General features: G+C 38.6%; 75 protein-coding genes (1 of these 75 cut by a window edge). 7 read left to right on the forward strand and 68 right to left on the reverse strand.

Annotated elements, in window-relative coordinates:
• The 21 genes from glgX to BM086_RS01350 form a co-directional block, all read right to left on the reverse strand.
• On the reverse strand, positions 1–1,993 hold the 5' portion of the coding sequence (gene glgX, locus BM086_RS01250; RefSeq protein WP_092322211.1) for a glycogen debranching protein GlgX. Its footprint begins 188 nt before the window's first position; the window shows 1,993 of its 2,181 coding nt (coding positions 1–1,993); its start codon is at positions 1,991–1,993; the stop codon falls past the left edge of the window.
• 99 nt (positions 1,994–2,092) lie between these two features.
• Entirely contained in the window at positions 2,093–3,505 is a 1,413-nt protein-coding gene (locus tag BM086_RS01255; RefSeq protein WP_092322213.1) for an oxaloacetate decarboxylase subunit alpha, read from the reverse strand.
• A 64-nt stretch (positions 3,506–3,569) separates the two neighbouring features.
• Positions 3,570–4,712: a sodium ion-translocating decarboxylase subunit beta gene (locus BM086_RS01260; protein ID WP_092322215.1), complete on the reverse strand. Its 1,143-nt coding sequence runs from the start codon at positions 4,710–4,712 to the stop codon at positions 3,570–3,572.
• Positions 4,713–4,766: 54 nt separating this feature from the next.
• On the reverse strand, positions 4,767–5,126 hold the full coding sequence (locus BM086_RS01265; RefSeq protein ID WP_092322218.1) for a biotin/lipoyl-containing protein: 360 nt from the start codon (positions 5,124–5,126) through the stop codon (positions 4,767–4,769).
• Between the two features lie 48 nt (positions 5,127–5,174).
• Complete coding sequence (locus BM086_RS01270) at positions 5,175–6,002, reverse strand: OadG family transporter subunit (protein WP_175560049.1); 828 nt, start codon at positions 6,000–6,002, stop codon at positions 5,175–5,177.
• Between the two features lie 17 nt (positions 6,003–6,019).
• The gene (locus BM086_RS01275) at positions 6,020–7,447 is read right to left on the reverse strand and encodes an acyl-CoA carboxylase subunit beta (protein ID WP_092322225.1); all 1,428 of its coding nucleotides are present in this window, start codon (positions 7,445–7,447) and stop codon (positions 6,020–6,022) included.
• A gap of 209 nt (positions 7,448–7,656) precedes the next feature.
• Positions 7,657–8,226 carry an SMC-Scp complex subunit ScpB gene (gene scpB, locus BM086_RS01280; RefSeq protein WP_092322228.1) on the reverse strand — a complete coding sequence of 190 codons (570 nt, stop codon included), beginning with the start codon at positions 8,224–8,226 and terminating at the stop codon, positions 7,657–7,659.
• Between the two features lies 1 nt (position 8,227).
• On the reverse strand, positions 8,228–8,977 hold the full coding sequence (locus BM086_RS01285) for a segregation and condensation protein A (RefSeq protein WP_092322231.1): 750 nt from the start codon (positions 8,975–8,977) through the stop codon (positions 8,228–8,230).
• Between the two features lie 34 nt (positions 8,978–9,011).
• Positions 9,012–9,866 (reverse strand): metallophosphoesterase, encoded by an 855-nt coding sequence (locus tag BM086_RS01290; protein WP_175560050.1) that lies wholly within the window; start codon positions 9,864–9,866, stop codon positions 9,012–9,014.
• A gap of 200 nt (positions 9,867–10,066) precedes the next feature.
• Complete coding sequence (gene rpsU / locus BM086_RS01295; RefSeq protein WP_013280615.1) at positions 10,067–10,243, reverse strand: 30S ribosomal protein S21; 177 nt, start codon at positions 10,241–10,243, stop codon at positions 10,067–10,069.
• 242 nt (positions 10,244–10,485) lie between these two features.
• Positions 10,486–13,140, reverse strand: coding sequence for an alanine--tRNA ligase (alaS, locus tag BM086_RS01300; RefSeq protein ID WP_092322237.1), 2,655 nt, complete (start codon positions 13,138–13,140; stop codon positions 10,486–10,488).
• 45 nt (positions 13,141–13,185) lie between these two features.
• Positions 13,186–14,595, reverse strand: a complete 1,410-nt coding sequence (locus BM086_RS01305) for a glycine--tRNA ligase (RefSeq protein WP_092322240.1) — start codon at positions 14,593–14,595, stop codon at positions 13,186–13,188.
• Positions 14,596–14,655: 60 nt separating this feature from the next.
• Positions 14,656–15,285: a hypothetical protein gene (locus BM086_RS01310; RefSeq protein ID WP_141107683.1), complete on the reverse strand. Its 630-nt coding sequence runs from the start codon at positions 15,283–15,285 to the stop codon at positions 14,656–14,658.
• A gap of 98 nt (positions 15,286–15,383) precedes the next feature.
• Positions 15,384–16,037: a DNA repair protein RecO gene (gene recO / locus BM086_RS01315; protein WP_092322246.1), complete on the reverse strand. Its 654-nt coding sequence runs from the start codon at positions 16,035–16,037 to the stop codon at positions 15,384–15,386.
• Positions 16,038–16,041: 4 nt separating this feature from the next.
• Positions 16,042–17,121: a GTPase Era gene (gene era, locus BM086_RS21315; protein WP_242952101.1), complete on the reverse strand. Its 1,080-nt coding sequence runs from the start codon at positions 17,119–17,121 to the stop codon at positions 16,042–16,044.
• 12 nt (positions 17,122–17,133) lie between these two features.
• Entirely contained in the window at positions 17,134–18,195 is a 1,062-nt protein-coding gene (locus tag BM086_RS01325; RefSeq protein WP_092322249.1) for a DUF4349 domain-containing protein, read from the reverse strand.
• Positions 18,196–18,292: 97 nt separating this feature from the next.
• A complete protein-coding gene (locus tag BM086_RS01330; RefSeq protein WP_092322252.1) occupies positions 18,293–21,223 on the reverse strand; it encodes an insulinase family protein in 2,931 nt (976 codons plus the stop codon).
• Between the two features lie 15 nt (positions 21,224–21,238).
• Positions 21,239–23,017 carry a hypothetical protein gene (locus tag BM086_RS01335; RefSeq protein ID WP_092322255.1) on the reverse strand — a complete coding sequence of 593 codons (1,779 nt, stop codon included), beginning with the start codon at positions 23,015–23,017 and terminating at the stop codon, positions 21,239–21,241.
• A gap of 116 nt (positions 23,018–23,133) precedes the next feature.
• The gene (locus tag BM086_RS01340; RefSeq protein ID WP_092322258.1) at positions 23,134–23,871 is read right to left on the reverse strand and encodes a YebC/PmpR family DNA-binding transcriptional regulator; all 738 of its coding nucleotides are present in this window, start codon (positions 23,869–23,871) and stop codon (positions 23,134–23,136) included.
• 30 nt (positions 23,872–23,901) lie between these two features.
• Positions 23,902–25,266, reverse strand: a complete 1,365-nt coding sequence (locus tag BM086_RS01345; RefSeq protein ID WP_092322262.1) for a hemolysin family protein — start codon at positions 25,264–25,266, stop codon at positions 23,902–23,904.
• A gap of 69 nt (positions 25,267–25,335) precedes the next feature.
• Positions 25,336–26,127 carry an MBL fold metallo-hydrolase gene (locus BM086_RS01350; RefSeq protein WP_092322265.1) on the reverse strand — a complete coding sequence of 264 codons (792 nt, stop codon included), beginning with the start codon at positions 26,125–26,127 and terminating at the stop codon, positions 25,336–25,338.
• A 232-nt stretch (positions 26,128–26,359) separates the two neighbouring features.
• Between BM086_RS01350 and BM086_RS01355 the strand changes: the two genes are divergently transcribed.
• Positions 26,360–27,382: a J domain-containing protein gene (locus tag BM086_RS01355; protein ID WP_092322268.1), complete on the forward strand. Its 1,023-nt coding sequence runs from the start codon at positions 26,360–26,362 to the stop codon at positions 27,380–27,382.
• Positions 27,383–27,400: 18 nt separating this feature from the next.
• On the opposite strand, the gene BM086_RS01360 is transcribed toward BM086_RS01355, so the two are convergent.
• From BM086_RS01360 to BM086_RS01405, 10 genes are all read right to left on the reverse strand, one after another.
• Positions 27,401–27,925 (reverse strand): hypothetical protein, encoded by a 525-nt coding sequence (locus tag BM086_RS01360; protein WP_092322272.1) that lies wholly within the window; start codon positions 27,923–27,925, stop codon positions 27,401–27,403.
• Entirely contained in the window at positions 27,900–28,448 is a 549-nt protein-coding gene (locus BM086_RS01365; RefSeq protein WP_092322275.1) for a hypothetical protein, read from the reverse strand. Before BM086_RS01365 ends, BM086_RS01360 begins: the two co-directional genes overlap by 26 nt.
• Before the next feature lie 193 nt (positions 28,449–28,641).
• Positions 28,642–29,346 (reverse strand): hypothetical protein, encoded by a 705-nt coding sequence (locus tag BM086_RS01370; RefSeq protein WP_092322278.1) that lies wholly within the window; start codon positions 29,344–29,346, stop codon positions 28,642–28,644.
• 97 nt (positions 29,347–29,443) lie between these two features.
• Complete coding sequence (locus tag BM086_RS01375; RefSeq protein ID WP_092322281.1) at positions 29,444–30,241, reverse strand: hypothetical protein; 798 nt, start codon at positions 30,239–30,241, stop codon at positions 29,444–29,446.
• A 348-nt stretch (positions 30,242–30,589) separates the two neighbouring features.
• Positions 30,590–31,906 carry a type II toxin-antitoxin system HipA family toxin gene (locus BM086_RS01380; protein ID WP_092322284.1) on the reverse strand — a complete coding sequence of 439 codons (1,317 nt, stop codon included), beginning with the start codon at positions 31,904–31,906 and terminating at the stop codon, positions 30,590–30,592.
• On the reverse strand, positions 31,903–32,235 hold the full coding sequence (locus BM086_RS01385) for a helix-turn-helix domain-containing protein (protein WP_175560051.1): 333 nt from the start codon (positions 32,233–32,235) through the stop codon (positions 31,903–31,905). The genes BM086_RS01380 and BM086_RS01385 overlap by 4 nt, the downstream gene beginning before the upstream one ends.
• Positions 32,236–32,573: 338 nt before the next feature.
• Positions 32,574–33,746 (reverse strand): alanine racemase, encoded by a 1,173-nt coding sequence (gene alr / locus BM086_RS01390; protein ID WP_242952102.1) that lies wholly within the window; start codon positions 33,744–33,746, stop codon positions 32,574–32,576.
• An 89-nt stretch (positions 33,747–33,835) separates the two neighbouring features.
• Complete coding sequence (locus tag BM086_RS01395; protein ID WP_092322296.1) at positions 33,836–35,404, reverse strand: NAD(P)H-hydrate dehydratase; 1,569 nt, start codon at positions 35,402–35,404, stop codon at positions 33,836–33,838.
• Positions 35,405–35,600: 196 nt separating this feature from the next.
• On the reverse strand, positions 35,601–36,272 hold the full coding sequence (locus BM086_RS01400) for a hypothetical protein (protein WP_092322299.1): 672 nt from the start codon (positions 36,270–36,272) through the stop codon (positions 35,601–35,603).
• Positions 36,273–36,300: 28 nt separating this feature from the next.
• The gene (locus tag BM086_RS01405) at positions 36,301–36,936 is read right to left on the reverse strand and encodes a redox-sensing transcriptional repressor Rex (RefSeq protein ID WP_092322302.1); all 636 of its coding nucleotides are present in this window, start codon (positions 36,934–36,936) and stop codon (positions 36,301–36,303) included.
• A 376-nt stretch (positions 36,937–37,312) separates the two neighbouring features.
• Between BM086_RS01405 and hslO the strand changes: the two genes are divergently transcribed.
• The gene (gene hslO, locus BM086_RS01410) at positions 37,313–38,218 is read left to right on the forward strand and encodes an Hsp33 family molecular chaperone HslO (RefSeq protein WP_092322305.1); all 906 of its coding nucleotides are present in this window, start codon (positions 37,313–37,315) and stop codon (positions 38,216–38,218) included.
• 41 nt (positions 38,219–38,259) lie between these two features.
• Here the strand turns inward: hslO and aguB are convergent, their stop codons facing one another.
• The 13 genes from aguB to BM086_RS01475 form a co-directional block, all read right to left on the reverse strand.
• Complete coding sequence (aguB, locus tag BM086_RS01415) at positions 38,260–39,159, reverse strand: N-carbamoylputrescine amidase (RefSeq protein ID WP_092322308.1); 900 nt, start codon at positions 39,157–39,159, stop codon at positions 38,260–38,262.
• A gap of 125 nt (positions 39,160–39,284) precedes the next feature.
• On the reverse strand, positions 39,285–40,616 hold the full coding sequence (gene aguA / locus BM086_RS01420; RefSeq protein WP_330391472.1) for an agmatine deiminase: 1,332 nt from the start codon (positions 40,614–40,616) through the stop codon (positions 39,285–39,287).
• 33 nt (positions 40,617–40,649) lie between these two features.
• Positions 40,650–41,816 carry a carboxynorspermidine decarboxylase gene (nspC, locus tag BM086_RS01425; protein WP_092322311.1) on the reverse strand — a complete coding sequence of 389 codons (1,167 nt, stop codon included), beginning with the start codon at positions 41,814–41,816 and terminating at the stop codon, positions 40,650–40,652.
• Between the two features lie 138 nt (positions 41,817–41,954).
• Positions 41,955–43,217 carry a saccharopine dehydrogenase family protein gene (locus BM086_RS01430; RefSeq protein ID WP_092322314.1) on the reverse strand — a complete coding sequence of 421 codons (1,263 nt, stop codon included), beginning with the start codon at positions 43,215–43,217 and terminating at the stop codon, positions 41,955–41,957.
• 27 nt (positions 43,218–43,244) lie between these two features.
• Positions 43,245–44,108 (reverse strand): polyamine aminopropyltransferase, encoded by an 864-nt coding sequence (gene speE, locus BM086_RS01435; protein ID WP_092323498.1) that lies wholly within the window; start codon positions 44,106–44,108, stop codon positions 43,245–43,247.
• Between the two features lie 54 nt (positions 44,109–44,162).
• Entirely contained in the window at positions 44,163–45,611 is a 1,449-nt protein-coding gene (locus BM086_RS01440) for an aminotransferase class I/II-fold pyridoxal phosphate-dependent enzyme (protein WP_092322317.1), read from the reverse strand.
• Positions 45,612–45,795: 184 nt separating this feature from the next.
• The gene (locus BM086_RS01445) at positions 45,796–49,692 is read right to left on the reverse strand and encodes a hypothetical protein (RefSeq protein WP_092322320.1); all 3,897 of its coding nucleotides are present in this window, start codon (positions 49,690–49,692) and stop codon (positions 45,796–45,798) included.
• Between the two features lies 1 nt (position 49,693).
• Positions 49,694–52,144, reverse strand: a complete 2,451-nt coding sequence (locus BM086_RS01450) for an MMPL family transporter (protein ID WP_092322323.1) — start codon at positions 52,142–52,144, stop codon at positions 49,694–49,696.
• A 173-nt stretch (positions 52,145–52,317) separates the two neighbouring features.
• Positions 52,318–52,893 carry a hypothetical protein gene (locus tag BM086_RS01455; protein ID WP_092322327.1) on the reverse strand — a complete coding sequence of 192 codons (576 nt, stop codon included), beginning with the start codon at positions 52,891–52,893 and terminating at the stop codon, positions 52,318–52,320.
• Positions 52,886–53,188, reverse strand: coding sequence for a hypothetical protein (locus BM086_RS01460; RefSeq protein ID WP_092322329.1), 303 nt, complete (start codon positions 53,186–53,188; stop codon positions 52,886–52,888). The genes BM086_RS01455 and BM086_RS01460 overlap by 8 nt, the downstream gene beginning before the upstream one ends.
• 471 nt (positions 53,189–53,659) lie before the next feature.
• Positions 53,660–55,282, reverse strand: a complete 1,623-nt coding sequence (gene groL, locus BM086_RS01465; protein ID WP_092322333.1) for a chaperonin GroEL — start codon at positions 55,280–55,282, stop codon at positions 53,660–53,662.
• Between the two features lie 63 nt (positions 55,283–55,345).
• Positions 55,346–55,630 (reverse strand): co-chaperone GroES, encoded by a 285-nt coding sequence (locus tag BM086_RS01470; RefSeq protein ID WP_092322336.1) that lies wholly within the window; start codon positions 55,628–55,630, stop codon positions 55,346–55,348.
• A 495-nt stretch (positions 55,631–56,125) separates the two neighbouring features.
• Complete coding sequence (locus tag BM086_RS01475; RefSeq protein WP_092322340.1) at positions 56,126–57,907, reverse strand: alpha-amylase family glycosyl hydrolase; 1,782 nt, start codon at positions 57,905–57,907, stop codon at positions 56,126–56,128.
• 429 nt (positions 57,908–58,336) lie between these two features.
• Between BM086_RS01475 and BM086_RS01480 the strand changes: the two genes are divergently transcribed.
• Complete coding sequence (locus BM086_RS01480) at positions 58,337–58,792, forward strand: hypothetical protein (protein WP_092322343.1); 456 nt, start codon at positions 58,337–58,339, stop codon at positions 58,790–58,792.
• Between the two features lie 88 nt (positions 58,793–58,880).
• Here the strand turns inward: BM086_RS01480 and BM086_RS01485 are convergent, their stop codons facing one another.
• From BM086_RS01485 to BM086_RS01510, 6 genes are read right to left on the reverse strand one after another with little or no spacing between them, the layout of a single operon-like run.
• Positions 58,881–59,351: a GNAT family N-acetyltransferase gene (locus BM086_RS01485; protein ID WP_092322346.1), complete on the reverse strand. Its 471-nt coding sequence runs from the start codon at positions 59,349–59,351 to the stop codon at positions 58,881–58,883.
• 3 nt (positions 59,352–59,354) lie between these two features.
• On the reverse strand, positions 59,355–60,248 hold the full coding sequence (locus BM086_RS01490; protein WP_092322349.1) for a metallophosphoesterase family protein: 894 nt from the start codon (positions 60,246–60,248) through the stop codon (positions 59,355–59,357).
• Positions 60,249–60,278: 30 nt separating this feature from the next.
• Positions 60,279–62,096: an ABC transporter ATP-binding protein gene (locus BM086_RS01495; RefSeq protein ID WP_092322352.1), complete on the reverse strand. Its 1,818-nt coding sequence runs from the start codon at positions 62,094–62,096 to the stop codon at positions 60,279–60,281.
• On the reverse strand, positions 62,093–63,907 hold the full coding sequence (locus BM086_RS01500; RefSeq protein WP_092322355.1) for an ABC transporter ATP-binding protein: 1,815 nt from the start codon (positions 63,905–63,907) through the stop codon (positions 62,093–62,095). The genes BM086_RS01495 and BM086_RS01500 overlap by 4 nt, the downstream gene beginning before the upstream one ends.
• Positions 63,907–64,818 carry an SPFH domain-containing protein gene (locus BM086_RS01505; RefSeq protein WP_092322358.1) on the reverse strand — a complete coding sequence of 304 codons (912 nt, stop codon included), beginning with the start codon at positions 64,816–64,818 and terminating at the stop codon, positions 63,907–63,909. Before BM086_RS01505 ends, BM086_RS01500 begins: the two co-directional genes overlap by 1 nt.
• Positions 64,818–65,270 (reverse strand): NfeD family protein, encoded by a 453-nt coding sequence (locus tag BM086_RS01510; RefSeq protein WP_092322361.1) that lies wholly within the window; start codon positions 65,268–65,270, stop codon positions 64,818–64,820. The genes BM086_RS01505 and BM086_RS01510 overlap by 1 nt, the downstream gene beginning before the upstream one ends.
• Positions 65,271–65,490: 220 nt before the next feature.
• Between BM086_RS01510 and BM086_RS01515 the strand changes: the two genes are divergently transcribed.
• On the forward strand, positions 65,491–66,927 hold the full coding sequence (locus BM086_RS01515; protein ID WP_092322363.1) for a GGDEF domain-containing protein: 1,437 nt from the start codon (positions 65,491–65,493) through the stop codon (positions 66,925–66,927).
• A gap of 98 nt (positions 66,928–67,025) precedes the next feature.
• On the opposite strand, the gene BM086_RS01520 is transcribed toward BM086_RS01515, so the two are convergent.
• On the reverse strand, positions 67,026–68,870 hold the full coding sequence (locus BM086_RS01520; RefSeq protein ID WP_092322366.1) for an amylosucrase: 1,845 nt from the start codon (positions 68,868–68,870) through the stop codon (positions 67,026–67,028).
• Between the two features lie 304 nt (positions 68,871–69,174).
• Between BM086_RS01520 and BM086_RS01525 the strand changes: the two genes are divergently transcribed.
• Both BM086_RS01525 and BM086_RS01530 read left to right on the forward strand, forming a co-directional pair.
• Positions 69,175–70,563: a GGDEF domain-containing protein gene (locus BM086_RS01525; protein ID WP_175560052.1), complete on the forward strand. Its 1,389-nt coding sequence runs from the start codon at positions 69,175–69,177 to the stop codon at positions 70,561–70,563.
• A gap of 1 nt (position 70,564) precedes the next feature.
• On the forward strand, positions 70,565–72,010 hold the full coding sequence (locus BM086_RS01530; RefSeq protein WP_092322371.1) for a sensor domain-containing diguanylate cyclase: 1,446 nt from the start codon (positions 70,565–70,567) through the stop codon (positions 72,008–72,010).
• A gap of 81 nt (positions 72,011–72,091) precedes the next feature.
• Here BM086_RS01530 and BM086_RS01535 read toward each other — a convergent pair whose 3' ends face one another.
• Entirely contained in the window at positions 72,092–73,111 is a 1,020-nt protein-coding gene (locus BM086_RS01535; protein ID WP_092322378.1) for a GGGtGRT protein, read from the reverse strand.
• A 22-nt stretch (positions 73,112–73,133) separates the two neighbouring features.
• On the reverse strand, positions 73,134–73,826 hold the full coding sequence (locus tag BM086_RS01540; RefSeq protein WP_092322381.1) for an iron-sulfur cluster assembly scaffold protein: 693 nt from the start codon (positions 73,824–73,826) through the stop codon (positions 73,134–73,136).
• Positions 73,827–74,138: 312 nt separating this feature from the next.
• Here BM086_RS01540 and BM086_RS01545 point away from each other — a divergent pair, with 312 nt between their 5' ends.
• Complete coding sequence (locus BM086_RS01545) at positions 74,139–76,964, forward strand: InlB B-repeat-containing protein (protein WP_092322385.1); 2,826 nt, start codon at positions 74,139–74,141, stop codon at positions 76,962–76,964.
• A 120-nt stretch (positions 76,965–77,084) separates the two neighbouring features.
• On the opposite strand, the gene ilvN is transcribed toward BM086_RS01545, so the two are convergent.
• From ilvN to BM086_RS01620, 15 genes are all read right to left on the reverse strand, one after another.
• Positions 77,085–77,567, reverse strand: a complete 483-nt coding sequence (ilvN, locus tag BM086_RS01550; protein WP_092322388.1) for an acetolactate synthase small subunit — start codon at positions 77,565–77,567, stop codon at positions 77,085–77,087.
• A 19-nt stretch (positions 77,568–77,586) separates the two neighbouring features.
• Positions 77,587–79,215, reverse strand: a complete 1,629-nt coding sequence (gene ilvB / locus BM086_RS01555) for a biosynthetic-type acetolactate synthase large subunit (protein WP_092322391.1) — start codon at positions 79,213–79,215, stop codon at positions 77,587–77,589.
• Between the two features lie 42 nt (positions 79,216–79,257).
• Entirely contained in the window at positions 79,258–81,714 is a 2,457-nt protein-coding gene (locus BM086_RS01560) for a homocysteine S-methyltransferase family protein (protein WP_092322394.1), read from the reverse strand.
• Positions 81,715–81,747: 33 nt separating this feature from the next.
• Positions 81,748–82,881, reverse strand: coding sequence for an acyltransferase family protein (locus tag BM086_RS01565; RefSeq protein ID WP_092322397.1), 1,134 nt, complete (start codon positions 82,879–82,881; stop codon positions 81,748–81,750).
• Complete coding sequence (locus BM086_RS01570) at positions 82,814–83,341, reverse strand: hypothetical protein (RefSeq protein WP_092322400.1); 528 nt, start codon at positions 83,339–83,341, stop codon at positions 82,814–82,816. The genes BM086_RS01565 and BM086_RS01570 overlap by 68 nt, the downstream gene beginning before the upstream one ends.
• Positions 83,342–83,371: 30 nt before the next feature.
• Positions 83,372–83,800: an ATP synthase F1 subunit epsilon gene (atpC, locus tag BM086_RS01575; protein WP_092322403.1), complete on the reverse strand. Its 429-nt coding sequence runs from the start codon at positions 83,798–83,800 to the stop codon at positions 83,372–83,374.
• Between the two features lie 2 nt (positions 83,801–83,802).
• Positions 83,803–85,194, reverse strand: coding sequence for a F0F1 ATP synthase subunit beta (gene atpD, locus BM086_RS01580; RefSeq protein ID WP_092322406.1), 1,392 nt, complete (start codon positions 85,192–85,194; stop codon positions 83,803–83,805).
• Positions 85,191–86,159 carry an ATP synthase F1 subunit gamma gene (gene atpG, locus BM086_RS01585; protein ID WP_092322409.1) on the reverse strand — a complete coding sequence of 323 codons (969 nt, stop codon included), beginning with the start codon at positions 86,157–86,159 and terminating at the stop codon, positions 85,191–85,193. Before atpG ends, atpD begins: the two co-directional genes overlap by 4 nt.
• A gap of 10 nt (positions 86,160–86,169) precedes the next feature.
• A complete protein-coding gene (atpA, locus tag BM086_RS01590) occupies positions 86,170–87,966 on the reverse strand; it encodes a F0F1 ATP synthase subunit alpha (RefSeq protein WP_242952103.1) in 1,797 nt (598 codons plus the stop codon).
• Positions 87,959–88,450: an ATP synthase F0 subunit B gene (locus tag BM086_RS01595; RefSeq protein ID WP_092322414.1), complete on the reverse strand. Its 492-nt coding sequence runs from the start codon at positions 88,448–88,450 to the stop codon at positions 87,959–87,961. The genes atpA and BM086_RS01595 overlap by 8 nt, the downstream gene beginning before the upstream one ends.
• A gap of 31 nt (positions 88,451–88,481) precedes the next feature.
• The gene (atpE, locus tag BM086_RS01600) at positions 88,482–88,697 is read right to left on the reverse strand and encodes an ATP synthase F0 subunit C (protein ID WP_092322417.1); all 216 of its coding nucleotides are present in this window, start codon (positions 88,695–88,697) and stop codon (positions 88,482–88,484) included.
• Positions 88,698–88,772: 75 nt separating this feature from the next.
• A complete protein-coding gene (locus tag BM086_RS01605) occupies positions 88,773–89,462 on the reverse strand; it encodes a F0F1 ATP synthase subunit A (RefSeq protein WP_092322420.1) in 690 nt (229 codons plus the stop codon).
• A 29-nt stretch (positions 89,463–89,491) separates the two neighbouring features.
• Positions 89,492–89,764 (reverse strand): hypothetical protein, encoded by a 273-nt coding sequence (locus BM086_RS01610; RefSeq protein ID WP_092322424.1) that lies wholly within the window; start codon positions 89,762–89,764, stop codon positions 89,492–89,494.
• 342 nt (positions 89,765–90,106) lie between these two features.
• A complete protein-coding gene (locus BM086_RS01615) occupies positions 90,107–91,126 on the reverse strand; it encodes a PD-(D/E)XK nuclease family transposase (RefSeq protein WP_092322428.1) in 1,020 nt (339 codons plus the stop codon).
• Between the two features lie 220 nt (positions 91,127–91,346).
• Positions 91,347–91,808 carry an RpiB/LacA/LacB family sugar-phosphate isomerase gene (locus BM086_RS01620; protein WP_092322431.1) on the reverse strand — a complete coding sequence of 154 codons (462 nt, stop codon included), beginning with the start codon at positions 91,806–91,808 and terminating at the stop codon, positions 91,347–91,349.
• Positions 91,809–91,989 lie beyond the last annotated feature (181 nt).

A 91,989-nucleotide genomic window follows, 5' to 3' on the forward strand; every position in this document is an offset into this window, starting at 1 on the left:
CCTCCCAAAATGCATTTATGGCCATATAAACAATGTCATCATGCCCTTTCTTTTTCTCGTAGCCGGCATAACGAACGCAAATAACCTTCGAATCATTTGTAATATTTCCATTATCTGGATTTTCAGTGTGAACTGAAATATACGGAAGGCCGCAAACTGCCGGGCTTAAATCCTTTCTAATAGCCGGATGTTTTCTTCTAAACTGGATCATATGTCTGTAAAACTCAAAAAATGCCTTATTCTTCGTTAGCAGATTCCAATTCAGCCAGGAAATCTCATTATCCTGGCAATAAGCATTATTATTACCGAACTGAGTATTTCCAAACTCATCACCGGCATATATCATAGGCGTGCCTCTGCTGCACATAAGGACAGTAATGGCATTTCTCATCATCCTGAATCGAAGATCTTTTATTTCAGGATTATCAGTCTCACCTTCTGCGCCACAGTTCCAGCTTCTGTTATCATTTGCTCCATCTGTGTTATTCCAGCCATTGTCTTCATTGTGCTTGCCATTATAGGAATAAAGATCATATAAGGTAAAACCATCATGGCATGTGATGAAATTGACAGATGAATCATATCCCATATAGGAGCCGCCATACATATCCATTGAACCTGTAATTCTCTTAATTGCTTCAGGCGCAGCCCAGATGTCGCCTTTAAGATAAGACCTTAAGTCATCACGATATTTGCCATTCCACTCAGCCCATCTCTTCCAGGCAGGGAAATTACCAACCTGATATACTCCGCCGGCGTCCCATGCCTCAGCAATAAGCTTAACGTTTCCAAGAATCGGATCATAAGCAAGCCTCTGTATAAGAGGGGGCTTTTCCATTGGCGCACCATCCTGATCTCTGCCAAGGATGCTTGCAAGATCAAATCTAAAACCATCAACTCGATATTCTTCAACCCAATATCTCAGACACTCAACGATAAGTTCCTGAACCATAGGGTGATTACAGTTCATTGTATTTCCGCACCCACTAAAGTTATAATACTGTCCATGCGGTGTTAAAAGATAATAAATATTGTTGTCAAATCCTTTAAAAGAGATAAAAGGACCATGTTCATTTCCTTCTGCAGTATGATTGAAAACTACATCAAGAATAACTTCTATACCGTTATCCTTAAGTGTTTTTATCATATGTTTGAGCTCAACGCCCTCTTTATTGTATTCTGTCTGTGAAGCATAACTTGTATTTGGCGCAAAAAAGCTTATTGTATTATATCCCCAATAATCAAGAAGCACTTTTCCGTTTACTTCACGCTTATCTCTTGTTTCATCAAACTCAAAAATAGGCATAAGTTCAACTGCACTAATTCCAAGTCTTTTCAGATAATCTGCTTTTTCCTTTATTCCTTCAAAAGTTCCCCTGCATGTTACATTAGAAGATTCATCCATTGTGAACCCTCTTACATGCATTTCATATATAACTGAATCGCTCATTGGCGTTCCAAGGCTGGTTGTATCATTCCACTCAAAATTATCCCTCACAACCCTTGCTCTGTACTGACCGTCCTTGTTAGGTCTTTGTCCCCAAATTCTCTGTCCGGTCACAGCCTTTGCATATGGATCAAGAAGGACATGATTTTTATCGAAAAGAAGCCCTTTTTCCGGTTCCCATGGTCCATCAACACTATAGCAGTACTCAAGGTCTTCGATATCCAGACCAAATACTATCATAGAGTAAACTTTACCAATCTTATATGTCTCAGGAAACGGAATCTGTCCGAATGGCTTGGATTCACCTCTATGATAAAGAAGAAGTGTTATGGATGTTGCTCCATTGGAATAAACAGTAAAGTTTACACCGTCGGTAAGCATAGTAGCCCCATTGATTCCATAGAATCCGGGCCTTACCCTGAATCCGTCAATTACATCCAGAGCCAAAAGCTGCCTGTTAAGGTCACTTTTTCTAAGTTCCCTTACCTGCCTCTCTCCTACCTCAACTGGTTTTCTGTTTTGTCTATGTCTTCTATATTCGTTCATACAATAATTTTACCATAATATTGATAAAAATTCTGTGAAAAAACAAAGAACAAGGCATTATCTGCCTTGTTCTTTTTGTAAAAATTATTGTTATTTCGTTTATACAGGATATGCACCATTCTTAGAATCAGCTGCTGACATATCAACTGATGTCTGCTGTGCCATACGATATTTGAAGAAATCCGTAGCAACCTGTGGGAATAATGCGTATGAAAGTGTATCTTCATCCTGCTGTTTCCACTGGGCAACTTCCTTCTCAAACTTAGGAAGTCCTGGCTCAAGTTTATCAGCAGGTCTGCAAGTAATAACTTCTCTGTCGCCGATAATCTTCTTCTGAACTTCCGGATTGAAAGGCTTAATTGTCTTACCATATTCACCGGCAAGAAGGTCCTTAGTCTGGTCAGTTGCAACTTTGTATCTTTCACCCATAAGAACGTTCATAACAGCCTGTGTACCAACAATCTGTGATGAAGGTGTAACAAGAGGTGGCTCACCAAAGTCTTTTCTAACCTGTGGAATCTCTTCAAGCACTGTGTTGTACTTGTCGCTTGCATTCTGCTCTTTAAGCTGGCTAACCATATTTGAAAGCATACCGCCTGGAACCTGATACATAAGAGTCTTGATATTAACACCAAGAACCTTAGCATCCATAAGTCCGCTCTTAAGGCATTCTTCTCTATATGGTCTGAAGTGATCTGCAATCTGAGCAAGAAGCTTCTGATCAAGTCCAGTCTCGAAAGGCTGTCCCTTAAATGCTTCAACCATAACTTCTGTAGCAGGCTGAGATGTTCCAAGTGCGAATGGAGAAATTGCGCAGTCGATGATATCAACTCCTGCCTCAGCTGCCTTAAGGTATGTCATGCTGGCAACACCTGAAGTATAGTGTGTATGAAGGTCAATAGGAAGGCTTGTAGCGCTCTTAAGAGCCTTAACGAGCTTCTCTGCCTCATAAGGAAGAAGAAGTCCTGCCATATCCTTGATACAGATTGAATCTGCACCCATTGACTCGATATCTTTAGCAATGTTCATCCAATACTCTTCTGTATATGCATCACCAAGAGTATAAGCAAGAGCTATCTGTGCATGACCACCCTCTTTTTTACAAGCCTTAACAGAAGCCTCAAGGTTTCTAAGGTCGTTCAAGCAGTCGAAAATTCTGATGATGTCAATACCATTAGCGATAGACTTCTGAACAAAGTACTCAACTACGTCATCAGGATAATGCTTATATCCAAGAATATTCTGTCCACGAAGAAGCATCTGGAGCTTAGTATTCTTAAATCCTGCTCTAAGTTTTCTAAGTCTCTCCCATGGATCTTCCTTAAGGAATCTCATGCATGCATCAAATGTTGCGCCACCCCAGCATTCTACTGCATTATAGCCAACCTTATCCATTGTATCGATAATAGGCAACATAACTTCAGTAGGCATTCTTGTAGCTATAAGTGACTGGTGCGCATCACGGAGTACAGTCTCATTGATACGAACCGGCTTTTTCTGTAAATCTGCCATATCTATATTTCCTTTCTATAGTTAGATAATACGATCAAATTTAAATTTTTAATGTATAAAAATCTTATACACCAAATACTGCCATAAATGTACCAGCAACAACGGCTGTACCAATAACTCCGGCAACATTAGGTCCCATAGCATGCATTAACAGGAAGTTTGATGGATCATATTCAGCACCAACCTTCTGTGATACACGTGCAGCCATAGGAACAGCAGATACACCAGCTGAGCCGATAAGAGGATTGATCTTACCACCTGTTATCAGGCACAACAGCTTACCAAGAAGACATCCTGCAGCAGTACCAAACGCAAATGCAATAAGTCCGAGAACAACAATGATAATAGTTGTCTTATTAAGGAAAGCTTCTGCACTTGTTGTAGCTCCTACTGATGTTCCAAGAAGGATAACTACGATATACATAAGAGCATTTGAAGCTGTCTCCTGCAGCTGACGAACAACGCCAGATTCTCTGAACAGGTTACCAAGCATAAGCATACCAATAAGTGGTGCTGTAGTAGGAAGAATCATACTTACTACGATAGTAACGATTACAGGGAAAAGAATCTTTTCAAGCTTAGAAACTTCTCTAAGCTGCTGCATTCTGATTTTTCTCTCTCTGTCTGTAGTAAGAGCCTTCATAATAGGAGGCTGAATCATAGGAACCAAAGCCATATATGAATATGCAGCAACAGCAATAGGTCCTAAGATAGATGTCTGATGCAGCTTGGATGCAAGGAAAATTGATGTAGGGCCATCTGCACCACCAATGATGGATACAGCAGCAGCCTGCTGATCATTAAATCCAAAAGCAATAGCCATAAAGTAAGCTGCAAAGATACCAAACTGAGCTCCGGCACCCATAAGGAAACTTATAGGATTCGCAATAAGCGGACCAAAGTCTGTCATAGCTCCAACACCAAGGAAAATAAGTGACGGAAGAATTGCCCATTCATCCAAAATATAGAAATAATGCAAAAGTCCTCCGGCAGCACTTCCTGTAGGTTCTGCCATAATATCCGGATAAATATTTACAAGAAGCATACCAAATGAAATTGGTACTAAAAGCAAAGGCTCAAATCCCTTGGCAATAGCCAGATACAAGAACACCAATGCAACACCGATCATAACATAGTTACCCGGTGACATCGTGGTAAATGCCGTCTGATGCCAGAGATTAGATAATGTATTAACAATGTAATCCATTTTTTATCCTCATTTCTGTTTTAAAGTAAAAACCAACTATTCTCTGACACAAAATTAGTTAAGAGTAGCAAGGCATGTTCCAGCCTCAACAGCATCACCTGCAGCAACATCGATACTTGCAACAGTTCCGTCTGAAGGAGCTACCATAGGGATCTCCATCTTCATAGATTCAATAGTTACAACTGTGTCGCCCTTCTTAACAGCCTGACCAACACTTGCATTGATCTTAAGAACCTTTCCGGCAGCACCAGCCTCAACCTTGATTGAGCCGGCACCAGCACTTGCCTTCTTTGCAGGTGCAGCAGGTGCCTTAGGTGCAGGAGCTGCAGCAACAGGAGCAACTCCTGATCCAGCGCCCTCTTCTACAGTTACATCATATACGTTTCCGTTAACGGTTATTGTATAGTTCTTCATCATATCTCCTTTCGATGAGCAAGGTTATCTCCGTGCTCGATCTCATATTTAGTGTTTTTTCCAATTATTATTTACTTTTCTTATAGATCTTACACGGAATCCGTCAGTACTGCCGCTTCCTTCATATGCTGCAATAGCAGCTGCAATTACAGCTACAAGTTCTGCATCGCTGGAAAGATCTTCTTGTGTGGCAATCTGATTGATTGTGTTCTCCATTGCCTTCTGAGTGATTTCCTTATCACTCTCTTTCTTTTTCTTATTACCACCAATAAGTATTGGGAATAAAGAAATAATAAGCGAAATGATTACAAGAATTGAAAATGCCATTCCCATTCCTAAAAGTGTATTAAGACCGGCATTCTCAAGTTTCTCACCTGTTGTCTTAGCTACTGTAACACCGATATCAGTAGGTTCTCCTCTATTGGAGAGATAGATCATCATATCAGCTGTATGCTTTGTTCCCTGCAAAACTGCATCAACTACAAGCACACCTTCTTTATTAACCTCATATGAAATATCCTTGACACTGATATCATCTGCCAAAGTCACTTCTGTGTTATAGCCAAGATCTTTTACAGCCTTATACCAGCTTGTATATCCGCTCTTAAGCACATCATATCTCTCGTCAGAAGTGCTCATGGCAATATCAAAATACAAGTTCTGTTCAAAGTTATCCGGAGTGATACCATCAAGATACCATGCTTCAAAATTATTATCTTCCAAAGCTTCCGCATAACCCCTCAGGCTATCGTATGTAAATATATCAGACGAATACCTGCTTCCTTCAACAGTGTTGACAGTTGTCTGTTCACCGCATGCAGTAAGTCCGAGAAGGCAGCTAAGCATAACGCCCAAAACCAACATTTTTCGTTTCATTTTGAGTGCTCCCTTCATCAAACTGTGCCGTGTTTCTTTGCAGGACGCTCATCCCTTTTTGTAAAAAGCATCTCGAATGCGCCAATTACATACTTTCTGGTATCTGCCGGCTCAATAATTTCATCGACATAACCTCTTCCAGCTGCACTCTTAACATTATTCTGAAGAGCTGCGTACTCATTTGCTGTCTGATTAACATCAGCATCCTTGCCATCGCAAAGAATTTTGGCTGCAAGCTTAGCATCCATAGTACCGATCTGAGCATCTGGCCAGCTTATAGTAACATCAGCGCCGATTGCCTTTGAATTCATAACAACATATGCACTTCCAAAAGCCTTGCCTGTAATAAGGTTAACCTTAGGAACAGTAGCATTTGCAAGAGCAAATACAAGTCTTCCGGCAGCCTTTGCAACATGTCTCTCATCACACTTGCTAGCGCCAAAGCCTGTGGCATTTGTAAGTGTAAGAACAGGAAGATCAAATGCATCGCAGAAGTTAATGAGAGAAGCTGCTTTCTCACATGCATGAGCTGTAAGCTTATCATCAAATTTCTCTGCAACCTTGCCATCTTCGTCGAATACCTGTGTACGGTTTCCAACAAATCCGACTGTTGCGCCATTTAATCTGATAAATCCTGTTACCATTTCTTTTGCATAATCTTTCTTGGTTTCGAAGAAAATGCCATTATCAGAAATCTGTCTTGCAATAACAGAAGGATCACCTGTTGCACCATCAAGGTTCTCACATGCTCTGTTAAGATCATCTGAGCATTCCTTGTATGAATCTCCATCCTCGTTATTAGAAGGAAGCAATGAAACAAGTTCTCTGATCTGAGAATAGATTGTTGCTTCATCTGCAACTACATCCACATTAACTGTTTCACTACTCTGCCATTTTGCACAGGATGTATCACACTTCTCCTTGTAATTTCCTTCGAGCGCATTTGGTGAATTTACAAACAGTTTAGCCTTCTCAGACTCCATAAATGTGAAATCTGTTATGGATGGAATAAGAGCTAATCCACCGCCACAAGCACCAAAAACTGCTGTGATCTGAGGAACAACTCCGGAAGCCTCCACCTGTTTGAGATAGATTTCGCCGAATGCGTTAAGTGCATCTGCACCTTCCTGAAGACGTAATCCTGTTGAATCGATAATACCGATTACAGGTGATCCCGTCTTAATTGCCAGTTCATACAGGCGAACGATCTTTCTGGCATGCATTTCTCCAATTGATCCGCCAAGTACTGACGCATCCTGGCTGTAAACATAAACCAGATTACCGTCGATAACACCATAGCCAGTAACAACACCGTCTGATGGTGTTTCTTCCTGTTTCAGATTGAAATCTGTGTTTCTGGCTGTCACAAGAGCACCAATTTCAACGAAACTGTTTTCATCGAGCAAAGCATTAATTCTTTGTCTCGCTTGTGAAGAACTACTCATTTCTTTACCTCCGAGTTTTATAATATGTAAAAAGAATTGCTCCATAGCCTCGCTATTTCCGCAACATAAGTCAGAATATAGTATACCATAAACCAAGGCAAAAAAAAGGGAAAATGCATAAAAAATTCAGCATTTCCCCTATACTTTATGAATTGTTTATATATTTTTGTATGAACGATAAATATTTACATTCAATAGCGCAAAAATACTCAAATATCCATCTTTACATTAATTTCATTTTCTGCTTCAGCCTTAAATTCTTCAACCTGCATTGTTCCTATTGTTGGAAGTTCATCAAGTGAACGCACCCCAAAGCTCCTGAGAAATTCCTCTGTTGTGCCAAATAATAGTGGGCGTCCCGGAGCATCAAGTCTTCCAAGTTCCTGGACAAGCCCAAATTCTACAAGCCTGTTGACTGCATGGTCTGAATTGACACCACGAATTTTCTCCACTTCAAGCCTTGTTATCGGCTGCTTATAAGCAATTATTGAAAGAGTTTCCATTAAAGAATCAGTCAAAACCGCTTTTTTAGGTGCTTTTGCAATCTTGATAAGATACTCATACATTTCCTTTTTGGTGCAAAGCTGAACCGATTTCTCCAATTCCAAAATACCTATTCCGCTGTCCTGCTTTTCATATTTTTCTTTTAAATAACTAATATATTTTTTTACTTCCTTAGCATCAGTATCAATCGCCTTGGCTAATGTACTTATTTCTATAGAATCACCCATTGTAAAAAGAATAGCCTCTACAATAGCTGCTCCCTCTTCCTTCGTCATATCAACTTGCCTTTCTGGATGTGATCATAATATCGCCAAAAGTACTCTCCTGGCTTATTTCAATTTCACCAAGCTTCATTTCCTCAAGAACCACCAAAAAAGTAACTATTATCTCTGTTTTATTGTGTTGTTTTTCAAGAAGCTGTCTGAAACTAAAATGTGAATGTTCTCGTATATACTCTCTTATATACAAAGTCTTGGCATCCATATCAACTTCTTCTTTTTCAATATTGCCAAACTTACTTCTGATAGGGTCAACCTTATCTTCCTGTCTTTTCAAAAGATCTTGAAAAATCTCATTAAGCTTGGATAACGTCGCACCTCCAATAAGCCCCGTCAGATCAACAGGTGCCTCATATTCTCTTACTTCCTTGGGAATATTCCTGCTTCTGAACCACTGAAGATTAGCATCCATCTGCCTGTCTTTAAGCTCATAGGCCATATATTTATACATTTTATATTCAAGGAGCTTTTCAACAAGTTCCGCTCTTGGATCTTCCTCTTCGCCTTCTTCATTAACTTCCTTTGGCAAAAGCATTTTGCATTTAATATCAATCAAAGTTGCAGCCATTACAAGAAATTCACTTGTAACTTCCATATCATCTCTCTGCATAGCATTGATATACGCCATATATTGTTCTGTAATAGTTGCAATCGGAATATCATATATATCAATCTGATTCTTATCTATCAGGTGTAAAAGAAGATCCAGAGGCCCCTCAAACACCTGAAGCTTTACTTCAAGACTCATTTTACTTCCTCATAAAAAACAAAAATAATTCTTCTTAATTCTCTTTTCCGTGAATTCTTATAATATCAAGTTCACAGGGATTAAACATCCTTACATGAATGCTGTGGGTTCCAAGCCCTCTGCTAAGGACCATATATTTGCCATCAATCTCAAATTTGCCGCCATCATATTTTGGAAAAAGAGCAATAGAAGGAGAAATAACTCCTCCAAGGAAAGGAATTCTGACAATTCCTCCATGAACATGACCTGAAACAGTAAGATTAGCTCCCCATTTTGCATAGTTATCGAAGTATTGAGGATTATGCGCTATAAGTATCTGAAACTCATCAGGGCTGCTATCACCAACAAGTTCTTTTACATGCTCATAATTCATTTCCTTTTTTATTACTTTTTGAAAATAGTCAAGTTCAAGATCCAGTCCTGTAATTCTGATATTCTTTGAATCTATGCTAAAGCTATCATTTTCAAGAAAAATAATTCCGGAATCAATCAGCTTCTGCTTGTACACATCATAAACATCGCCAAAACACCGTTTATAATCTTTAATCTTATGCTCATGATTTCCATTTGACATATAAACCGGGTATCTTGTCGCCAAAGCTGACAATAGCTTAAGTCCGGTCTGATATTGTATTTCTCCCCCAATCTTATGTCCGGTAAGCATGTCGCCTGCGCATAAAACCGCATCCGGAGAAATCTTATATATCTCATCAAGTAGTTTACTGTTATCTTTTCCAAAACTATATCCATGGAGATCTGATAAAAAAGCAAATGAATAATCTCCAACAATCTTATCAGTTTCTATGTCATAGCTTCGAACAACAAAACAGTGTACGTCATGATAAATGATTAGTGCGCAAGCCGCAACAAATATAATAAAAAATATCAAAAAATAAATCACCATATTATTTCTCTTTTACATAATTTTTATTACTCACGTACGATAAAAATTATGATCTTTTTGAACCTGTCATTTTAAAAATACAACAAGAACAATTTTAGCATAGTGTTATAAATTAATGTACCCACATTTTATGCAGATAATGAAAAAGTCCCTGGATATACCAAGGACTTTCATAAAAATTTGATTTAGTTATATTTGCGCTTTCTTGCTGCCTCAGACTTCTTCTTGCGTCTTACGCTAGGCTTCTCGTAGTGCTCTCTCTTACGAATCTCCTGCTGGATACCAGCCTTTGCGCAACTTCTCTTAAAACGACGCAGTGCGCTATCCAAAGTCTCGTTTTCTTTTACTACTACTGTTGACATCTCTACTCTTACCCTCCCTTCAGTCCCTTCAAGTACATGACTGATTGGGTTATTTATTATGCTTATACTAAGCCTATTAGCTCACATAACATCAATAATTATAACATAATCCTACACTTCGTCAAGTATATTTTTGGAATTTGTATAATCTTTTTGCAATAATTGTTACTACTCACTCGTATGCAGTTTACACCAATAACAAACTTGTGCAGTCAAAACAAATTGCTATAACTTATGTATTATTATGCTAACTGACTCTCTAAAACCTTCTCTGCTTCTGCGATAGCATCCTGAATTCCAGCAGGATTCTTACCACCAGCCTGAGCCATGTTTGGACGACCACCGCCGCCACCGCCAACCTTAGGCGCAATTGCTTTTACAAGATTTCCTGCATGAGCACCCTTAGCCATAGCTCCATCAGTAGCCATAGTTACAAGGTTAACTTTACCTTCGTTTTCGGAAATAAGTACTACAACACCTTCACCAAGTTTTGTCTTCAATTGATCTCCAAGATCACGAAGTCCATTCATATCAACATTCTTAACTGATGTTGCAAGAAGCTTAACTCCCTTAACTTCCTTAACCTGATCAGTAACATCTCCGAGAGCTGCCTGTGCTTCTTTGCTCTTTAAAGATTCATTCTCACTTCTGAGTGTCCTGAGTTCCTCTTGCAGTTTCTTGATCTGAGCTACAAGATCAGCAGGTGTTGTCTTAGCTGTCTTAGCAGCCTCACCAAGGTTAGCCATAGCATTCTCATAGTAAGCTCTTGCGTTGTCACCTGTGAGAGCCTCAATACGACGAACTCCTGCAGCTACGCCTGACTCAGAAAGAATCTTGAAAAGACCAATGTGGCTTGTATTTGAAACATGTGTACCACCGCAAAGTTCAATAGAGAAATCTCCCATATTGACAACTCTTACTGTCTCACCATACTTCTCACCAAAAAGAGCCATCGCTCCGGTCTTCTTTGCCTCTTCGATTGACATTTCCTTAGTTACAACAGGAAGTGCCTCCAAAATCTTGGCATTAACAATTTCTTCTACCTTCTGAATCTCATCAGCTGTCATAGCCTGATGGTAGCTAAAGTCAAATCTTGTCTTATCAGGATCCTGATAAGAACCAGCCTGCTCTACTCCATCACCAAGTACCTGCTGAAGAGCCTTCTGAAGAAGGTGAGTTGCTGAGTGGTTACGACATGTTTTAGCTCTGTTATCTGCATCTACATTAAGAGATACGCTGTCAGAAATCTTGAAGCTACCACTTACAACCTTACCAACGTGAGCAGTTCTGCCACCTGCTACCTTAACAGTCTCTACAACTTCAAACTTTGCACCGTTCTGGCCAAGGATAACACCTATATCGCCTACCTGGCCACCCATTGTACCATAGAAAGTTGTCTTATCTGTAATAATCGTTCCCTGCTGGCCTTCAGTAAGTTCATCTACAAGTGCCTCAGCGCCTGACATTGCAACTATCTTTCCATCACAGCCCAGTGCATCATATCCCAGGAACTCTACTGTTACAGCCTCCTCAAGGCTATCAAATACGCCTGCGCCTGTAGTGAGGTTAGCTGAGAAATTCTGGTTTTCTCTTGCCTTCTGCTTCTGCTCTTCCATAGAAGCCTTGAAGCCTTCCTCATCAACTGTAAGTCCCTCTTCCTCTGCAAGCTCTGCTGTAAGCTCTACAGGGAATCCAAAAGTATCATAAAGGAAGAATGCATCTTTCCCTTCAATTTCCTTCTTACCTGCAGCTGAAGTAGCATCAAGGATTTTCTTGAACTCCTTCATACCATTCTCAAGAGTAGACTCGAAACGAGTGATTTCTCTCTCAAGCTCAGTAAGAACGAATTTCTGGTTCTTGTTAAGGTGTTCATAGCTCTCTTTGTACTCATCGATGTATATCTGAGCCACTCCAAGAATCTGCTGTTTGTTAAGCCCAAGTGTTCTTGCGTGTCTTACAGCTCTTCTGATAAGTCTTCTGAGAATATAACCTGCTCCAGTATTAGAAGGAAGAAGCTTAGCTTCATCGCCAATAAGCATTACAGCTGTACGCGTATGATCAGCAAGAATTCTCATTGATCTTGTTGTCTTCTCGTCAGACTCATATTTGATGCCGCTTTCTTTCTCAATATACGCAATTACAGGTGCATGAAGATCAATCTTATATACATCATCAACGCCATTTAAGAAAGCAAGAATACGCTCTAATCCCCAACCTGTATCAACATTTTTCTGAGTAAGTGGAGTAAGATGTCCATCATGGTGCTTCTCATACTGCATAAATACATCATTACCAATTTCAGTATACTTGCCACAGTGACATCCAGGCTTACAGTCAGGTCCGCATGGAGGAACATCCTTCACATAGAACATCTCACTGTCAGGTCCACATGGACCATATTCAAGTCCCCACCAGTTATCTTCTGCAGGAAGATAATAGATGTTTTCAGGCTTAAATCCTGATTCGATACGGCATTTTGCACCTTCTTCATCTCTAGGCGCATTTTCATCTCCCTCGAAAACTGTTGCTGCAAGATGGTCAGCATCAAATCCAAAAAGCTGTGTCAAAAGTTCAAAACTCCACTGACAACGTTCTTTCTTGAAGTAATCTCCAAGAGACCAGCTTCCCATCATCTCAAAGAATGTGCCATGGCTCTTATCGCCAACAGAATCAATATCATTTGTACGAACACATCCCTGAACATTGCAAAGTCTTGTTCCCATAGGATGCTTTTTCCCTAAAAGATAAGGCATAAGTGGCTGCATACCTGCAACATTGAACATAACACCTGTTGATCCATCAGATACAAGTGAAACAGCTCCGCAATCCACATGACCACGATCTATATAGAACTGCTTCCAGGCTTTACGCAGCTCACTAGCTGTAAATTGTTTCATTTTATTTCTCCTTAAAATACAAATTCGCTATATCAAATCACCAAATCAAAAATCAAACTTATCAGCAAAGAATGCATCCAGCTGATCAATGGCAACTCTCTCCTGTTCCATGCTATCTCTGAAACGTACTGTTACCATGTTGTCGTTCTCAGACTCGAAATCATATGTAACGCAGAATGGTGTACCGATCTCATCCTGACGACGATATCTCTTACCAATGTTTCCGCGATCATCAAATTCACAGTTATATTTCTTGGACAACTGAGCATAAATCTTCTCAGCACCTTCGTTAAGCTTCTTTGAAAGAGGAAGCACACCAATCTTGATAGGTGCAAGAGCCGGATGGAAGTGAAGCACTGTACGCATATCAGGCTTCTCCTCTGTTCCGATATTTTCCTCATCATATGCTTCGCACAGGAATGCAAGAGTTACACGGTCTGCACCAAGTGAAGGCTCAACAACATATGGAATATACTTCTCATTTGTTTCATCATCAAAGTAATCCATAGGCTGTCCTGATGTTTCCTGATGTCTTGTGAGATCGTAATTTGTTCTTGAAGCAATTCCCCAAAGTTCGCCCCAATCTGTAAATGGGAATGCATATTCAATATCTGTTGTGTGATCACTGTAGAATGAAAGCTCTTCTGGATCATGGTCACGAAGTCTTAAGTTTTCTTTCTTGATTCCAAGAGAAAGAAGCCATTCATAGCATGTTTTTCTCCAGTACTCAAACCATTCTGTCTGTGTTCCCGGTTTGCAGAAGAACTCAAGCTCCATCTGCTCAAACTCTCTTGTTCTGAAAGTAAAGTTACCAGGAGTAATCTCATTTCTAAAGCTCTTACCTATCTGGCAGATACCAAAAGGAACCTTTTTACGTGATGTACGCTGTACATTCTTAAAGTTTACAAAAATACCCTGCGCTGTTTCAGGACGAAGATAAACAGTATCCTTAGCATCTTCTGTAACACCCTGGAATGTCTTAAACATCAGGTTGAACTCTCTGATGCTTGTAAAGTTATGCTTGCCGCATGATGGACATGGAATATTATGTTCCTTGATGAAATTCTCCATCTCCTCATGTGACCATCCATCTACTGATGTCTCAAGAGTAATTCCATTTTCTGCAGCAAAATCTTCTATAATCTTATCTGCTCTGAATCTTTCATGACATTCTTTACAATCCATAAGGGGATCTGAAAATCCGCCTAAATGTCCGGACGCAACCCATGTCTGTGGGTTCATAAGAATAGCACAGTCAACGCCAACATTATATGGATTCTCCTGTACAAATTTCTGCCACCATGCTTTTTTTACGTTATTTTTAAACTCAACACCTAAATTTCCGTAATCCCATGTATTGGCGAGTCCACCATAAATTTCTGAGCCAGGATATACAAATCCTCTGGCCTTTGCCAGCGCTACGATTTTGTCCATTGATTTTGCGTTTGCTTCCATAATCCTCCATTCTGCGACTGCAAATAATGACTGCAGACGTTTTTGTATTACTTTAATATATTATTTTGAAAGAAGCAGCTGAATACTATCTTTAGTTGCGTTTGACAGATCAGCTTCTTTTTTATCGGTAATTGTAACTCCCAATGTGGAGTAAGAAATTTTATAAGGAGCTATTATATATACCTTCTCATCCGTAATAATAATATGATGAGAAAGTTCCTCTTCAAGATCAAATGCCTCTGCCTTGTTGCCATCCGGGTCTACAAGATTGTCAGTAACACTGTATCCCTTATCAATAGCTTCCTGAACTGTTCCAAAGAATAAACTAACCTGATTAAAATGTGAATAATCATCTGCGCTATCGTAATTCATAACAAGCTTCGCCATCTTGCCATCATTTATAAGTTCTGGTTCTTCTAAAGTAATCTTGGGCGAAATATACTCAGAATTATAATATGAGATTTCATCACTGGCCATATCAGATAATTCTGAAATATCGTAATAATCTTTATCAAAGCTCTCATATATAGTGCTCTGGACAGAACCATCCTTGTTGATTGCAATTGTTGTTCTGGTATCATTGCTGCTACCACATCCAACTGCCAAAAGAGCGCTAGCTGCAACAGAAAGACCAATTATTGCAATTCTTCCTGTGCCAAAGATATTTAGATTACATACACGATTTTTCACTTCAATTCCTCTTTTATCAAAATATTCAGGAATAAGCAATTAAGTTTATTCTTAAAAAAATACAAACAAAGTTATTATATCCAAATCATATTCTATTTTCAATACTCAAAGGTTTCAAGCATCTCAAGACTTTTAAGCGGTCTGTCGACATATTTTTGGCGATATTGCTTAGTTATCACATCAAGTTGCGTCAAAATCTCATCGGATAGCGAAAAAGAAAAAAGTTTATTCAAAGGACTATATGCTATAAATTCCATTGCATATGCAGTTGTTTCCTTGATTCCTTCCTTTGCAGGAACTCCGGGATATTCTCCTTCTATAGCAAGGGCTCTGAGCTCAAAAATACATCTGACCAGCCTGTTTGGAATACTGTCCTTTAAAAGAGCTTTTAACGAGAAATACAAGAGATTCAAGAGCTCTTTATCCTCATTATTCTCTCTTGTGTAAAAACTTGATAATTCAAGAAAAAAGGTGCCATAACAGGCACCTTCCAAATCTTGTCTAAAGCCTTCAAAATAGTTTTCGATATCTGCTTCAACTATTGTGTAGGAGTTTTTCCCAACAAACAACTTAAAAGTACCAAAGCAGAAAGGTTCGACAGTGCCGGAGAGCTTCCCCGATGGTTTTCTGGCACTTCTTGCAAAAGCAGTAATCTTGCCTCTCTCTGCAGTAAAAATTGTGACTACCCAGTCATAATCCCCACAAGGAGCATGCTTTAGCACAATTCCTCTGACTACTATTAAATCATCCATATAATTACCTGTTTAAATCTTTTATATCATATCCAAAGCTCTTCATCTGAGTCTTATCATCGCGCCAGTCTTTTCTGACTTTAACCCAAAGCTGCAAGTTCACCTTGCAGCCAACAAGATTTTCAATATCTTTTCTTGCTGTTGAACCAATCTTTTTTAACATTGCTCCGTTTTTGCCGATTACAATACCTTTGTGAGAGTCTCTTTCACATATGATCGTTGCATCGATATCCATGATTCCATCCGGATCATAATACTCATCTTCCTGATTCATCGAATCCATATTAAATACCAATGGTCCATCTGTTTCTTCAATATCTTCTACCTCATTTTGAATTTCAGCCTGTTGCAGTTTACTCTTCTTTGGAGGATGCTGATGCCTTTTCTTTTTGGGCTTTTCAGGTTCAACCTTTTTTTCTCTCATACGCATAGTTTCTATAGTGACCGCTATGCCATGAGGAACTTCATCCTGTAAAAGTCTAAGTGCCTTTTCGCGGATAATCTCAGCTGCAATCTGCCTCTCAGGCTGATCAGTAAGAGTCTCTTCATCATAAAATGGCTGTCCAAAAGGAAGAAAATCCTTTATTGCTTTCATAACACCATCGATGTTCTGCCTTTTTAGTGCTGCCACATGAACAACTCTGTCAAAATCCATCTCCTGTCTGTAGGCATTTTCAAATGTTTCAAGTTTATCAGCCGAAACTGTATCTATCTTATTTATGACAAGGATAACAGGCTTCTTACATTTTTTTAGTTCCTCAATTATCATCTTTTCACCGGCGCCGATAAAAGTGCTGGGTTCCACCAGCCACAATACTACGTCAACCTCTTCAAGAGTACTCTTGGCAACCTTGGTCATATACTCGCCAAGCTTATTCTTTGTCTCATGAATGCCGGGAGTATCAAGAAATATCATCTGGCACTCCTCATCTGTATAAACTGTCATGATCCTATTTCGAGTAGTCTGAGGCTTATTAGATGTTATCGCAATCTTCTGGCCTATCATCTGATTCATGAGTGTAGACTTACCAACATTAGGTCTGCCTATCAATGTAATAAAACCTGTTTTGAAATTATTATCCATCTTATCCTTTCATCACTGTGTGTTGCCTGACTGGTTATTACCAGCAGTATTTCCATTGTATGTCTGTTCAGCAGTCATTTGTTGTGGATTCTGAACTCCTCCATAAGGCATCTGCTGATACATATTTACCTGCTGCATTCTCTGTATTCTCTTTTTCTTTGCAGAAGCGCTGATTCTCTTAACTACTAATACGATAATAACAGCAGCAATTATCAGTAAGATTATCTGTGGAATATGAATTACGAGCCATACAAAGAACTCGAGAATAGCATCTGCAACAGATCTTACACTTGAAATAAATCCTTCTCCCATCCTCTGAAAAGGTCCTTTTTCAGCAACAGGTGTGTATTCCTTAACTTCTGTAAGATCAAGATAAACAGTGCTGTAATTCACTTTATTATCATATGTACGAAGCTGTGATTCAATACTTTCAATCTCATATCTAACTTCTGAAAGTCTGTTCTCAACAGTAATTATATCTTCAACAGTTTCTGCCGAATCAACAATCTCCAAAAGGCGCTTTTCTTCTGCCTTGAGCGCATTCTTCCTACTCTCGATATCAACATACTTAAGCGTTACATCTTCAACACTTGTAGACTTGTTAGTAATATTAGTATCATCAGTAACCGTTTCAACAAATGAATCAAGATTTTGGGCTGGAATTCTTATTGTCAGACTCGCATCTCTCTTGATAACTTTGCCTGAATATCTGCTACCGTTATAAATATTACTTGATTCAATGTATCCGCCAAGTTCTTTTACCTTAGCCTGAACATTTGAAAGAACTTCATCTAGATCTTCGGTTTCTGCAGATATATTCAAGGTTGTGATAAGCTTTCTTGAGTTATCGGAAACCTGCGTTTCTTCCGGAGCTTCAACAGCCTTGGATTCCTCCAGCATAGGAGCACTGTTATCATAGAGACTGTCACTTCCATATGTTTCATAGCTTTCTTCCGCAGCAAACTCTGTAGCAGACTCATATTTGGAAGAAGAACCTGCACTTCCACATCCCGAAGCCACAAAAGAAACTGCCAAAATCGCTGTTGTTATCAGAATCCCCAGTCTTTTTTTCATACTCAAATGCCTCCCCAAGCAAAATCAAAAATATGAACTACCAGGACTAAACAGAGCAGCTCAGTTTAGTCCCGGCAAACAACCTTATACTTAACTATTATTTATTTACTAATTGTTCAATATTATCGAAAAGTTCCTTGTCCTCGTCTATCTTTTCATTTGTTCCAATAACGCAAAGGCACTCATCTTCCATAAATGCATCAACGTATTTAGCAAGATCTCTTATAGTTTCTTTAGTTGTGCTTAAAAGCTCATCTCTATTTCTCTGTATATTCTCCATCTTAGCGTTGCAAAGATATGCAGTAAGTCCATAAGTACCCTTACCTGACGGAGTCTTTGGTGTATCAAGGTCAGAAACAGCACCGATTATATACTGCAAAATAGTTCTGTCATCATCATCAAAGTTTCTGAGATACTCGGAAGCCTTCTCAAATACATCTATACTATTCTTGAGATTAGGATCACGATATGTAACAAATGCGCTGTCACCGTTTTTAGCATAACTGCTCATACATCCGTAAGCGCCACCAACAACTCTGATATTCTTCCAAAGATAATCGTATCCCATCATGACTTTGAGAACTCTCAATGCGCCATTATACTTAAGTCCTTTGGATGCAAAATTACCTGCGCGGCACACATACTGAACCTGACCTGCTGTCTTAAATGCCTCATTTTTCTTAACAGGCTTAAGTTCAAGCTTCCCAAGTTCAATATCTTCAGTATAAAGAGCCTCAGCAAATTTCTTTGTATTTTCAGGAATTCCCTGATATTCCTTCTCTGTTCCTGTTATATCCAAAAGCAAATTGTCTGCTCTAAAGATTGCTTTGCTAAGATCACGCAAAATACCAATAATCTTCTGCGCGCCTTCCGGTGTAGCAATTTCTTTATTTAACATTTCAAGATGTCGTTCATAGCCAATTCCGCTTACATAATCTGAGACCATAGCTGCAGGAGAAACATATGACATAGCACGAAGAGCAGCTGTCTGATGTCCTGCAGAAGCAAGTTCAGACTGAAGCCTTGCGTACTGCTCTCCAAATATTTCCTTAAGTCTCTTAACATCATCAAATTTAGTGGAGACAACAATTTCTTTTACCAGTTCAAATGCCTTATCAAGATTGCCATGTAAAACCTTCACACTAATCTCAAAAGCAGTCTCAAACTTTGAAACATCAAAAGAATCAGTATATGTACTGATAGAGCCTGACAATCCACCGGTATAAATATTTATCTCGTTATAAAGGTCACCATAGGAATAATGCTCAGTGTCAAGCATTCCAAGAACCTTTTTAAGCACTGCGGCATAAGGAAGATACTTTGCATCAATATTCTTAAGGTCAAAGACAAAATTTACATAATCTATGCCATTAGTAAATATGTCATGGAAAAGAATCTTCTGTCCTTCATATTCTCTAAGTTCATAAACAAACTGATCTGATTCCTTTTTTAGATCAGAAAGCTTAAGAAGCGGAATCTTCTTTAAATCCTCCGGATCATCAGGTGTTTCCTGATATTCCTTAAGTTCTGCTGTCTCACGCACAATTCTTTGTATCTCATCTTTTGACAGAGAATCCTTATATTCTTTAAGCTTTTCCTTAAGAAGCTCATCCTTTTTCTCAGAAAGCCCCTGCCAAGGCTCAAGCAAAAGAACTGTTCTGTGGGTATTATCCAGCAAATACTTTTGAATAAGGTCTTCAAAATATCTTCCCTCAGCCTCTTTTTTGAGCTCAGCAAAAGTATCATTAGCCTCTACATTTATCCATGGGCTGTTGTCATCATAGAGCCAGCTGTCGAGAACCTGAAGACCATATAACAACCCCTTTGGATATCTTCCAAAGTCAGCTTCTCTATATTTAAATTCATCAAAATTAAGCCCTGCCAAAAGAGCTTTTTTATCAATACCGTTTTTAACCTGATTTTCCATTACTTCTCTGATGGTATTAACAAAATCATCCTTCTGAGAAGCATCAGCATTCTTGGCTATAATAGAAAAAACAGGCTGCTGAAGACCATTATCATATTCACTGTAAACATCCTGACCAATGCCTTTTTCAATAAGAGCCTTCTTTATAGGCGCACCAGGTGCAGAGCAAAGAGCATAATCAAGGATATCGAATGCTATGTAAAGCTTTCTATCAAGAGTTGAGCCAACACTACAGTTATAGGACAGATAAGTATTCTGCTCAACAGGCTCGTTATTCATTATTGAATAAGGCTTATGAATTTCTTTTGGCTCACTAAAAGCAGGCTGTCTGCCAATTTCAGAATCAACCTTAAGGTAATCAAAAGCAGAAAGATAATTCTTATCGATATAATCAAGCTTCTCAGCCATATCCATATTTCCGTAAAGATAAATATAGCTGTTTGATGGATGATAATATTTTCTATGAAAATCAAGATATTCCTCATACGTAAGTTCCGGAATAACATCAGGATCACCGCCTGATTCAATTCCATAAGTAATATCAGGATAAAGAGAATTCTGTATTTCCCTTGAAAGCACGTCATCAGCAGATGAAAATGCACCCTTCATCTCATTGTAAACAACACCATTGATGGTCAGCTCAGAACTCTCATCCTCCATCTCATAGTGCCAGCCTTCCTGCTTGAAAATCTTGTCTGTTTTATAAATATTTGGATAAAAAACTGCATCAAGATAAACATGCATCAGATTCTGAAAATCAGCATCATTGCAACTTGCAATAGGATAAACCGTCTTATCAGGAAACGTCATGGCATTTAAAAATGTGTTAAGTGAGCCCTTTACAAGTTCTACAAATGGATCCTTTATAGGAAACTCTTTTGAACCACAAAGAACTGTGTGCTCGATAATATGTGCCACACCGGTAGAATTCTTGGGTGGTGTTCTAAAACCAATTGAAAAAACCTTGTTCTCATCATCATTAGAAAGAAGTGCAACCCTTGCGCCTGTCTTCTTATGCTTCATCAGATAACTATCAGAATTCAGGTCATCGATTCTTCTTTTCTCAATAATTTCATAGGATTTTAAGTCTTCTAATCGCATTTGATTAAACCTTTCTTATATGTCAAAATCATCCCCTTCTTTGAACGGAATGTCAAAATCATCTTTTTTAGGCTTTACCTTTTCTTTTCTGTCAAGCGCTATCATGCCTTCAAATTCAGGCATTTTCATTTTAGGTCGTTCTATATCCATTTCATCTTCAGATCCAACAGGAAGAACCATTCCCTCAGGAACAAATCGAGGCTTTTCATCTGGAATATCAGAACGTACTTCTTCCTTGCAAGCAGATTCTACCTGTTTCTTTGCTTCCGGCAGAATTTCTTCTTTTTCTGATGAAGCAATATACTGTGAAAACGTTGTATCATGTTCTGCATCTATAAACTTTGCATTTGAGTTTTCTTTTGTTTCTACACCTGAAGCTTCCATTCCTTCATCATGAGAATACTCAGGTTCGTCGTCATAATATTCAGGTTCATTCGCAAGATCAGATACCTCTTTTGCTGCGGGGGTAACCACTTCCTGGACTCCGCTTAACATCTGTTCTTCACTTTCGACTGAATCAGTAATATCCTCACTCTTTGCTTCTGCCAATGCCATGTTCTCATTTGTCGTAATAAGCGCAGCAACGCATGCTAAAACAAAAGCAAAATAAATTGTAAGTATAAGCTGGTCATTCATTCTTGTTGCTCCAAGGAAAGGTGTTGCAACAAAAATAAGAATTGTTGATAAAAGCCAGGGTGAAACATTTTCAAACTCTCGATTTCTAAAATATCCCAAAAGCACACCTGACATTACAACAAGAGTAACAAGATAGACCACTTTATAATTTGTATATGTCCAATACATACTAAATGTATTCAGATTTCTAAAGAAGTATCTTCCCCAATTCTGTAATGTAATATCTACGTTATAAATACCGGCTTCCTGTATAATCATTCCAAAAAAGGAAAGCATACCAAAAGCCAGCAATATGATCAAGCTAAGAATTCCGCCGGAATTTTCTTTTTCAAGTAAAAAAAGAACCGATAATAAAAGCGGCAGTATCGCCACAAAAGTTCCAACGTCAACATACGCCATAAAACCAACTACTATTCCAACAACCATATACCATATGATATGTAGTTTAGAACTATATTTACCATCAGAAGCCTTTTTTAGATATATCGCAACCAAAAGCAGTTCTATACCGAATAAAGTAAGAAAAAGCTCATCCGTTCCAATAACAGCCTTTACAAAATGCTCATCAAATATAGGCATAAATGATACAAAACCTGCAAATACAATAGATGCACATTTTCCAAGGAGTAATCTGCATGCTATAGCGCCAAGTAGCACAAATAGCATAAATAAACCAATCTCATAGAAAAAAGCCACTGATAGATTATTGCCGGTAAAGAAAAGAATTCCTTTTAGAACAGTAGAGTAAACAATTGAAAGAAGATCATTTTCAACGGTGGATGTTACAGCACCTACCATGGCATTTTCATAAAGTGAAAGCTTGCCGGAAGGCACGGCTGTAGTATGTGATAGCAGAAATACTCTGTATACAGTTCCACCTACTAATATCGCAATTAAAATAACAACATAGACAATTCTGAAACCTATTTTTTCAGAAAGATGCCTTGTATCCAAATGATCACATATTTTCCTCATCAAAAGCGTAAGCACACTCATGATAAGAACACTAATTACAGTAAAAATACCCGAATATGCCAGCAACATATCATCAGACGGAAAAAGCCCCGAGAAAAAACTAGAACTTGCCACCATAATCACATCAAAAATAAAAAACACAATCAAGATGCATATCCCCGGCCACATACGTTTTAATTTCATCTCAGGACTCCCCCACGTCTCTTTTTGTCACTTAATTAAAGCTGGTTTTCCTAATTCCAACTTTATTTTTATTCTATTTAGTCAAAAATATTTTATTAAAAAAGTAAATATTTGAATTATTCTTCTGGCTCATCCCAGTTATGGTAAACTGCCTGAACATCATCATCCTCATCAAGAAGATCAAGAATTCTTGTAAGATATTTAACTGTCTCAGGATCTGTTACAGAAACATAGTTCTGAGGAATCATTGTTACTTCAGCTGAAGCAGTCTGAATATTTGCATTATTAAGAGCCTCAACAACGCCCTGGAAATTATCAGGAGTTGTAAGGATTTCATAGCTGTCTTCTTCCTCGTTGAAGTCGTCAGCGCCTGCATCAAGAACAAGCATCATAAGATCATCAGAAGACATTCCGCATTCTTCCTTGTCAATGAGAATCTGGCCCTTATTGTCAAACATGTAAGAAACGCAGCCAGGTGTACCTACGTTACCATTTCCCTTTGTAAATGCGCTCTTAACGTTAGCTGCTGTTCTGTTCTGATTATCTGTAAGAGTCTCAACAATGATAGCTGTTCCGCCAGGGCCATATCCTTCGTATGTGATGTTCTTGTAATCAACGCTTCCTTCAGCGCCTGAAGCCTTCTTGATACCACGTTCAATTGTATCATTAGGCATGTTGTTGGCTTTTGCCTTTGCAATTACTGTTGCAAGCTTAAAGTTGTTCGCAGGGTTTGGACCACCTTCTTTTACAGCAACAGCAATTTCTTTACCGATAATTGTGAAAATTTTGCCCTTTGCAGCATCATTTTTTTCTTTCTTATGCTTGATGTTTGCAAATTTTGAATGTCCTGACATAAAAAACTTCCTTCCTTTTTAAAAATATAACTATTTTGCTATCTCTAATTCTTTTTCTTCCTGAGGAACTTCCGGTTCCGGCAGTTTATTAGCCAGAACAGTCTGTATCATATGCTTTTCAACAGAAAGAATCTTGAAACTATAGCCTTCAACTGTGACACTAAAGTCCTCATCCACTTCCGGTATCCTGTCAAGTTTAGAAATGATATAACCATTTAGTGTTTCAAACTCGCTCTCGTCAAAAGAGATTTTAAACCTCTTCTCGAGAACTTCAATAGGCGTCTTGCCTTCAATAATAAATTCGCCCTTATTTTTGGTGGGCTTTATGAAATTCTCATCCTCATCGTACTCATCCATGATGCTTCCGACTATTTCCTCTAAAATATCTTCCATGGAAATAAGTCCTGCTGTCTGACCATATTCGTCAATAATAATAACCATCTGAGTCTTCGAGGACTGCATACTATGAAACAGAGAATCAATATTTCTAGTCTCAGGTACAAATTTAGGTTGTCGCAATAGACCCTTTATCTTCCTTATCGGAAGTTCCTTGTTTGTCTCCTCTGACAATTTTTTCATAGCATCCCGGATGTGCATAATTCCGATGATATGATCGATATCATCAAGATAAACAGGGAATCTGCTGTTGTTGGTGTTCATCATGAAATCAACAGCTTCTTTTAGCGTAAGGTTCGCATCTATTGCAACCATAGCTTTTCTGTTTGTCATGATATCTCTGGCCTCCTTGTCGGAAAACTCAAAGATATTTGTTATCATATCAGCTTCAGCATCCTGGATAACACCATGTTCCTGACCTTCAGTAACCATGGATTTTATCTCTTCCTCAGTTACATCCGAGTCACTGATCTCACCGCGAACTCCAAACAGATAAAGAATTCCGGCGGCCAATGTATTGGAAACAAATACTATAGGAAAGAAAATACCTGAAAAAACCGTGACCGGATAATAACAAAAGTAGGCCCATGTCTCCGGTTTCCTGATAGCAAGCTTTCTGGGAATCAGAACACCAAAACACATGATAAGAATGCTGATCACAAGTCCAGCTATCAGATATATCAAAGCTCCGGGGATAAATCCTGTTCCGCCCTTTGAAAGAGAAGCGATTACTCTCTCTGACAAGCCTGTCGTAACAATGCCGCCCAAAAACATATTAAGAACAATATTGATATACAAAAGGTTTTTGGTAAGGCTTCCATCATTTTCCAGAAACTTAAGTATTTTCCCACTGATGCTCTCTTTGTTCTCCTGAGCTTTCTTCTCAATCTCATCCTCTTTTACATGAGAAAGAGCGACGCTAAAACCATTTATGAAAACATCAATTAACAAAATAACTAAAAACGCAAAAATACTGACAGAAGGCAAGCCTTCGTCCATAATAAATCCTCCTATACATAAAATGTCAAATTACACTATATCACATTTTTGCTTTTGACTCAAACATGATTACAAAGATACGCTCATACCTTTTTTGGCAAATCCTGCAGAAGGATTCTCTTTTTGAATCTGCTTTTCCCATTCTGTAAGAAATGAGTCATCGTGCGTTGGATCAAAATGTGTAAAAAGAATCTTCTTAACATCAGCTCTTTTTGCTATCTCAAGGCCAATTTCAGGAAATGAATGACCATAGCCCATATGCTTTGAATACTCTTCTTTCGTATATTGTCCGTCGTAGATTAGTAAATCTGCATCTTTGCAAAAAGAAGTCAGTTTATCAATTTCATTATCATCATGCTCAAAATCCGTGGCATAAACAAATGAATGCCCATTTTCTGATAGCCTGAAGGCTGTAGAACCACCGGGATGCTTTATCTTTATCATTTGGATATGAATTGAAGCTATATCAAATTTTCCCTCAAGACTCCTGATATTCACTTCCGCAGGATAATCCAAAAGACCTATAGGCCAGTATGGAGGGCTTATTAGCTGTTTCAATGCAGCTTCTGACTTTTCTTTATCAGGGAGGTAAATATTTATTTTTCGTTCTTTTTCCGAAAGCCCTTTAAAAAAGGGAAGGCCTATCACATGATCTAAATGCAGATGGCCAATAAGAACATGAATATCTCCGCGCTGGAATGGCGAAGCTTTAGTAATTCCACTTCCGGCATCTATATATATTTCAGTCATTGGTTCTTCGGAGGAACATACTCGTAAACACGAAGTTTCTCCGCCATATATGTCAAATTTCTTATCGCTTACCGGAATTGATCCTCTGGTTCCATAAAAAGTCAGCTTCATAATCTTTATCTTCCCAAGTATTGTTTTTATTATATTTTATTTTAAATCTATCTGAACAATCCCCTACGTTGTGACGATTTGCAGATGCTAATACAGATCCTTGTAATAATTATATTTTATATGATATTAAGGACAAAAGAAAAATTTTATCATACTTTCATTAACACCTTTTTCATTGTAAAATACGATAGAAGCTGTTAAGCAGTTTCTATTGTATTTTGGGGGAATTTTTATGATTTCATTATTATCAATGGCTGTAAATGCAATTGTCAGCTTTTTTCTATATATTGTAAAAGCTTTCTTTTCCATGCTTTCATGGTTCATCAAGAGTTTCCTAAATATTCTGAAACTCTTATTTTGCATCTTACCTGTAACATCAATTATTTTTGCACTCCTCATGCTCTTTAGTTTATATCAGACATTTGCCGGAACGCCTGATATGAACGAACTTAAGGACGTTTCTTTTTGGCTTGGCAACAACCAGAATACCCAGTCAGCTCTTTTTAAAGGCCTGCAAGACTGGTGGATTCAGAATATCTATTCTTATCATGGCTCAATTGCTTTCATTTTGTTACTATTTCTTACAATCATCATGTTTGTGCCTGTTGCAGCAGTTTTTCTTAGCATTGGAGTATTTATTTCTTTTTCATCAATACTCTTCTATTCAGTTATAATTGATGTCTGCCTGTATCTTTTGATTGCCCTTTTCAAAAAATCTTTAATCGCGCAGGTTTTTGACCGCTATTACAGAGTCTTCCCCAATCGTGGAAAAGAGCATTATGAAAAGAGCTACGAAAAATGGCTTAGAAATCACCATGAAGAGTTTGAACGTGATAATAAAGTGGCTCATCGAAGTGATGATGATCCATATTATGAAGAAGATGATGACGAATCTGACTATGAATACGAAGATTATGAAAATGAAGATACTTTTGAATATACCGAAGACGAGGATTCTGTGGATTACGAGGATTGGAACGATGACGAGGATGATGATGATTTAGAATGCTATGAGGAAGATGATGACGACGAGTTTTATTACGAGGATTCAGATGATGAATATGATGATACTTCCATCCCTGTCAAATCCTCTTCAAGCTTCGATTTCTTTGCCGGCTGCAATTCAAGAGAAAGCATAGACAAGAAGTACAAATCTCTCGTAAAGCTCTACCATCCCGACAACATGGATGGCGATACCGCTGCTCTACAGGAAATCAATGTTCAATATGATCAGGCAAAAAGACGTTTTGCCTGATCATAACAGAATATAATACTAATTTGCGTCTGCTTCATATTTATCATTTATCCATATCGTAAAGTCCTTATAGATTTCCGAAAAGTCTTTTCCATAAGCCGATTTCGACATAGTCATAAGATCTTTGCCAAGATTTGCCATAACAGTATCCATACCATACGCTGTGACTAGATAATCTGTTATACAGCCTGCTTCATAGTATGAGCAGTCATTTGCGTGCATGTACTGCTGCATCTCATCAGTCCTTGTAGTCTTGTCAGATTTGACATCTGTATACTCACGACCGACAAAAGCCCCATTTGCAAAACCTAAACCTGAATAATAATATATATTTTTTAGCTCAATAGTTTTTTCTTCAGCATTCCAGAATAGTGATGTTTTAAGATCTTCCAGATATTCCTCATAAACTAAGTTACATGCCTTTTTGCACATTCTGTTTTCGCAGACAAGCATTGAAATATACTCAGCAATTCCTTCCGAGCTAAAGTGCGAGTCAGGCTGTATTTCAATATATTTATCAGTAAGGTAATGCACAATATTCATGGAGAAGTGAATATTTAGCCTGATCCCAGTCGTAAAACAATTTAATAAAGTTACTTACCGAGTTGTAATATGCTCCGGCATTTGCTGAAATTCCCGCCTTATTGCAAAAATCCGTATAAATTTCAACAGATGCAACATCTTTGTTTATATAGTCTTTTAAGGCTTCCCTCGCGTCTGTAAAGTCAAGATCCACCATACTAAGAACTTCTTCTAAGCCTGCAAAAAAGGCTTCTTCTCCCATAAGCTCAATGTCATCTGCTGCAAGAAACCATATTGAAGACGGTGCCTTTACAACATAAGGGTACATTGCTCGTTTCTCAGAATCTTTTGAGTCATTCTTTTCTATGACAAAACCTGCCACAGACCTGCCACATATATTATCATCATTTTCAGCAACTGCATTCTCAGCATCTTCCTGCTCATAAGTTGCTGTCACGTCTGTATTTACAGTATTGGAACATCCAGCGATACTAATCGCTGCCGCCAAAAAAATTCCTAAACATCCCAGTTTTCTAATCTTCATTGTCATTCCTCCCCGGTCACAAAAGCTGGTATATATTTTTATGTTCTATCCCCGTAACAAGAACAAAAGCACATTTCTTGATAACACATTAAAATGTGAGTTGGCGAAATTCTTTTTGTTTTTTTAATTATTATAAAAAACAAAAAATTCAGAGCGTATTCCATTCATACACTCTGAATCTTTTTAATATATGTCATAATTTTTTTACATTATCTATCGAAGCAATCCATTTATTTAAATTGACATTTATATCATCATTTTGCCAAAAGACTAAAGAATACTTTCTTTCATACATAACAGAAGCGATTTTCGATATCTTATCCAAATGAATGCAATTACTATAATCTTGAAATATAATGCCATTTTTATCATTACATATAATGTTTATAGTCTTATTCTTTAGTGAAAAGTGTTTTGACATCAAAGTATAAATTATATCAAATAGGTCTTCTGTTTTTTTACCCATTCTATATTTATAAGATTTTCGGTCATAGACGCATCCAATGTCTTTATTTCCAAAATCAATTAAAACAATGTATGTATTGTTGCTATTGTATACTTTAGTTATCTCTATCCTCGAAGAAACATTTTCATACTTTAAATGCTTCTTATAAAAATTGCAAATCTCTTTTGATCTGCGATTACTATTTGTATTTTCTTTATTCTTATCTTTTGTTGAAATAGATGCAGTTAGTTTAGTTCTGATTTCTAAACGTTCATAGAAATCTTCATCATCAAGTGACAAAACATGACTTATACTATCGATATCCTTTGCAAGCATTCCACCACAAATTGCAGGCTGGTAACTTCCAGGTCTTTTACTACTTCTTCGACCATTATTTTCATTTAAGTCATTTCTAAATTTCATCTGTTTCGGATAATAATCTGGATATGACATACAAAAGCCTCTTCTATTAAGAATTGTTATCGCTAAATGAATACTAAATTATAAAAGCCAACAAACGATTACTGATTCTTATTACTCGCAGCCATTATTACTGCCAACTTAACACTCTAATTCTTCCTCCATGATTGCCTGAATAATAGCTTTCACCACATGGTGAAACTTTAATATAATATACTCCCTTATCTAGTATTGAAGTCCTAATAATGTCCTTTCCCGAAATATTAGAACAATATATTTCATTCATATTTGATTTAAATAACTGAAATCCCACCGTAGAATTACGAGAATTACCACCATCCAACATCTGATATTTAATGGTAATACTCTTTTGTTTATTAAGTTTAATCTTATACCACCTAGCATATTCATACCCAGGATTAAAAACTATAGTTTCACTTTTACTACTGCCAAGATTTTTAGACAATGCTGAACAATAATTCTTAGAATTATTTATTTTTGTAAATGTTATTTTTATTTTTGCATTCTCAGTATTACTGCAAAAATAATATGTTCCCTTAGTAACAGCAACATATTCCGAATCACTACCATAAATATAGCCACTTTTTACACCCAATGGCATATCTGTTTTGGGTAGACTATTATATATTTCTACATCTCCTGCTCCTTTGTTCTGAACTTTAATATAGCCATTAGATGGAACTACTAATTTATACATGTTATATTCATTTTGATAATAATACCCATAATAATTCAGCCTTCTACTCAATGTACTATGTTTAATACTCTGCCACTTATTAAAACCTAGATTAGCAACAATCCTATACTTATAAGTGCTTCCATTGACTGCCTCAACCTTTTGTGGATAAAGAACAAATAGCATAAATACCATTAAGAAAAACAAAAATATACCTCTTAATCTTTTCACTTTAATAGCCTCCTAAAGCACATTATAATTCAATATATGAATAGCTACTCAATTATCACACAGCTTTCAATGAGATTTCCATATTGTAATGCAGAAAAATACGTAAAATAATACTTTTATTTCTGTTTTTAATAATGTCAAAGATATTTTATTACAAATCATTATCGGCTCACTAATTTCACCACAATTTATGATTTCCATTCAAAAAGGCTTTTCATAAGTAATAACATCACACAATTACACACGAAAAGCTCACGCTCTCTGTCAAGCTATGAAATACACTCTTTACATAAAATAGTTAGCGAAATTCTTTGTATTTTTCAAATCTTCACAAAACTAAAAGGTATCTCAATCAAGCGAAAACAAAATACTATTATGCTCTTGAATAACGTTCTTGATATTTTTCATAGTATTTTCTCTTATTCCATTACGTTCAGCTATATTCGTCCAGTTTGAAACTGCTTCATGTACCTCTTGAATTATTTTTTTCCTTTTTGATGTACTTATTCCCATTGCCTTTCCGGCATCATGTAGGTCATTCATCGTAATTGCACTTACTTTTCCATTTACTCTCATCTGATGAGCTTTTAACCATACGTTACTCAGGTTATATGAAAATGTAATGTCATAAGCGGGTGAAAGTTTCCATTTTCCGTTCCTATCCATAAGAAATGAAATATTTTTTACATGATCGTCCTGATTGACCGCCATTACATTGAAAACCATTCTTCTAAAAAACTGTTCAATCTCATCAGATTTTAGTCTCATCTGCTGCATATACATGGCTGCCTGTTCATAACTACATAGTGCAGGAACAGAATAGTCAATATGTGCAAGTGCTCCCAATGTCTGCATGTGTACTTTATTACCATCTTTACGGTCAAAACGCTTTGTCATAAAGTGATTTCGTCCGTTTTCTTTAAATATCCTGCATTCATTCATGGTTATTCCTGCCATTCTGGCCATTTCATAATAGGCATATTCAATAAGCGTATATTCAGGCTCATCTGTCAGCCCATGATCACCATTTTTATTAACGCCGTCAAACTTCATAAGCCAATAATCAAAACCTTTACCCGCATCTATCTGTCCCGACCTTATTTCATTTGTGCTCTCATTCCATGCTATTATCGCCTTAGCTCTTGCTCCTCCAGCAGATGTTCCAAGCTGTAGAAGCTGAGAAAACTGAAGGTTCTCATCAGCTTTTATATGTATACTTTTTCTGTTTGCAAGAATATCCGATGCAAACTTTACCATTTCATCAATATCTATCTGACTATCCTTATTAAATTCCGGTCCCTGCGCAGGAACATATTCAAGTGCTCCCATGCCCCTTTTGCCAGTGTAGCAAAGTCGGTCTATTACATTAAAATCAGAATCGGACTTTCCCTGGCTCGCTAACCAACTGTTTATAACAGCATTTCCAAATTTATCAGGTAGAGAATCTGCTATCATCCCCGGTACACCCTTAAAAGAATCTCCGATATCACTAAAACGGTATATTCTGTTTGAGATTGGCATTCTTAAAGGAGACAGTTCTATTCCAGAGCCTGCTACATTATCTACAAAGTTTCTATCGTATTGAAAATCTGTAATGTTTGTTTCAGAACTTAAATGGAGAGCCCCTATTCTTGTTCCCCACAGATATACTTCTGCATAATTCACTGTTCATCACCCCATTTAAAATTTGTTTTTCTATCAGCAGACTTTTTATGTGCCCGCTGTTTTGTCTTGTTTTTCTGGCTTTCAATATATGCTGAAGGACTTTTTTCCAAATCCGGAATTGAATTATTTACCATATCAGCCAAGTCTAATACAATCAATATCTTAAACAAATTCTCCGCTGATATACTATTTCCATTTTCAAATTTCTTAATAAATGAAAGTGATAATCCAGTCATTTCAGCCATGTCAGTTTGAGTAATTGATAGCTCAATTCTGTATCTTCTTACCTTTCGTCTTATTTCATCAATATATGCTTTAGAAGTCATCATTCTCCTCGCTTTAAAATGCAAGTTAATTGTTTTCATATTCTATATTATTTCAAAAGCTTGTTTATATCAATATATTAAAGTATAATAAATTATACTTTAGCGCGATTATATTCCTTTAATGTATAATATATTACTCTTTAATATAAGCAATTAAAATTACGCACATAAAATTCAGCTATAAAAGTCAGATTTTGCATTTTATTATAGTTTTTTTAATAAAAAATACCCGTTCTCGTCCTAGACTATTCGCCTATAGACTTCAAACGGGCATATGATCAAACATATTTATAATACAAAATTATTTTCTGACTAAATGCGTATTTCTATCTGTACAATATTTAAACTTCAAATATTCTCGGAACTCTTTTATTGATATCACAGGTAAGCTCATAATTAAATCTGCCGCTGAGTTCACCAAGGAATTCGGCAGTAATCTCTTCGCCGGTCTTCTTATCTTTTCCTAAAAGAACCACTTCATCACCTTCATGAATATCTGGAATATCGGTTACATCCACCATGAACTGATCCATGCAGACTCTGCCAAGGATATTTGCACGGTGACCGTCAATCATAACATAGCCTTTACCGGATAAACTTCTTGGATAGCCATCACCGTAACCAACAGGAATTGTGGCAATCTTCGTTGTTTTATCAGTCACAAATGTTCCACCATAGCTGACAGGTGTTCCCGCAGGAACTTCTTTTACCATTACCACATGGCTTATAAGCTCCATTGTAGGCTTAAGATCAATGATATTCTTAGGGACTTCTTCAGAAGGCCACATTCCGTACATTGTAACGCCTGCTCTTACCATATCCATGGAAGACTCGGGAACCGCTATTATGCTGGCGCTATTTGCACAATGACGAAGGGGGATTCTGCGTCCTGTTCTCTCTTCTACAGCTTTGATAAAATCAACAAATACCTTTTCTCTATTTTTTACATTTGTAAGGTCTTTTTCATCTGCTCTGGCAAAATGCGTAAATATGCCCTCAACATGTATTCCCTTGAGATACATTACTTTCTGAACAAAATCAACGCCCTTTTCATCCGGAGTGATACCGATTCTACTCATGCCTGTATCAACAGCAATATGAATCTCAGGAAGTTCCGTCAGCTCGCCATTTTCCAAAAGTTTCTGACCGCATTCTGAAAGTTCTTTTGCCATATCCATTCTAAAAACAGTGGGACGAATACCCTCAAGAAGCATGCGTCTGTGGGAATAAGGAAAAGTATATCCCAAAACAAGAATAGGCTTTTTGACCGCATTATTTCTAAGTTCAAAAGCTTCCTCCGCCGTAGCTGTGGCATAGCCCCAAATATAATCAACTTCTTCAAGCATTTTGGCGATTCTCACTGCGCCATGCCCATAGGCATCAGTCTTGATAACAGCCATTATTCTTGTTCCATCCGGAATATTTTTTCTCATGGATTCAAGGTTATATTTAATTGCGTCCAAATCTATTTTTGCATAAACTCTTGAGTATTCTTCAAGCATTATAAAAACCATCCTTATCTTCCAAAAATATGCCCTTTTCATTTGTAAGATGAAATTAAGAATAACGCATTATTTCTATAATAAAGACATATTTTTATTATTTAATCAACATCAAATATTAAGATGTGTTCAAGTCCATCTATTATATCTGACGCTATCATAGAATGCCTTCCTTTCAATCTGGCAGCCTTATCACCCGCAAGTCCATGAAGATAAGCCCCAAGACACGCAATCTCAAAGCTTGACATATCATACCCCATCATGGCTCCCAATATTCCTGCAAGCACATCTCCACTTCCTGCGGTGGCCATTCCATCGTTCCCACTGACATTAATATAAATCTGTTTCTCGTTTTCATCAGCAACAATTGAACGGGCATCCTTACAAATTATAGTACAATGTAATTTTTTCGCAAGGTCTCTTGGATATTCCAAAACATGTTCTTTGCAATCCCTGATGTCGCAGCCGAACAATCTGGCAAATTCACCCAAATGAGGAGTTAAAATAAGTTTTTTGCCATATCTTGAAAAATCTGATAAAAGTTTCTTAAGATCACCATTTTGTGAAATAAGATTTATTGCATCTGCATCAACAACAAGATTTTTTTTATAGTGTAAAAGAGTTTCTTTTACCAGTTCATAGGCTCTCTGGTCCGTACCCAGTCCCGGTCCTATAACAGCCGCAGTCGACCAGTCAAAAAGCATATTTAGTTTCTCTCCGACAAGTTCAAAATCTTCATAGGTTGTAAGCATTGCTTCCGGAATAACATTCTTTACTGCTTCAGCATTTTCTATGGCTGTAAAGACTCTTACCATGCCAGCTCCCGCCCTCATACAGGCAGATGCAGCAAGAAGGCACGCTCCGCTGATATTCTTGGAACCTGCTATTATAAGAATTTTACCATTAGTTCCCTTATTTCCGTCAGGTTTTCTCTTTGGCAGAAGCTCGGATATATCTTCATCAAAAAAATAAGCTCCCGGATTTTTCCCAAGGAAACTTTCTTCCGTAATGCCAACATCCTCAACATACAATTTGCCTGTATACTCACATCCAGGATAAAGAATATGCCCAAGCTTTGTCTGATTAAAAGTCACCGTAATGTCGGCTTTTACTGCCTTTTCGCAAATTTTACCATTATCTGCATTTATACCGGATGGAATGTCAACAGAGACAACCAAAAGGTCAGATTTTCTCTCAGCTTTGCAGGCATTTATATAATCTATAGCCTTAGCATGGTCTCCTGCGATACTACGGGATAGACCAATGCCAAACAGCGCATCAACAATAACATCATGGTCTGCCATGGATCTGCTTGTTTCTATATTAAAAAGAGTGTCAGTTACAGTCCCATATTTTTCCAAAATATGAAGCTGATTAAGAAGCAGATCGCTGCATTTAGCATAATCTCCCACAACGCAGATAGTTACCACAAACCCTTTTTGTTTCAAAAGTCTTGCTATACATGCCCCATCACCACCATTGTTACCCGTACCTGCAAAGATCAAGGCACGCATTTTTCTATCACATTCTTTTTCTAAAGCCCACTCACAGATATGTTCAACAACTTTAAGAGAAGCCCTCTCCATTAGAACTTCAGAAGAAACACCAAAAAACTCAGAAGTGTTCCTGTCATAAAGTTTCATTTCCTGACTATTAACTGCATATCTCATAGTAATCCCCCAAATATAACAATTGTCTCTGAAATCAAGTACTTTGCTTGTAGCAAAAAATCGAAGGAAGGCCAAATGTATTCAAGTAATACAATAGCCCCTTCCCTCGATTCAATTTTCTAAACAAGAAACATCTATAGAATCGACGTATCTATAGCGTAGTGTTTATATTCCCATGAAATCAAAAAATATTTGATCACTCAACGTAATCCGCTTCATTTCCCGCAAGAGGACGCCTTATCGGATGTCTCTTATCAGGATCATATTTCATATCAAATATCTCAATAACCTCAGGTCCAAATATCTGATGCATATAAGAATAAAGATTATAATTTTCCATCTCAGATTCTTGCAGCCTAATAACATTCTTTTTAAGCTCGATACGTGCTCTTGAAAGCCACTCATCAAGCCCTTTAATATAAGTTGTATTCTCATGAAGGCGTTCATAGCAGGTCTTCATGGTAGAAATCATCAACTTATAATCTGTATCATATATTTCTCTGGAGAGATTTAAAAGTTCTTCCTGATATGAATCAAGCTTATCATTACACTCATTGATAAGTCTGCTTCTGTTCTGGATTTCTTTTTCAATACTCTCAATGGACGCAGCATAAGCAGGATTGTTGGCCTTGTCTCTAAGTGGAACAATTTCTCCAAGAAGTTTTTTCTTAAGTTTCTTAATATCCTTTGTTTCGCTTCTAAGCTTGCCATCCCTTTCGACAAGTGAATTGAGCTTATCAGCCAGTTCTTGTATTTCGGGTGTCATGTCCGTCTGCGTAAACAGTTGATGCCATTTATTATCTAAGGTCAATATAGGAATGCTTTTCCCCTGAAGCGCAGACATATAAACTTCATCATCTTTAGCCATCAGATTATCTCACTATTCAACAGAATGATTATTTGTTTTCGTATCTATTAATATTATACGATAATTTCATCAAACTGTCAGATAAATGTACATTTTCTACCTGAATATTGATAGGAACATCCAGATCAACATGCGCAAAGTTCCAAATAGCCTTGATTCCATACTGAACTAACTTATGTGCCATTGGCACTGCCTGATCCTTAGGAATCGTTAAAACTGCAATTTCTATCTGATTCTTTTTAATAAATTCTTCTATTTCTTCTACGGGGCGAACTTCAACATCCCTTATCTTAGTTCCATATAATTCAGGATTACAATCAAATGCTCCCTTAAAAACAAATCCTCTTCTGGTAAAGTTGGTATAGCCCGCAATGGCTTTGCCAAGATGCCCTGCGCCTATTATAACCAGACTGTGCTGCTTGTCTATACCTAGTATTTTACTGATTTCATCGTAAAGATAATTGACATTATAGCCATAGCCCTGTTGTCCAAATCCGCCAAAGTTGTTAAAATCCTGCCTTATTTGAGAAGCAGTAACCTTCATGATATCACTGAGCTCCTGAGATGATATTCTCTCAACGCCCTTTTCCTTCAAATCCCCCAAGTACCTGAAATATCGAGGTAGCCTACCAATTACAGCCTGAGAAATTTCTTTTTCTGCCATTGTCTGCTCCATTCTTCTATTTATTTTTTATGAAATTTCATTATAAATAACAGTGATATTTGGAATATTTTCACAAATAACTGTCATTCAAAATTAATAGTTTGTTAATTATTTCTCAAATAATATTATATCTGTCTGTTAAAACCATGTCAATTAATCTTATACTTATTTAATATTTTGAATTCTTAGCATTAAAAACATATATCTATCGTAAAAAACGGCATTAGATATTTCCTAATGTCATTTGCGGCGCCGGAGGATATATATTAAACGGCAAATTTATCTTACTGTTACTAAATATAAATGGGGAAAGATCTTTCCATTTGAATAGTTGCATCAAATTCTTTATAATGTTTGGAGGAAATGAGGTGATTTTATGTCATATAAAGATTATATGGTGCGCGCTACCGCTGGAAATGCGCAGATCAGAGCATTCGCTGCCACAACCAGGGACCTTGCAGACTACGGAAGAAAAGCCCATGGACTTTCTCCTATCGCAACTGCTGCTCTTGGAAGGCTTATGACCGGAACTGTTATGATGGGACAGATGATGGATAATGACAGTGATATGATCACAGTTAAGATGGACGGTGATGGACCACTTAAAGGTGTTCTTGCAACCGCTGATAACAAGGGTAATGTTAAGGGTTATGTTATTAACCCCTATGTAATAATGGAACCGAATGCAGAAGGACACTTAAATGTCGGTGGCGGCATCGGCGAAGGTACACTTACTGTTATAAGAGACATGGGATTAAAAGAGCCTTACGTTGGTCAGGTTCCTCTCTATACCGGAGAAGTTGCTGAAGATTTAACTTACTATTTTACTAAATCAGAGCAGACACCTTCTTCTGTAGGGCTTGGCGTTCTTGTTGAAAGAGAAAATCTATCTGTTGTAGCTGCCGGTGGCTTTATCATCCAGCTTATGCCCTTTGCTGATGAAGAAACAATAAACCTCCTTGAAGAAAATCTTAAAAAGTTTTCTTCAGTAACAGACATTTTAAAAGCCGGGAAAACTCCCGAAGATATGCTTAAGATAGTTCTCGACGGTTTTGATATAGAATTTACAGACACTGTAGATTTGAACTTCTACTGCAATTGTGATAAGGACCGTGTTGAGAGAGCTCTTATGCTCATCGGAGAAAAAGAAATTCAGGAAATGATAGATGATGGAAAAGAAATTGAAGTAAACTGTCATTTCTGCAACAAAGCTTATAAGTTCAGTGTTGATGAACTAAAAGAAATCAAAGTGAAAGCTAAAGTAAATACTAGAAATCAGTAATTCAAAAAGAGACTTTGCCCCGTTAAGCAAAGTCTCTTTTTTCACTCAGTAATCGCCTTATAGCACTCCGGTCTTCTGTCGCGGAAAAGCCCCCACGAAGAGCGCATTTTTCTTATTTCTTCAAAATCATATTCTGCATATATGATTTCCTCTTTATCTCTGCCGGCTCTTGATATAACATCTCCAGTTTCATCAGTAAGGAAGCTGTTTCCATAGAATGTAAGTGAAGACTTTTGTCCGCCATTTTCTTCTGAAGGCTCAACATCTTCTTTACCAAATCTGTTGGCAGCAGCAACAGGAATGATGTTTGCAGCAGAATGTCCCTGCATTGTTCTCATCCAGTGTCCCGAACTGTCTACATCAAGAATTGGTTCTGAGCCGATTGCTGTCGGATAAAGAATGATATCCGCTCCTAAAAGTGCCAGGCTCCTTGCTGTTTCAGGGAACCACTGATCCCAGCATATTCCAACACCAACTTTGCCATAGGCTGTATCAAACACTTTAAAGCCTGTATTTCCCGGAGTAAAGTAAAACTTTTCCTGATAATAATGATCATCCGGAATATGAGTTTTCCTATAGATTCCAACTTCACTTCCGTCAGCATCAATCATGACTACCGTATTATAAAAAGTATTGCCCGATTTTTCGAATACGCATATAGGCATAGTAACCTTAAGCTCAGCACAGAGCTTTTTAAAATGGTTAACTGCAGGATTCTCTTCCAATGGAAGGGCAAGTTCATAATAATCGTATCTTCTTTCCTGGCAAAAATATTTTCTCTCAAATAATTCAGACAAAAGAATAATCTTTGCGCCTTCACTTGCAGCCTCTCTTGATAGTCTATCCGCAGTTTCTATATTTCTTTTTACCTGATCAGCATCCGAAGAAGCAGTTTTGCCACACTCAAACTGAACGCAGGCTACTTTAATCTTGTTTCCCATTTATCCAATAATTCTCCTATTAAAATGAATGAATCCACAGTAAAAACTTGTTTCTTTCATTTTATATAAATACATAATATACTTCTTTCAAGCCTTAAAGTCTGACATGATATGAGCCACTTTCATCAGAGATTATTCTCAGGAATCTGCTGTGTTATACAGTGAATATTTCCGCCTCCAAGAAGTATATTTCTTGCAGGAATTCCAATTATCTCTCTGTCAGGACAAAGCTCACCTAGTATCTCAAGCGCTCTTTTGTCACTATCAGCATTATCTCCGCCAAACTGCGGAACAAGTGCGGCTCCGTTTATAAAATAGAAATTCACATAACTTGCAGCAAGTCTCTCTCCAACCTCTCTGAAATCCTCACCTTCCTCAAATTCATAATTATCAAGGTCTTCTTCAGTTATGAGAATCGGATTCTTAGGAATAGGAAGTTTATGAACAATTATTTTCCTTCCCCTTGCATCCGTCACACTCTCTAAATAATCCAAATCTTCCTTAGACATAGAATACTGCGGATCATTCTCATCATCAGTCCAGGCAAGGACCACTTCTCCCGGAGCCACAAATGCACAAACATTGTCTACATGCTCATTGGTCTCATCATTATAGATTCCCTTTGGAAGCCATAAAACTTTTTCAGCCCCGAGATATTTCTTAAGAGTCTCTTCAATCTCAGCCTTTGTCATAGAAGGATTCCTGCCTTCACTCAAAAGACAGCTCTCAGTAACCATCACAGTTCCTTCACCGTCACAATGAATGGAGCCTCCTTCAAGCACAAAGGGATGCGCATCATACATCTCAATTTCGCACAGATTGCAGAAAGCAGATGCAACTTTATCATCCTTATCCCAATTGGCGTACAAGCCATCAAACTCTCCGCCCCAGGCATTAAACTCCCAGTTGATTCCTCTTATATTTGTATCTAGATTATCTGCGTTATCCTTAGTTTCAGCACTTTTCAAATCAGTAGAATATCCGTGCTTATTATCTACGCTATCCCTCTTTTTAACAAATGTAGGACCAACATCTCTCGCCCAGGCATCATCAGATTCAATAGGAAAAATAAGACATCTATTCTCTAATATATCCTGAAGGGTTACGACTCCTTCAAAATTCCGAGTAAGTCTTTCACCTTCACTAAGAATCCTCCCTTCTTCAACAACTGTGCATGGAGGCACCAATCTATCAGTTCCATCAACAAAATCCGTAATGATGTCATCAAGCAAATCCTTCGCCTCATTCCAATGCGCTTTATCTGCTAAAAGGTACAGATTTTCTCGCTTAAGGATTTCGATGAACACTCTGGAAAAAGACCTGATTGCGCCACTTCTATCCTTCCCCCAACTCCCCGGGCGGACAGGATAGATCATAATAGTTCCATCATGTCTTGAAAACTCAGCAGGCATAAAAAAATCATCATCTATTGGAAATGTGCTAATCTTTTTAGTCAAATCTAATCTCCCATCAATAAGGCATAATAATCATTACAATCTTGATTTAAAATCTTCGTATCCAAAGGAACGTATTAAATCCACTTCACCATTTTCATGAAGAATATCAATGTCAGGAAGTGGCATACCATTAAAGGTATTATTTTTCACCATGCTGTAAATAGCCATATCTTCAAATACAAGTCTGTCTCCGATTCTTTTCTCTTCGGCAAAACTGTAATCGCCAATAATATCGCCGGCAAGGCAGGTTCTTGAAGACAATCTGTAGGTATAGTTCATCTCGCCCGGTTCCTCACCATCTCTAAGCGGTGGCCTGTAAGGCATCTCTAGAACATCCGGCATATGACAGGCAGCAGAGGTATCAAGAATAAGAACAGGCATTGCATCTGTTGCGATAATATCCATAACGGTAGTAACAAGATATCCTGCATCGAGCGCAATTGCTTCTCCCGGCTCAAGATATACTTCAATACCATACTTTGCTCTGATACTTTTAATTAAATTGATAAGCCCGTCAACATCATAATCCTCTCTTGAAATATGATGTCCGCCACCAAGATTAAGCCATTTAATCTTGTATAAATACTTCCCAAATTTCTTTTCGAAGACCTCAAAAGTGTCCTTTAACGGCTCAAAGCCCTGCTCACACAAAGTATGAAAATGAAGTCCCTCTACCAGTGACGGCAATTCCTCCGGCATATCCTTCAATCTGATTCCAAGTCTGGAACCTGCAGAACATGGATCATAAATATCATGATCTTCCTGTGTGCTATACTCAGGGTTTATCCTAAGTCCCACAGAAAGCTTCCCTTCATTTACAGCTCTTTCCCAAGCACTTCTGTGATGTTCAAGCTGAGACAATGAATTAAACACCATGTGATCACAGATCTCACATAGTTCCTTCATCTCTTCATCGCCAAAAGCAGGCTCATAAACGTGATTCTCAATTTTTCGCCCTGAATCATTTTGTACATTTACAAGCTCCTCATAAGCAAGTTTGGCCTCATATAATCCGGATGCTGTTGCACCTGACAGATATTTTCCAATCAGGGGATAGGTTTGATAGATTGAATATGCTTTTTGCGCCAAAAGAATTTTTGCGCCGGATTCTTTCTGAACTCTGTCCAGAATCTCTAGATTTTCACGAAGTTTCTTTTCATCAATAACATAAGCCGGTGTCTTAATCTCGTTAAAGTTCATCTTGCCCCCTCGAATAAGCGCTGACATGAAACGGGATTATTCCTCCGATAAACAAAAGAATATATCCTCGTTTCCTCAGCTATTTTCATTAGGAACTATACGGAAAAACATTACAATTATTCCGACTGTTCCTCAATCTCAGTCAACCAAAACAGGATTTTCATCAACAACCCAAGGAAGACCGTATTTATTAAGCATATCCATATATGGATCAGGATCAAACTCATCAGTTGTAAATACGCCGGGCTTCTTCCACTTGCCGCTAAGCACAAGCGCTGTTCCGATCATTGCAGGAACACCGGTTGTATAACTGATAGCCTGGCTTCCAAGTTCTTTGTAGCATTCCTGGTGGTCACATACATTATAGATGTAGACAACTCTTTCTTTTCCGTCCTTGATTCCACGGAATATGCATCCGATATTTGTCTTACCAACAGTTCTAGGGCCAAGGCTTGCAGGATCCGGTAAAAGAGCTTTAAGGAACTGGATAGGAACGATTTCTTTTCCCTCAAAATTAACAGGAGAAGTTGAAAGCATACCAACATCCTCAAGGCATCTCATATGATCAAGATAGCTCTGTCCAAATGTCATAAAGAATCTGATTCTCTTTATCTCAGGGAAATTGCGGCCAAGAGCTTCAATCTCCTCATGATGAAGAAGGTACATATCCTTCTGTCCAACTTCAGGGAAATCATAAACTCTCTTTATTTCCATAGGCTTAGTCTCAACCCAATGACCATCTTCCCAGTAGCTTCCGTTAGCACTTACTTCACGAAGATTGATTTCAGGGTTAAAGTTGGTTGCAAAAGCATAACCATGGTCACCGCCGTTGCAGTCCATGATATCAACATAGTGGATTTCATCGAAATAATGCTTTTTAGCATAAGCAGTAAATACAGATGTAACACCAGGATCAAAACCTGTTCCAAGAAGTCCTGTGATACCAGCCTCCTTAAACTTATCCATGTATGCCCACTGATAGCTGTAATCAAAATATGCTGTAAAGCCCTTTTCTTTACAGCGCTTTTCATATGCAGCGCGCCATACAGGCTCATCTGTATCTTCAGGCTCATAGTTTGCTGTATCAATATAATCAACTTTGCACTCAAGGCAGGCATCCATGATAACAAGATCCTGATATGGAAGTGCTACATTTAAAACAGCATCAGGCTGATACTCTTTTATTAATTTGATAACATCATTAACATCATCTGCATTAACTGTTGCAGTTGTGATCTTAACAGGAGTTCCCTGTTTTTCAAGCTTCTCCTTCATAGCATCGCACTTGCTTACTGTTCTGCTTGCAATGCACATCTCTGTAAATACTTCTGTGTTCTGGCAGCATTTCTGAATTGCAACCTGCGCAACTCCTCCGCAACCAATTACTAATAGTCTGCTCATTTAGCAACCCTCCTAAAAAATATATAATTATCTGGACATATCTTCTTCTTCCTGAAGAAGATCTTCTACATACTTAGGAAGCATAAAAGCCCCTTTATGAAGGTGTGTGGTATAATACCAGGTCTTTATGCCTCGCTCATCCCATCTGTCAGGATTAAAGTCCTTGAGTGGATGATACTTTTTGCTTGCAAAACCAAAGAGCCAATATCCGGCAGGACATGTGGGAATATGTGCCTGATAAACTCTGTTAATAGGGAATACTCTGTAAGCCTTTCTGTGCATTGCTCTGCAGCTCTCTTCATCCTCATCGTAGAATGGGCTTCCATGCTGATAAACCATGATTCCATCATCATGAAGAGCCTTGTAGCAGCTGCCATAAAACTCTTTTGTAAAAAGACCTGCTTCATGTCCCAAAGGTTCTGTTGCATCATTTATGATAAGGTCGTACATATCTTCACATTTTCTAAGATACTTAAGGCCATCCTGGTAATATATATGCACTCTGTCATCCTCGAGACCAACTGCATTGTCAGGGAAGTATTGCTTGCATACTTCCACAAACATATTGTCAGGCTCAACCACATCGATTACCTTGATCTCATCGTAGTGACAAAGTTCTCTGGCAACACCGCCATCTCCGCCACCAAGGACAAGCACTCTTTGAACCTTGGGATGAACAGCCATAGGCACATGTACTATCATCTCGTCATATGTAAATTCATCTTTTTCAGAGAAAATTATATTTCCATCTGATGTAAGAAATTTGCCAAATTCAGGTGAATCAAAAACATCTATTCTCTGAAACTCACTGCTACCAGAAAAAAGCTGTTTGCTGATTCTGATACTGATCTTAACATTTCCAGTGTGCATGTCACTGAACCAATAATCCATTTCAGCCATCTCGACCGATTACCTCCATAAATGTGATATGTACAAATACTCTGTTTATTTCAGTACAAACAACTCAGAAATATCCTCGCTCTCAGGTCCTTGCATCGAGCAGCCTTTTTCTCTAGCTGTTCTGATGTAATCAAGGATTTCTTCTGTGATAACTTCACCCGGAGAAAGAATCGGTATTCCCGGAGGATAACACATAACTGATTCTGCGCTTATTCTTCCTACCGTCTTTTCTACAGGAAGTGATTCTTTTTCTGCATAGAAGGCTTCCTGAGGTGTCGCTTTAACGATAGGTGTCACATATTCTGCTGAGAAAAAGCTCTGCTCAGGCTTACTATACAATCTTCTGATATCAGCCAAAGCTCCCGCAAGTCTTTCAATGTCCTGAAGTCTGTCTCCGATTGAGATATAAGCCATAACATTAGACAGATCCCCAAACTCCATCTGAATATCATACTCATCTCTCAAAAGATCATATACCTCAATTCCGGTGAGACCTATTTTACGGGTATTGACAACAAGTTTGGTCTCATCGAAATCGAAAATGCTACCGCCATTTTTAAGCTCATTCCCATACGCATAGTAGCCGCCAATATCATTTATCTCTTCTCTTGCATACTGCGCCATCTTGGTAACTTTCTCAAAGCTTGCAGCTCCGTTTAAAGCAAGATTTCTCCTGGAGATATCAAGACTTCCAAGAAGCAGATAGCTTGCGCTTGTGGTCTGTGTAAGGTTCACGATTCTGCTGATATATCCAATATTGGCATCAGGACCACACAAAAGGATTGAACTCTGTGTAAGGCTTCCACCTGATTTGTGCATGCTTATGGCTGCCATATCAGCGCCGGCTGCCATTGCGTTAAGCGGAAGATTAGGTCCAAAATAAAGGTGAGTTCCGTGGGCTTCATCAACCAAAGCTTTCATACCATGCTCATGCGCCAGATCAACAATTGATTTAAGATCTGAGCATATTCCATAATATGAAGGGTTATTTATAAGAATAGCCTTAGCTTCAGGATTTTCCTCAACGGCTTTCCTTACATCAGCAAGTTCCATTCCAAGCGGTATTCCAAGATTTGTATCTACCTTGGGATCAATATAAACAGGAATGGCACCGCAAAGGATAAGAGCATTAATAGCGCTCTTATGCACATTTCTGGGCATGATTATCTTCTCGCCCTTTTTAACATGGGAAAGAACCATAGCCTGAACGGCGCTCGTAGTACCATTTACCATCATAAAAGCATGCGCTGCGCCAAAGGCATCTGCCATTAATTCCTCAGCCTCTTTGATAACAGAAACCGGATGGCAAAGATTATCGAGCGGTTTCATGGAATTGACATCAATTCCGACACATCTATCTCCTAAAAAGCTGACCAGTTCAGGGTTTCCTCTTCCTCTCTTATGTCCGGGAACATCAAAAGGAACAACCCTCTGCTTTCTGAACCTTTCCAAAGCCTCATAAACCGGCGCTTTTCTCTGTCTATCTAAGTTCAACTACAAAATCCTCCCACAATCCATATACGAAACTAAAGGAGTGGCATTTCATACATTTATAATAAACGTGTCTACCCAGCGTCTACTATAAAATATATGTCACGCTACCCCTCTCATATCTAATTACATATCAAGTTAATAATACTATAAAACGCCTTATTATTAAAGCAAAATATCACAATTGTTATTCGTTGTTTTCTGATCTGTTTTTAGTATCATCTTCTGTAGTATCTTCAGGGCTCTCTTTACTTGTTTTTTCTTCGTTTTCCGCCTTTTCTTTCTCTGTTTTCTCTTCCTTACTGTCGTCGTAAAATAGCTGTTCCTTGCTATCAATCATTTCTGTAACCTTTTCATTTATAGAATTGAACATCTCAGGGAATTTCTTTCTGTTCCGTCTTATAATGATCAGATTTACTACCAGAATAACTATTCCGACTATAACAATCAAAACCAGCAAAATAATGTACTTATATATCTCACGCTTAGCCTTAACAAATTGAATATTTAGCGTAAAGTTGTTACCCTCCACGTCATAAAGGCTGTAATCTCCCATCATTCCTTTCTTTTCCAAATGCTGTTTAGAGCCGTCATCATTATCAATTACATAAACCTCATAGTTTTTGAAAACTTCAACCAGTTTTCTTTCCGGTCTGAAGCGTATCTGATGGGATGCACTTCCATCATCTGGCACAGTGACAGTCAAAGTTTCATAATCATTAAGATTAGTTATTGTCTTAAGGTCGATATTATTTGCGTTTTTCAGAAGTCCTTCGATGGTGTAATTGGCATACTTTTCAATCTGAAGTCTTTCATTTTCCTTGAATTTGCCATCCACCATCAATTCACCCTGATAAAATCCGTCATTATCAGATGTAAGCTCATCGCAGATAGTTGTTCTGTACTTGATATATCTGGCAGTGATCACCTCATCAGTCGTAATATCATCAATTTTATCTATATCCCAGTCCACATAATATCCTTCTTTTTCATTTACTTTGGGATATTCACTTTCATTTATTGACTGGCCGTATTTTTTCTTTTGCTTTCTTATAAGTTCTTTTCCATCAATTAAATCCTCGTCCTCAAGGATAAAAGAAATAGTCATGTCAGAAAATGCTGCAGAAGCTCTTTCATCCGCATGCCCAATAGGCTCAGCTTTTTTGCTGTAGCTTATCCTATCAATTCCACCAAGCTCATCACTAATAAAAAAGTTGTCTCTGACAATTCCCGCATCATCCACATGCCCGGCAACTGCTCCATACCATCTTGTTGCATTCTGTATCTTAATAAGAGACATACAGTCGGAAATATGCATTCCATCACCTGCGATGCCGCCAACATATGCACCGCCGTCAAGGATTCCCCCGGACTTGGATTTCACAATATAAGACAACGACCTTCCACAAATTCCGCCCACAAACTCTCCGGAATTAGAAGAAATATTTCCCATATTTACGCAGCCATATATTGTTCCCATTTCCTGAAGACCGCATATACCGCTGGCATAATTCTTCTCGGAAGTAACGTTGTTGTAGTTGGTATTACCACGAAGAACACATTTAGTTATAAAAGAAGTATTCAGTTTTGTATCCTTTATTCCTGTAATGTCGCTTTCCTTGTCATATTCGTATTCTATAGCCATTGCACCGGCAATGCCCGCTGTATCTATGTCTCCTTCCACATTTCCATAGTTAATACACTCATCAACAGTTGCATCCGTGCATTCTTGAGCTTCCTCAAGGGAAACATCTGAATAAATGCCAGTATAGTCTTTTTCCAGAACTCCATCCACCGCATCAGTAAAAAGAAGCATGATAGTATTGAACTGATCAGACATTTGCTGAAGATCATCCACAAGAACACCTGTCGCATTGTTAAGCTCAGAGCTTAAGATTCCAAAGTTATCGTTCATTCCCTTCATGTTATCGACAAATGCTGTGGTATGCATTTTATATTCATCACTAAATTGCGGAAAAGCAATGCTATCTCTCCCGGCAACATCCCCAAGTATTGATCTGGTCTGATTTCCTGCTTCCTTAAGCTCCCCTGCAGCGCTTTCAAGAGAATTCATAGCCTTAACCGCATCCTGCCTCACATCGTTTGCTGCAAGAGGAATATAATTCTCAGCTATTGTCAAAAGAGTGGATGTGGCACTTTCCATATCCTCATCAAAAAAGTAGATGTTATTTAGTGCATCGTATCCCGTTCTGCTGCTATCTGTTGGATTAACCCATCTTTCTTTTGCATAGGTATTTGCTGCCTGTTCTGCCTTAAGCTTTGCATTCGAAGAAAGCGCCGCATCAGTGGCATTCCTTGCAAGTTTATCTCCGGTATCAAGCACTGGAAATTCTGCATCATCAGAAGCATGCTTCCAAACACCACTTTCCGCAAACTTCTCACCATTTTCTATAAACCCAAATATTGCGGCATGGCTTGCATCGTCATGGGTATTGTCATAGGCAGTATTCCAGCCCGTATAATCGGCAACTGTTCCGTCAGAGAGGTAAAAATCTATTGCATCAACCGCATCTACAGCCGCTTTTTCTATTCCTCCATTGTAAATATAGTAATTGTAAAAAGGTGTTTTTGCCCTTTTTAACAGTTCGTAGTACTGAGATGTGCCATTATCCAGAACACTTTTTGCATTATTGTACTGTTCCAGCGTATCTCCATCTAAATAGCTCTCAATTTCAAGATGTGAAACTGCATCTTTTATGTTTTGTGCAGAATCCCCTGCATTACCGATGGCATTTACCGTATGGTCCATTGCGCCGCCATCTTTTGACGCCTCCTCCATAACATAATCAACTCTCGAAAAAGCTTCAGAAGCAGCACCCGAAATACCGTTTGCATAATCTATGGTTCCGTCTGCAATAAACTTTACCTCGGTCAGTGCTCCATCTGTAAACTGTTGAATATTTGAAAGTCTGTTTGTAATAGTTGCAGACTGATTCTTGGTATCTCTAAGTGTTGCTGTGACATAATCATGAAGCTTACCGATAGCTTCTGAAAGCTGATACGCGATGTCTGTACTAAGATCAACAGTTATATAAGGCTCAGCCTGGCCTACTATGCCTCCGACATCTTTTCGTCCAAGGATACTGCCAGTGTTAGTGCATTTGTACATATATCCGGACTGTCTTCCAGCTATGCCTCCGACGTTATATCCCACATGCTCGTAGCCAATATCACCTATATTTATACAATTTGTAATGATGCCTATAGAATTACCTGCAATTCCTCCCGTATCCGATGCTGTCACATCAGCTTTAGCCTCTTCTGAAACGCTCTTAGAATTCTTAACAAGGGAAATAGCTTTATTAAGCGTCCCCATAGCATCAATGGTGATTGTTGTATCTTCATTAGAAGTATTGATCATAGCCTCATTGGTACAATCACTGATATTACCCATATTCAAACCGCAAATACCGCCGGTAAAATGTACTCCGTGAACATACCCTTCAGCGGAGCAATTCTCAATTACTCCCGAAAGCTGGTTTGTTCCTGTGATAGCGCCTACATAATCGTTGCCGGTTATAACGCCCTTGAAATTGCATTTAATAATCCGTCCATAATTATTCGCTGCAATCCCTCCGAGCATTATCTGCTGGCCTGAAGGAATAATATCTCCTTCCACTTTGAGATCACTGATAAGACCACTTTTTTGCACAACAACAAAAAGACCGCTGTAGGACATATCATTGTCAATGCTAAGATCACTTATAGTATGGCCGCCGCCATAAAACTCACCGCCAAAAGAAGGGATGGAATTAAAGTCCACACCCCTAAGTGAGATATCAGAAGTAAGAAACACTCTCTTATTTAATGACCAGGTATCCAATCGGCAGTCCTGTGCAAATTTCAAAAAATCATCCACACTACTTATGGTTATTTCTTCTTTTTCTTCAGGAATTTCAGACTCTATCTGCTCCTTGATATCTGCATCCACATCTGTCTCATTCTCTATTGCAATTTCCTGCGCTCCGGTTGTGATTTCTTCCCCTGTTTCAGCCATAACAGATAATGCCGGAGTTGTAAAAAATATCGTTCCAAGAAAAAATGCGCATATTCTCTTTTTCATATCAGATATTCTCCCCTTCACTATCTTCAATCATCTGAATGTCCCCATTTTCAACATAAGCGCTGATATTTCCCTTTACCACAGCATGAACCACCCCGGTTATATTGCCATCAATATGTCCGCGCACCATGCCGTCAATTCGCATTGAGCCTGATTTTTGTTTAGTCTGGATAGGCATGTTCATGACAAAGGCGGAAAGTTCAATTACCTTATCTCCCACCAAAAGAATCTGTGGCAAAACAAACATAGTTATCAAAATTGAGATGATTGTTCCTCTTCCAAGGCACTTACCTATACCATAAATAGCACAGTCAGAAGTCATTTTTCCGATTAGGGTTCCTGCGACAGCAAGCATAGTTCCTGAAGTAATAATAGTCGGGAATGAAAGATTCATCGTATTTATGATTGCATCTCTTTTTCCCATAGTAGAACGAAGTTCAGTGTATCTTCCCGCTATAACAATCGCATAGTCGATATTTGCGCCCATCTGTATTGAACTGACAATCAGGTATCCCAGGAAAAAGAGATTGTCGTGCTCAATAGCAGGTACCGAAAAGTTAATCCAGATGCAGCCCTGAATGACCGCAATAAGAAGAACCGGCATACCTGCTGATTTGAACGAGAATAAAAGAACTACCAGTACCGCAAGAATCGATATTACGCTTGTAACCGTATTATCTCTTCCAAAGCATTTCTTAAGATCATATTGGCTGACAGATTCCCCAACCACATAAATCTTATCAGCATCATAGTATTTTTCAGCTACAGTATGCATATGCTCTATGTAACTAAAGGTCTCATCCGACTCCTGAGGAAGATTGAGATACACGATCATTCTGGAAAAATCTTCACCCTGAAGCTGTTTCTTTGCAAAATTCATCATTCTGTTTGCATCATCAAGCTTTTTCATCAGCTCATCATCAAGAGTAACATAGCCCTCTTTTACCTCTTTATATACGAACATGAACATGTCAATAAGCGGCACTTTATAGCTTGCAAGACCATTTACAACTTTGGCATAGTCAGCATCATTTACTGCAAATGCAGTATAAATAAGTTCTGCCACTTCATAATCAATATTTAAAAGTTCTGAAAACTGTCTTGGAGTTAGCTTTTCAGTAAGAGTATAGCCATTTAGCGCTTCCGTGTTTGCAAGGCCTGTGATTGAGGATATCTTTCCTTCAGCCATCAGATCTTCGATAAGATGTTTTTCTTTTTCATAATCACCCGAAGGAAAAACAAGAGCCACCATATTGTCTGATCGAAAATTTTCATCCTGGAGGTTTTGAGCTTTCTGTACTTCATTTATAAGTGGCGGAGTTATTTGCGAATAGCCGTAAACATAAGGAGTTTTTGATGATATTCTGTTTGCCAGAATAATTACTATTACAAATGCAGGCGCGATTATAAATCTTGTGGCATAAGCGAATTTCCCTACAAACGGAATCTGAGGAATGAAGTTTTTATGCTTTGTCTTCTCCATAAGATTTGCAAAAAGCATTATTATTCCCGGCATCAAAAGAAATACTGACAAAAGACTAAGGATTATGGCCTTTATCAGTACTATTCCCATATCTCTGCCTATCCCAAACTGCATAAAGAGCATGGCAACAAGACCACCGATAGTTGTAAGTGAGCTGCCTGAAATTTCAGGAATTGATTTGGAAAGCGCAATAATGCAAGCTTCTCTGAAATCAAGAATCTCATGCTCTTCTTTATAGCGGTTTAGGAAAATAACCGCATAGTCTACTGAGAGTGCCAATTGCAGCACTATAGTCACAGAATCAGAGACAAAAGAAATTGTACCTAATAAGAAATTGGTTCCAATCTGTAACAGAGCTGCACTTCCAAATGTGAGCAAGAGAACCGGCACTTCAGCGTATGCCTGCGATGTAAAGATAAGTACAGCAACAACGACTATTACAACGATGATGGAAATAACACTCATCTCCTTATTGATAAGCTCAGATTGAATATCTCCAAGAGTCGTTGAAAGATAATAATCATAGTTTTTAAAATACTCTTTAACCTGGTCCAAAAGGACAAGGCACTGTTCATCTTTTTCATCATAATCAAAAGTGATATTAAAAAGCGCAGAGCCATTATTATAGTGTTTGTCAGTATCATCAACTTCTGCTGAAAATACGCCGTCCATCGCCTCAAGCTCATCTTTTATAATAAGCGCGCGGTCGTAAGGCAGATTTGCCACCATGACTTTTACTGAGCCATAGGTAGTAAACTGTTCATCCATGATATCCAGACCAAGTCTTGTTTCTGAAGTGGCTGGCAGATATTTTGCAAGTTGATTTTCAACGCTCACCCAGTTTCGTGATATTACTGAGAAAATACACAGAATTGTGTAAATAAGAAAAAAGAGATTGCGCTTATCCACGATAAAAGCGCAGATTTTGAGCATGACGTTGTTGACGCCTTTTTCTTCTTTAGTATCCATTTCTCTCCCCCAAAAAGATTATGAATTCTTATAGAATTAATTTTATGACCTTTAATGATATTACGCAAGGTTGTGGGGGGTATTGCAATTCTTTCAAAAAGGCATTTCAAATAGAAATGATTTGTATCATGTGAAAAAAGCTGCCCTACCATGAATGGTAGAACAGCTGATATTCATATTTTCTTAATTCCAAAGTGCCTGTCTAATGCATTCAAATAACCTTTACTAATTGCATTTTCAGGACAAGCAAGCAAAACGGTTTGTCCAGTAATTTTGCTTGTACCTATATGGTTATCCATCTTTTTTATGACATCCATCCCAAGCAGAATATTGCCTGTTGTATGTGGAGTTACTCTAACAGGAATATCATTAAATTCAAGATCATCAACAACTATTTTGTCAGCCAGTATACTGATTGCTACTCCCCTATAGCATTTTATAAAACTCTCAGATTCATTGCGAAGATGACTGCTTGTAATGATATTCGTACTTTCTACACCATTTATAACAGATAGATTTTTTCTGTTATGTTTAACAACATCATCTAACAGTTGTTGAATCTGTGCATCAGTCCAACACAAGGTTCTTAAGGGAATTAAAATGCCATGAGCTCCTGTATCTATCTTAATACCTGATTGTCTTATGCTTGGATAAAAAATTGATTCTCCATGAATTCCATAAATATCAGACTTGAAATCGCATCTAAATTCTAAGCTCTTTGTAAGTGTTATTTCTAAAAAATCAGTCATATATCGCAGCGTCCTCATCTTCATAGAATTTTGGCTGGAAAATGACTGTTGTTTTGCCATACTGTTTTTGTATTTTTTCTATTTCCTTATCATCTTTTGTGTTTTCATCACAAAAATACAGTATATCAAACCCATCACTGGTTGCAGTCTCTGGATTAATAAATACCCAAACTCCGTAAAGATCTGACAGTTGCTCAGGCACTACATGCATTCCAACTTTTAAATCATCTATTGTAAGTTTAGATTTAAACATTGCAGTACCTCTCTTTCTAGAAAATGTTACTATGTTTCTCATTATTTCCCTTATCTAGGCCCCACCTAAACATATTTCATGCATATTATAGCATCTTTCCAATCATTATAATATATCCCATAAAATACATTTACCAGCGCACCTAAAAGAAGAGATACTCCCTTTCAAGCAAGCTGCATATGGCGAAATTGCTACCGCAATTTCCCCATCGTACGTTGTCGCAGAATTCACCCAAACAATATTATTCAAAAATCGCTAGCGCGATTCTTTCAAAATAAAAGGAGCGTCCCCTTTCAAGCAAGCTGCATATGGCGAAATTGCTACCGCAATTTCCCCATCGTACGTTGTCGCAGAATTCACCCAATCAATATAATTCAAAAATCGCTAACGCGATTCTTTCAAAATAAAAGGAGCGTCCCCTTTCAAGCAAGCTTGAGGGGATGCTCCTTTTATTTTGAAACCACTTCGTGGTTTTTGAATTATATTGTTTGGGTGAGCTTTGCTCGTTATCGCTCACATCATTCCCATGCCGGGATTTCCTGCTGGCATGGGAGGAACGGGCTCTTTTACTGTAGCAACTGCTGCTTCTGTTGTGAGGAAACTGGATGCTACAGATGTTGCGTTCTGAAGAGCTGATCTTGTAACCTTGGCAGGATCGATGATTCCGTCCTTAACCATGTCTACATACTCTTCTGTGTATGCATTGAAGCCTACGCCCTGCTTAGACTCTTTAACCTTGTTAACAATAACAGATCCGTCAAGACCGGCATTGTTTGCGATGTGGAAAAGAGGAGCCTCAAGAGCCTTAAGAACAACTCTTGCACCTGTCTTCTCATCACCTTCAAGTGAATCAGCAAGCTTTTCAACTTCCTTTGAAGCGTGGATATATGCACTACCACCACCAAAGATAATGCCTTCTTCTACAGCTGCTCTTGTAGCGTTAAGAGCATCTTCCATTCTGTACTTAGCTTCTTTCATCTCTGTCTCTGTAGCAGCACCAACTCTGATAACTGCAACACCGCCAGCGAGCTTAGCAAGTCTCTCCTGAAGCTTTTCTTTATCGAAATCAGATGTTGTATCTTCAATCTGCTTCTTGATCTGAGAAACTCTAGCCTTGATTTCGTCCTTGTTTCCAAGGCCATCAACGATAGTTGTCTTCTCTTTCTCTACCTTGATGCTCTTTGCACGTCCAAGATCATCCATTGTTGTATCCTTAAGTTCAAGACCAAGGTCAGAAGAAATAACCTTACCACCTGTAAGGATTGCGATATCTTCAAGCATAGCCTTTCTACGATCACCATAACCAGGTGCCTTAACAGCTACAACATTGAATGTTCCACGAAGCTTGTTAACAATAAGTGTTGTAAGAGCTTCACCGTCAACATCCTCTGCGATGATAAGGAGCTTAGAGCCTGTCTTAACAATCTGCTCAAGAAGAGGAAGGATATCCTGAATGTTTGAAATCTTCTTATCTGTGATGAGGATGAATGGATCTTCAAGAGTTGCTTCCATCTTGTCCATATCTGTAGCCATGTAAGCTGAGATATATCCTCTGTCAAACTGCATACCTTCTACAAGGTCAAGCTCTGTCTGCATTGTCTTGGACTCTTCGATTGTGATAACACCATCGTTAGAAACCTTTTCCATAGCGTCAGCGATCATCTGACCAACTTCATCATCACCTGATGAAACTGCTGCTACTCTCATGATCTGCTCTTTGCCCTTAACCTTTGTAGCCATCTTGCTGATAGACTCAACAGCTGTTTCTGTAGCCTTCTTCATACCTTTTCTAAGTACGATTGGGTTAGCTCCTGCTGCAAGGTTCTTAACACCTTCGTTGATCATTGCCTGTGCAAGAACTGTAGCTGTTGTTGTTCCATCACCTGCAACATCGTTTGTCTTTGTAGCTACTTCCTTAACAAGCTGAGCTCCCATGTTCTCATATGCATCTTCAAGCTCGATTTCCTTAGCGATTGTAACACCGTCGTTTGTAATAGTAGGTGCGCCATAGGACTTATCAAGAACTACGTTTCTTCCTTTAGGTCCGATTGTAACTCTAACTGTATCAGCAAGCTTATTAACGCCTTCTACCATAGCTGTGCGGGCGTCAGCGCCGTACTTAATTGTCTTTGCCATTTTAAAGTTCCTCCAATTTTGATATATAATTTACTCCATGATATACGGATTTCTCCGTATTACTCACTTGATAACTGCCAAAATGTCATTCTGCTTAACAATGATAAATGTCTCATCATCAAGCTTTACTTCTGTTCCTGAATACTTAGAATAGATAACGTTGTCGCCAACCTTAACCTGCATCTTAACTTCCTTGCCATCTACCATTCCACCAGGACCAACTGCGATAACTTCTGCCTGTTGTGGTTTCTCCTTCTCAGCGCCAGGAAGAACGATTCCTGATTTAGTAGTCTCCTCAGCCTCAAGAGCCTTCAGTACAACTCTGTCTGAAAGTGGTTCTAACTTCATAATAAAGCCTCCTTTATATGTAATTTCATTCTTTTTTTATTTATCTGTTAGCACTCAGCTTTATCGAGTGCTAACTACTAGAAAATATATTAATTAGTTACTGCCCTATGTGCAACCGTATATATTCCGATATATAATGCATATGCTAATTATTACTCTTTTTTTCTCTTATATACTCATTATTTCTACAAATATGTACGCAACCATTAAAAGTACTGATATATTCTTACTCTGCATCATTTTCTATCCTTTAAAGAAGAACAAAGAGTTGCTTTGCAACTCTTTGCGCGCTGATGCGCGCAAGCGTTAGCTTGCATATACATTTGCGCATCAGTCGCATCCATAGCGGAGCGTTTTATATTTCATATGAATGCGAAGCAATTTACAATGAAATATAAAAGAGAGTGACCATACCAATGTATGATTCGCTCTCTTTAATGGTTAATCATAGCGTTGTCTTCCAATAATCAGTCGCATTATCAATTCTTCTAAATCTCATCGAAAACTCTTTATCCAAGTGATTAAAGAATCATGATAAACATTGTTGTATACATCCTGCCTCATCTGGTCAGTAACATATCCATTCTTTTCCATCAGGGCTATGACAGCCTGCTGGAGCCCGGCAATTACACCATCTTCGTAGGTACCTTTACTATCCTCTTGTACTTCTTCTTTTGCCTTATTATTTGTACTTTCAGGTATTTTAATAGGATCTTTTTTAGCTATTTCTGTAGTGGTTTTATCTGTTTCTCCTGCCACTTTCTCATCCACAATATCATTTTGGGAAGCAGAAATCCCCTCAGTTATTTCTTCTATAAATTCAGGATTTTTCTCTTCCACTTTCTTTTCTGATTTCTTTTTTGCTTCATTCTCTTTAGATGTCTTTTTCAGAACTTTCTCTTTTTCTTCCGTGAACTGACGCGCATTTGCATCAAATGGCGCATAAATCTCGCCAGAGTTGCCATGTAGTGTAAAAGAGATATTTCCATTATTTACTGCTATCTTTTCACCGGATAAAAGTCCAATATATTCAGCAGCATTTCCAGCAGGCAGTGTGAAGCCGCAATCTCCATCATCGTTATTTACTGCAACCACAACAGTTTTGCCCTCATAGCTTCTGGAAAATGCAAACTGTCTGTTAGTCAGATGCAGTTCCTTATAATCTCCATATGAAAGCTCAGGAGTATTCTTTCTAATCTTTCCAAGGGCTGCAATGAGCTTTGTCGCAGGATTTGTTTCAAGCGCATCCTTGAAATCATTAATATCAAGAGCTGGTCTAAGTGACGCATCTGAGAATTTTTCTTTCCTTCCTTCAATAGCGAACTCAGAACCATAGTAAACAGAAGGAATTCCGGGAAGTGTATACAGCAAAATATGTACCGGAGCGTAATGAGCTTTATTATTCAGCTTGGTACTAATTCTCTCAACGTCATGATTATCAACAAAATTGTATAATTTGAAACCGCCCTGTCCGCTTCCGCCCATTCCTTCAAGTCTACGCTGAGTGTGAGCTATTTCAAAATAGTTATGGTCATTATGCCCCGAATAAAAAGCCTTATGCATTACATAATTAGTTACGCTATGGAGTGTTCCCTCATTAACCCATCTTGTGTAATCTCCATGGATAACCTCTCCCATCAGCCAGAAATCCGGTTTAATCTCATTTGCAAGACCTCTTAAAGCCTTCATAAAATCAAAATCAAGAACATCTGCAGCATCAAGCCTAAGTCCGTCTATATCAAATTCACTTACCCAGAATCTGATTGTTTCAAAAAGATAATCGCGAACCTCAGGGTTTCTCTGATTAAGTTTTACTAATAGATTATAGCCGCCCCAGTTATCATAGGAAAAGCCGTCGTTATACTCGTTATTTCCCCAGAAATTTACATTACAATACCAGTCTTTGTACCTGGAATTTTCTCTGTTTTCCTTAATATCTTTAAATGCAAAAAAATCTCTTCCTGTGTGATTAAAGACTCCATCAAGGATAACTCTGATATTTTTATCATGGCACTTTTTAACAAATCTCTTTAAATCCTTGTTATCTCCAAGTCTTGAATCCAGTTTTCTGTAATCAGTGGTCTCGTAGCCATGACCTACAGATTCAAATAATGGTCCTATATAAATGGCATTACAGCCAAGTTTTTCAATATGCTCTATCCATGGATCAAGGTTTTTAAGTCTATGGGTCACACCATTATACTCATTCTGCGCAGGTGCCCCTAAAAGTCCCAATGGATAAATGTGATAAAAAATCGCCTCATCATACCAAGCCATGTTATAACCTCCATATATCAGCGCAATTTCGTTAATTATATTATAATACTGAACCTTTGTATGATGTTAATAAATAATTTTTAAAGTTTTATACTGCCCGATATACTTAGACACCTATGGTAGTGTTTTTTCAAACGCGTAAGATGTGACTTGAACTCCCCTCCCAAGAATAGCAGACACAACTTCAGTTTTCTGTACTATGTCCATGAAGCAGGTATAAATGCTCATGGCCCCCCACATAAAACTGAATTATGTCACAAAAATTTAATATTTTTTTATTTTTTGTAAATTGCTATACAAGTATGATTAATCAATAATATGGTTAAGAAACTATATATTTTTTTGTCAGAAAAAGGAAGTTCTGACGTTTGTTTTGAACAAACTTATGCCCTATACTCTGGGCATTTCATATCAAGGAGGTGATTTTTTATGAGTACTGACTTCTTTAGCAGCTTAAACGGCAAGTTTGACTATACAACCAGCCTGACCAATATTTTATCCGATTATAATCAGATCAAGAGCGGCGCTTACGGATCACTTATGAAAGCCTATGTTAATAAAGTTGGTAACAAGGAAGCTTTGAACGCTTATAGGGAAACAGGTTCAACTGCAACAGGATATGAGTCAGAAGATGTAACAACTAAAAAATCCAGCGTCACACACAAATCAAATTTCCTGGATAGTGTTGGAAGACCAACCACAGAGACTAAAAAGGATACTGCATCAACTGATACATCTACAACTACCGATACAGCAAAGGTTTCAACAGATAAATATGCAAAGCTTAAATCATCGTGGCTTGATGATCAGCTAAAACAGTATGATAAAGATGCTACTGCTACAACCGCAGCAGATACATCTATTTCCTACGATACAACAGTTTAAAGCCAGCAAATGCAAAAAAGGATTGTCGCGCACGAAAATCGTGAGTGACAATCCTTTTTATTGAATAGAATACTCCTCTATAAATGTATTACAAAATATATTCCATCTGCGTTTCTTTATTCTTAAATCCCATAGCCCTGTAAAACTTTTCAGCACTGTCATTTCCTTCCCATACATTTAAGGTAAGTTCATAGCAGCCAAGTCTTCTTGCCTCACCACTTACAAATTCAAATAAACTCTTTCCAATCTTCTGTCCCCTTGCATTTTCATCAACGCAAAGGTCATCAATAAACATAGATGTAAAAGGAATCATAGTCGTTGTGAAGGGCTGCTTTTTTATCTGGCAAAAAGCGTAGCCAATAGGACTATCATTTTCATCCACTGCTACATAAACAGGTCTTTGATCATCGGCAAAGATTTCCTGTAAATCTTCCATTGTATATTTGGTTGTTCCCGACACAAAAATATCAGGTCTTATTGCCGCATGTATTTCCAAAACCTGGGATAATAGTTCCAAAACCCTTGGTATATCTTTATTCTCCGCTCTACGTATTATCATTTTTCAGCCTTTCTTTTCATGTGGTATGTCTTTTCCGTAAAGATCGATATAGTTTTCCTTTAATGCAATCGCCCAGTATTTCTCAGGGATGTTGGGCCACTTAACCTTCCCTCTCTCCTGCTCACATAATCTCATAGCCCGTAAAAGAACTGTCTGATTAAGGTCAACTCCGGTCCTTATGGTATGCATTGTAACCGCAGCCCATGCAGGAGCATAGCTACATACAGGAGATGACTTAAACTCTCTTAATATTTCTTTTTTATTATAATCAAGCTGTATAAACTCTTCTTCCCAGGTCTTGCCATCACCATGCAGGATACAAAACTGGGTTTTTCCGCCATAGTACCAGGGTAAGCCCACAGAACCGGGATTTACAGCTTTTTTATCCCTGTAAATATATGTTCCCTGAATATGAGTATGCCCGTGAAGAAGCATCTTACTGTTTAAGTGCGCAATGACTTTCTTAGTATTTCTTTTTTCCTTATATAAGAGTTCTGCCGTATGAGTAGGTGAACCATGACAGTATTCAAATACAGGAAATCCCTTTTCCTCAAAAACCTTATAATTAGGCAGAGAATCAAAAAAGTTAAAATCCTTATCAGTTAAGTTTTCATAGGTATAAAGAAGCGCCCCTGATGCAGAACCCTTGCGCCACTTTCCGGCGCCGCTCTTTTTGTAGTTAAGAAGGTATTCCTCCCTGTTGCCACGAACTATATATGTATTAAAATACTGTTTCAACACATATATAAGTTCCATGGTCTTCTGCGGATTTGGGCAATCAGTAACATAGTCGCCAAGGAGCATAAAATGTGTTATGCCCTTTCCAACCGCATAGTCAATGCATGCCTGCAGCGCACTATGATTTCCATGTATATCACTAAAAACAGCTATATCCATCTAAAATATCTTCCCTGAAATCCTTATATTTTATGTACTAAATGCTGTATCAATACTGCTTTCGTCGAACTGTCGTGTAAACAATTCGTGGTAGTAACCCTTAAGCGCCATAAGCTCTTTGTGAGTGCCCCGCTCTATAATCTTGCCATCCTGCACCACAAGAATAATGTCTGCATTTACTACAGTTGACAGTCTGTGTGCTATGACAAAAGATGTTCTTTCCTTAGTTACTGTTTCGATTGCATCCTGAATAGCTTTCTCTGTCACAGTGTCTATAGACGCAGTTGCTTCATCAAGAACAAGTATCTTAGGATCAGCCAAAATAGCTCTTGCAAAGGAAAGAAGCTGTTTTTCTCCTGTGGAAAGCATGTCTCCGTCCTCACCAACATCACTATCCAGCTGCTTATCCATTCTTTTTACTATATCCTTGGCTGAAACAAGTGAAAGCGCATTCCATATTTCTTCATCTGTTGCGTCAGGTTTACCATATTTGAGATTTTCTCTTACAGTTCCTGAAAAAAGATGCGGAGTCTGAAGCACATAACCTATATTTGAATGAAGCCAAAGCTGTGACCTCTCCGCTGCATCTCTTCCGTCTATAAGTACCTTACCCTTTGTCGGTTTAAAGAATCTGCATACAAGATTTACAAGTGTAGATTTTCCCGCGCCTGTCTCACCTACAATTGCAACATTTGTCCCCTGAGGCACCACAAGGTTAAAATCCGTAAGGACATACTCATCGCCATCCGGATATTTAAAGGTAACATCCTTAAACTCCACATCACCATGAAGCGGTTCCCAATTCTCTTTCCTGGGATTAAAGGTATCGCCATATTTTTCGATAACTTCCGGTGTGTCCGCAACATCAGATTCTGTTTCAAGAAGTCTTGTAAGTCTCTCAATATTGACCTGAACAGCGATAAGTTCTGAGAAAGTGATGATAACATTCTGTATCGGCTCCATAAGGCCAAGCGCATAGGATAAAAATACAGAAAGCGTACCAATCTGAATTACTCCATCTATAGTTATAATTCCGCCTCTCCAAAGAACAAGCGCCAGAGCCACCGAAGACATCATGGTGATCGCTGAGGTAAAAAATGCTGAATAGTGAGTTGCGTGAACAGAGGTTGACCTCATTTTTTCCGTATCATCTTCAAAATCCTTCTGAATCTTGTCCTCGACCACCAAAGTCTTGATTGCCTTGGCTCCCGTAATTCCTTCATTAAAGTTACTTGTTATCGTCGAATTGATTTCTCTGATATTTCGATTAAGCACTATAAGTTTTTTCTGAAAGTACATGACCAGAACAACCGCAAGAGGCACAAGGACTATTACATACATGGCAAGCTTGAAATTCAGCGCCAGCATCATGACAAGTACACATATGATATAAGCTCCCTGCCAGATAATATCCATCATTCGCCAGGAAACCATAACTCCGATCTTACCTGTGTCACTCATTACTCTTGCATGGATATATCCCACATTATTCTGATTAAAGTAGGCAAAAGAAAGGGTCTGTAAATGATTAAAAGCTGCATTTCTAAGGTCCCTGTCTACAAACAACTCTATCTGTCCACATATATAGGTACAGATAAAATTGTCGATAACCTGAAGTACCAGAACGATGACGTACAGAACTACAAAAACAGTAAGTCCTTCAAGTGTCTTTTTACCTACAAAATTGTCAATTGCATATCGGTTAAAAATCGGAAATATTGAATCCGCCAAAGAACTAAGTACGCCCAGCGCTATCATAAAGATGATCTTGGGCATATAAATCTTTATGTATGGATACAATTTGGGTATTCCGAAAAAAGGTAGTTTAATATTATTATTCTCGCTCATGTTCCTTGCATCTGTATATCGTAAATTTTCTTGTAAATACCGTTCTTTTCAAGGAGCTGTTTGTGTGTTCCCTGCTCCGCAATCCTGCCATGGTCAAGAACGATAATGTTGTCTGCATGCATCAGTGTCATGATCCTGTGTGAAATCAAAATAACTGTCGAATCTCCGATATTCTCAGACAGAGCATGACGTATTTTAGCATCAGTCTGGGTATCAACAGCTGATAATGAATCATCAAATACCATGACAGGTGGTTTGCCCACTAGCATCTGCGCAATGGCTGTTCGCTGTTTCTGACCACCTGAAAGCGTAACGCCGCGCTCTCCAACATAGGTTTCATATCCCTTGGAAAAGTCTTCTATGGTTTCATCAAGAGCTGCTATCTTAGCCGCCTCTTTTATTTCCTTGATATCAGCCTTTTTCTGAGTGATTCCAATGTTTTCAGACAACGTTCTGCTAAAAAGAAATGGTTCCTGAAGAACAAAACCGATATTTTTCCTAAGCCAGGAAGCCTTAATAACTTTGATATCAGTATCACCAACACGGATATGGCCTGAATTTTCGTCAAGGTCGTAGAGCCTGTCCATCAGATACATAAGCGTTGACTTTCCGGAACCCGTGCCTCCAAGTATTCCAAAGGTACTGCCGCCCTTTATGATAAAGCTCACATCATTTAAGACTTCTCCTCCGCCATTTTCATAGGCATAAGATACATGCTCGAAAGTAATATCCTCGCCCATAGAAGGCTCTTTTGCATCAGGCCTATCATGCTCAATTTCAGAATTCATTATGTGACTGATACGGTCTATTGATACACCGGCCTTACTCATCTCGGAAATAATTCTGCCTAGTGCCCTGACAGGCCATACAAGCATTGAATTATACGAAACAAAGGCTATGTATTCACCTACTGTGATATCGCCTCTCACGCAATAAACTGCACCAAGAACTGTTATTATCATAACCTGTAGTCCAGAGATAAGGTCATTGGACGCCCAGAAGGCTGCAAGAGTTTTCATAAGATTTATCCACATCTGCGTGTATTCAGCATTCTGTTTGACAAATCTCTCCTTCTCATACTGTTCACGGCCAAATGCACGAACTACTCGCACACCCGTAAGATTTTCCTGGGCAGTTGCAGAAAGCCTTCCCTCTTCCGTATCTGCTCTCTCAAATTCGCTTCTTATTCTCTGATGAAAAAAACTCGAATAAATGACTATGATTGGAATAAAAATAGCCGAGAAAAAGGACATCTTTATATTTATCCCAATCATAAAGTACATTGCAACGCATATTCTGATAAAGATTCTAAATAGAGAAAGCATCTGCTCAGAAATAAACATTCTCACAGTATCAACGTCTGATGTGCATCTCTGTATAATATCTCCTGTATGATTCTGACCGTGCCAGCTAAACGGAAGATGCATTATCTGCTCAAAGAGCTTATTTCTCATTCTCTGAATAAGTTTCTCAGAGCCAAGCGCATTACAAAGTCTGAAACTGTATCTGCATAGTGCCGAAGCAAGCGCAACTGCGCCAACAATAATCGCAATATAATACAAATGTCCCCGGAGGAACTGCCTTCCTCCGAGCACATCCATAATAGTAAGGACAAATCCAGGCGCAACGCTAACTTCTGAATTTCCTATGCAGAAGTCTACAGTGTACTGGATTATCTTTGGTCCTATAAGATCAAAAATAGTGACAAGTATAGAAAAAACTACACTTAAAAAGAAGAATCTTTTACTACCCTCAAGGAAATAAAATACTAAATCCTTCTTGGACTTAAACCTAAGATTTTTATTTGACATTACTTCACAATTTCCTTTATAGACTGCGCAAGTCCTGCAATTCCCTGTATGTTTGACGGAACAATGATCTTTGTTGCCTGGCCGTCAGAAGCCTTCTCAAATGCTTCAAGGCTCTTAAGAGTAAGAACTGACTCATCTGCGCCAGCCTCTTTTAACATCTTGATACCCTCTGCATTAGCGCGCTGAATGCTCTTGATAGCCTCAGCCTGACCTTCAGCTTCACGGATTTTCTTTTCTCTTTCAGCTTCTGCGCGAAGGATAGTTGCCTGCTTATCAGCTTCTGCCTGAAGTATCTTACTCTGCTTCTCACCTTCTGCTACAGTAATCTGAGACTGCTTCTCGCCTTCTGCAAAAAGAATCTTTTCTCTCTTTTCACGCTCAGCCTTCATCTGCTTCTCCATCGCATCTCTTATCTGCTCCGGAGGGTTGATATTCTTAAGCTCAACTCTTGTTATCTTTATTCCCCATGGGTCAGTTGCGATATCAAGAGCATCCTGCATCTGAGCATTTATCTTATCTCTTGAAGTAAGTGTTTCATCAAGAGTAAGTGAACCGATTACGTTACGAAGAGTAGTTGCTGTAAGATTTTCAATAGCTCCGATAGGATTTCTTACGCCGTATGCAAATGCCATAGGATCAGAAATTCTAAAGAATACGATCGAATCAATCTGCATTGTAACGTTATCCTGTGTGATAACAGGCTGAGGTGGGAAATCACAGTACTGTTCCTTAAGGTCAACCTGCCTTGCAACTCTGTCAATAAAAGGGACTTTAATATGAAGTCCTACATCCCAGGTCTCCTTGTAAGCTCCAAGTCTCTCCACAACAAATGAATGTGCCTGCGGAACTATCCTTACGTTTGCCGCAACCAAAACCAAAATCAAAATAATTAATACAACTGCATAGATCATTACTTTTCATCCTCCTTCTCAACAATGAGCTTTGCCCCAACAACTTTTACAACTCTGATAATATCACCAGCATGAATCACTTCGTCCTCTCTGGACGATAAAGCAAACCAGGTGGAGCCATCCATATCAACCTTTCCCAGTCCTACAGCATTGTCAATATCTGTTTTGGCAACCAGTTTTCTGCCAATAACCGCATCAATATTGGTTCTCTTAGTTCTGCTGTTTACATATTTAGTCGCCAAAGGCCGTAAAGTAATCAGTATTACTGTGGAAACTACTATAAAAACAATCAGCTGAATGCCAATATTTGCGCCAATAATAGCTGCAATCATCGCCATGGCAGCTCCTATGGCAAACCATATAGTGACAAGACCAAACGTGGAAAGTTCAATGACTGCAAGAGCTACAGTCACAATCAGCCATGTAACCGGCGCAGAAATAACCATACTCATCCCTCCCCCTTCACATAAACGCTGTGACGCATGATGCTACACAGCCTTCAACTGTATTATACTTCTTTTTCCACGTTCACGAAAGTAGCTAATTAAGCTAAATTGAACACGTTTTGTGATACTGTTTTTTGATTTTCATACAATTAATATGTTATGATATTTTAGTGAGATAATATACGTATTCGCGACTACAAACCATTATTCTCCGGAGGTATATCTGATGTCTTTTCTGACATATGAAGGCTTCAAACAGATTGTTTCTTCACAGCAGCTTGCCTGTGCTATTATTTCCGTGCAAAAAAATCCTGATGGCACCTGTGGCGAAATCCGATATGTTGCTGCGAACGAACCTTTCTTAGACAGTAACTATGCTCTTTTTGCTCCAGAATCCGGCAAAAAACCAACTCGCGATCAATTTACTATGGATGGAAAGATTTATACAGATTTTTTGCCAAAAGAACCTAAATTTGAAGATATATGTTATCGCACAGCCTGGTTGGGCGAGCATTTTCACTCATATATAGACACCACCAGAATGTATGGAATGTGGACAGAAAACATCCTTCTTCCTCTCGGAAATGATGAAGAAAATAAAATCGGATATCTGGAATTATTCTATACTCTCTCCAAGATGATAGACACAGGAAAGTTCTCAGTAATTCCGCCTGACACTGCAAGTTTTGTCATCAGTGCATGCCTTAAGATGAAGGGACAGGAAGATTTTGACTCTTCAATGGATGTTGTGACACGGGATATCCTTGAAAACACCGGTGCCCAGTCTGCTTGCATATTAACTGTAAGTCCTGACCTTTATAAATTTGATATTATTAGCGAATGTGTTAAAAACAATGCCTATAAAATAAAAGATTTATTCATAAGAATCCCCTATGAAATCGTTGAACAGCTGGAATGGCTTTGTGGCGAAACGGATTGCATTATTGTAAAAGATGAAAATGACATGGAACATTACAGTAAAAAAGCGCCACAATGCGTTGATGTTCTTGAAAGAAATAATATCCACTCTCTATGCCTCGTTCCTTTCGTACACCAAAATGCCATTATCGGTTACTTATATATAACAAATTTTGATGTAGATAAGATAAACACCTTTAAAGACATGGTAGTACTTATGAGTTTCTTCCTTTCAGCGGAAGTTGCAAACCATATGATCATGTCACGTCTTGATTATTTAAGCACCATCGACCTTCTGACAGGAGTTTACAACAGAAACTGCATGAATGTAAATGTTGATGAGCTTGCTACAAAGCTCGTCCTGAGTCCAAAGCCTGTCAATGTAGCCTTCTGTAATTTGACCAGCTTAAAAACTGTAAATGATATCGACGGCCACGACAGCGGCGATAAGCTTCTTAAAGAAGCTGCCGAATTTCTTAATCTAGTCTTTACCAATGATAAAATATACAGATCTGGCGGAGATGAATTCACTGTTATCTCAACCTCCGCAAACACACAGGAATTTGAGGAAAAGATTGCAGCTCTTCGTGAAGAAGCATCAGATCCTGACTGGCTTCATTTTGCCATAGGCTACTATTGTGATCAGGAATGTAAAGACCTTCGCCTTGCACTCCGTTATGCAAATGAACACATGTTAAAAGATAAGTCGATTTACTTTAGAAATCATCCGGATAAAAGAATGTGACATAAACACAGCTCAGAAGAATCATATTGACTTCTGAGCTGTGTTTCTTTTAATATGTCACGGATTTATTTTCACAATCCTTCATATCATTTAAGTATTTAATATTCCATACACAGCCACAAAAAGTCATGGGCCGGTACTGTCACATTTTTAGTATCAAAACGTTTTCTCGTTAGAAGGTTCTTGTAATTCCCTTCTTCGTTTATAAACGCTTTTTCATCATAATCACCAAAATTAAACAGAGCTATCATCTTCTCATTCTGATAAAATCTTCCAATTCCAAGAACATGATCATTATATGTCTCAACAATCCAGGTGTCTGCCGCACTGTCAAAAACTCTATGCTGTTTTCTTATCTTTACAAGTTTTGTGATCGCGCTAAAAAGTCTCTCCTGTCTGCTTCCTTTTTTCTTGCGCAGTTTAGCGCTCTCCCAGTCAAAATCTCCACGATGGAGATATCTGCTGTCAGCATTTTTAACAGGATCAGTATGATAATCATAATCGTTTAGCTGTCCTATCTCATCGCCGCTGTACAGCACAGGAATTCCACTCTGAGTAAGCAAAAAAGCATGAAGCATAATATCAAGCTTAACCGACCAGTCAAGTTTACTCATATCCTGCTCATATTCTGCAGCTTCAATTCCACAAAGTGATGCCGTCGTACCGCAAAGCCTTGCATCTCCAAGTTTAGGATCATCGTTGTACAGCTCTCCTCTGGAAGAAGATTCATACATTGCGCCTCTTAAATAGTCGTTTAAGTATTTTTTGTGAGATACCTGTTCAACGCCAAATTGTCTTAAAAACTCATAATCAAGTCCCCAACCGATATCATCGTGACAACGCAGATAATTAAGGAAGATGTACTGTTTTGGCAGGTTAAATACGATGCCAAGCTGATGTTTTAAGAGTTTCACATCCTTTGTGGCAACAGTGTGCCAGGTGCTTGCCATGGTAGTTACATTGTATAGCATCTGACATTCTGGTTTTTCTATAGTTCCGAAATAAGGAACAACTTTGGAAGGCTCCATTACAACCTCTCCAAGAAGAATTGTTCCCGGGCACACAATCCTTGCTGCAATGTGCATCATTCTGACAAGACTATGAACCTGCGGAAGATTTCTGCAGCTTGTACCAACAGTTTTCCAAATATACGGAACAGCATCCAGGCGGATTATATCAACACCCTGATTGCACAAAAACAGCATATTCGCGGTCATATCATTAAATACTGTAGGATTTCTGTAATTCAAATCCCACTGATAAGGATAAAAAGTTGTCATGACAACTTTACCGGCTTCATTGCACCAGATAAAATTCCCCGGTGCCGTCTGTGGAAAGACTTGCGGAACTGTCTCTTCATAATCATCCGGTTCGTTCCAGTCATCAAAAAAGAAATATCTATCCTGAAATTCTTTTTCTCCTCTTCTGGCCCTTTGCGCCCACTCATGATCCTCACTTGTATGATTCATTACAAAATCAAGACAGACGCTAATGCCTCTCTCATGGCAGTCAGCAGATAAATTTGCAAGATCCTCCATTGTTCCAAGCTCAGGCTGAACCTTTCTAAAGTCAGAAACCGCATATCCCCCGTCGCTTCTTTCCTTAGGGCTCTCCAAAAGAGGCATAAGATGTATGTAATTGACACCGCAGGATTCTATATAATCAAGATGTGAACGGACTCCTTGAAGATTCTTTCCAAAACAATTCGTATACATCAGCATTCCAAGCATATCACAGCCGGTATACCACCCAGGATTTTCTTCTTTCTTCGCATCCCATTCTTTTAGCTCTTTACTGCGCTCTGAAAAAAACTTTGCAAGCATGGAAATAAAATAGCTATAAGCCTGTTCATCATTATTATAAAGCTCATTATAAAGCCATTTCAGTTCATCCTCATATTTAGCAAGCCTGTCGTTAAATATCTTTTCATCCTTTTTATTCATAATCATCCCTCAAAAAAATAGTAATTATTCATATTTTAGCAAACTCAAATGACATTTACCATAATAAAGAATGTCGCTCGCAACATTCTCGCGCGAGTGCGCATCCATAGCTGTTATCATTATATAGCTTATTTATACGTTTTTGAGCACCTATTTAATCGTTTTTTTATATTCCTAATATATAGTTCATTATTCATAATTATTTATTAAGCTTTTCATAATTTTGATAGATATATAAATGTTTTTTAGTTTATGTTATGGTATGATGTATTTGTACTATTTTACCCATCCATGGAGGTATCAAATGTCAGGAATCGAATACTCAACCCTAAAAACACTTGTAAATACATGCACTATGCCCAGTGCAATCCTGTCTGTGGAAAAAAATCCGGATGGCAGTTGCGGAAAAATAATAATGGCCGCAACAAATGATAAATTCAGTATGACAGGCGAAGATGTGGAAGGTCTGCCTTACGATGCAAAATTACCAAAAGATCCCAAATTTGAAGATGTCCTCTTCAAAGCTGCCTGGAACAATGAGCATTATCATGCATATGTTGACACCACAAGATTATATGGCTATTGGACTGAGGATATCATTATTCCGCTTAACAATAACGGAGATGACAGCATTGGCTACTGCCAGTTTATTTATAACCTGAGTAAAAAAATGGATTCAGGTAAATATGCCATTATCCCACCAGATATTGCTTCTTTTGTTATCAGAACCTGCATCAATCTTCGTAAAGAAGAAGATTTCTATGAAACAATGAATACCGTCACAAGAGATATCAGAGAATTTACAGATTCTTTTGCTGCATCTATCATAACTGTTTCACATGACCTGTATCAGTTTGAAGTTGTTAGCGAATGTGTAAGGAATAACCTGATAAACCTTCATGACATCTTTTCAAATATACCCTATGAAATTATCGAGACCTGGGAATATCTTATTTCAGGAACTGACTGCATAATAATCAGAAACGAAGAAGATATGGTTGATTTTGAGAAAAAGGCTCCTGACTGGGTAAAGACCTTAAGGGATAATGACGTAAAAAGCCTTTGCCTTGCGCCATTCTTCCATCAGAACATGATAATCGGATATCTTTACATCACTAATTTCGATGTTAACCAGTTGTCCAGATTCAAAGACACAATTGAAATGGTGTCCTTCTTCCTCTCTTCGGAAGTTGCACATCATATCTTCATTGATAAGCTTAAAACCATTAGTTCCCTTGATATGCGGACGGGCGTTCAAAACAGAAATGCAATGAACTCCAAAGTTGATGAACTTGCCATGGAACTTAGAGTTAGTAAAACTCCTTTTAGCGTCGCTTTCTGTAACCTCAATACTTTACGAACCGTCAATATAAAACAGGGACATGATGCCGGCAATAATCTCCTTAGTGAGGCCGGAAGGATTCTTAGGGATGTCTTTGCAAATGACTTTATCTACAGATCCTCAGGAGATGAATTTGCAGTTATCTCCACCAACACTACAGAAAAAGCCTTTGAAGAAAAGATCAATGAGCTCAAGGAAAAAGCAAGTGATCCGGAATGGGTATATTTTACAGTCGGTTATTACACTGATATGACAGAAGGAAATCTGCACACTGCCCTAAGATTTGCCAATGAATATGAACAGGAATTTAAAGATAGTTTCTACGAAGAATATCCTGATATGGTGAAATAATATGACAAATGAAAACTATCAGAAGTTAAAAAGCTTTGTAAATATGATTCCCACTCCTAGCGTCATTATGTCTGTAGAAAAGCTTGCTGACGGAAGCTGCGGTGAAGTTCGCTTTGAAGTCATAAATGATGTTTTCAAAAATGATTACTACGAAATATTTATAAAGCCAAACGAGAATTCTGACATTGCTTATGATGAAATTGAAAGTAAAGTTGAAGGCCAGCTCTACACGCTTCACCTTCCGAAGGAGATGAACTTCGAGGATATATGCTTTAGAGCAGCATGGCACAAAGACTATATCACCACATACGTTGATACCACCAGAATGTATGGTTTTTGGACACAGGATATACTAAATCCGATAGCCATTGAAAGTGATGATCCGTCCATAAGCTACTGTCAGTTTTCATATACATTGAATAAAGAAATGGATTCCGGCAAATTTGCTACTGTCTCACCTGATATAGCAAGTTTCGTTATAAAGTCATGTCTTGAACTTAGAAATGAAAAGAAATTCCATGAAAGTATGGAAATAGTAACAAGAGAGCTTCGCGAATACACAAATTCCTTCGCAGCAAGTACCCTCTCCATTGATAAAGATTTTCGAACCTTCGAAATTATCAGTGCAGATGTAGCAGATAATAGCCTTGATATAAGAAAGGCATTTTCCGCTGTTCCCTACGATATCATTGAGAGCTGGGAAGAACTCGTAAAACAGACTAACAGCATTATCATAAAAGATGAGCATGACATGGCTGTTGTAGAAGAAAAAGCCCCCGAATGGGTAAAGACTCTTAGGGATAACGGCGTTTACAGATTGTGCCTTGTTCCCTTCATGCACCAGGATGATATTATCGGCTACCTTTACATAACAAATTTTGACCTTGATCACCTATTAAGAGTAAAGGAAACCACTGAACTTGTTTCCTTCTTCTTATCTTCCGAAGTTGCTAATCACCTATTCCTGCAAAGACTTGAATATCTTAGTAACGTGGATATGCTCACCGGTGTTTATAACAGAAACTGTATGAACGTTAATGTAGATGAGTTATCACTTAAGCTTGAGTTTAATCCACGACCATTCAACGTAGCATTTTGCGACCTGAACGGGCTTAAGACCATAAACGACAATGATGGTCATTCCCAGGGTGATAAGCTTCTCGTATATGCTGCTCAAGTCTTAAAAGAAGTATTTTCTGATGATAAGATTTTCCGTGCCGGTGGTGATGAGTTTACTATCATATCCTTTAGCACTCAGGCAGAATTTGAGAAAAAGATTGAACTATTAAGAGAAAAAGCAAGCGATCCTGACTGGCTATATTTTGCTATAGGCTATTATTATGATGCAAGCAGCGGAAATTTGCGCCTGGCTATGCGCTATGCCGATGAACAGATGTATATAGACAAAGATAAATTCTATGAAGCATATCCTGAGAAACGAAGATAAAAACAATTCTTATAAATTAAAGAAAAGCGAGTGCCAAAAAGCACTCGCTTTAATATTATAAACTCTATTAAGTTCTCAAAATTAGAACTTACCAGCCTTAGCAGCTTCCTCGATAGATACTGCTGTAGAAACTGTCATACCAACCATAGGGTTGTTACCAGCGCCGATGAGACCCATCATTTCTACGTGAGCAGGAACTGATGAAGAACCAGCGAACTGAGCATCTGAGTGCATACGTCCCATAGTATCTGTCATACCGTAGGAAGCAGGACCAGCTGCCATGTTATCTGGGTGAAGTGTACGTCCTGTACCGCCGCCTGAAGCAACTGAGAAGTACTTCTTGCCAGCTTCTGTACGCTCTTTCTTGTATGTACCTGCAACTGGATGCTGGAATCTTGTAGGGTTAGTTGAGTTACCTGTGATAGATACGTCAACGTTCTCCTTCCACATGATAGCAACACCTTCCTGTACATCGTTAGCGCCGTAGCAGTTAACCTTTGCACGAGGTGAATTTGCATCCTTAGAATAGCACTTTCTGAATACTTCCTTAACTTCACCTGTGTAGTAGTCATACTGTGTCTCTACATATGTGAATCCGTTGATACGGGAAATAATCTGAGCTGCGTCTTTTCCAAGACCATTAAGGATAACTCTAAGAGGTTTCTGACGAACCTTGTTAGCCTTCTCAGCGATACCGATAGCGCCCTCTGCTGCTGCGAATGACTCGTGACCAGCAAGGAATGCGAAGCACTCTGTGTCCTCTTCAAGAAGCATCTTACCAAGGTTACCATGTCCAAGACCAACCTTACGACGATCAGCAACAGATCCAGGAATACAGAAAGCCTGAAGTCCGATACCGATTGCTGCAGCAGCCTCAGAAGCCTTGCGGCAGTTCTTCTTGATTGCGATAGCTGCACCTACTGTGTAAGCCCACTTAGCATTCTCAAAGCAGATAGGCTGAATGCCCTCGATAAGGCTGTAAACATCAATGCCAGCAGCCATTGTAATTTCTTTACATTCTTCGATAGAAGAAATCCCATATTCCTTAAGGCAAGCCAGGATCTGGGGCTCTCTTCTTTCATATGATTCAAATAAAGCCATTATTTTTTCCTCCTTACCTTAATTACTCATGTCTTGGATCGATGCATCTTACTGCATCAGCAACACGACCATACTGGCCCTTTGCCTTTTCCATAGCTGTATTAGCGTCATCACCAGCCTTGATGAAGTCCATCATCTTGCCGAAGTTAACATATTTATATCCGATGATCTCATCGTTCTCGTCAAGAGCGATCTCTGTGATATAACCATCTGTAAGTTCAAGGTAACGAGGTCCCTTTTCAAGAGTACCATATGTTGTACCAACCATTGAACGTGTTCCCTTACCAAGATCTTCAAGACCAGCACCGATCTGAAGTCCATCCTCAGAGAAAGCAGACTGTGTTCTACCATAAACAATCTGAAGGAACAGCTCTCTCATAGCTGTATTGATAGCATCACAAACAAGGTCTGTGTTAAGTGCTTCAAGAACTGTAAGTCCTGGAAGAATTTCAGAAGCCATAGCTGCTGAATGAGTCATTCCGGAGCAACCAATTGTCTCAACGAGCGCTTCCTGAATGATACCTTCCTTAACGTTAAGTGAAAGCTTGCAGCATCCCTGCTGAGGAGCGCACCAACCAATACCATGAGTATAGCCGGAAATATCTTTTACTTCTTTGGACTGTACCCACTTAGCTTCTTCAGGAATGGGAGCAGCGCCATGATGTACCCCTTGTGTTACGGGACACATATTTTTTACCTCTGTTGAGTAAATCATGTGAAAAATCTCCTTTCGTATTGTAAAGTAACTTTCATTACTTACTACCAGAATAGAATGGTCAGATATTTGACCTAAGAGGTGCATACAGTTTGCCATTTCTGAGCACCATTCTTATTTTTACATAAAAGTCTCTATATTTCAATGCTTTCTGATATTTTTTTAACAAAAATTTTATAAAAACCATTTTTTAATAATATTTTAATTATTCTGACAACTTTAAATCCGTATAATTAATATCATAATAGTGTTTATTGTCAGATAAAATGCAATTATTGTGACAATATGAAAACTAAAAAAAAGGAGTTGCTAATGAAAAACAACCTACTGCTAAAGCTTCTATCCCTACTACTTACAATTTCGCTCATTCTCACATCCATCACCGGCTTCTCAATTATAAGAGCCTTTGCAACAGATAGTGAAGGCGGAACTGAAATTGAAGAAGAAAATACTTCTGATAACGAAGAAAATTCAGATACAAATTCCGTTACAGAATCTGATTCTGAATCTTATACTGAAGAAATAGCAATTGAATCAGACGCTATTAAGGTAGACAGTGAAGCTTTTGAAACTTTTGAAGAAAACTCCTCTTCTGAAGACAGGCCCGAGAGCATGGAAATGGTTGATCCGGATCCGCCTGAATATGTTCCCGATCCATTCGATTATGATTTATCCTGCTATACTCCTAACATCAATTTCGGTCATATCTTCACTGATGATGTCACCATTCCATCACAGTTTACAATAGTAAATACCGGATACAATGCATTTCCTGTTACTTATGAATTATTTGATCAAAGTAATGGTTTTAATGTTTATGCCTCCGATAGTAATACCGACCTTGAACCGGGAGAATCACTTGAATACAGTGTTGACGTACGTCCTAACCTGTCACCCGGAACCTACAAGGCAAAGGCTGTTTTTTTCTCAGCAAATGATTATAGAAGGCATCACTCCGTAACTGTAAACTTTGTAGTTGTGGTAAAAGCTCAGCAGCCTTATGTTGACCGTGTAGTAATAACTCCTGGTTCCACAACAGCTCCAACCGGAAAGAAAATCCAGTTTTCAGCGACTGTAAGCGGCGGCTATGATTACAATGATGCAGTCACCTGGTCTCTTTCAGGTCATCAAAGCTCCGGCACAAGTATAAATAATGGTGTTTTGACAATCGCATCAAATGAATCAGCATCTTCTCTTGCTGTAATAGCAACTTCAAGGCAGGACCCATCTGTCTATGACACTGCCATAGTTACAATCACTTCCGAAAACTATCTTATTCAGGTATCGGCCTCTCCTGAAAACGGAGGCGCTATCGCAGGCGGCGGTTCAGTTAAAAAAGGAGTCAGCACAACAGTATCTGCTTCACCAAATAATAATTTCAGATTCGTGGGCTGGTACGAGGGAAACAATCTCCTGTCCTCTTCCCACCAGCTAACACTTTCTGATATTTCCAGTGACAGATATCTTGTTGCAAAATTTGAAAGAACAACCTGCTACGTCAGAACTTCGGTCAACACAAATGATGGCGGAACTGTATCAGAAAGCAAATCTGTAGCCTATGGCGGAAATGTAACTATAACAGCAAAAGCTAAACCCGGTTATGTATTTGAAGGCTTTGTTGAAAATAACAGAACTATATCTGATGCTTCTACCATACAGATAAACAATGTTACTAATGATATGAATATCACCGCTGTATTTAAAAGAAGTCGTTTTAACGTATCTGTATCTGTTTATCCGCAGGATACAGGTAAATATGAAGGAGCAGGCACTTACGACGCAGGTTCAAATGTACGCATAAAACAGACAGCCTACAGTGGATATGAATTTGCCGGCTGGAGCATCAACGGACAGATTGTTTCAACAAGCAGCGAATATGTAATAGAAAATATAAAAAACGACGTAAATATAGTTGCAAACTTCATCAAAGAACAGGCAAAAACCTTCAAGATTGTTTCGGGAATTGCCAATTCAGGAGGAAGCATTGTTCCAAGTGGTGATTACTTCGTACAGGAAGGCGGAAGCATCACCTACAATATGGTGCCACAGGCAGGTTACAGAGTGCTCGCAGTGGCAGTTGACGGAAAAAATATAGGCGCAGTAGCAAGCTATACCTTTAATAATGTAAGGGAAAAGCATTCCATTGCAGTTGCGTTTGAGCTCATCCCTACCCCAAAGCAGACACAGACTCCGGTAGCAGGAAAGAATAATGTATCAAGCGCAGCAGGACAAAGCACTAAAATCGAAGCAAAAGCAGCTGACTCCGCCCCCTATAACGAAGATACCGTAACATCTGGAGCACTTCCGGAACAGGTTATTATTGAAGAGGAAATTCCAAAAGAAATAGAAACCCTTGATGCAGAAGAATATGCCGATGACACATATATAACATCCGATGAAGAAGTTATAAGCAGCATGTCTAATGATGTGGCAACAGGAAGCGTCCTTCAAAGATTTGGCATTGATGAGGACGTGGTTGTAAATCTGATAAAAGACCGCGCTGCTCTTCCAATGCTAAGGCAGGCCTTTGAAGACGGTACGCTTCAGATAACCGTCAATAACAGCTATGCAACCGATGCACAGGAAACTTCTGTTGCCCTTTACCATGACAAGCCAACTCTTATGAACTTTGAAAATGTGATCATCGAGACCTTATCAGATGAAGAACAGCTTGCCGTTCTTAAAGGCACTCCTGTTTCCTTTAATGTAAGTATTACAGAAAATGGTTCAACACTTGACTCCGATACAAAAAAAGATTTTCAGAGCGTAGTTGGTTATAAACCACTTTCCTACTTTGATTTTCTCATAATGAAAACAAGTAACGGAACCAGCACCGTAATTGATAAGACCGGCGCAGAACTTGAAGTTGTGATTCAGGTACCTGCTGAATATCAAAAATCCGGAAGAAAGTTCTGCATTATAAGAAGTCATCACGGAAAAGTTGATGTATTAAAAAATCTTGATAGTTCTTCGAACACGATAACATTCAGAACTGACAAGTTTTCAGAATATGCAATCGCCTACGAAGTAGTAAATACAAATACGCTTATACTTCAGTTCTTTGCAATAGCGATGATAACGTTAATACTGGCAATAATAAGTATTGTCCTTATAGTCAAAGCAAGAAGAGGATATTAATATCACGCAAGTTCACGCCCATAACGTAGCAATTTTTATGAAATAAGAATTTGATAATTAGCAAAACAAATCCCTGAGTATCATTACAGTACATGCAAATGATATTCAGGGATTTTCTTTTTATTGTTCTCTGCACTTAGTTAACGCAACAGTTCCCGTACGGGCAATCTCCACAATGCTGACGCTCTTTAACATCTCAATGAACAGTTCGATTCTTTCAGATGTATCGCAGATCTGTATCATCATCATATTCTTTGACATATCTACAATCTGTGCCTGCATGATTTCACAATTCTCCATGATATCACGCCTGTTTTCTTTATTGTATTTAACCTTGATAAGCATAAGTTCACGATTGATACTCATGCTCTCCTTAAATGTCTTAACCTTGATAACATCTATCTTTTTGTTTAGCTGCTTTTCAATCTGTTCTATTGTCCGCTCATCTCCGCTTGAAACAATAGTCATGGCTGAAACACTCTTGTCAGCAGTTTCGCCAACAACAAGGGAATCGATATTAAAATTTCTTCTTGCAAAAAGACCTGCAACCTTTGAGAGCACACCGGCTCTGTTCTCTACAAGGACTGAATATATTCTTCTCATAAACAAAAGCCTCCTATGCTCAATACTTTACAAGTTCCATGGGATCAACAGTTACTTCCATTAGTCCCGACTTATCATCTGCAAAAAACTCTGAAAGCTTAGCAGAAATATCACATTTACCGTCAACTTTCATATATTCCATACCATAGGCCGCAGCTATAAGTGAAAGATCAGGATCACCCTTAAGTTCAACCATTGAATAATGGTCCTCATAAGCATAGTGCTGATGCTCTCTTACCATACCAAGGAAGCCATTTTTCATGACAATAATCTTGATATTAATTCCATACTGTCGCATGGTTGCAAGTTCCATCATGGACATCTGAAATGCACCGTCACCAATGACAGCAACAACCTGTTTGGATTTATCTGCAAGCTTGGCTCCCATAGCAGCCGGAATTGAATACCCCATCGTGCCCATTCCGCCTGAGGTTAAAAATCTTCCGTTCTTAACCTTATGATATGCGCAGGACCACATCTGATTCTGTCCCACATCTGCAACATAAATGGCATCATCCCTTAAAACATCTGAAAGCTTTGTTATGAAATCTTTGGGTTCAACAAATTCTCCCACATATGGCTTTCTCAAAGATGCCATCTCTTTTCTATAGCCATTTAAAGTATCAAGCCAGTCTGAATGATCATCCGCATAATCATCCTGTTCAAGAAAATCCTGGAATATATTTTTTATATCCCCAACAAGCGGAATTGTAGGTCCAACATTTTTACCAATCTCTGCCGGGTCCACATCAATATGCACCATGACTTTGTTCTCAGTAATAAGGTCAGGTCTGTTGACTGCTCTATCTGCAACTCTTGCCCCTACCATCAAAAGAAGGTCTGATTCATTCATTGCCCTGTTTGCAAATGGCTGTCCGTTATTACCAACCATTCCAAAATAAAGAGGATGCTCAGAAGGCATGACACCAATTCCCATCATGGTCGAAACCACAGGAACACTGTTTAATTCAGCAAATTTCCTGATCTCTTTGGTGGCGCCGCTAAGATGAACTCCGCCTCCAACACAGATTATTGGTCTCTTTGCGTGTTCTACCTCTTTAATAACCTTTTTTATCTGAACAATATTTCCCTTAACAGTCGGCTTATAGCTTCGCATTGAAATTGATTCAGGATATGAAAACTTTCCTGAAAACTCTGCGTTCTGAATATCAAAAGGAATATCAATAAGTACAGGTCCGCGTCTTCCCGTGCTTGCAATATAGAAAGCTTCCTTGATTATTCGTGGAAGATCAGCTACATCCCTTACAAGGTAGCTATACTTAACAAATGATTCAACAGCTCCTGTGATATCAGCCTCCTGAAAAACATCACTGCCTATCATATCACTGTTGACCTGTCCTGTAATAGCAACAAGAGGAATACTGTCAGCATAAGCTGTAGCAATTCCGGTAATAAGATTTGTGGCGCCTGGGCCTGATGTAACTGCGCATACGCCTACACCACCACTTATTCTTGCATAGCCGCTTGCAAGGTGAGCTGCATTTTGCTCTGTCCTTACAAGAACTCTCTTAATATCAGTATCCAGGATTTTGTTCCAAAATGGATCTATTGCAACGCCTGAATAACCGAAAATAACCTTAACATTCTCTTTTTCAAGGCATTTTACTATTACTTCTGCTCCTATCATGTAGCCAACCTCCACACTTTTTTTCTATTGGTCAAAAAAACTTTATGCAATATCCAAAAGCTTTTTCACAACTCTGACTGCTTCCGCAGCATCACCGGAATATCCATCCGCGCCTATCTCATCTGCATATTCCTGAGTAACTACCGCGCCGCCGATAATAACCTTAACATCCGGGCATTCCTTATGAGCAAGTTCAACCACGTTTTTCATTTCCTTCATGGTCGTTGTCATAAGCGCTGAAAGAGCTATTATCCTGGCATCATTTTCTTTTGCCGATTTTATTATTTCTTCTCTTGGAACATCTTTTCCAAGGTCAATTACGTTAAACCCATAATTTCTAAGCATCAGAGTAACCAGATTTTTGCCGATGTCATGAATATCACCATGAACCGTGGCAACCACAATTGTCGGAAGTTTCTTGTCATTATCCGCATCTTTTTGAAGAAGTGGCTCCAAAAGACTTATTGACATCTTCATGGTTTCTGCGCTTGCAATAAGCTGTGGAAGGAAATACTTGCCCTTTTCAAACAGTGCTCCCACTTCATTGATTGCAGGCATCAGGATTTCGTCCAAGATCTGTCTTGGAGAAACTCCGTCATCAACTGCCTTCTGAGTATCTTTCATGATGGTGCGCTTTGAGCCGTTTAGAACGTCTTTTTTTATCACCTCAAGGATACTCTCTTCTTCCTGAGGCTTTTTATCAGAAACCACAGTACTTTCAGCCTTTTGTGGATCGGCGTATCTCTCCATTCGTTTAATATATCTTACATCAGCACCTTCTTTTTTCCTAAGTAAATCTGAAGCAAATGCGGCATTTACAAGCATCTCCTGTGACGGGTTTGCAATAGCCATAGTAAGGCCTTTTTCAATTGCCATGGTAAGGAATGCTGTGTTTACATTACTTCTCTGAGGAAGTCCAAAAGAAATATTTGAAAGCCCACAGATAGTAGCATAATTATTTGCATGGCAGTACTCAATTGTTTCAAGTGTATTTAAAGCAGCATTCGGGTCAGCTCCAACTGTTGCCACAAGTCCGTCAACAACAATGTCATCTAGAGACATTCCCAGTTCCTGAGCCATTTTGGTGATCGCATGGATATTTTCTATCTTCTCCTGTGAATCCTTAGGAAGAGCTTCTGCAAGTGGCAAAAGAATAAACATTGCTCCATATTTTTTAGCCAGAGGAAGGAATTTTTCTGCCTTACCCTTTTCAAGAGAGATTGAATTCATCAGTGCCCTTCCGGGATAAATTCTAAGAGCAGCCTCCATTACTTCAGCGCTGCTGGTATCGATGCAAAGAGGAAGGCTTGTTATAGTCATAACTTCCTCAAGGACTTTTAACATCATTTCATTTTCATCGATTCCACTCATGCCTACATTAATATCAAGAATAGAAGCACCTTCTTTTTCCTGATTCTCAGCAAATTCGCATACCATATCAAGGTTGCCTTCACGAAGCTGTGCCTGAAGTTTCTTTTTGCCTGTAGGATTTATCCTTTCTCCTACGATCATGAAATTATCATCCATGCCAAAAGAAAGACTCATTCTTTCAGATGAAAGATATCTCCTGCCACAGATTTTTCTTGGGATAGGATTTCCTTCAGAATCGGTGATGTTCTTTGGATCAAGATTTCCATATTTTTCCTTAAGACCACGTATATATTCAGGATTTGTTCCACAGCAGCCACCGATTATAGATGCTCCTGCCTTAAGAAGTCGCTCCATTTCATTTACAAAAGTGGCGCTGTCCATATCATATTCAGTATTGCCATCAGCATCAACAGAAGGAAGACCTGCATTTGGCTTTGCAATGATAGGTATGGTTGTCACAGAAGTCATGCTTCTTATTATATCTTCCATCTTATCAGGGCCTGTTGAGCAGTTAGCACCTATCGCGCTTGCTCCAAGAGCTTCTAAGGTAATTGCAGAAGCTGCAGGGTCAGAACCATACAATGTGCGACCATCTGCTTCAAAAGTAAGCGTAACTATAACAGCAAGGTCAGATACTTCTTTTGCTGCTATGAGTGCTGCTCTGCATTCCTGAAGGCTCATCATTGTCTCAACTACAAGAAGATCACATCCTGCTTTTTCAAGTATCTGAATCTGCTCCTTGTAAACATCCACAAGTTCTTCAAAATCAAGATCTCCGATTGGCTTAAGCTGCCTTCCTGTCATTGTGATATCACCTGCAATAAGCGCATTCGGAGCTGCACTTTTGGCAAACTTCACAAGTTCTGTATTTATTTCTTCTATCTTGTCACCAAGACCATAATCGGCAAGTTTTATCCTGTTTCCGGTAAAAGTTGGCGCATAAATAATGTCAGAGCCGGCATCTGCATAACTCTTCTGAAGGTCTCTCATCACATCCTTATGCTCTAGGATCCAGCTCTCAGGGCATACTCCGGCAGGCATCCCTGCCTTCATAAGATTAGTTCCCGTTGCGCCATCAAGCAGCACTATTTTGTTACTGGCAAATTCTAAAAACTCTTGTCTATTCATGTTCAATGTTCCTTATATTTTTCTGATTTGTCCTCATCCTGCTTTTTTTTGCACAAATGGATTAAGATAAAACAATACGATGCAAATAGCTGCAATAAGAAATGGCTTGAGCCACATTGCCGGCACAGGAATAATTCCATTATTCGACATTATATCAATACAAGCTATGATAAGTACATGATAAAAATAAATATTTGAAGAAGATTTTTTTCCAAGTTTCCATAAAAACCTTCCTCCTGGGAGCCCACACTCAGATAAAAACAAAAGGCTCACTACTATTATCACTGAGCCGATATACACTTCTTTCTTGGCTAAAATGCTCTGTTCAACTATAGTTATGGCAACCCCTGCCATAAGAAAAATCAAAGAATTTCTCTTTATTTTCTTATTCCAGAGAAGTCTTTCTTCTAATGACATGGAGACATTATTTTTTTCCATATGGTCAGAAAACAGTATCCCAATGAGCACAAACGGGATTCCCACAAAAAGCCAGTTCCTAAGAACATACCATGTACAGATATTTATTCCAAAAGGCCTTATAGGATAATAGGTCTGTAAAAGCTCTCCAAAATACAAAAACGAGAGCAGGATAAATATCAGTGCCTTATACCATTTTCTAAGCACAGGAGCAAATACATAAATAAGAATATAAACGTAGATAAGAGCAAATAAATACCACAAATGGTCAAAAGTATAAGAACCATCGTATATGAATTTGCCCGAATTATACATCAGAAAAATGACCGCTTCACCTGGATTAAATTTGGAAGCAAGCCACTCTTTTACCGATATTTTGTTCAATACATGATAAATAAAAGAAAATAATAGATAAATACTATAGATAAAAAAAGTAATCCTGACTGTTTTAAGCAGCGTCTTTTTCATTCTGCTTCGTATATAACGCGAATCCTGACAATCCATGCTTACACCGGTTCCAAGCAAATATCTGCCCGAAACTGCAAAAAAGAATGGAACTGCAAATCTCGAGAGTGCATCTATGTACTGTCCTGCCACCCCCGGAAATCTTGTGTGAATAAATATAACTGCAAGGCATGCTATAAACCTTGCAGCATATAAAAATCTGTTTTCTTTCATACCCTCAATTATCTTCAGCTTCCCCAATAGTATCAAACTGTCCGGCTTCCTGAGTAGTGACTGTAACTCCATCACCACTTGGAACCTCCCCGTGAAGAACCTGAAGCATTACCTGCGCCCTACTGTTAGCTCGCTGATAGTATTGAAAAGCCAGCTGTTCGTTCTCCTCGTCAAATGCTCCGTCATATGCAAAATGATAACATTCATTTGCCATCTGCATATAATCAGCCGCCTCAGCTGCAATATCAGAAATCCCGCTAAATTCATCCGGAATCTCACATGCTGCCATTGACTTATATGTCTCATTCATCTCATCGAGATAACCAAGCAGCTGAACCTTTGCATTCTCAGAATCTGCTTCTATTGCATTAATGGAAGTATCGTAATAGGAAAGCTTATCGTAAAACTGTGTCATCTCCTCCTTATATGTGGCCAAACCATCGGAACTTCCTTTTCCGCAGCCAGTTAATGTCAAAGCAGATAAAACACTTGCACAAATCAAAAGTCTAAATCTAAAAAATGCCTTAATCACAAAAATCTATCTCCAATATGTTACAATTTCTTATTTTAATCCCGAATACTTCGAGGCAGCTTTTAGTCTTGTAAGCGCTCTTGCAAGACCTGCCTGGGATTTCTTGAATTCTTTTATGGACTGCTTCTGCTGCAGATGTTCCATAGCAAATTCGTACGCTTCCTGAGCTCGCAGTTTATCAATATCCTCAGGTTTCTCTATTGTATTAACAATTACTATACACCTGTTATTGGCAACCTGAACAGACCCAAGACTTACGACACCGTAAATCCACTCTCCGCCGGGTTTCTTTATCTTCAGAACACCATCAGAAAGGGCAAGGATCATTTCCTCATGTCCCGATAGGATTGCAAGCTCACCATCGGAACATGGTAAAATAATCTCCTCTGCCCTGTCATCATAGAACATACCATTTACTGATATAACCTGAAGTCCAAAGGTAGGTAGCTTATCACTCATTTTTATGCCTCAATCTGCTTAGCTTTCTCAATGACTTCATCAATCGTGCCTACATTAAAGAAAGCTGCTTCCGGATAACTATCCATATCTCCGTTTATTATTGCCATGAATCCCTTAACAGTCTCAGCCAAAGGAACAAATTTGCCCGGAATTCCGGTAAACTGTTCAGCTACATGGAAAGGCTGTGAAAGGAATCTCTGAATCTTTCTTGCTCTGAATACAGTCTGCTTATCCTCATCGCTAAGTTCTTCCATTCCAAGAATTGCAATAATATCCTGAAGCTCTTTATACTTCTGAAGAATTTCCTGAACACGCATAGCAGTCTCGTAGTGATCATGGCCAACTACAGATTCCTCAAGGATTCTGCTGGAAGATTCAAGCGGATCAACAGCTGGATAAATACCCTGTTCAACAATCTTTCTTGAAAGAACGGTCGTAGCATCAAGGTGAGCAAATGTCGTAGCAGGAGCCGGGTCTGTAAGGTCATCCGCAGGCACATATACAGCCTGAACAGAAGTTACGGAACCTAGTCTCGTGGAAGTGATTCTCTCCTGAAGCATACCTAGATCAGTTGAAAGAGTCGGCTGATAACCAACCGCTGAAGGCATTCTTCCAAGAAGTGATGAAACCTCAGAACCAGCCTGTACAAATCTAAAGATATTATCAATGAACAAAAGCACATCCTGATGCTTTACATCTCTAAAATACTCTGCCATTGTAAGTCCGGTCTCGGCAACACGCATACGCGCTCCCGGAGGCTCATTCATCTGACCAAATACCAAGGCAGTCTTACTGATAACTCCGGATTCTGTCATTTCAGACCAAAGGTCATTTCCCTCTCTTGAACGCTCACCAACACCGGTAAAAATTGAATAGCCGCCATGCTCAGTGGCGATATTCTGAATGAGTTCCTGAATAAGCACAGTCTTTCCTACACCTGCGCCGCCAAACAGACCAATCTTACCACCCTTGGCATAAGGGGCAAGAAGGTCAATAACCTTAATTCCTGTCTCAAGAACTTCAACAACAGGGCTCTGATCAACAAGCTTTGGTGCATCTCTGTGAATCCGCCAGTTGTCAGAAGGAGTAATATCACCCTTGTGGTCAATAGGTTCTCCAAGGACATTAAAAAGTCTTCCAAGAACCTCTTCACCAACAGGCACAGTTATCGGTCCGCCGGTAGGATAAACTGTCATATCTTTGCACAGTCCCTCACTTGGCGCAAGCATGATGCAACGCACTACATCTTCACCGATATGCTGTGATACTTCCATCACCCTCTTTTTATCTTCAACATAAACTATAAGCGCATCACTGATAAAAGGAAGGTCACCATCTTCAAATCTTACATCCACTACAGGTCCCATGACCTGCGCTATCTTTCCAGTATTCAATAGAGTTTCCTCGTTTCATCTATCATCTTGGCATCAGGACTTATCCTGGCCTTTTCAGCAGCCTTAGCCATTTTGGCTCTCTTAAGCGCCTTGGCTCCACTTACAACCTCAGTTATCTCCTGGGTTATCATAGCCTGCCTTTGCCTGTTATATGTTCGCTGAAGATCATCAAGCATCTTCTGTGCATTCTTGTTGGCTGAATCCATTGCCATCATTCGTGAACTCTGTACACTACAGAAAGCCTCAACCAAAGCCCCGTAAATATATCCCGTAACATAGTTTGGAACAATGTTATCAAGAATCGCCGATGGACTTGGTTCCATCAAGAATTCTTCAAGGATTGCTCCTGGAAGTGGCTGTTCCCTCCGAATATCAGTAATGATATCAAGAGGCAAAAGCTTTTCAAACTTGGTCTCACAGACATTTCCATGTACAGTTGTGTACACGATATAAAACTCATCTATTTCTCTGTTATAGTAGTATTCAAGAATTTCCGCTGCAATTTTCCTTGCCCTGTGAAGCGTTGGATTATGCGATGTGAACATGAATGATTCCTCAATATTCATGTCCTTGGATAAAAAATAAAATCTTCCAACCTCACCGATAACGAAAAGTTTCCACTTATCGCTGTCATTTAAGATATGTTCCTCTGCAACCTTAAGTACATTGTGGTTGTACGCACCTGCAAGGCCCTTATCATCTGTAAAAATGATGTAACCTTTTCTTCTCTGCTTTTCCGGAATATCCGATCTTGTCTCCAAAAAGATATTCTCTACACCGGGAGGCAGATGCCTTACAACTCTTGATATCATAGCCTGGGTAGCAAAGAAAAATGGTTCGGTATCAGTCAGCATCTTTTTGGCTCGTCGCAGTTTTGTAGATGAGATTAGATACATTGCATTTGTAATTTTTCTTGTATCGTTGACGCTGTTAATACGGTCACGGATTTCTTTTATCGTAGCCAATTATATGACCTCATACTTTTTGCTTTTGCATTTCTTCAACTTCATTTTTGAGCTTTTTGTTCTCAATGTCATTGAAAGTATCTACAGCTTCGATAATCCTCTTTCTTAGCTGATCTGACAGATCTCCGCTCTTTTCAAGTTCTTCACAGATTTCTGTCTGTTCAGTATTAAAGTAATTAAGAAGCTTCTGCTTGTAATCCTTAACCTGTTTGATTGGAAGCATATCAAGACGCTTTGCGCCTGATGCAACCAGAATAATTACCTGCTCATGCATAGCAAGAGGATGCTCGAGAGGCTGTTTTAACAATTCCATTAGCACATTTCCATGTGCAAGCTGATTCTTGGTAGTCTCATCAAGATCAGAACTAAACTGTGTAAACACAGCCATTTCTCTGTACTGAGCAAGATCAACTCTTATACTGCCGGCAGCTTTTTTCATAGCCTTAGTCTGCGCTGCGCTACCAACTCTGGAAACAGAAAGTCCTACATTTACCGCAGGTCTCATACCCTCAAAGAACAGATCACTCTCAAGGAATATCTGTCCATCTGTGATAGAAATAACGTTGGTAGGTATATATGCAGATACATCGCCTGCAAGAGTTTCAATTATAGGTAGTGCTGTGATTGAACCACCACCAAGTTCTGAAGAAAGCTTACTTGCTCTTTCAAGAAGTCTTGAGTGCAGATAGAATACATCTCCCGGATAAGCTTCTCTTCCCGGTGATCTTTCAAGAAGTAATGAAAGAGCTCTGTATGCAACGGCATGCTTGGAAAGATCATCATAAACAATAAGAACATCTTTTCCTTGATACATGAAGTATTCTGCCATTGCAGCTCCCGAATAAGGAGCGATATACTGAAGTGGCGCCATATCTGCAGCTGTAGAACTAACTACTATTGAATAGTCCATAGCGCCATTATTTTTCAAAGTCTGTACAATTTTGGCAACTGTAGAAGCCTTCTGACCTATGGCAACATAGATACAGATTACATTCTTGCCCTTTTGGTTAATTATGGTATCAAGGGCAATCGATGTTTTACCGGTCTGTCTGTCACCGATAATAAGCTCCCTCTGTCCTCTTCCAATCGGGAACATAGTATCAATGGACAAAATTCCGGTCTCCATAGGTTCATTGACCGACTGCCTCTCAATGATACCTGGTGCAGGCTGCTCAACAGGTCTGTATCCTGATTCCTTGATACTTCCAAGCCCGTCGATTGGCGCGCCTAATGCATCAATTACTCTTCCGATAAAGGCTTCACCAACAGGAATTCCGGCTTCCTTATAAGTTCTTACAGCCTTTGTTCCCTGTCTGATACCTGTATCATTACCAAAAAGGATACATCCTATATGATCTTTTCGAATATCCTGAGCCATGCCCTTGGTTCCATCTTCGAACTCAATGATCTCACCATAAAAAGCATGTTCAATACCATCTACATTGGCGATTCCATCACCAACCCAGACTACGGTTCCAACCTCTCTGTCTTCAAGAGAAAGGCTGAAATTCTCGACTTTTTCACTAAACATGGAGATGATCTTATTTGTATCATTAGCTCCACTGACATGCTTAAGATTTTCCAGTTCTGCCCGAAGCTGCCTTACTCTACCGGCGTCACTCCAGTCATATTCAAAATTACCACAAGATACAATAAAGCCACCACCAATTGATTCATCAAGCTTTACTTCAAGCTCAATATCAGTGGTATCAAATTTCTGACATAAAACATTTTTTATTTTAGAAATCTGCTCTTGGCTCGGCGCAGTACTTGCATATCTTAATAATGCATTTACTTTTTCACTCATTATCTGCTCCAGCTTCAATTATAAACTTGTCATATAGTTCTTTGTCATCACTAGCATTATGTTTTGTAGCGGCAATCTTTGAGGCAGCATGTATAACCATATCTGTAAGTTCGGTTGCATATGCCTCTTTTGCCCTCTCATTTTCAACTTCTGCATTATGTTTAGCCTCGAGAAGTATCTGCTCGCCCTTTTTCTTGGCATCGTCTACAATTTTCTCGTACTCTTCGTATCCTTTTTTCTTGATGTCTGCAAGTATCTGCTCTTTTTCTTCCTCTGCATGAGAAATCTTCTCTTCATATTCTCTCTTGGTATCAAGCGCAGACTTGGTCGCAATATCAGCAGCTTTGGTTGCCTCGTCAATCTCATCACGTCTTTGCGCCAAAATAGCATCTACTTTTTTGAATAAGAAGATTTTAAAAATAAGATACAAGATCAGTAAATTGGCTATAATGCATATTATATTTATAGGACTAAAATCTAACACTATTTTTTCCTTCCTTCATGGAGTATATGCTTTAAGTAAACAAAATCATTATAGCTACTACAAAGCCATAGATAGCGGTTGCTTCTGCAAGGGCGCATCCAAGAAGCAAAAGCTTCATGATCTTGCCGTCCGCCTCAGGCTGTCTTGCTACTGCATCTGTTGCCTTAGATGTTGCCAGACCGATTCCTAAACCTGCACCTAATCCTGTAAAAACTGCAATAGCTGCTCCAATTGCTGATAAATCCATATAATTTTTCCTCCTTGTTTTTGTTAAGGTTGATAAAAAATTGTTAAAATCTGATTTATATGATCTGCCTTCTCATTACTCAACAGCTTCTTTTATGTAAAGAGAAGTAAGAAATACAAAGACGTATGCCTGGATAAGTCCGTCAAATATATCAAAGTACAGACAAAACGGCACAGGTAAAATAAGTGGAAATACATGCTTGATAAGTTCCATAATAACCGTCGCACCGATAATATTACCGAACAATCGCATGCACAAAGAAAGAGGTCTGATTGCAAGTTCTAAGATATTCATGGGAGTCACAACAGCCATTGGCTGTGCAAAGCTCTTTAGCCATCCCCTGAATTTCTTTTTCCTGATGCCTGCAGCTTCTACAAGAAAAATACTCATTAAAGATAACGCAGCAGTAACATTGATATCCATGGTCGGAGGCACAAAGCCAAACAGGCCAATCATGTTTGATACTGCAAGATATACCAGGACTGTAAAAATATAGTCAGTATATCGCTCACCCTCTTCGCCAAGCATTCCACCCACAAGGCCTCTTAGCCAAAGCACAAAGCCCTCTACCGCAGCTTGCCTCTTAGAAATATTATGAACCTTAAAGCCACGTGTCAGGATCAGAAGCGCAACAAGAATAATAGCCATAATGATCCATGTGACTACCACTGATTCATAAATATCAAATTTCCCATCACCGAACGGTAGATGAATGAAAGCCTTATCCTTTAAAAGGATTTCGTTTAGTAGTTCCTTAATATCCATATCCACACCCCATCATTTTTCAACTACTATTATAAAAAATGAAATAATATTTTACAACAATATATATTTCTTTCTACATAATTACAGTCAAGCAAAATAATGTTTTTTATTACAAGCTTTGCCATATCTCCGGTTGGTGCAACACCCTTACTGTGGTCAGCATAGTATGTTCCGTAGTCTCCATACCACTCAGCTGCCTGCGCGATAGGTACAAAGCCTTTTAACGGTGCGCACTGTGAAGGGCTAAGGAAACCTTCTGAGGTGCGAAGTGATATTTCCTGGCGGTCAACACAGATTGACATTGCCTGACGAAATTCACTTTTTGCAAAAATGATGGCGATTACTGAGGAAAAATGACAGGTATCAGAAAGAATGCGGTCAATTTTATCCTAAGACTATACAACTTTCCCATTGAGTAAGTCTCCTTTCCCATTTAAAAAGCCATTATAACTCTGTCATTTTATCATAACATTATTGTGTTAAAAAACGATAAAGCCTTAATTATATATAGATAAACAATCAATTATAATCATATGCTTAGCTATTTTTTAAAGTGCGATTTTACTTTGTTATTTTTGTAATCTAAAAGGCTGACCATTCTACGGGTCAGCCTCATATAATAAAATGTTTTTATTTATAAATTGTTATGCATTCTTGTATTTTTCCAGCTCTTCTTGAAGCTTCTTAATAGTAACGTCCTTATCTGCAAGAGCCGCAATATTATCGGCAATGACTTTATCTTTATCAGCTAGCGTAGCTGTTGCAACATCAAGTTTCTCTTGAAGTTCATCAATCATGTATCTTACAGTGTTCTGGTCTAGTATCTGAAGTTCTTTTGAAAACATGCTCATCACCCCTTCCACATTTAGACACATCTCATAAATATCATCATAGAACTTTTTAAAATACGGATATTTCTGAATTAGCTCCACAATGTATTCTGGTTCATCACAGCCTAAGAATGTCAGCCATGCATCAAGTTCATTATTTATACCATTATTATGGAGTTTCTTCAGGAAAATATCAATCGGGATAAACATAAAATTTTGAAGCATATTTAGCTTAAGACCTGTGTTTGACACATAATTGATATTGTGGATATACGTATTCATGAACGCATGAAATTCATCTGAACTCTTTTCCATAAAGACTATGGTATAAACAGGTGCAACGTCCTTATATGTAAACTTCTTCTTTTTCTCATCGCGAATACGCTTATACTGCCTAAGCAGCAAATCTGCCGAATAGCAGGAAGCTCTTTCTCCGGTAAAAGCATATCCCAGCTTTTGTACTTCAACATTTGCTATTGTCCCGTCCTCAAGTTCAACCACAATATCAGTTATAACAAGAGACAATTCATCTCCAAGGCGAGTGGTATCATTGGGAAGTATGAATTTAAACTTAACCTTTCTGCCCATTAGTGTACTTAGCAGATTGGATAGTCTCTCCGGATCATACTCAGGATTAAATACCTCTTTAAAGAAGCTGTCATAAAGCATTTTTATTCCTTTTGCACCCGAGCAAATGTTTAAGAATTCTTCCTGCTGATACCTCTCCCAAGAATTAAAAAGCTTGATAAGCTCCTCATTTGAGTAAATTTCTTCCAATATTTCCTGCTTAGTTCTAAGCATAGGAAAATACTGCCTTAAATTATTATTTTTCATTTGGTTCCTCTTAAGTCTTCATATTTGCTACAATTCTGAATTTTTCAGCCGGCCGGCTTTGGAAAATAAGATGTAACAGAAAAATCTGTGCCCTGGAACAGGCACAGATTCTAGTGTAGCACTAAATTCTTAAGATTTACCGTCGAAAATTATTAATTCTTCTAAAGAATTATCTATCAAAACAGTAAAAAACAACTCTTTCTTTGCATACAAGTACATCCTACCGCACCGGTACACAATGCTTATCATTTATGTCACATACTTTTTGCACACGTCTGCGGTACTTCTCTTCCATCAAAGGTTCAGTGTTAAGCCAGGTCTTAACGATTTCCATGCTCATAAGACCGCCTATTATCTTCGCGCCAAGGCAAAGAATATTTGAATCCGTATGCTGTCTTGCAAGTGTGGCACAGAGTGGATCCTGACATACTGCAGCATAGCAGCCACTTATCTTGTTTGCAATCAGGGCGCTTCCATACCCTACTCCATCACAAAAGATTCCTCTATCACATTCACCCTTTGCAACAGCAAGTGCCGCTGGATAAACAAAATCTGATAAATCACAGGATTCATTATCAAAGGTTCCAAAATCCTTCACTTCATAACCTTGAGAAATAAGATATGCCTTAATCTCATTTTTCATTTCAGTGCCTGCGTGATCATTTGCCATTGCAATAGTCATAATAATCCTCCATTTCTATTTTTCATGCTCTAACAAGATTCTCAAACAGTTATATCGGTATGAAATCTGTAACTTATGTTTTACATTCTTATGATCTAACAAGGTTCTCAAACTGACTGGAAGTCAATCCGTGTATTGCTTTATGTTTTACATTCTTATGATCTAACAAGGTTCTCAAACC

This window comes from Butyrivibrio sp. YAB3001 (assembly GCF_900112195.1).
GTDB lineage: Bacteria > Bacillota > Clostridia > Lachnospirales > Lachnospiraceae > Butyrivibrio.

Excerpts from the sequence above, each read along its gene's own strand:
- BM086_RS01255 (WP_092322213.1), bottom strand. The coding sequence starts at position 3,505 with ATGGCAGATTTACAGAAAAAGCCGGTTCGTATCAATGAGACTGTACTC.
- BM086_RS01260 (WP_092322215.1), bottom strand. The coding sequence starts at position 4,712 with ATGGATTACATTGTTAATACATTATCTAATCTCTGGCATCAGACGGCA.
- BM086_RS01265 (WP_092322218.1), bottom strand. The coding sequence starts at position 5,126 with ATGAAGAACTATACAATAACCGTTAACGGAAACGTATATGATGTAACT.
- BM086_RS01270 (WP_175560049.1), bottom strand. The coding sequence starts at position 6,002 with ATGAAACGAAAAATGTTGGTTTTGGGCGTTATGCTTAGCTGCCTTCTC.
- BM086_RS01275 (WP_092322225.1), bottom strand. The coding sequence starts at position 7,447 with ATGAGTAGTTCTTCACAAGCGAGACAAAGAATTAATGCTTTGCTCGAT.
- scpB (WP_092322228.1), bottom strand. The coding sequence starts at position 8,226 with ATGACGAAGGAAGAGGGAGCAGCTATTGTAGAGGCTATTCTTTTTACA.
- BM086_RS01285 (WP_092322231.1), bottom strand. The coding sequence starts at position 8,977 with ATGAGTCTTGAAGTAAAGCTTCAGGTGTTTGAGGGGCCTCTGGATCTT.
- rpsU (WP_013280615.1), bottom strand. The coding sequence starts at position 10,243 with ATGTCAACAGTAGTAGTAAAAGAAAACGAGACTTTGGATAGCGCACTG.
- alaS (WP_092322237.1), bottom strand. The coding sequence starts at position 13,140 with ATGAAACAATTTACAGCTAGTGAGCTGCGTAAAGCCTGGAAGCAGTTC.
- BM086_RS01305 (WP_092322240.1), bottom strand. The coding sequence starts at position 14,595 with ATGGAAGCAAACGCAAAATCAATGGACAAAATCGTAGCGCTGGCAAAG.
- recO (WP_092322246.1), bottom strand. The coding sequence starts at position 16,037 with ATGGATGATTTAATAGTAGTCAGAGGAATTGTGCTAAAGCATGCTCCT.
- era (WP_242952101.1), bottom strand. The coding sequence starts at position 17,121 with ATGGATAATAATTTCAAAACAGGTTTTATTACATTGATAGGCAGACCT.
- BM086_RS01325 (WP_092322249.1), bottom strand. The coding sequence starts at position 18,195 with ATGAAAAAAAGACTGGGGATTCTGATAACAACAGCGATTTTGGCAGTT.
- BM086_RS01330 (WP_092322252.1), bottom strand. The coding sequence starts at position 21,223 with ATGCGATTAGAAGACTTAAAATCCTATGAAATTATTGAGAAAAGAAGA.
- BM086_RS01335 (WP_092322255.1), bottom strand. The coding sequence starts at position 23,017 with ATGAAATTAAAACGTATGTGGCCGGGGATATGCATCTTGATTGTGTTT.
- BM086_RS01340 (WP_092322258.1), bottom strand. The coding sequence starts at position 23,871 with ATGTCAGGACATTCAAAATTTGCAAACATCAAGCATAAGAAAGAAAAA.
- BM086_RS01345 (WP_092322262.1), bottom strand. The coding sequence starts at position 25,266 with ATGGACGAAGGCTTGCCTTCTGTCAGTATTTTTGCGTTTTTAGTTATT.
- BM086_RS01350 (WP_092322265.1), bottom strand. The coding sequence starts at position 26,127 with ATGAAGCTGACTTTTTATGGAACCAGAGGATCAATTCCGGTAAGCGAT.
- BM086_RS01355 (WP_092322268.1), top strand. The coding sequence starts at position 26,360 with ATGATTTCATTATTATCAATGGCTGTAAATGCAATTGTCAGCTTTTTT.
- BM086_RS01360 (WP_092322272.1), bottom strand. The coding sequence starts at position 27,925 with ATGAATATTGTGCATTACCTTACTGATAAATATATTGAAATACAGCCT.
- BM086_RS01365 (WP_092322275.1), bottom strand. The coding sequence starts at position 28,448 with ATGAAGATTAGAAAACTGGGATGTTTAGGAATTTTTTTGGCGGCAGCG.
- BM086_RS01370 (WP_092322278.1), bottom strand. The coding sequence starts at position 29,346 with ATGTCATATCCAGATTATTATCCGAAACAGATGAAATTTAGAAATGAC.
- BM086_RS01385 (WP_175560051.1), bottom strand. The coding sequence starts at position 32,235 with ATGATGACTTCTAAAGCATATATTGATGAAATAAGACGAAAGGTAAGA.
- alr (WP_242952102.1), bottom strand. The coding sequence starts at position 33,746 with ATGGTTTTTATAATGCTTGAAGAATACTCAAGAGTTTATGCAAAAATA.
- BM086_RS01395 (WP_092322296.1), bottom strand. The coding sequence starts at position 35,404 with ATGAGATATGCAGTTAATAGTCAGGAAATGAAACTTTATGACAGGAAC.
- BM086_RS01400 (WP_092322299.1), bottom strand. The coding sequence starts at position 36,272 with ATGGCTAAAGATGATGAAGTTTATATGTCTGCGCTTCAGGGGAAAAGC.
- BM086_RS01405 (WP_092322302.1), bottom strand. The coding sequence starts at position 36,936 with ATGGCAGAAAAAGAAATTTCTCAGGCTGTAATTGGTAGGCTACCTCGA.
- hslO (WP_092322305.1), top strand. The coding sequence starts at position 37,313 with ATGTCATATAAAGATTATATGGTGCGCGCTACCGCTGGAAATGCGCAG.
- aguB (WP_092322308.1), bottom strand. The coding sequence starts at position 39,159 with ATGGGAAACAAGATTAAAGTAGCCTGCGTTCAGTTTGAGTGTGGCAAA.
- nspC (WP_092322311.1), bottom strand. The coding sequence starts at position 41,816 with ATGAACTTTAACGAGATTAAGACACCGGCTTATGTTATTGATGAAAAG.
- BM086_RS01430 (WP_092322314.1), bottom strand. The coding sequence starts at position 43,217 with ATGAGCAGACTATTAGTAATTGGTTGCGGAGGAGTTGCGCAGGTTGCA.
- speE (WP_092323498.1), bottom strand. The coding sequence starts at position 44,108 with ATGGATTATTGGTTCAGTGACATGCACACTGGAAATGTTAAGATCAGT.
- BM086_RS01445 (WP_092322320.1), bottom strand. The coding sequence starts at position 49,692 with ATGAAAAAGAGAATATGCGCATTTTTTCTTGGAACGATATTTTTTACA.
- BM086_RS01450 (WP_092322323.1), bottom strand. The coding sequence starts at position 52,144 with ATGGATACTAAAGAAGAAAAAGGCGTCAACAACGTCATGCTCAAAATC.
- BM086_RS01455 (WP_092322327.1), bottom strand. The coding sequence starts at position 52,893 with ATGACTGATTTTTTAGAAATAACACTTACAAAGAGCTTAGAATTTAGA.
- BM086_RS01460 (WP_092322329.1), bottom strand. The coding sequence starts at position 53,188 with ATGAGAAACATAGTAACATTTTCTAGAAAGAGAGGTACTGCAATGTTT.
- groL (WP_092322333.1), bottom strand. The coding sequence starts at position 55,282 with ATGGCAAAGACAATTAAGTACGGCGCTGACGCCCGCACAGCTATGGTA.
- BM086_RS01470 (WP_092322336.1), bottom strand. The coding sequence starts at position 55,630 with ATGAAGTTAGAACCACTTTCAGACAGAGTTGTACTGAAGGCTCTTGAG.
- BM086_RS01475 (WP_092322340.1), bottom strand. The coding sequence starts at position 57,907 with ATGGCTTGGTATGATGAGGCGATTTTTTATCACATTTATCCATTGGGA.
- BM086_RS01480 (WP_092322343.1), top strand. The coding sequence starts at position 58,337 with ATGAGTACTGACTTCTTTAGCAGCTTAAACGGCAAGTTTGACTATACA.
- BM086_RS01485 (WP_092322346.1), bottom strand. The coding sequence starts at position 59,351 with ATGATAATACGTAGAGCGGAGAATAAAGATATACCAAGGGTTTTGGAA.
- BM086_RS01490 (WP_092322349.1), bottom strand. The coding sequence starts at position 60,248 with ATGGATATAGCTGTTTTTAGTGATATACATGGAAATCATAGTGCGCTG.
- BM086_RS01495 (WP_092322352.1), bottom strand. The coding sequence starts at position 62,096 with ATGAGCGAGAATAATAATATTAAACTACCTTTTTTCGGAATACCCAAA.
- BM086_RS01500 (WP_092322355.1), bottom strand. The coding sequence starts at position 63,907 with ATGTCAAATAAAAATCTTAGGTTTAAGTCCAAGAAGGATTTAGTATTT.
- BM086_RS01505 (WP_092322358.1), bottom strand. The coding sequence starts at position 64,818 with ATGATCTATGCAGTTGTATTAATTATTTTGATTTTGGTTTTGGTTGCG.
- BM086_RS01510 (WP_092322361.1), bottom strand. The coding sequence starts at position 65,270 with ATGAGTATGGTTATTTCTGCGCCGGTTACATGGCTGATTGTGACTGTA.
- BM086_RS01515 (WP_092322363.1), top strand. The coding sequence starts at position 65,491 with ATGTCTTTTCTGACATATGAAGGCTTCAAACAGATTGTTTCTTCACAG.
- BM086_RS01520 (WP_092322366.1), bottom strand. The coding sequence starts at position 68,870 with ATGAATAAAAAGGATGAAAAGATATTTAACGACAGGCTTGCTAAATAT.
- BM086_RS01525 (WP_175560052.1), top strand. The coding sequence starts at position 69,175 with ATGTCAGGAATCGAATACTCAACCCTAAAAACACTTGTAAATACATGC.
- BM086_RS01530 (WP_092322371.1), top strand. The coding sequence starts at position 70,565 with ATGACAAATGAAAACTATCAGAAGTTAAAAAGCTTTGTAAATATGATT.
- BM086_RS01535 (WP_092322378.1), bottom strand. The coding sequence starts at position 73,111 with ATGGCTTTATTTGAATCATATGAAAGAAGAGAGCCCCAGATCCTGGCT.
- BM086_RS01540 (WP_092322381.1), bottom strand. The coding sequence starts at position 73,826 with ATGATTTACTCAACAGAGGTAAAAAATATGTGTCCCGTAACACAAGGG.
- BM086_RS01545 (WP_092322385.1), top strand. The coding sequence starts at position 74,139 with ATGAAAAACAACCTACTGCTAAAGCTTCTATCCCTACTACTTACAATT.
- ilvN (WP_092322388.1), bottom strand. The coding sequence starts at position 77,567 with ATGAGAAGAATATATTCAGTCCTTGTAGAGAACAGAGCCGGTGTGCTC.
- ilvB (WP_092322391.1), bottom strand. The coding sequence starts at position 79,215 with ATGATAGGAGCAGAAGTAATAGTAAAATGCCTTGAAAAAGAGAATGTT.
- BM086_RS01560 (WP_092322394.1), bottom strand. The coding sequence starts at position 81,714 with ATGAATAGACAAGAGTTTTTAGAATTTGCCAGTAACAAAATAGTGCTG.
- BM086_RS01565 (WP_092322397.1), bottom strand. The coding sequence starts at position 82,881 with ATGGAGTTACAGTCACTACTCAGGAAGCCGGACAGTTTGATACTATTG.
- atpC (WP_092322403.1), bottom strand. The coding sequence starts at position 83,800 with ATGAGTGATAAGCTACCTACCTTTGGACTTCAGGTTATATCAGTAAAT.
- atpA (WP_242952103.1), bottom strand. The coding sequence starts at position 87,966 with ATGAGTGAAAAAGTAAATGCATTATTAAGATATGCAAGTACTGCGCCG.
- atpE (WP_092322417.1), bottom strand. The coding sequence starts at position 88,697 with ATGGATTTATCAGCAATTGGAGCAGCTATTGCAGTTTTTACAGGATTA.
- BM086_RS01605 (WP_092322420.1), bottom strand. The coding sequence starts at position 89,462 with ATGGATATTAAGGAACTACTAAACGAAATCCTTTTAAAGGATAAGGCT.
- BM086_RS01610 (WP_092322424.1), bottom strand. The coding sequence starts at position 89,764 with ATGTCAATCTGTGTTGACCGCCAGGAAATATCACTTCGCACCTCAGAA.
- BM086_RS01615 (WP_092322428.1), bottom strand. The coding sequence starts at position 91,126 with ATGAAAAATAATAATTTAAGGCAGTATTTTCCTATGCTTAGAACTAAG.
- BM086_RS01620 (WP_092322431.1), bottom strand. The coding sequence starts at position 91,808 with ATGACTATTGCAATGGCAAATGATCACGCAGGCACTGAAATGAAAAAT.